The sequence below is a fragment of the Marinoscillum sp. genome (assembly GCF_965229915.1).
Lineage (GTDB): Bacteria > Bacteroidota > Bacteroidia > Cytophagales > Cyclobacteriaceae > Marinoscillum.
Window position 1 is genome coordinate 1,645,172 of record NZ_CBDDJZ010000001.1, and the last position, 115,343, is coordinate 1,760,514.

The following is a 115,343-nucleotide window of genomic DNA, read 5'->3' on the forward strand; positions in this document are numbered from 1 at the left end:
CACTATCCACTGCTGATGAATAAAATCAGGAAATGGGCGCCAGACCATGTGCAAATCCTTAACCAGGGCGAGATAGTCGCGCCAAGTCTGAAGGATTATCTGAATAGACACCCTGAGATGGACGCTAATTGCCTCAAGACAGGCAGCTTACGGTTTTTGACCACTGATTCTCCGACCAACTTTGATCAAAAGGCCTCCCAATTTTTTGGTGGTGCAATTCACAGTGAGTTTATGCATCTTTAGGGGATAATTCGCATTTGATGGCTTATAATGAAGACCTGGCGGAACGCATTCGCCAAAATATCCCCCATGAAGATCTCCTACATTTTACGGAAAAGAAGATGTTTGGAGGGATTGCATTTATGTATGATGATAAAATGTCCGTAGGTGTGGTAAAAGATGACCTGATGGTGCGAGTCATATCTGATAAAATGAAAAAAGTCATGTCCGATCCGGCAGTTCGTGAAATGGATTTTACCAAAAGACCTATGAAAGAATTTATTTTTGTGTCGGCCGATGGTTATCAATCTGATGCACGACTTGTGGAATGGATCTCCCTGGGCATAGAACATGCGCGGCTAAAAGCGAAATAGTCAATGAAGTTGGAAATACGAAAGCTGGGACACAGTGAAAAGCCACCCATGGATTTGCTTCTCAAAGCAGATCCGTCAGAAGAAATGATTGAAAAGTACCTGTATGCAGGTGAGTGTTACCTGGCAGAAGCCGAAGGAGAACTAGTGGGCGTATTTGTACTCATGCCCAACACTGCGCATGAAGTGGAAATCAAAAATATCTCTGTAGAGGAAAAGTATCAGCATCAAGGTGTTGGGAAGGATATCATCAAGTATGTGGTGCGAATCGCTAAGCTGGAAGGATACGAAGACTTGATCGTCAAAACCGCTGATGTGAGCAAAGATGCGATCAAGTTTTACGAGAAGATGAAGTTCGTTTATGACTTCACCGTCAAAGGCTTCTTTGTACAATATTACGACGAGCCCATTATGGAAAATGGGCAACAGGCAGTTGATCAAGTTGTAATGCGGCGGAAATTGTAATCAAAAACCCTATCCGATCAATCGAATAGGGTTCTTGCCTATTTTCAGAATCGAGATTGATTATTTCACCTCAATCATCATCCCATCTGCTTCTTTGGTCACATTGACCACTCCTGCATTTCTAAGGCCTTTCACGGCTTTGTCCCATTTCTTATTGGATAAGCCAGTGGCATCTTTCAGTGCATTTAGGTCCATTTTTCCCTGAGGTTTCAGTAGTTCAAAAACCTGTTTTTCGTCCTCGTTGAGCTCCACCTTTACTTCTTTCTTTTCTGGCTTCATCTGTGGGAAGAACAGCACGTCCTGAATGGAATTAGAATCGGTCATGATCATGGTCAATCGGTCGATACCCAAACCTACACCTGCTGTTGGAGGCATCCCATATTCCAATGCTCTCAAAAAGTCCTCATCCAGTACCATGGCTTCATCGTCACCTCGCTTGGCCAGCTCCAGTTGATCCTCAAATCGCTTACGCTGATCAATTGGATCATTTAACTCCGAGTAGGCATTCATGATTTCCTTGCCATTACAAATCGCTTCGAACCGCTCAACCAAGCCAGGCTTAGAACGGTGCTTCTTAGTCAATGGTGACATCTCTTCAGGATAATCCGTAATGAAAGTCGGCTGAATCAGCTGGCCTTCACACTTCTCACCAAAGATCTCATCAATCAACTTAGCCTTGCCCATCGTCTCATCAGTTGGCACTTCCAGTTTCTTAGCAGTCTCACGAAGCTCATCCTCTTCCATACTGCTGATATCTATACCTGTGAAATGCTCGATTGCTTCAAACATCGTATACCGCTTCCATGGTCGCTGGAAGTCGATCACATTCTCGCCTACTTTGACTTTGGTATCTCCATGCACGTTGATTGCTATTCGTTCCACCAACTCTTCCATGAAGTCCATCATCCAGTTATAATCTTTGTAAGCCACGTAAAGCTCGACTTGCGTAAATTCCGGGTTGTGGAAACGTGACATTCCTTCGTTACGGAAGTCCTTGGCAAACTCATACACTCCATCAAAACCACCAACGATCAGCCGCTTCAGGTACAACTCATTCGCAATTCGCAAATAGAGCTTCATGTCCAGGGTATTGTGGTGGGTCTCAAACGGACGAGCCGCTGCACCACCATGAATTGGCTGAAGGATAGGTGTTTCTACCTCCAGGTAACCGTGCTCATTCATGAAGTCACGAATGGTATTGACCAGCTGTGTTCTTTTCTTGAACGTCTCCTTTACATGTGGATTCACAATCAAGTCCAAATAACGCTGCCTGTAGCGCTGCTCTGGATCCTTGAAAGCATCCCAGGTTTTTTTGTTGCCGGACTCATCCTCAGCTTCTTTCACGATAGGCAAGGGGCGCAGTGATTTGCTTAGAACCTTGATATCGGTGACGTGTATGGATATTTCGCCTACTTGTGTGGTAAAAACATATCCTTTCAATCCTACGATATCTCCAATGTCCAGACGTTTTTTGAAGACGTCATTATAAAGTGACTTATCCTCATCTGGACAAATATCATCCCGACGTACATAAATCTGAATACGACCAGTACTATCCTGGATTTCGGCAAATGAGGCCGAGCCCATGATTCTTCTGCTCATTAAGCGACCAGCAATAGAGATGTCTTTATAGTCGGTCTTTCGGCGCTCGTAGTTCTCTTTAATGTCCTTTACACTGACATTCACATCAAAAAGTGCCGCAGGATAGGGATCAATCCCCATGTTCATCAACGCCTCACGCTCGTTTCTTCTCTGAATTTCTTGTTCGCTTAATTGCATTGTTTATGATTTACTTCGTCTTCTTTTTAATTCTTTTTTCACCAATGTGAATTCTCTCCCACTTTGTCCAGCTATTGAGGTATTCTCCTCTGCTCGTCTAAACAGGTAAGGAAGCACCTTTTCCACAGGTCCGTACGGAACATATTTTGCCACATTGTATCCCAAATCAGCCAACTTGAACGAAATATTATCGCTCATTCCTAAAAGTTGCGCAAAATACACCCTATCATCGGATTTCTCAATTTTATGCACATCAATGAGGTTGGCCAGGAACTGACAGGAAGCTTCATTGTGCGTGCCAGCACACACGGCAAAATGATCTATATGCTCCACAGCAAACTTCAAAGCCTCGTTGTAATCCCGGTCTGTGGCTTCTTTCGTGGGTTGGATTGGGTCTTGGTATCCTTTCTCTTCTGCTCGGTCACGTTCTTTTTCCATATACGCTCCACGCACCAGCTTGGCCGCAAAATGACAGCCTGCTGTTGTTACCTCCTCAAAACCCTTCTTCATATTGGCCAAAGCCTCATGGCGATACAGCTGATAGGTATTGTAGACATAGGCTTTTTCCTTGTTGTATTTCTTCATCAGGCGATACACCATTTCATCTACCACATCCTGATACCAGGACTCCTCCGCATCCACCATGAATTTCATGTCATTCTTCACTGCCTGCGCCACGATGGTATCCAGCCTTTCAAAGATCCGATCAAATCGTTTCTGTTCTTCTTCGGTTAGCGATTGTCCACTTTGCTTTTTGGCCATCAGCTTGCCAGATCCAATACCAGTTGGTTTGATCACGCAAAAGGGGATACTCACGTGTTGTTTGGCATAGTCAGACACCCGCAAAGCTTCCTCTACGGCCTCATCATATCCATGTTCATTGGCCTCTCCTTCCACACTGTAGTCCAGAATGGTCTTAACGCTACCTTCGGCCAACTGGATCATGCGGGGTTCTGATCCTTCTATTGATTCGCCTCCACAAAACTGATCAAATAAGGTCTTACGTATAAGTCCCTTTACTGGCAGATGTAGCTTCAAGGCCGCGTTGGTCACTGCCGTACCAGCTTTCACCACGAAGGGGTAGTTCATGGTGGAAAATACGAAGTGCGACTTCTTCAGCTCCCAATTACTCTTATGAGCGAAGGCTGTTGCCGTATCTTCGAAGTTGATTTTTGAATTTTCTGTCATACTTTTGAATCTGACCGCAAAGATATGCGCTCAACCAAAAAATTATGTTGTTTGTTAACAGATACTTAAGGAAAAGAAGAGTTTGAAGATACCTGATTACATCACCTTTACGGACAACCCAAAAAACACCCTCGATGAACTTTTAGAAAGATTCCAACCAGATAAGATCGCCTTTCTGGTGGACGAAAATACCAAAGCCCATTGCCTGCCTCTGATTAGGGCAACCGATCACTCACTCATTGAAATTAAAAGTGGTGAAATTCATAAAAACCTGGACACCTGCCAGCATATCTGGTCAGCAATGACCGATATGGGCTTTAGCAGAAAGTCAATGTTAATCAATGTGGGTGGTGGAGTAATCGGTGATATGGGAGGATTCTGTGCTTCCACATACAAGCGTGGAATCAGGTTCGTCAATTTCCCGACTACCTTACTTGCCGCAGTGGATGCCAACATTGGTGGTAAGCTTGGAATAGACTTCCAAGGCTTCAAAAACCATATTGGAGTATTTCAAGATCCGGATGCTGTGGTGGTCTGTGATCAATTTTTAAAAACACTACCAGAGCGAGAACTGAGATCGGGATTTGCCGAGGTGATCAAGCACGGATTGATTTTTGACCAAAGCTATTACCAATCTTTAAAAGAAGGCTCTTTCCCCGAATTCGAGTGGAATGAGATCATTCGAAAATCCATAGCCATCAAAGGTGAAGTAGTCGCTCAAGACCCCAAAGAAGCAGGGTTGCGCAAGATTTTGAATTTTGGACATACACTAGGACATGGAGTGGAGACCTGGTATCTCAATTCCGGCAAGTCACTACTACATGGAGAAGCCATTTCTATCGGCATGATCACCGAAGGATATCTATCATGGAAATTGGAGTTGATCACAAAAGCTGAGCTACAGGATTTTGTAGACTACCTCCTGCAGGTCTATGGTAAATTCGATTTACCTCCGATAGATGAAGTATTGCCGTTGATGCTGCAAGACAAAAAAAATGTTGGCAGCCAAATCAACTACTCTCTGCTGGAGGGAATTGGCAAGTGTGGATATGACCAAAAGGTGGATACGGAATGGATTGAAGAAACCTTCGATTATTACGAAAATCTTAAATAAACAGATTTTCCTTATCCTCAATACCGTTTTGCTGCGTAGTTTTGGCGGCCTTAGCTCTGTTTTTGGACAGTTTCTTTGGTGTAGTCACCAGAAAAGTAAGCGAGCCTACCAAGGCGGTTACTACTAGTGTTCCGAGAGTTTTTGAAAATGACATAGTTAATCGTAGTTAATATTGCAATAACGTAAACAACACCCCAGCTGTTTAACCTTATTTTTAAAATTATTTAAATCTTGAAGTATCTCCTTAAGAAATTCGACCAACCGTTAAAAGGAAAAGTCCAATTAACTTCTTCTAAAAGCGAGAGCAATCGCGCATTGCTAATCAACGCTTTGAGTGGCAACAAATTATCTTTGGACAACCTAGCGGCTGCCAGGGATACTCAAACCATGACTAGGTTATTACAACAATCAGGCCAGGTTTGGGATGTGCTGGATGCGGGTACCACCATGCGTTTCTGCACAGCTTATTTGGGGGTAAAAGGTCAGGGCGTAATCATCACTGGCACAGAAAGAATGTGCCAACGTCCGATTGGTCTTCTTGTGGATGCACTGAGAAAACTTGGCGCAGAAATCGAATACCAAAAGCAAAAGGGATATCCGCCGTTGAAGATTCATGGCATCAAAGAGCAGAAAGCTACACGCATTGATATTCCTGGCAATATCAGTAGCCAATTCATCTCAGCTCTTTTAATGATTGGCCCTTCTTTGCCCAAAGGAATAGAAATCAACCTCACCACTGAGGTATTCAGCAGACCTTACATCGAAATGACGCTTGGTCTGATGAAGCGCTTTGGAGTGGAGGCGTATTGGGAAGGTCAGTTAATCCAAATCGCTCCGCAACCCTACACCGGCGGACAATACTCTATTGAAAGCGATTGGTCAGGCGCCAGCTATTGGTACTCCATGGCAGCTTTGAATGGGAATACCGACCTGGTATTAGGCGGACTGAAAGAAGACAGTCTTCAGGGAGATCAGGAGATCGCCACCATCATGGAGCAACTCGGAGTTCAAACCACCTATGTGGATGATGGAGCACACCTAATCTCTACTGATCGAATAGATAAAGAAATCTCCATCAACTTTAAAACCTGTCCAGACCTGGCTCAGACGGTATTTGTAGTGGCAGCCATAAAAGGAGCCAAACTTAAAATGACTGGACTGGAATCTCTTCGAATCAAAGAAACCGATCGGATTGCCGCCATGCAAAATGAGCTCGCCAAGCTCGGAGCACAATTGATCGAAGAGGGCAATACCTGGACCCTTGTGCCGGGAAGTTTGCCTAATCAGATTGATCCAATTGATACCTATGACGACCACCGCATGGCGATGGCTTTCGGGCCAGTTTGTCAGGTACAGGAGATTGTCATTGATGATCCATCAGTGGTCAACAAATCCTATCCCGCCTACTGGGACGATTTTAAGTCTGTGGGTGTGGTGATTGATGAAATGAGTCGATAGAGTCCTCCACTCATCAATTAAATTTTCCTGAAAAGGCATTTCGATGTGGATTCTGGATTTTTTTTAGAAACTTCAGACTAGAAATGAAGTAATTGTGTTGCTTATCGAGCATCATGTTGCTTCTAACCCTTGAAACATACATCTATGAAGAGAATTATATTACTACTACTCATCCCAATTGTTGGATATTCCCAAACCGATCATACGGAGATGATCAAAAAGATTTACGATCACCAGTTGACCGAAAGTCCGGTCTATGAAAACCTCCGCTACTTATGCAAAGAAATAGGCCCGCGCCTAAGTGGGTCTCCACAAGCTGCGTCAGCTGTTGAGTACACCCGACAGCTCATGATGGACTATGGTTTTGATACCGTTTACCTACAGCCGGTGATGATACCGCATTGGGTTCGCGGACAAAAGGAAATTACCCGTGTCACCAACTCGCAGATAAAGGGCACCTACGAACTCAACTCCATCGCTCTTGGTAATTCCATTGGTACCGGACCTGAAGGCATACTGGCCGAAGTGGTAGAGGTCAAAAGCATCGAAGAGGTGAACAAGCTCGGAAAAGCTGTTGCTGGAAAGATAGTCTTTTACAATGGAGAAATGGACCCGACTAAGGTCAATACCTTTGCCGCTTATGGTGGGGCGGTGGTTCAGCGTGCTTATGGAGCATCGGAAGCTGGGAAGTTTGGTGCCAAAGCAGTGATCGTTCGATCCATGACCAACCGACGAGATGATATCCCTCATACAGGTTCTTTGGTGTACAAGCCGCTAATGCCGCAAATTCCCGCAGTGGCCATCAGCACCAATGATGCAGACGAATTGAGCAAGCTTCTAAGCAAACAAAAAGATCTCAAAATGTATGTGGAAACACACTGTGAGATGAAAGAAGATGTGCTTTCCTACAATGTGATTGGGGAGATCAAAGGATCAGAATACCCAAAAGAGATCATCGCTGTAGGTGGTCATCTGGACTCGTGGGATGTGGGCGACGGTGCACATGATGATGGTGGTGGCTGCATGATGTCCGTGGAAGTAGGACGAACTTTTATTGATTTGGGCATCCGACCCAAAAGAACGCTGCGAGTGGTGATGTTTATGAATGAAGAGAATGGTCTCCGTGGTGGCAAAAAATACGCAGAAGAAGCGAAAGCAAAAGGTGAAAAGCACATAGCTGCACTAGAATCTGACTCTGGATCCTTCGGGCCAATGGGTTTTTCTTCTATGGGAAAAGACGAGCAACGGAAAAAAGTACAGAGCTGGGCGCCTTACTTCCGACCTTATCATGTGTGGGATTTCGAACGGCGTGGTAGCGGTGCAGACATCAGTCCACTGGAAGAGCAAGGCGTATTCCTGATGGAAATGGAACCCAATCCTCAGAAATACTTTAATTATCACCACACCGAAGCAGATGTCTTTGAGGTGGTGGATAAAAGAGAGCTGGAACTCGGTGCAGCCACACTGACGAGTATGGTGTACCTGATTGATCAGGAAGGAATTTAATAAAAAGCCGGGTCTAGCCCGGCTTTTTAATTATTCAACATGCCACTCGATTTTCACGAACCACTCATGGCCTTCCTGATAAGGCTCTGGATATGGTATAGCCGTGATGCCCGCATCACTTAATTTTTGTTGACTAGATATCAAGTCACTGCGATTGAAAGGACCAGTTTTAACATCAAGGAAAGACAAGATATGGTTTGCGTCATAATCCTTCAAATTACCGAGCACACAAATCGAATTTACCACTACTGTAGGTCCTTCATAGACATCAAATTCCAACTCAACCGACTCTCCACGATTGACAATAGTCGGTTCCACTCGAAAGAACAAATACCCATTGTCCATATATAGCGAAGTAACTCCTGACTTTTCGAAAAGCAAGCTTTCTATATTATCAAGAGTAGATTTGGAGTACCTCTCTCCTTCCTGGATACCTAATGCACTGGTCAGTTGCTTGTCTGTGTACTCCGTATTCCCTTCCCAGTTAATGCTCTTAATCATCGGTCCTGAATTTGCTATCTCCACTGAGACACTATCCGTCTCTTGAGTGCATGAAAAGATGCCTCCAGTAATCAGGATTATTGGAAGAATTAAAGCATAGCGAAACAGACTCATAGGATCTGACTTTGGTGAGTTAATCATCATGATTCGTTTTTTAAGATTTTGTTTGGAGAAAGAATGTGTAATACCCTTATTGGATCCACCGGCAAGGGAAAGCATCAAATGCGAATATTGGCTAATATCTACTTGATGCGCCATAGTTGCTTCGTCTGCCTGAAACTCATGAATCAAACGTAAATCAGATTTGATCTTATAAATGCATGGATTAAACCAGCAAACAATGGTAGCTAATTCTAAAAGCACCAAATCAAGTGTATGTCTTTGGTCAACATGGGCTTTTTCATGGGCCAGAATAAGTTGTTTAGATTCATCATCAAGACTTTGAAGACCAGAAACAAATACCCATTTCCAGAAGGTGAAAAATCGAGTGCCTTCATTTAAGTGAATTAATGTAAGCTTCGAAAGGCGTTCAGACTGATTCCTACGGACCAAGATGAATACTCGCCTAATGGATAAGGACAATCTCCCAATAAAATAGCTGAATCCTACTAGGTAAATTCCAAGAAGCGTATTATTGAAAACAATGCTCCAGGATATGGATGTTACGGCAGTTTCTGATTCAACTGTATGTACTGGAACAGATGATGACCAACTCCATTCTTGAACATCCAATGCTCCAGCAGTGGAGTAAACGGGTATTTCCAAAGCTGGAAGGAGAAAGGCTAGCAGAACCGAAGCTAATAGATAAAGGCGATTCCAATGGAACGAAGAAAGCAGGTGTAAAAAAAGTCTGTAAACAATCCAAAATAAGAACTGACAACAGGCTGCTTCAAGAAGGTAAGTCAAAAAGCTCATGATTGATCTCTTTTGTATTTCTCAATCAGATTTGCGATCTCACGGATATCACTATCAGATAGCTCATCCTCCTCGGCCATAAACGACACCACATTATTAATAGATCCACCGAAGAAATTTCCCACCAGGTCTTTGACTACATACTTTTTGTACTTGATTCTGGAGATCAACGGGAAATACTCATGCGTCTTTCCATAGGCTTTATGACCTACATATCCTTTATCTTCCAAAATCCGAATGATAGATGAGACCGTGGTATAGGGTGGCTTGGGGTCAGGGTACTTGTCTAGTACATCATTGACAAATCCCTTTTCTATATCCCAAAGAATTTCCAGAGCGGCCAACTCTCGTTGCGTAAGTTCTTTCATGAGACAAATATATAACGCAACATTGAGTTATAAAACTCAATGTTGCGTTATTAACGTTAACTTACGTTAATTTTCATTTCTACCCATTCAGATAATAATTCCCTTTAATCACAATTTCTTTGTCAAAAAGCTCCTTAGGACCAATCAGCTCTACGTTTTCACCATCATCAAACCCTGTTTCCACTTCCACTTTCCTGAATCCATCGCCCTCCTTTTGGAAAATGAAAAAAGCATTTCCCTGTCGGATCAATTCAGACTTTGGAACTCGATAGGTCGTATCCGTCTGGTAAATGATTTCTCCAAATACGACCGAATTGATGGCCATATCCGGAAAGTTTTCACCAGGATGCACATGAATATTGGCAGACAAGGTTTCTTTATCTAGCTGAGTATTGACTAAAAACACTTCCCCATCATACACCTCATCACCTCCTGCCAGGAGCAAATTGACCGGCATTCCTTTCTTCACCTTGTTTAATTCATGTTGAAATACCTGCAGTTCTATGTGTTCATGATCTCTATTCAGTATGCTTACAATTGGATCGGCTGCACTCACATACTCACCAGTTTTTCTGTACATATCCGTGATTACTCCTGATATCGGCGCCTTCAGTTTAAGTGTCTGGGTGATGTTTTCATCAGATACAGTCGAAGCATTGATCCCCAACCGATTCAACTCAGCTTCTAATGACTTCAACCGTGCCGACACCTCCGTAACCTGACTTTTTAACTGATCGTAGGATTTCTGAGAGACGGCATTCCCATCTAATAAACCTTCCTTTCTGCGAAGGTCCTTTTCTACAAAAGATAGCTCTGCTCGAGTGGATAAATAGTCCTTTTGCACCTGAGCAACTGATGGGTGATTCAACTGTGCGATCACCTGTCCTTTGGTCACACGATCACCTGGCAATACATACAAATCAGCAATGTATGCCTCCAAAGGTGAAGACAATTTGATGGAATGATTAGGTGGTACGTCTACCATTCCAGTTGCCTTGATTTTGTGATAGAGTGGTCCTCGCTCCAGTCTGCCCGTGGCAATCTTATTGTAAGTCATTTGATCGGCTGTTAAAGTGATCAAATCAGTTGTAGTTTCTTCAGAAATGGATTCGGTAGGGGTTTCACTGCAACTCCAAAGGAGAGTTATCAGTGAAAGGATATAGATAATCGGTTTCATTATTCTGTGTAATATTTAATGTCTGCAATGATTTTATAATACTGAGCTCGTACATCTATGGCGCTCTTTTCAGCCGAAAAATGCTGATTAACAAAACGCGTGAAATCAAACAAATCGATTTCTCCGGCATCTAATGCATTTCGGGCCTCTACGATCATCTGGGTATCAGAAGCTCGTGTCTTTTCCAGTTCAAATGATCTGAGCACGGTGAGTTTTGACCGCAAGCCTTGCTCGAGTTGGTTCAGTTTCATTTCATTTTCCAGCACGGTCTGCCGAGCTACCACCTCTGATTGCTGCACTTTGGATTGCTGTGGCTTGAACCAAAGTGGTAATGATACGCCAAACTGTACTCCCTGAAATCCGGAAACTTGCTCCAACTGCTGGTTAAAATACCCCACACTAAAAGATGGGAAATAACCTAGTTTAGACGCCCGGACTTGCTGATCTCCAAGTTCTGCTCGCTTGGCGTAAAGCTCCCGAAACACAGATGCCAGTGTGGTGTCTCCATTCCACTGAACAACGGGTAAATCCTCTGGGAGCTGTAAGCTATCCGCAGGAATACCTGTCAGCTCTACCAGTTGACTCCTTTGTGTTTCATATTCAAGACGAGCAGCTATCACTTCATTTTTCAGACTGGTATACTCCTGCCGGATGAGTGTGGTCTCCAGTGAGCTACGGTCACCGGCTATCACGGCTCGTTCAGCAGTTTCATTGAGCTCCATGTACAATTGCATCTGTTCCCCGATCAATTCATACTTAAGTCCCGAACTCACCCAGCTGAGGTAAGTATTTCGAGTATGATTGACCAACCATCGCTGTACCAGTAACTTATTGACCTCCGCCATCTCCACGGCAATGCCAGAAGCCTTAGCCTGAGCTACCGATTGAGGGATATTACCAAGCGACTGCATGATCGAAATGTTGTAATCATTCACTCCGGCATTGATCTCACCGTAGGAAACCCCCACATTCAAGTTTCCAGGATTGTACACCTGTTTTTTCTGTGCTTTGCTTGCCGCAATGTCCAGGTCTGCTAACTGCACCGAATTGTAGTAACTCATTGCTCGAGTTTCTGCCTCTTTCATGGTCGTTTGGGCGTTTGCTTGAATGCCTATTCCGAGTAAAAGCAAAATCATTAAGCCTTTATTCATCTTTAATTTTCTTTCGTGCACTAATCGATAAATCACCGGCAGAACGATCAGGGTTAGCAGTGTGGAAGTTACTAACCCGCCGATCACTACGGTAGCGAGTGGTCGCTGCACTTCACCTCCAGCTGTAGTAGATAATGCCATCGGTAAAAACCCTAACGAGGCAACCGCTGCGGTCATGATCACAGGCCGCATTCTGACCAAACCTCCACGCATCACCAGTTCGGTTAACGAAAGATCCTCCTCCTCTTGCAACTGTTTGTAATACTGAATCAACACAATCCCATTGAGCACCGACACCCCGAACAAGGCAATGAAGCCAACACCGGCGGAAATACTAAAAGGCATATCCCTCAGCCATAGAGCATAAACACCTCCTATAGCCGAAAAAGGAACTGCCATGAAGATGATCAATGAGTCTGAAACCGTTTTGAAGGTGAAATACAGCAAGATGAGGATCATCAGCAGCGCCAATGGTACGGCTATTTGCAGCCTTCCCTTGGCCTGCTCCAGGTTTTCAAACTGGCCACCATAGGTCACCCGATAACCTGGAGGCAATCGCAGTTCTGATCCTATTCGATCCTGAAGATCTGCAACCAGGCTGGCCACATCCCGATTACGAACGTTGACACCCACATTGATTCGGCGCTTGGCTTGTTCTCTAGAGATTTGCAACGGACTCTCACGATAAGTTGCTTGAGCTACCTGACTCAAAGGGATCAGGCTTCCATGATCTGTTCGCACCCACAGTTTACTTAAATCGAAAGAAGACCTAAATTGGTCTTTATACCGCACCACCAGATCAAACTGGCGTTCGTTTTCGAAAACCTGACCAGCTGTCACTCCGGCATACGCTGATTTGATGATGGTATTTACCTCACTTACCGAAACGCCATATTGTGCCAACATGCGTCGATCGTAGGTAATCATCAGCTGTGGTAGTCCTTCGGTTTGCTCCACCTTCACATCACCCACGCCATTGATGTCACGGATCATCTCCGCAGTTTCATTGGCCAAAGCCGCCAGCCTTTCCGTGCTCTCTCCAAATATCTGAATCGCAATATCTGTTTTGGCACCGGTCATCAGCTCGTTGAATCGGAGCTGTATCGGCTGGGTAAAATCAAAAGAAGCTCCTACGATGATGGAGAGCTTTTCTTTCATGGCTGCTACCAGGTCTTCCCGGTTATCTGTCGTTTCCCATTCATCTTTCGGTGCCAGGATGATCATGATATCTGCATCCTCAATCGCCATGGGGTCTGTAGGAACCTCCGCAGTACCAATTTTAGAAACCACATGTTTTACTTCAGGGAAGTTGTCCAACAGGATTTTTTCAGCCTTGGTACTCGTGCGAATGCTTTCACTCAGTGAGCTACCAGGCTGGATCGTCATTTGCATGGCCAGGTCCCCTTCTTCCAGAGTGGGGATGAATTCCCCACCCATGCGCATGAATAGGACAATGGCTGAGAACAAGAAAGCGATAGCCAGCCCAATGACTAACTTCGGAAACTTCAAAGCTGCCTCCAACGATGGCCGATACAAGGACCGGATGAATTCGACAATCTTATCAGAGAAGGTATGATGGTCCTTGATCTTTTTGCTCAGAAGCATGGAGCTAATGACTGGCACATAGGTAAGTGACAAGATCATCGCTCCAAATATGGCGAAGCTCACGGTGTAAGCCATCGGACGAAACATCTTTCCTTCAATACCTGTGAGCGTCATGATCGGCACAAACACCACCAGGATAATCAACACCCCGAATGCTGCTGAATTGTAAATTTTCCCAGAGGTATTAATAACTTCATCGTCCATCTCCTGCTGGCTTAGTTGCCTACCCACATGATTGGTATATAGCGCATGAAGTACACCTTCCACGATGATCACGGCTCCATCTACCACTATTCCAAAATCAATTGCTCCGAGAGACATCAGGTTTGCCGAGACACCAAAATAACGCATGAGCATGAAGGCAAACAGCATGGAAAGAGGGATAACCGAGGCTACAATTATTCCTCCACGCCAGTTGCCCAAAAGCAGCACTAAAACAAAAATGACGATCAATCCCCCTTCGATCAGGTTTTTCTCCACTGTATCAATTGCTCGACCGATGAGTTCGGATCGATCGAGGTAAGGATATATTTTCACACCCTCTGGCAAAGCAGATGAAATCTCTTCCACTCTAGTTTGCACATTGGCAATGGTCGCCGAGGAGTTACTTCCTTTGAGCATGAGCGTGATGCCACCTACTACTTCACCTTTTCCATCCATGGTCATAGCGCCATAGCGATTGGGGCTTCCGTAGTTGACAGTCGCTACATCTCGAACGTAGACAGGAAGTTTGCCTTTTTGAGCGATCAAAATACTTTCAATGTCCTCCAAAGCCTCTACCCGACCGAAAGTTCGGATGTATAGTGCTCCAGTACCGTCTTCAATATAGCTCCCGCCGGAGTTTTCATTGTTTTGCTCAATTGCTGCGAGCACGTCTGTAACCGTGAGCTTAAGAGAGTACAGCTTCTCTGGATCTACAGCAATCTGGTACTGTTTGAGGTAGCCACCGAAACTACTTACTTCGATCACACCAGGGATTCCCGCCAGTTGACGTTTGACAATCCAATCCTGAATGGTTCGAAGTTCCATATTATCATAGCGCTCCTCATAGCCAGGTTCTACCTCCAACACATACTGGTAGATTTCGCCTAGACCCGTGGTAATCGGCATGAGTTCAGGATTCCCTAAACCAGGAGGAATCTCTACCACACTCAGTTGTTCTTTGACATACTGACGAGCATCGAGCATGGGCATGTCCTCCTCTACCACCACCGTAATCACCGAAAGACCATAGCGTGAGATGGAGCGTATTTCCCGCACGCCTGGCAAATTGGAAATGGAAGCCTCGATTGGGAATGTGATAAGCTGCTCTACTTCCTCAGCAGCAAGGGTTGGTGATACGGTGACCACCTGCACCTGATTGTTGGTAATATCTGGCACCGCATCTAGCGGTATCCCACGCATGGAATAAACTCCTCCAATGACGATTAAAAGAACCAACAAAAATACGATCAACTTATTCTTTACCGAATAAGCAATGATTTGTTGAAACATGTAAAATGATGATTATAATTTGATACTAAATACTGGTTGCCATCAATGGCAATAAGATCAAACTATAATGGCGGGAGGGGCTCGTAAGGTGTGACTTCCGACTAAATACTGGTGATTGACGGGTAAAGAAACCTCGGTGTGATTTGGTTTCTCAACATCATCTCCAACCTCTTCAAAGTCCATGACAATTTCTGCAACCTGTATTAGATCCACAGACACATCGGGTTGAGTTTTTAGAATTTCAAACTCTTCCAAATGATTGTTGCCCAGATCAAACTGGAATATGTCACTTAGAAAATTACTTGGACATTCATGAGACTGAGATAATGAAAGGCTCTCTCGCACACTTACATGATGATGTGGCGTAATGGAATGCAACATCAATAGCAAGAGTGGTATCCACAAAAAGATATGTGATCCTTTTTTTCTCATGATCTTGCAAATTAACGAAGAATTAAGAAAATGGTTGGTAACAGGAGTTGCATAATGATGAAAATAACCATTTGATCTGACCTAGTAGCTAATTCTCACTTTAACCGGTAAATAGATAATCATTAGCAAAAACCCCAAAGCCATTATGGAAATGAACCAGAAATATGGAAAAGTCATGCTGTTGGATAACCGCAAATGATCTCCCGAATGAGTAAATGAAGCCCAAAACACGGGATGCTGATAAAACTGATCAGCATGATCTACATAACTCTTTTTGGACCTGTTCAAAGCTTCGGCCGAGTTAATACCATCGGCAAAGTATCTGTAATAACGATCCATGATGTCAGCGGTGGCATGATCCTCTACGTCCCAAAGGCTGGAGATAACGCTATTCACTCCAACCTCATGTCCTCTGGATTGAAAGCTTTTGTTGTATTCACCACTCACTGGTTCACCACCCGATGACGAACAAGCACTCAGTATCAACTGTGAAGGTGGGGCATTCAAATGGAAAAAATCATTCCTAAAAATGGAGTCTGGCAATAGCAGCACAGGCCTGCCAGATGGATCCCATAGCTGGTGTGTGGCCAAATGAATCAACTCAAAACTTTGCGTTTCAAGCTCAGAAAAAGCATTCAATATCGACGTGTGATGGAAAGATCCAGCTATGTACTCAACCTCTTTTTCGGCCCACTCTAACTGCAATTGTTCATTTTGAAAATGTGGTCCAATAACTGCCATGTGCTTATCAAAAAGCCTTTGGGCACGAATCGATCGTCCATTGGAATAAGAGAAAAGATGGTGATCTAGTAAGTAATGTCCAGTTTGGTCAATGAGTATTTCCATCGGCAAGCCAATGACCATTCCATCTGGGTCAACCATAACTTCTTTTGTAAGAGTGGTCTCACCATTTTGGCCAAACAAAAAACCATAAAGATCTGCCAAATGAGACTTTAAGTTCTGCGAGTGCTGACCCAGAAATACAGTAGCAGGTCGATTAAATGCTTCTTTTACTTCAGATATAATAGGGAGAAGTTTTTTTTTAGAGTAAGATGTCAGATTCAGCCCTTCACTTGTTTCAACTAACTGAAAAAGATTGGTACCACTGTCAAAGTAGCGAATGAGCGTTTTTCCATCTGACACAGGAAATGAGCTGTTGTCATCTGCTGATTTTAGACTTGTCGATAGCAATTCGTACTTATCTCTCAACACCGCTCTCTTACGAGTCAACAGTAACAAGGTATCTATACTTGATAAGGTCCCGGAATATAGCCTTAGTTCCAAAGGATCCAGATGATACAAAGCATGGTAAAACAGTTTAGAATGAATATCTCCAGAGTTCACCATTGACCGATTCAGCCGATACTCGCCCATTCGACTCACATCAAACACCCTATTGATAACCGCTGGACCAAGTGTATGGCTCGTAAGAATTTGATCAAGCAGCGGATATTCTCTTGTCACCCTATTTTTTCGATAGCTATTAAAAAATCCTCCCATATACTGTTGTTTGATTCGATCCAAAACCAGCATTACTTCCTGTTCAAGTACAGTCTGTGAAATGTGTCGGCTCTGATGCCTTATGCATGCCACTTTTAGCCTTATCTGGAGATATTGAAACTGTAGAGTTGCCAGCCGGTATTTCCTATCGGTGACTGGAATACTAAGCCAGTTGTGCTTCAAAGTATCTTGCATGAATAAATCGCTTTGTAAGTGAACCTGAAGCGTGTGGAGCTGGAGCCTCAGAGAGTCATTGCCCCATTTATTTACGGCAGATGTCAACCTCCCCACTTCAGTTAACAGTGGCTCATAAGCTCCATCCTCAGGCTGATAGGATTGGGAAGAATCAAACTGCAGGTCATTTGATAGATAAGCCGAGAACAACTCATTTTCAACCGCGGAAGTATCGGAAGATTCAATGGCTCTCAACAGCAATTGGAGGTTATTCGGCTGGCCTTCCCAGTAGATTGCCAGGTAGGAGCTGAGCTTTTCCATAGTGCCCTTCTGCACTGAGAATGCTCCTGTTGAAATAGCCAGTAAAATAATATAGCATATGACGCTTTTAAAAAGATGAGATGGGTATCCAAGAGAAAGGAATCCCCTTCTGAGAGCGAGTAATAAAATCATGGGCGGTGTTATTTTCTAACTAGAGTGTTGAATAATTTATATCAAAAAAGTTTTGAATGAAAGAAGAAAAACATAAAATCACATACAATTAATCTATCCATTGAACCGCTTGGTACTATTCAAATGTTAAGTATTGAATTTATAAGAAAAGATAAGGATCAGAAGATCATCGATGATCTAAGGGTAGGTAAAAAGACCACCCTGAACTTTATCTACCAGGAGTACTATCCATACATCAAATCGCACGTGATCAAAAACTCTGGATCAGAGGATGATGCCAAGGACGTATTTCAGGATGCTATGATGGCAATCTTCCAGAACGTCAGCAATAAGGATTTTGAGCTAACATGTCAATTCAAGACCTACCTACATGCCGTAAGTCAGAATATCTGGAGGAAGAAATTGAGAGATAAAAAGGATAAACACTTTGAACCAGTAGATGACCTGAGTATAGCTCAGGAAGAGATAGAGGATGCGGTCTTAAAAATGGAGCGATACAAATTTTATACTCGTAAATTCAGCGAACTTAGTGCCAAGTGTCAGGAACTGCTGAAGATGTACTTGAGCGGTATCTCTATGAAAATCATTACAGAGAGGCTCAGTTTTGCCAGTGTGTCCTACACCAAAAAAAGAAAATTCAACTGTAAAGAAAGCCTGATTAAACTAATAGAATCCGATCCTGAATATAAACTGGTAATGGGCTATGAATAGAAAAGAGCGACTGGAGCTCATCGATCGTTTTCTTACCAGAGAAATGTCCGACCTGGAAAGAGAACAGTTCAATTCTCATCTGGAAGAAAATCCTGACCTCAGAAAAGAACTCAAAGTTTCACTGGAGCTGATAGACGTGGTAGATCCCAAGAGTGAGTACAACAGCTTTAAGCGACTGATCCAAGAAGCAGAACTCAACTATTTTGGTCAACCCAAGCAGACTAACCAAAACTGGAGATTGGCTGCTGTGATTTCGTTATTGCTGGTGGCGGGAGTTATTGGCTGGATGATCGTACAAACACAGCGTGAAGAGGACTATTTCGCGGATAATTTTGAACACTATGAAATGCCAGATCAGATCAGAGGCAGGAGTCTTGATGAAGCACTAGCCAAAGATCAGATGGATACAGCCTTTGTCAATGGCTGGGAAGACTATAATGATAAAAATTATATTAGTGCCACCCGGCGCCTGGAATTAGCAGTAGCAGCAGATTCTACTAACTATACAGCTCGATTCTTACTGGGAGTTAGCTATTTAGCTCTTCGGGAATTTGATCAAGCAGAACCCGTGCTAAAAGTACTATCTGAAGACTCAAGTCATGTATTTCAGCAACAGGCGCAGAAGTATTTAGAACTTTTGCAAAGAGCTAAACAACAAGAAGCTAAAAAGTCATCAGAGATAACGAGTGAGTGATTCCCCTGTGCATATCATTTAGCTAAGGTTGATCAAATAACATGATCCATTGCCATGGCAGGGTCAGCTCCCACCGGCTGAGCTGGTGCACTCAGGTAATCCCTAATACTCGCATAGATCGTCTTAACAAAATCCCAGGCCCCACCTAATACATGCCTAAGTAACTTGGCTATGTTGCCAATAACGTCTGCTGTGAGATGTTCATCTGATAATGATGCGAAATTGATAATTGTTTCAATAACGCCGGTCACTGAGTTGAAATACCTATCAATAGGTGCCAGATTGATTGGATGAATGGTGTGAATAGCCTCTTTCAAAAACATCAAAGCAGCACGAATCTTCTTAATAACATTCGAAACCATTCTCACTTTATCTTTATCAGAAATAATCCCTTTTGGAGTCCATGTTTCGAAGAACTTGGCCGTTTCAAAAAGTAGACTCAAACCCTGAGTCAACATTCTGAATGCCCCAGGGTGCTCTATCTTGTGATGGAGACTGATACCATGCTGGACATAGAGTTTTACTTCATGGATGAGCCCTCTCATACCAAAAGCGGCCGAAGAAACTTGATTACCCATTACTGCCTGAGTGATGGATTGCACACCCAAGGTAGTGCCGATTGCTCCATATTTGACCACCCGACCATCAGATCCAAACCATCGACTTGCGAAGCTATGGTATTCTTTGATCTCATCAGCCGTCCCACTTTTGAGGTGCTGTAAGATGAATTGCCACCTGGTGGCGCCATGCTCTGGGTCAATTTTCATGCATAAATCTTTCAATTCTTTTAAAAGTTCCTCCTTTTTTAGGTCCTCATTGATCTTAAAAATCAACTTTTTAGTAGCAGGCATCTTAATATCCGAGCGCTTGTAGTCATGTAATAAGCCAAGAAAATTAAGGACGTGTTCGGGAAGAGGCTCACGACCATTGTGGAAATATTTAACTGTATAATCGTACTCATTCCTGTTTTGAGGCATCATTTGTATAGGTCCCATACTTGATACTGACGTTAGTCTTCGATGGCTAGGACCGAATGAGTTAGCTTGTGCTCTAACTCCCATCACATCTGCCTCTTTCTCCAATCCCGGATCATCATTTATCGGCACTGCGGATTTCATTTGCATGGTAGGTTTGACCCTTCCTTGCTTCTGCTGCACCACATGCCAGGCCTCATGTGGCAGATGCTTTTCCTGGCCTGGAGACAGGTGGATCTGATTGCCTTGTGCAAAAGCATGCGCTTGAAGTTGTGCAGGGCGTGGTGAATTGTAGTGAACTTTCACATCATCCAATGAGTGTCCTGAGAGATTCTCTATTCCTGACTTTAGATTATCGGGCAGGCCAGTGTTGTTTGGCTTGCGCTGGGCTATTGAATTGGCAACCGAATGGTTCGGTTGATTCACTAAATCACGATTTAATTTCTTCATTGTAAAGCTGTGAAAAAGGTGGAAGAACCAGAGCTATGCACAACTGGGGCTGGTAATGGCCCCGGTGCCACAAAAGTAGCCGCATGAGCAGCTGCCACTGTCCCTGGCATAGCTGCAGCCGCTGCATGTGTTCGATAGTGGAGATTCGCAGGACCTGCACTAGCCGCCATGCGTAAGGAACGCCAAGATAACCTTCTGGTAAGTGGACCTGGCGCTCCAACTGGAAAACTATTCGGATCCCCATGTTGTCCAATACTCATATTCGTCTGACCTAACCCATAATGTAAATTCATCGGGCTATTAGCAATAGCACTTGCCAGTGCGGTCAAATGTGAACGGGAGGCCGGATTATGAGGTATTGCCCCTCCAATGGCCGTAATAGCTGCTAACCTGGCATTCGCTTGAGCAAAAGCGGCATTAGCTGCCGCTGTAAATGGCAATGGCAATGGCACTGGGGATGCTGCGGGGTTGATTCCTGCTATCATGTTCATCACAGGAACCCAGGCAGCCGGATTTCCCAGGTTATGCTGATTGGCGGCAGTCGCTACTCTTGCCTGCACATTTTCATCTGAGATGTGATGGGCAATATGCAGTGCCCCTGGTACAGCTCCCATTTCAAATTCATTGTTCACATGTCGAAGCATGGGATTAGGATTAGCGGCTCTATGAGCTATGATTCCAGCAAGAGCTCGTCGGTTAGCCGCTGAATTATGTCTCCCTGACCTACCAGCAGGAAAAAACAATTGACCTGGCCCTAGTGGAGAGCTTCGAATTACCCGTTGTATCACAGCCTGAGAATTCTTACCACAACTCTTTGGAGAAAGACTGTTCGCAATAGACACGGACTTTACACGCTCATTCTGTTGGGAAGTTGTTAGCATCATTCTCTCATTTAGCTGTTAATCCGTCGGCCCCATTCCTAGAAAATGCTCTACGTCCTCCAAACTCAACTCCGTCCATTCAAAAAACTCATTGGCGTTGGCTGGGTTAATCTCAATCTTTGGGAATAAATGAAACAGCTCACTGTCCATGAGATTCACCGCATACTTTTGAATTTGTGCCTCAGAGGATTGAGCGATTTCTCTGATGAGTATGTCCCTGGCTTTTAGCGACAACTGCATTTTTTTGGCTTTGAATGCTAATGCGCCACCCTTTGCCCGGAGCTTCAGGTGTTCAAGTCCTACTGCCCGCTCCACATCAAATGGTTGCTCAGAAATCAACAAGTCAGTCAGGTCCCCATTTGGATAAGTATCCAGCGAAAAAATCACCTCTGCATTATCTGTTTTACTTACTCCATAGGACAATTCTCTAATAAGCGCTATTTCGGTGATGAGAAATATTTTATTGAAGTTGAAGAACTCTGTCGTCAACCTCCTGATCACTTCATGCCTGATTGCTTTGAAATGCGGCATTCTTAAGTATTGCACATCCTTACAGACCAGAAAGAAGCTGCCGGGTTCACTCAAGGTGGTAATATACTGGTTAACTTCCGGCGGATTTACCTTCTTTTTGTGCGGAGTGAGCATTTTTTTACTCAGATAGTTGGAGTCACACCCCATCTCCAGCTGCCAGATATGCGGCAGTGGTACAAAAGACTCCCAAACACCCACACTCTCAATAAATGGCTCTAAGACTGGCGCTGCAAAACTCTGAATATCCGAAGCGAACTTGTCTTTGATGTCCAGCTGAAAGTATGAGTCATAAATATTACCCACCACATTGATTCGCTTGTCGGACATGGAAAAAAAATCTCCAATACGCACATTCTTGCCGATAGGCCAGTTTAAAACAAACCCATTGGTATTGTGAAACAGGGTCTTGTACAGAGGTTCCAGGTTTTTCATTTATCGAGCGTTAAGGTTACGGATCCATGAAGATAACTATATGGATCCGTAACCATTCTAAATCAACTCCCCACAGCTGCTTCTGCTGCATTGAGCGCAGATTCAGCGTTGCTCAGGTTAGCAGTAGCTCGGGTGAGATCATTTTTGGCTTTCACCATCTGTTGGTTAGCCTGATCACTAGCCATCTGTGCTTCTTTTTCCAGATCTCTGGCACCTAAATACAACTCCTTCACTTCGGACTGTATTGGAGTGACTTGATTGTCAGAGGAGTCATCAGCTCCCACAATGAGTTCCTTGAGGTACTCAATTTCAGTCTGCACAATTTCAGCGGTATTGTTGGCTTGATTGGCCGTGGATAGCGCATTAAACGTAGAAGTGAGGGTATTGATAATTAGGGAAACGGCCTTATTGGCATCAGTTGCTGCCTGAGAGGCATCCGTTACCAGCTGAGAGGATATCAACGGGTTTGCTGCCTTGCGCTTCATAATGCGCTCTGCGGCTAGTGTGATCTCAGTGGCAGCAGCCAATGTGGCTTCAACCACCTTTTGGACATTGTCCAGTAGAGACTTAGTGTCGGCATAGGTATCATTGGCTGTGACTATGGATACCGATGCGGTGTTGTACAGCGATTTTACTTTCTGACTGGAATCAGATACAAGATTGTCCTCACTGGTGAGAACTGTCAGTCGATTTGTAGCCTGTGCCAGTAGGTTCTGAAAGAGCTCCGCTTTGGACTCGAATGACTCGTACTTTGCCTCAGCTTCGGCTAGTTGCTTTTTGGCATCCTGAACCTTTCGCTTGAGGTGTTTGATTCGGGAGGTTTTTTCTGCCGTGATATCCTCAAATACCTTCTTGTATTTTCTGGATGGAGTCATTTTGACTTTGCTATCTTTATTTTTCATTTGATTTAAATTTTAGTTCTCAACTAGTTATGATATCTGATACAATGATCCGACGTGATGATTGTCTGAGTAAGGTGAGCTAGCTGGCTTATAGACCAGCACATCTTCTACATTCGTGGATTTGAGTGCTGTATAAACCATCGCCTGATAGCTGATATCCTTAGATTTATCCTTAGGTGGTATCATTCGTGTTAGTTTCTCATCAGACAGTTCCTCCAGGAATTTCCTGGTTTTATCACCTACTTCTTTTTTGATCTTATCCTCATTAAAATCTCCAGACTTGATTTTCTCTTCGATCTCCGCAAACAAACCTTCATAGATCTTATGTGCATAATCAAGCATGTCGTGCTGATTCATTTGGAGAGGTTCTCCATAGTTGTCGGTGGCGTCCTCACCGACTTCCGTGTAAAAAACGACATTCTTATCTCTGTGCTCGATGATCACATCAATCTCCAGATCTCCATCTTTGAAGACTTCCTCAATCGGCCCTTGACTTGCCACGATTTTCTTGATTCGTTCTGCAATCGCCTTTGCCTTTTTAGCTTTAATGAAATTACCAATCAATGCCTCCTCGCTCGCTCTGGACTGTCTCTTAAGCGTGTTTGCCTGCTGAAGTGTGATTTCTTTTTCATGCAGATTGTCTTGCTTATCCAAAACATCCTTTTGAGCTTTTTTCAGGTTCTCTATGGCTTTTTCGAGCCCATCCTTCCCCTTCTTACTCTCGTCCTCCGAAGATTGATCACTAGTTCCTTTGGACTTTTTGAGATGCTTGAGTTCCGCATCGTCCAATTCGGATTCTCTGTTTTGGAGCTGCGTGATGGCTAACTGGACCTCTTCTTTGGCATTGAACACATCAGTCTCCGCCTTTTTTACTTTGATGTCGACCAACACTTTATCTTCGATCAAGTCGCCAAGTTTGGTTTCCACCAGTTTGAATTGTTCATTTCTCTGAGTCAGAGTCTCATCCGCAGATTTTTTACTCCACTGTGACAAAATCGGTGTAGCCACATAATAATTGGCGGGCTCCACTGTAGCCATGAGGTCTTCATCAAAAATGAAATCGGACGTCTTTTTAGCACTGATTGCTTCCAGGTCATCAATAGCAGTCTGATAGTCCTCCTTGGCTTGCTCCACTACCTTTGTCTGACCGCCCATCTTGTCGTCATCACTTTCGGCTGCTTTGCCGTAGATTCGGTATTCCAGATCATCCTGCTGCTCCAAATTACTTTTGATGTCCTCCTTCATGTGGTCCAACTGCTTGTTTAATTCCTTTACTTCAGCCTGTAGGGACCTGGGCACCTTTTCCTTTTTCTTCTCAAGCTCCTTAATCTTTTCCTCTACGTTTTCAAGCTGCTCTGTAGTACTTTCAATATTAATCTGATAGGTATTGTACTTCACCTCCAGCTCATAAAGTGCCTGCAGCCATTCATCCAGCTTCTGACTCTCCGCATTGTAGTGGTACTCCGCCTGGTATAACTGATCTGCGGCTTCCTGGATCCGTTTGTTCGTCTCGTTAGACTGCACATTGTCAGACTGCACCAGCATGATCCGGTATTCATAGAGATCCGGATCGTATGCTCTCAATGGTGTGGTAAACTGTACAGCAAAATTTCTCGAATCGAAAGTGGGCTCATAAAGTTTAGGTGCTGGAGCCATTGGCAAATCAGCCTGCAGGATCAAATCTTTGGAAGGTAGTGAGAGTATGCCATCTACATTCTGTGTGGTACGCTCAAACTCATCGGTGAATTCGGCATATACAAAAGCCACGTAATAAACACCTCGCTCGATAGGCTTGCCTTGATAATCCACAGCTATTCCACGGTGATCCAAATGCTGAAAATCCTGAGCGTCTACTGTTTCCTTCACCGGATATTTGGGATCATCCAGGATATACGCCTGATTGGTGCCTAGCAAATAGAATGTGCGAGCGTATCCTCTGTAACCTTGTGGCGGTATTTGGAGGTAAGTTCCCGGCTGCAAGTCTTTTGCTATGTTGATATCAAATGCCTCTGCGCCATCCCATTTGGCCATGATGACCTTGTAGCTCTTAATATCTTTTTCGTTTTGAAATCTGTCAAACTTAATGGTGTAAGATTCTCCAACTTTCACACCCGGATGGTGATGCTTCCCTTTATCCAGCTTAGGATTTACAGTGGTTTTCTCAGACTCCTTTACAGGGTCAAACAACAGTATACGGTTGTTGGAAACCTGATTAATCAAAGCCCTGGTGGTGGTAATGGCTTTATCTTTCATGCGGCTGATATCGAAAGATGCAGAGGCGTTTTTCTCTACCTTTTTAGCAGCAGTCAAAGCCTCATTTGCGGCCACCGCCTGGTTGGCCAACGAATCATACCTGGCAGCAGACGATTTATGAAAATTGGAGACTGAAGCCAGAGCCGCTTCAGCATCCGTTACTACCGTACTCGCTGTGGATTGTGATGCTTCTATTGTGGTTTGAAGGGAAATCAAACTCACCTTCTCCGCTAGCTGTGCCGCCTTCTTGATTTTTTTGTAAGCGCTTTCTACAGACCACTGGATCTTACTGTCATAATCCGCCGCATTCGCCACAGCCAAGATTGCCGCAACGTCACTGGATAATTTGGTGATGGCGTTGGCTGCTATCTGCATATTAGCCGCGGCAGTGGATACATTGCTAGTAGCTTTACCCGCATCTATCAGTGACTGCTTAGCTGCAGTGACCGCATTGTTGGCAAGATTATCCGCTTTTACGGCCTTCTTGTTGATCGAGTGCGCTTTAGCTTCATCTTTTTTGATAGAGAGGTAGTTGTTTTGGTTTTTCTCAGTACCACCATGCGAGTAGTACAATGATAGTTTGGCTGCCTGTTTGGCATTGTCCAGTTGATTCTGTTCATCTATCAACTGATTATTAGATTCCTTGATAGAATCCTGCAATTCTTTGTCGTAGGTAATACTCATAATCGTTTATTTAATGGTTTTGAAATCTTACTCATAGTTGTTTTATTCTTCCTTTTTTTTGGAAATCCAGGTACTCACAGTGTTTTTCCATCTTTTTGAAATTCTTTTTCGATCCCTCTAATAATGTCTTCCTCCAGTATGCATTCGGATCCTCGCTGCATGGCTTTAAGTGCTCCATACCGATACACATTGATGGCAGCACCACCTGATATCTCATACTGCCGCGAGAGGTGCTGGAGATCCAGCTTACTCTCAGGTTTTAAAGGGCCATTGAAAATGTTTGTCCAAATCGAATGCCTGCTTTTGGCATTGGGCATTCCGAAATAAACTATGGACTGAAATCGTCTGGAAAATGCTTCATCAATGTTTGATTTAAGGTTGGAGGCAAGTATCACCACCCCTTCAAAGTCCTCTACACGCTGCAGTAAATAGGATACTTCCTGATTAGCAAATCGGTCATTGGAGCTGCTGGTCTGAGTGCGCTTTCCAAAAAGCGCATCTGCCTCATCAAAAAACAATATCCAGTTTTGACGCTCGGCGTAATCAAATACCCTGGCCAGGTTTTTCTCTGTTTCGCCGATGTATTTGGATACCATAGCTGAGAGATCCACCCGGTATACATCGCATCCAGTTTCCTTTGCCAGGAGGCATGCCGTAAGGGTTTTACCCGTACCAGGTGGTCCGTAAAACAAGCTCCTGTATCCGGGTTTTACCTTTTGCGACAGCTGCATGTCTTGCATCAGGTAATCACCATGTTTTATCCAGGCAATGATCTGGTCCACATCTTCGCGTACCGATCGCTCCACCACCAGATCCGACCAATCCAGCTGAGTGGTGATCTTTTTTGCCGGGAATTGCGCATAGGTTTTAGGTGGTGCTAGCTCTCCCGTGGTAAAATAATTGAGGTATTTGGTAGAGATGGTAAGTGGTCTGCTCATCAATGGCTCATCCTCCGGCACATCCACGATCTTTACTACCTCCTCTAGTTGAAATAAATGATTGTCAGCAAACAATCTGGAGGCGGAGAGTCTGCGCTGTAGATCACCAGCTGATAGTATAAATAGGGCCGTCTCTCCTGTTGGTAAGAATCCGCCATGATACTTTCCTAAATACCCGCCAAACTCGGTGAACCCACGGTCGTAGCTCTGATTTTTAGAGAAGAAGACATCCAGTACTTCTGGTTTGAGATGTGGCACTAGCACTAGCATCAACAACAGTCGTTCATTATCATCCAGCTGATTGGACCGGACAAACCGGGCATATCCAGCCTCTCCGTCTTCCAGCACTGGTGGAGGGATGTCCTCAAAACCTCTTCCTTCAAAATATGCATTGAAGCGCTCATGCAGCACCTGCACAAACCAATTAAGCTCGGTCTCCAAGGTCGGTATGTGTTGCTGTAAAGCGCTCATCTCCAGTTGACAATTAAAGGTTTAGGCATCCAGGAGTATTTGATTGGAGAAATGGTGAATGGCAAATGATCCAATAGCATGTCGTAGGAGTTTTGCTCCACCAGCAGCTCCCAACAGTCCTCCTTATGCTCCAGCTTGCCCTTTCTCCAGAGCCAAGATCCACGAAACCCTTCTATAGAACTGGACCCGATGATGGTCCAGTGACCAGTAATGGCTTCTATCAGACCATGAATCAATCGATGATGCTCACTTTCCACTTTGATATCTGTGGTAATGGGCCGATCTATCGGCAGCCCACACAAAACCTTGTTGAGAGGTAAATGATGCTCATCCAATGGAGGATGATCCATCAGTAGATGCTGAATTAGCAGTGCAGATCGCGCCTGATACTCTGTAGATTTGAAAACGCCTGCAGCCATATACTCACACCTCTCCAGAAGGATTGGCAGGTAAGAATTGGCGATAACCAGGCCTGCATTCTCTATGTATATTTCATCATAGACGACATCCGCTGTTTCCTCAAAATAGGGTCTGATGGTGGATTCTTTGTCAAGCCCTTTTTGAAAAAAGTCATTGGCGATGATCCGTTTCAGATTGGCTGTGTCGAGAGTAGGGCTTTGGTCCTCCGGAAAACCTAACTGTTTCTCGATGTGATGAATCACATCATTTACCGCACCCTTGGTGGGCAAACTTATGGATGAGATCTTCTTAGAAAGTACCGGAATAATCTGAATATAAATGTGTGGAGCAGTGCTGGAGACGAGATTAGAAAATTCTTCCAGAAATTTATCCAAACTAAAATCACCTTGCGACAAGTGAGCAATAACCAGGCTTCTTGAAGCGCTTAAGAATCTATTGATTGGCGCCAGACCAGTGTTCAATTGAAGTTCCAGAATTCTAAGGAGCTGGGTCATTTGCCTTCCGTATTCTGGATTGAGGACGGTAAGCAAAGAATAATAAGTAGAGAGCGAAATATCACGACCAATTCCAAAAAAGGAATGATCTCCCCGACCAAGAACGGTCAGTTTGGTTTTAAGCAACTGTGGATTCCTACGGAGAACATTTAGCAGTATATCGTCTACAGTTTTGAATCCCAGCGCATATATCCGTTTTCTGTCAATGATTCCGTTGATTCCACACAGAATCATTTCTACCAGGGCTTCATCAGAAGCACTTGTTTTGGACTCGGGTTCTAAAGCATTTGGAGACTCATCCGACAAAGCGATGCGGTATTTGTCCATCATCAGTTGTGCATGTCTGGCAAGGATGGCGTTTCCGCTTGCATCTGCCAATTCATGAATGGCTCTCACTAGCTGATTAAAATCCACTCCATAGCGTCCCGACAGTCCGATCAATGCCGATTCTGCATCTTTTGGAGAGCTGCTAGTCAAGCCAAAAGCAAAATGAAGCATCAATTCTTTCAGCAATACCCGAATGGTTCTGCCATTGATCAGGTCACTCTTGGCAATATTATCCAGCGATCTAAAGGTATCTGACCAGCTTTGATGCCCTGAAAAAGGCATCTGATTGATCATTTTGGAACATACCTCGCTACTAAGTGCTTTTGCGATGCTTTGGGAAAAGCTGACCCGCTGCATGCTTCTTCTCATAAACTGAGCAAAGTAGGACGTATCTTCCTTGGCCATAAATAAAATGAGATCCTCCACAGATAGAATCCCTTCATTTTGCAAAACAGGATGCACCTTGCCGGAGCAAACGCTCTCAACAAGCCACTCTGGGTCAAAGGCTTTGATATCTATGCGCTCACGTATATTCTCAATCCCTTTAACATCCTCTTTGTAAATCTGCTCCACCAACTGAAATGCCACAGTAAACGAGCCACTTCCAGCCAGTAACTCCATCGCCTGGAACAAACTGGTCAGCAAGGATTCATACGATACCCCAAAATGCTTTGCAGTGTTGGTGACCAGTTTCTTGATAAAGACTTTATGGTTGAAGCTGCCACCATGATTTTCTATCAAAATGACCATAATCAAACTCCAGATGGTCTTTGGAAAATCTTCTCTGGAGTGATGAACTATCTCCTGCTCATCCTGTGCATCTACTATCAGTTGGTGATATTGGATAATCTGCCTATCGTTAGTCGGCTGCAAAAGGCTAATCAAACCATGGATGGAGCGCTCATCCAGAGGCTTCAAAAATGAATGGAGTTTTGAAGGTGAATTGACCAGCAGAAGAAGCAGCTGCATTAAAACCTTGGGACGAGTGCTCAAACTATGAGCTACCACCTGATCTAAAGAATACCTGGATGGAATCCCCGATTCCACTGTCCATTCATCAGCTTCCAAAAAATGCAACAGATCTCCAGCCGTATATTTCAGATTTACTTCAGGCTTATCCTTACGGATGCTATCCTCACCTTCTTTATCCAATACCTGATGGTCACGCCAAATCTCATAGAGCAGCATGGAAAGCTCTCCCTTTAACCCATTGGGTGCAAACTGCTGATAGGACTCATTCAGCAGAGACAGTATCGTCTGGAAACTGACATTGTAATGTGAACTAATCTGGTGCAATGTGCTGCTCAGAAACGCTCGAGTGTTGAAGTAAGAGCCACGCTCCTCGTACAGGTAATTGAAGATGAATTCCCACAGACTCTTGGCCAACTCATTGTCACCCGCCTTGATCACATCAGTATGCTTTTGGGTAGCCATCCAGTCATGGTGATACTGGATAATGGTATCTGCTTGAGAAGGCTCTACCTCTTTGACCAGAAGGTGTATGGTTTTATCTTCTAACTGCCGGATCAGTCTCGTTCTGGCAACGCCTGATTTGAGTAGGCTATCTACTTCTTTGATAAAAACCTCTTTGTTGGTTTTAAGAGACTGTACAAAGATTTCATCAAATGTCGTCCATCGGGTTTCATTGTAGTTCCAGGGCATGTATCCTTTGACCAGAAAATGTCGGATCATTTGTAGCATGCTATCAATCGAACCTTCCTGCTGCTCACTGTCAGGTCCCACGTCCATCTTGATGATCAGCTGCTTTAACAATTCCTCTTCATAGATCACGGGTAGGCTTTTCAGGTATTTGGTGTATGGTATGTCTCCCAGATCCACCTCCAATCGATTGATCACACTTAGGGTCTGCCTGTCAAATCTGGACAGGCACCTGTCAGTGATTTCAGCCAGTTCATTTCTTATTAGATCAGACAGCTCCTTTTGAAACTCCAGGCTCTTCTCTTCCAAGAAAAAACCAATTTCAAAAATTTGACTCTTGATTATATGGTCTGAAGGTTTCATGGCTTTCTCCTTAGTTTGTCCATTCTCATCACTAGCTTGATTAGGTTAAGTTGACTCTTCTCAGCTTTTGGCCCCATGGGCTTTCCGTTTTGTAAATGGCGAATCCCCTCCAACCAATGGTGTCTGGCACTTAGGAGTCCACCCATAACTTTTGCATTTAATGACCGAATTCGGTAATCGAGGTTCACCGGTCCTTCATTCTGGATATTTTGGAGAAATAATCTGGAAAACTCTTTCTCACGTACTCTGGTCACCCACAGCGGTAGGAAAATCAACACCTGACCTGCAAATCCGACTTGATCAGAGGAAGGCTGATCCTCATATTTATCAGCAAGCCCGGCAGCTCTGACACTTATTTTCTGATTGGCCCACCGATCCTTATTGGCTTCTAGCAGCCTGACCGTCTCGTTGAGGTCAAACAACTCCGTTTTCTTTCCAGCTGATTGATATCTGAAAACCAGTCTTTTGGTGCCGTTGTAAATACTCCAAATCTTCCGTGGGAGATTGGCCAGGAGCATCTGATTATCAAGCAGCACAAAACCCTTGGTCTGATGACACAAATACTCCAACATCAACAAGTGGTAGTCAATAGTCTTGGTAGAATCTGAGTGTGTAAATGGCAACTCGAGGATTTGCTCTCCATAGTAGGAGATCAGTATGGTCTGGTCCTTACCCTTTCCAGTCACCTGGATATGTAGGTACGGATCTTTGTGATTCATGCCATTGCGCACCACATCTACTATGCCTTTGTAGTAGCTATTGAGCTGATAAACCAGATCCATTCTCCGCTCCATTCCACTAAAAAGTGGAGTTGCTTTTAAGCTTTCTTTCCGTTTGGCTTCAGGGTCTGTATGGAAGTAGGACCTGCCACTATTCTCGCTAAAAAGGGGAAACCCCTTTAGCAATCCACTCAGCACACCTACCCTTGCCATGTGGTAATCTCCATAATCCGAATTGAGCTGTAATAGGCCAGAGAGTTCATAACCCTCACCTAAAGACGCCAGTTTGTGGGAGAGCATCTGAGATCTGGATTTGACATCCTTCTCCACCTTGTTGCTCAGAGAGACCAAATCTCGGAAGTAGGAATTGTCTGGGTCATCCACGAAAAACTGCCATACCTTATGTGGATGTTCCTGAAGGTACTCATTCTGACGTTTGTAGGCATCAAATGCTTTGAGCAGGTATTTCGCTCCGGGAGAGTGATACAGTCCCTGCGGATAATGACTCTGACACAAGCTCTCTCCAGGTGCTATCTCAGATTCGTAGGAGAATAGCTTCCCGATGTTTGACAACTGACTTTGGTGATCCGCAATAACCTGCTCAAACAACATCAAATAAGCCTTGAGCTGCTTAACTTGCCCGCTCCTCGACTTGCTCAACCCATCGAAAGAGTGATGCGTGTCCAGCCCATAGCTAGAAGGAAAAAGGTTTTGAATAGAGTGGTATTCCTTTACTTTCCTATACTTTCCTTTTGGTACTTCAGGGCCCAGTTCATTTTTAAAATTGAAACTGCTGACCGCTTTTCGGTCAGTAAAGGCTTCATAGTGAGCGTTGACCCGAGCCTGATCTACCCGATGAATGGCATGATCTCCATGCACTATCGAAAATTCTCCCTGCTGAAGGCAAACCCCAGCACTTCGGTAGTTAAAGAATGGTATTTTACCAAACGGCACCTTTAAGTTAGACTGACTTCCACTCAGTGCTACTCCAAAGGCATAAAGTGATTTGACCTCTTCTCTTTTGATCAATTCGGCCTGCAAGACATCTTTGTCCCAAACGTGTCTGAATGGCTCAAGATCTTGATCCAGAATAAAGCCATGATCCAGCCGTGGCCCATTGAGTATTTGTCCTACCTCCAATCCCGTCGCTTTCATTTCCTGATAGGTATGAAACTGAATGTACCGCGATGCATAGTTGTTGAGTTGGCAGTAAATCCAGGCAAGCACTTTCTCCACATCTGCTTCCTTGGTCAGATAAAAAGTACCAGAGAAAGTCGATTCCAGTGGAGCCAGTATTTTGGGGTTGAGAAACAGTTCTCCCAGGTTGCGATGCCTGCACAGCAAGGCTCTGATTCCACAGTCAATATCCTCCAGCGTGTCTCTCAACTCTGGCAAATCCTTCAGTGATTTCTTTTCACCTTGCATTTTAAGTACGGCCAGTTTTAGATCATCTGTAACCTCATAGTCCACTTGATAGGTACCGTGAAAAGCACCATGGACTATCACAGGTTTCACCCAAACATTCTTCACACCTTCGGCTTGATCTAACAATAGTTTTCTGAAATCACCCGGAGTAACAGGATTGGAAAAAAGAATCTGACGTGCAGTGTACAAGCAATCACCGTAAGACAGTGTACCCTCTTTATTTGTAAGCAAGTCCTCTATGGGAAAGTGACTCTTATAACCCAGATCCAGCAAGGCATAACAGAGCATTTCCAGTATGGTAATGCCCGGATCAGAAGGATTGTAATTGCTCCAATTCTTTCCGGCTAAATCGCCAATAAGCTGAATCCCTTCCTTCACCATTGCATCATAGCTGAGTGCAGTGTTTTTCACTGTTTCTTTTGGAATGGTGGCGATATCAGCTGTCTGGATACTCATGCGGTTACTTTTTCATTGTGCAGTGATCTCATGTGTTTGACCGTAGCTGACTTATTGATATCATGATTGGCCGCACTTATGAGGATGGCCAATGGATTAGTCGGTTTGATAACCTGATCTGCTATTTGCTGACCTCCAGTCTGATCTGACTGAGTAATGAGTTTGTCACCCAGGAAAACCTGAAAATGACTAAATGAGCGGACATACGGACGTGAACTGACAAACTGTAAAAGGTGATTGATCGTCAGTTCATCTCCGGTATACGCCAGGGAGTTATTACGAATCCATGGAGACAAATACTCTCGAATATCCTTTTGTAGTTCCCCATCCAGTTGGGTACTCATATCCAGGCTATCATACGTTACATCCACACTTATCTTTACTTCCTCAAACTGTGCATGAAGGACCTCCAGGTTGAGGTGTGCACTTACGAGCCCTTTGAGATATTCCAATACCTGACTCAAGGTACTCGCCGGGGCGATAGGTTTGAAAAGATCCAATCCATCACTCGCTGACATGGACGGAACCAGAGCTACCTGTATAGTTCTGGGTTTTGTCAAAGAATGATTTGCAATGACTATGACCTGATATACTTCTTGAAATCGATCAAGCACCAGGGATTTGATCGATTTGGCGGATGTACCCCGATTCTTATTGGAAATGCGCTGTGAAACACGTCTCCTAAATCGATGCTCTGTTTCAGGCGCCTCACCGCCAAAAGTGTTAAACGGCTGAGACACTTTAGCTATAGCTGGATCAGACTGAAGAAACTTCGTAATCTTTCCAGCTGGAAGGTTGGTAATGGTGAGCCCGGCATCTTGTGAGGTGATCTTTCTGGAAGCTGAAATGGCGTTAGTGCCAATCATACTAATGAAGCAGGTATTAACCGTGTGGTCATTTGCCGATATCCTCAACCAGTAGAGATCTGAGGACATGACAGTGCACTCATTTGTAACGTTAGGATGAACCCTTACCTCAATAATTCCAGTCTTGTTGAGCCCATACGTGCTATCAAAATTGATACTGGACTTTTGCCAACCATTTATGGTTAGGCACTCAACAGTTACCTCCTCGAAATTCTCATCAATTCTAGCATCAGGCCTGTCTTTTACGCCAATAAATAAGGTCAAAGCCGACCCAGGTAATAGCTGCTTAAAGCTCAGATAAGCATATCCACTTGCAGGAAAATGCGGGATGAATCTTACTGATGCGTTCTCCTTTGCATTGCCTTTGACGCGTGGTTTGATCTGTTGAATACCAAATGGATGGATCTGATAAAACTGATTGACCGAATCTGTCGAGAGATCCAAGGTAGAACTGGAATTGTAGGCAATATCTACTCCTTTAATTTTGGGTAGTAGTGGCTTATTTGGAAGCGGCTCGAATTTCTTTTTCTTCCCCCAAAACCACCACCATTTCATATCCTTGGCAGCCTGAAGCGTGTTCTCAAGTGTCACCTCAGCTACCACCTGAGGATAAATCTCGTTTCCGAATACCAGATCAGGGGATTTGAGGGAAAGAGCTACAAATCCAAAAGTCGACTTCTCGGAGTATTTCAGTGGCTGCTGTAGGGAATAATCCGGCTGCATACTGGACAGGTCAAACTGATAGTTCAAGCTGGTAATGGTTGAATCTGGCGTTTGCTTAGTTTTTGATGCTGATTTGTTCTCCTCCGGATCATCACTTACAGGTATTTCGTTTGGCTGACCTGAAGTTGGTTGCTCCAGAGAGCCACACCAGTCTTTGATCTTACCAGTACCATTCCCTGCAAACAATGACACATTGGTTGCGGTATCTTTCCATCCTTGCTTGGTAGTCAGCCACTGCAAGTCGCAGGTATATTCATTCTTAATCAACCGTGACTTCTGTGGGAGAAACGCTTTGATGTATTTATTATAAGCAGCATAGTACTCACGGAAGGCTACTTTATCAGGCAAATTCACCCAATTGAGTGTCAGCTCTAGTCCTTTGATGTTTTTGATGAATGATTCATAACTGCCAACTATGAGCCTATTACCCACTGCAGGGATATTGCCGAATGGACTAGCTGCGGTAGTAGTTGATAGCTTACCTGCCGGACTCTGGAGCACTGTAGCAGGAAGGCTTGTAACTGATGTACTGATGTCACACTTCTTAAACTTCAGTTGATCCAGCATATCATAGATCCCTTTGCCTTCTGGTAAGTCACCATTGCTGGCAGATTCCAAAGTAATCGATACTACCGGCCAACTGGTGCTGTATCCTTTACCGTGAAGCTTTTCATTGTAGCTGACAAGCGCTTGATTATCAAGACTGAGATGAATCAATAGTTCCAATTTACGATTGGTTTGATCCAAAGTGGCTGCTGTCTTATCTGGACTAAACCATCCTTTGCCCCCAGTTAACTTAAAGCTCAAAGAATCAGTAAAATCATTTAGGTTAGAAGTGGACTTGCTGATCTCAGCTCCATCCAATGCAAACTCTAATTTGATACATCTGGAGCCCCCCTCCATGTAAAAATCCGGTGAGCTTAACGCAAAACCAATGGCTACAGGAGCCAATTTGATATTACTGGCGCTCTCCATCCCAAACATGGGAAAGAAATGGTTTTTACCGGTCTGCTGATCCATTACTGGAGCGGCGAATTGTGAGACTGTGCCCCCGGTAAATACATCTGCCGAACGAGTCAACGTTTTATAATCCGATATAACCGATGAGGTGACCAGTAGGCTTCTATCCGTGTCGAATAGTATCGGATTTCCAAGGGGATCGCTGCCTCCTACCAGGGATGCCTTTTTTGGCAATAAATAAAACTCCAGATTCTTATTGATCGTGAATAATAAATATCCCTGATCTGGTGATGCAGCTGATGGTTTGAAGTCCAGCACTCTCTTGAAATGAAAATCCAGATGTTTAGACACCAGCTGATTGAGTGATTCCTGCTGATGCTTGTACAGTTTCAGGAAGGTCACCAGTAATGCGACATGAGGCTCGGTTTTTTGGGTGTTCAGACTCTGCTCAAACTCCAAAGCAGCTCGTTTTATGATTGCTTCGTAAAGCGTGAACAAGTTCTTAGTGGCCTGGCCCACGCCCTCCATAAAAGAGGCGGTATTCTTCTCAAAATGATATGAATCCGCTTTTTTTAATCGGATGTTTGGAAAAGGGTTGAAGTTCCAGATGACGTCCAGCAGCTCAAAATCCTTAAACTGGTTATCAATTCTCTCTTTGTCATGGAGCGTTTTCTGCTGTATAGCCAGGTGGTAGTAGCTATACAATTCTCTCAGTACGAAACTTAGTCGTTTCCAAATGATCTCCTTCAGGTAGGCTTGAAATGAATGATCGGGATGATAACCGCTCATGGTTTGATACCATCGATTGATCCGAAAAACGGTTTTGAACCCTATTCTAAAAGACTCCCACAGAAAATCAGCCTTATCCTCTCGGTTGGTGGTGAATGTGATGGCCTTGTTAAAATCCAACATTCGCCTGTAGGCGGCCTGCTGATCACTATCAGCTACTGTCGCCAGAATAGTTAAAAGATCTGTCTTGAAGAAATCCCCCCAATCTCCTCTTTTCCGGTCATTTTCATCGTAGTACCAAAACTGCTCTGATAGCTTGGCAATGAATGACAATAGTTCAGAAGTACCTCTACTATCCAGTTTGGTGTGACTCGGGTCCAAATAAGGATTTTCCATGCTACGCTGAGTGGCACTAGATGAGAAGCGGGCGATATGTTTCTTACCGCCCATCAAATATCCAAATGTGTGCCTTCATTGATGTAAAATGGGTAGACGAAATTGTGTCTGGAGTTGATCTTGCGTACGGTGTACTGTAAGTGAACTGACACATATCCATCTGCAGACTTGGTCATATCTATCACCAGATTGTCAACGATGATTCGCGGCTCGTAAAGTTTGATGGCCGTGGTAAGGGCATCTTTTATCTCTATTTCCAGTAATGAGCTTTGCGCATTAAAAACGAAATTCTTGAGTCGGGTACCATAGCCCTGGTTAAAAGGACGTTCACCAAGAGTGGTGGAGAATAGCGCTCGGAGGTTTTCATTCACATTTTGAATATCCTCAGTCATTACCACGGAATTGTAACCCTTGACAAACGTTGGGGGAAATCCCCATCCTTTTCCTATAAATGCATTTTTGTCCATATCTCTTTTTCGTTAGCCACCTATTTCTACATTGGGAAATCCAGTAAGAATGGTCCCTCCATGTGCTGTTTCATCCCCCATTCGCGCAGCTGGCCTGCCTTCTATCATGACTGTCGTGCTCCCTTTCACTACCGAATCTGGCGGCCCTACACACACCAGCATGTCGCCTACTACAGAGGCTGGCATACCTCCAATGATCACCGTAGGAGCACCCGGCCCCACTATGGGCCCACCATCATGTGGAATTGGGGGAACCGACGGATCCTCCATTGGGCACTCATGCATGTCTGTAAGTCTTGCTGCAGGTGGCATATTGTTTTCCTTTTTTAGTTAATCATGACCATTGCTCCACTGATCGACACTTCCTCACCGCCAGAAATCTGGGTGGTCATACCCCCTTCTATCTGGGCTTCCATTTCCGCCTGTACACTGACACTGGAAGCCTGTACACTTGCTGACTCACCAGCCTGTACCGTCGCTGTGGTCCCAGCTTTGATACTGATGGACTCAGCTGCTTGCAGTGTCATATTGGAGGCACTTTTGATTGTGATTCCTGATGAGGACATCTCTATGGAGTTCTCATTTTGATCCGAAATGGTAATGCTCTGCGCCTCGTCATTCCAGACCATCTGATTGTTATTTGGAGTGACTATGGTCACTATTTTTTTCTCGTCGTTGAAGATGACCTTTAGCTGACTGTTGGTTACAATGGCTTTGGTGCTGTTCGTCTCATCTGGAGTATAAGGAGCTGATTTGCTGTTGCTGTTATACAAACTGCCCAGTATGATCGGATACCTGGGGTCTTCATTTAAAAAACCCAGTACCACTTCGTCACCTACCTCAGGGTAGAAGAATGAGCCGGCATTATTGGTCGCGTAGAAGTTGGCCAATCTGGCCCATATTCCATCACCACCCTCTTTGATAATTGGGACATCCACCAGCACTCGGTACTGTCCATCGGGATCTTCATTGATTTGTTTTACCGTTCCATTCTGCAACCCCTGTATGCCAGGCAATAAACCTGATGCCAATGGAGCTTGCATTTCTACTTTTTGAGAAAACCACTCCGGAGATAGACCAATCTCTGCTTCAGTGATCCAGTTGCCATTTCGGAGGGTATGAACTACTCCAGAAAGCAGCGCCTTGCCATTGAACCTGGCACCCATTCCTTTGATGCTTATGAGCTTACCGGGGAGTGCGCTGGCATTCCCCTGAAAGCTAAGATCTCCACGGATCTTGGAGAATTTAGATTTGGTAGCCTGTGCTTTGGCCCAGGTATTTAGCATTCCTTCATCCAGTGGGATGGTAGATTGCAGATTGAAATCACTGATCCCCAGCACATCCGTCAATTTGCTATTGCTTACATTTCCCTGACTGTAATCTGAAATAGAGGATTGGCCTGTTACTATTTTTTGTGTTTTGAGATCCCAGGCACTGCTTTTGATATTCTTGTATTGATTTTGTGCATCCAGAGAAGCGTTGAAGGTCAATAAATCCTGACCATAGGTCACTTGCAGTACATCATCACTTTCCGAGTTGGGATCTTTGACAGATATAGTGCCCGCATCCGTGGTGATCGTCATCCCATTGATCTCTGCACGGGACAGAATAAAGTCCCAATCAGTGGCATAGTACTGAACAACCTCCTCTTGCTGACCTGAAGTAGAAGCCACATCGGCACTCAAACCGCTGTAGTTGCCGATAACTGATGAGATGACGCCACTGTCAGTAGTATCTTTGAAATAAGCGTTCTTTCGGGTGGCAGTCATTTTGATGGCTGCATCTTTGCAGATCACTTCCAGCACCGGACCGGACCCTCTGTTTACCTTCAGTCCTTGTCTTAGAATGATGCCTTTAAAAACACTTTGATTGTCACTTTCATAGCCCATCTTCACCTCTATCTCATTGCCAGGCAAAAAAGTATCTGAGTCACTGATAGGAAAATCCTCACTCGACGCACTTCCATCCAATAGTTCAATCTCACAGCTACTAATCCGGTTGATTTCCTTGGTGATGGTGATGGAAGTAACATTGTAGCTCTTGTCAATGGGGCTGCCATTGGACAAAACCTGGTAGGTGACTAAATCACATTTACTAGTTACTGGAGATGCTAGCATATCATTGGTCGACTAGAGGTGGAAAATAGAGTTTGGAGCCTGCTTTGAGAGCTATGAGCGAATCAAGTTGATTGTACTCTGCTACCTTCAGTAAGTGGGCTTCGTCTTGATAGACATCATATACCAGCGATGGCAGCATGTCTCCGTCAATGACTGTCTTCACATGAGTCATGTCCGGCGAATTGTCCTGCAAGGCATCAGAAGGGGTTTGAAACTCCTTAAAATCAACATTTACTTTGGCTCGCAGCGGAGTGCCATCAGGCTTGAACAGAGTATAGTTGATTTTCATACTGGTGAGCCTGCACTTATAGAGCATGGCTTGTCCCCAGATTAACTTTAGATAATTGGGGCTGTGGATTTGTCCATTGTAATCATAGGCTACTTTTTTGAAACTACTGATCTCTTTGACCAAATCTGTGCGCTTACTATCCACCACTCCGGTGGCATCAAACACGAGCTCAAAGCTCATGGTACTTGGCGTACTTTTTTCGTACTTGATAGATGCATCTGGAGTTCCCTGCCCCTGCTCTGTGTTGTATTGGATAGCAAAATTCTGAGAGTAGGACTCAGGGTTCAGCATGGCTGAATACGAGCCCACTTTGCTCCCAAAATTCTCATCTTTATATCCTTCGATTATGAGCGGTTGAAGTTTTCCAGTTGCTGCCATTATCTTTCCTTTTTCTTATCAATCACTCGAAGTACTCGCTCCACGCAGGACTCCACGATATCACGCATTTGTCTTTCAGTGAATCTACCAGCACTTTCTGCTTTGTGAGAGTCATCGGAGACGATGTTGGTCCTGATGATCAATTCTTTGATTTCGACGGGCATGTAATAGAAGTTTAGACTTTTTTGAAATAGTTATAAGCAAACTCAATGGTCTCAATGGCCAGAGCGTTTTCCTGTGATTTGAAATCCGAAAGTCTCCATTTGACTGGGTAGGCGTTGACAAAACTCCAGGACATCACTGGTTTATTATCTGCATTGAGTAAGAAGAGCATGATGGATTTTGGCTGTACCGGAGTACCCAAATCAGAGAAGATGGTATCCTGACACCACTGGGCAAGGCCAGATTTAGTGGTCATCAGACCTCTCTTCAGGACCAGGTTACCATACTTGGTTTGCTTGGGAAGCTTGTACTTGAACCTGTTTTCTCCACCTGATACCACCTCCTGCACTTCAGTATCAGCACCCAGACCGGAAGCCTCCTGAAATCCAGCATCTCCCTGCCCTGAGATCCCACTGAAAGACAACCTGAAGTAAAATGAAGGAGGTGGATAGTATGCGCTACTCTTACCCATAGCGATTATGAATTAGAAATGGTCAAGCCCTCGTGAGCAATCTCAATGGTGTCAACTGCCACTTCATTTCCATCTGACTTCAGATCCGTACCGGTAATCTTGGTTGGCCATGCATTTTTCAATGTCCAGGTCATGGTAGGAGCTCCGTTTTCATCGAGTAGTTTAATGGTGACGGTTTGTCGTTTGATGGTGTTCATTTTGATCTGGTTGTACCAGTTCCAAAATGAATTATCCTTTGCAAATACCCCTCGCTTCATAGTCACGTTACCATACTTGGCGATTCCTGGCATCTTCACAGTGCTAAATACGGCGCTATTACTAGCCCGGTATTCGATAATTTGTGTTTCTGCCTCGAGACCTGATACTTCCTGAAAAGCGATGTTTTGCGCGATGGTTCCCCAGTCAACTGAAAACCTGAATTTGGGCATTGGCCATACGTTATTTTCCTTGCTGCCATCTGGTGCTGCCATAGTTGTAGTTATTTAAGTGTTTTTAAAATATTTGTTGATTTATGATTTAGCCATCTCCTGCTCTACCTCAATGATGATGAACTCGGCAGGGTGTGTCACTGCTAGTTTTACGGCCACTCTCATGGTACCTTCCAGTATGTCCTCTGCGGTCATGGTGGTTCCCAGCCCAACAGCCACACTAAATGCGTCATCAGGTTTTGCACCCTGCAAGGCACCTTCTTTCCAGATATTGGTCAGGAAGTTTTCAATCATACTTTTCACTGATTGCCAGGTGTTCGCATCATTCGCAGCAAACACATAGGTGCGAGCGGCTAACTTCACCGACTGCTCGATCATGGTCACTGTGCGCCGTACGTTGATGTACCGCCAGTCCTGACTGTTTCCATCCAGAGTCCGTGCCCCCCACACCAGTATTCCCTGACCTGTGAATGCGCGAATACAATTGATGGACTTACCACTCACCGCATCTACATTCAGACCCGCCTGCATGGAATCGTTGATGTTTAATGTTAGGCCCACGGCTCCAACCGGGGTTACGTTAGCCGGAGCATTCCAGACACCTTTGGTATTGTCTACCTGAGTGTACACTCCTGCCATAGCACCACTGGGTGGTAGCACATTAATTCGCTCCTGTACGATCCCCATCAAATGCTTGTAAGTCTTACTGGCGTTGAGTAATGCCTGATTTAGCTGTGAAGTGGTCATTCCTGCTGGTGGACTTTTTATATTACCAAGAATCTGCTCAGCCACAGGATTCGGAGCAGCCGGTGGATTTAGTAAATCTGAAAGCCCACTGATATCCCCTCCGTTAAGATTGGAGTAACTAACCTCATCAGATTCGGTAATCGTGGTTTTCAAAAAGGGATAGTAGGCAGTTCCATATTTCAGGGAATTATTACCTGTATTGTTTCTGAATGTCTGAATATCCTGTGTGTACAATATGGGATCTGGAGCATGTCCTCCTTTGATATCGAAAATGCTCACCGAAGTAGCCATGTCCCCACTTTGCAACAGCATGGCTTCCATCAAAGTGCTATTGTCATCTGTAGAGAGTAAAGTGGCTTCAGGTGCCACATACATAGTAACTTCAGGGATTTGCTTCAACAAGGCTATCCCTGCAAGGAGGTCGGACAACTTTACATTGGGATTGACAATGTCATCACCCGGAGAGATTGGCGACTTGGTAGGCGCACCGTATGAGCCCACTGATACCACGTAAGCCGTACCGCCACCATTCTCGAAGAACAGCCTGATGCTATTGTACAAATAGTAGATTGTCCCGGGATCGGGCTCTACTGTATAGATATCACCATTTATCTCATAAAATACGCCTTTTTCGGGCTTTTTCTTTTGCTTGGTGATGTAATACTGTGGGTCATACTGGCTTGCTGGTGGTGCAGGAGCCGGTGGGTTCGCATTGAGGAAAAAAGCCTTGAATTGATTGAACGAGGTGATTTGCACCGGTTGATTCAAATAAGATTTCCCCTCATACGAAGCCCTAGGTGTATATCCTATAAAAGCAGGTACTGCTGTTGCCACTTCGACAACTGAGTTAGGAAAAGCATTGATCTCATCAATGTATACGCCTGGAGTTTGCGAGGATAATGGTGATACTGCCATAGTTTTTAGTGTTTCATTTTAGTATTTTATAAATAGATGTACATAGACGAACAGGCCGTCAGTACACCGGAATCATTTCTTATGATGTCTAGTTGTTTTGCGCTTGCTGAAGGGAGGTTTTCTAAAACAACCTCTGACTCATTTTCATCATCGCCAATACTTGCGTTAGATCTCTTCTTAATGCTAAAGGTCTGCCTGGATCGTTCGCGCATCGGTATCAGGTCTTCACCAGATGAATACTTATGTGCTTTCAGCCCATTGGAAAGTACAGTCTCAGTTGGCCCCAATAATGACTTACCTATTTCATCAGCTATTACCAAGTCGTCCACTACGGCTGATTTGATATTCATCAGATAATAGTTCCACTGTGTTTTTCTAGCATTGAAGACAATGTCATACTTCGCTGCCTGAAGTGTACCGTCCACTAAAAACTGATCGAGATAGAGGTAGATCAAAGCAGTCTCCGATACCTGAAACAACTGGCTCTCCAGCAATGGAATCAATCGATAGCTGTTGTCTTCCGCCTCACAGCGTTTGTTGTCAAACCGAAATACAACCAGTTGATCCAAAGGCATCTCCGTGAAGTTGACAAAATGGTTGTTGGTCAGAGTCATGTGAAATTCCAGCCGATATGCGGGAAAGAACTCTATCAACTCGTGTATATACTCCTTATCAAAAGTGGAAGAATGCAAGATGGCAAACCCATGATCCATCTGATTAAATAGCAGCCCAGCATTCCACATGAAAGCCTGGGTTCTCTGATCCGGCACTATGCGCATTCCTTTCAATATCCCATCATCATAGTATTCATGACGGATGTTCAGTTCACATAGGAGTGTATATCTGGTCTTCATACTCGATGGACCTCCACTCCTTGTTGATTGATCGTTGGCACAATGCTTTCAATTTCCTCACCCTGAAAGCAGAGCATCCTCAACTTAAAGGGAATAGATGGGATGTATTTAGCTCCAATGGAAGCCCACAGATTGTAAGTCTCACTGTACGACAGTTTGACCACCTCCAGACCTAACTGATGGATTTTAGGATCCAGTCCAGGTGAGTTCTGTGGATTGATGATTGGCTTAGACTGGAAAAAGCAAATCGTGTCTGATAGGAACTTGAGTCCCTCATCATATTTATTAAATAAGGCAGAAAAGATAATGTTGAGATTGAAGCTCAATGGTGGAGCATAAGGACTAAAACTATTGAGCGTTCTTCGTCCTGCTGAGCTACTCTGAGTAGCAGACTCATGTTCCAGACTCACCAGAGTAAGGATAATTTTATTCCTGTTTTCCTCAGGAACTGACCCATCCTGCCCCAAGATACTATTCAGCTGAACCCAGCTCTCGTCTGTACGATACTTGTTCCTCAGGTGGTTGTCCAGGCTATCTGCGATATATTTTAATGACTCGTAAATCATAGGAGCTGTCTAAACATGCTCCTCTATACCGCATTCAAAAAAAGGTTACCCTCCTGTCAGAAAAAAATCGAAAGGATATTTTACGTTCAGGTATTACTTACAACAATTATGTCGCAGAAATCACTGAACTCCACACAAAGATGTTTTGGGCATTAGAAAATCAAGTAGAATAAAAATAAAAGTATCAAAAGAATGGCCACCCACTTATACCCCGGACTAAAATCGGTGAACTCATAGCCACAGATCGGACACACTTTGCTTTTAGCGTCCACTTCCATGGCGCAGGATGGACATTCTTTCTTTTTCATTATTTCAGCTTGCGGTATTTGATACGCTTAGGTCCGGTATCCCCAAGTCGTTTTTTGCGGTTCTCTTCGTATTCCGTGAAGTTCCCTTCAAACCAGTAGACTTGTGAATCACCCTCATACGCCAAAATGTGCGTACAAATCCGATCCAGGAACCATCTATCGTGGCTAATCACCACAGCACAGCCTCCAAAGTTTTCTAAAGCCTCTTCCAGGGCACGAAGTGTATTTACATCCAGGTCGTTGGTTGGCTCATCCAAAAGAATCAGGTTGGCTCCTTCTTTTAGCGTAATCGCCAGATGAACCCTGTTGCGCTCACCACCTGAAAGTACTCCAACCTTCTTGGTCTGATCCGATCCTGAGAAGTTGAATTTGCTCACATAAGCCCGAGCGTTCATTTCCTTCTCGCCAAGCTTGATGTTTTCATTACCACCAGTAATCGCTTGAAATACAGAATCACCGGGTTTTAAGTCATCGTGCTCCTGGTCCACGTAGGCCATTTTCACTGTTGGACCCACCTCAAAGTTTCCAGCATCTGGCTTTTCCTTACCCGTGATTAGATTGAAAAGGGTCGTCTTACCAGCACCATTCGGACCAATCACACCAACAATTCCACCCTGCGGCAAACTGAAAGAAAGATTTTCAAATAGCAGTTTATCTCCATATGCTTTGGAGACTTTCTCAGCTTCGATCACCTTCGCCCCGAGTCTAGGTCCCGGCGGAATGTACAGCTCCAATTGCTGTTCTTTGGCCTTACCTTCTTCTCCGACTAGTTTATCATAGGCAGATAGTCTTGCCTTACTTTTGGCATGTCGGCCTTTTGGGGTCATTTTCACCCATTCTAGTTCGCGCTCAAGTGTCTTTTGACGTTTAGACTCTGTCTTTTCTTCTTGAGCAAGTCTCTTTTGTTTCTGATCCAGCCAGCTGGAGTAGTTCCCTTTCCACGGAATACCTTCACCACGATCTAGCTCCAGAATCCATCCAGCTACATTATCCAGGAAGTAACGGTCGTGAGTCACGGCTATCACCGTTCCTTTATACTGCTTGAGGTGTTGCTCCAGCCAAAGCACTGATTCGGCATCCAGGTGGTTGGTAGGCTCATCCAGAAGTAACACATCAGGCTCCTGAAGCAAGAGACGGCAGAGTGCTACTCTTCTTTTCTCACCCCCTGAAAGATTCTTGATGACTGCATCTTCTGGAGGAGTTCTAAGTGCATCCATGGCTCTTTCCAGTTTACTATCCAGCTCCCAGGCACCTACCTGATCTAATTTATCCTGAACTTCTCCTTGTTTTTCAATGAGCTTATTCATCTTATCTGGATCTTCCAGAATTTCAGGTTCAGAGAATTTCAGATTGATTTCATCGTATTCCTTCAGTAGATCAGTGATTTCTGTAACTGCTTCGCTGATCACCTCCTTAACCGTTTTATCTTGATCCAACTCCGGCTCTTGCTCTAACAGTCCCACACTGTAACCGGGCGAAAAAACAACTTCCCCCTGGTATTCCTGGTCAATTCCGGCGATTATCCTTAATAATGAAGACTTTCCTGAACCATTTAATCCCAACACTCCTATCTTCGCGCCGTAGAAGAATGAGAGATAGATGTTTTTAAGTACTTGTTTCTGTGGCGGGTAGATCTTGTTGACCCCTGCCATGGAAAAGATTATTTTTTCGTCAGACATTTTTGGTTAATTTCAAAATGGAAGTCGAAGTTAAGACATTTATCGCATCGATTGTGAGAATAAGCCTAATAGAATAAGCTGTGAGCGAAAAGGAAATACCTTTCGGAAAAATAAAAGATGATAAGATCTTTCTCAACTCCTGGGGAGATAATCCAGAAAGACAAATTGGTGAAGTCCGTGACAATGAAGGATCTTCTATCACTTATTTTCAGGAGAAGTACGATGAGCTGGTCAAGAAGATAGATGACCTGGAAGAGGAGATTAATACCTCCCAAAACAAAGGCTCATTCCTGATGAAACTGAAGCATCTCAAAACTCAGCTCACCAGCCATGATGGACTCGGGGATTATGAAGCGTTAGAAAAGCGGCTTTCTCAACAGGAATCACTTTTGGAAGACATCATCGAGAAGAACCGGGAGCGAAACTCTGAGATCAAAAAGAGCTTACTAGAAGAAATAAAGGCTGCCGCCGACAAGATCAACTGGAAGGAGGCCACCCAGGAGATTCATGACATCAAAGCTCGATGGATCAAGACGGGTAATCCCAAAGATGAGGATCATGAAGATCTGGAAGATGAATTTTGGGGAGTCATTCAAGCATTCTTTGAAAAGAAAAAGGACTTCTACGAAGACAAAAAAAGACTGGGAGAACTTCGTAAGAAGGACTATGAAGAGATCATCGAGCGAACCAAAACGCTTGAAAACCTGCATGGTAAAGCCAAGTTTGAGAAAATAGCTGAGCTAAAGCAAGCATGGCGTGAGGTAGGCAACATTCCCAAAGAAGAATACACGGAGCTGCTGAAGGTTTTCAATCAAAAACTCAAACCAAAACGACCAAGAGTCTCATCAGCACCTGATGTGGATATCAGCCAAATAACCCATCAGCTTTCTGCATTTTTTGAAGGGACTGAAACATACAACTTTAAGAAACTGGATGAGATAAAAGGCAAACTAAAGGCATTCAGACCTCAGGACGCTGATGGCAAAAAGACCAAGAGCGATGCTTTCAACAAGGTACAGTTGCTAATGGAGCGTGATTTCATTGACAAGTTAGCCAACAAGCGATTCAAAAACTTCCGTGAACTGGACAAAGCTAAAAAGAGACAGATTCGCATGGGTATTTTGGAGGAACTGATCAATAGAGACCAGACGGATCTGGATAAATATCAGGAGAATTCAGCCAACTTCTCCTCCTCAGGCGCAGGTGGACTTGGATTCATTGAAAAAAAGCTCGCTCAGCAAGAGACAAAAATCAAAACGAAAAAACAGTTACTGGAACTCATCAAGGCAGAAAAGTGATTTTTTTCGCTAAAAATGAAACAAAAAAATTGCGTTTTACATTAAAGTGTAATATCTACAGGGCGGAGAGCAAAATAAAAGTTTGATTTCTCGCTAGAAAAACTATTTTTGCACGAAATTTTTAAAAGGCAGAAGAATATGTATTGGACATTAGAATTGGCTTCTTATTTAGAAGACGCACCATGGCCAGCCACCAAAGATGAGTTAATTGATTACTCGATCCGTTCTGGAGCACCGCTAGAGGTGGTAGAAAATCTTCAGGAACTAGAAGATGACGGGCAGCCTTATGAAAACATCGAAGAAATCTGGCCGGATTATCCAACAAAGGAAGATTTCTTTTTCAACGAGGACGAATACTAATTCAACCTCTAAATAACTGAACTACCCCTGATCACTGTATCGGGGTTTTTTATTTTCCCTGCATGCGGAGCAGAGCTTCAGCTAGCACCAAATCTTCTGGAGTGGTGATTTTGATATTGGAATAGTCACCAGTTACCACTTCGATCGGAAGACCGTACGCTTCCAGTACGGAGGCATCATCTGTAAACAAGCTAGACTCCTGTTGTTCAAAAGCCTTGCGGATCAAATCTGTTTGAAAAGTCTGGGGGGTCTGCACTGCCATGTACAATGACCTGTCACGAGCTTGAGTTTGTTCTCCCACCCTTTCACGAATGGAGTCTTTGAGGGGCACCATAGCAATTCCTGACCCGGTAGCTTTAGCCTGACCAAAAGAAGCTGCAATGACAGAAGTACTGATGATCGGGCGTACAGCATCATGAATAGCCACCAGATTTCCAGACACATGTGACAACCCTGATTTCACACTTTGGAAACGGGATTTACCACCTGCTGCGGTGATGATATCGACCTCAGATAAAAAATCATTTTGGATGGTCCTCCAGGTAGGCATGTGCATTTCTGGCAGGACCAGTATCAGTTGGATGGATGGGTTATAAGCAAGAAAAGCCTCAATGGTGTGCACCACTATAGGCTTTCCTAATATCTCCATAAACTGCTTCGGGAGTATCTGCTTCATTCTAGAGCCACTCCCACCAGCTACAATGATGACACTTTCATGCATTAGATAATGAGCATTGCATCACCATAAGTAAAGAATCTATACTTTTCCTTAATGGCTGTTTGGTAAGCTTCCATCATCAAATCATAACCTCCAAAAGCAGCGGCCATCATCAGTAAGGTAGATTCTGGCAAGTGGAAGTTGGTCACCAACGCATTGCATATTTTGAACTCGTACTGTGGAAAGATAAACTTATCCGTCCAGCCTTCATTTGCTTTTAAGCGACCACCAGCAGATACCGAAGACTCAAGCGTTCGCATCACGGTGGTTCCCACTGAAATAACTCTTTTCTTTTCATCCAGCGCCTGGTTCACTCGATCTGCAGTAGGCTCTGGCACAAAATAGTTTTCAGAGTCCATTTTATGTTTGGTAAGATCCTCCACGTCTACCGGACGAAAAGTACCAAGACCAACATGAAGGGTAATCGGATCAATATCCACTCCTTTGATCTCCAATCGCTTCATTACTTGCTGAGTAAAATGAAGACCAGCTGTTGGTGCAGCTACAGCTCCCACATTCTTTGCATAGATGGTCTGGAACCGATCTCTATCTTCTGGCTCTGCCGCTCTCTTGATGTTTTTGGGAAGTGGAGTCTCTCCAAGTCGATCGATCATTTTATAGAAATCTTCTTCGTCTCCATCAAATAAGAATCGGATAGTTCTTCCTCGCGATGTTGTATTATCGATTACCTCAGCGACTAACTCACCTTCACCGAAATATAGCTTGTTACCAACACGGATTTTTCGTGCCGGATCTACCAACACATCCCAGAGTTTCATTTCCTTATTGAGTTCTCTCAAAAGAAAAACCTCAATTTTGGCACCTGTTTTCTCCTTATTACCGTATAACCTCGCAGGGAAAACTTTGGTATCATTGATAACCATCACATCCCCTTCGTCAAAATAATCTACAATGTCTTTAAATACTTTATGCTCAATTTCACCTGTATCTTTGTGGATAACCATTAACCGAGACTCGTCTCGATTTTCTGCAGGGTGAAGAGCAATATGACTAGATGGTAGATCAAATTTGAACGCTGATAATTTCATATCGTAATGCTTGGATTAACCAATGGTTGTGACTTAAACAAGTCGGCAAAATTAGCAAATACTTTTGTTTTTATCGCATAAAAACCATATTTACCTTGCAGACACAAAAACCTAACTCAAAAGCGAAGTGCTAGTTATAAGATTAATCATAGAAAGTTTTCGATTCGCCTGGAATGCCCTGAGAATGAACCTGTTGCGCACCACGCTTTCTCTTCTTGGTGTGACCATCGGGATATTTGCCATCATCGCTGTGTTTACATTGGTGGACTCTCTGGAGAAAAGCATTAAAGACAGTCTGAATTTTCTAGGCACCAACAATATCAATGTCCAAAAGTGGCCCTATGGGTTTGGCGGAGGCCCTTATCCCTGGTGGAAATACCTGCAGCGTCCCTATCCTACCTATGAAGAATATGAGTTTCTGGCAGAGAATGTGAAACATGCACAGGGCATCACCATACTGGCGAGTCGTGGTGGTATCATTGCCAAGCATGAAAGCTCGAGTTCAGTAGATTTGGCTTTGGTAGGCACCGTATATGAGCATAAAGATGTGTACGAAATTCCCATTACGCAGGGTAGGTATTTTACTCCGCAAGAAGCTGACGCTGGGCGCAATGTAGTGGTCATCGGGCACCGTCCTGCACAGGAGCTCTTCCCGGGTGGTAACGCTTTGGGCAAAGAGATAAAAATCAAAGGACTGAAATACTATGTCATCGGGATTATTAAAGAAGAAGGAGACAGCTTCCTGGGAGCACCAAGTAACGATGACAATATTTACATGCCTTTCAAGTCATTCATCAAGATTTTTTATAGCGGAGCACGCGGTGGAGTAGAGCCAAACATCACCGTCAAAGGACTTGATTCAGACATTGGATTGGTGGAACTGGAAGCGGAGTTGCGTGGACTTATGCGCAAAAAGCGCTCACTAAAACCGAAAGAGGAAGACAACTTTGCGCTGAACCGTCCAGAAGCCATTGCCAATTTTATTGGGTCTACTTTTGATGTCATTGGACTCGCCGGATGGTTCATCGGTGGCTTTTCGATATTGGTTGGTGGGTTTGGAATCGCCAATATCATGTTTGTATCTGTGCGTGAACGAACCAATATTATCGGTATTCAAAAATCACTCGGAGCAAAAAATTATTTCATCCTGTTTCAGTTCCTATTTGAGTCCGTCTTTTTGAGTGTACTAGGTGGCGGCTTTGGTATCTTCCTGGTTTGGCTACTCTCTTTGATCAGCTTGGGCTCATTAGATCTGGTACTAACATTTTCCAATGTTGCTCTTGGACTTGGTGTCTCAGCAGCGATAGGGATGGCTTCAGGAATTATCCCAGCGGCTATGGCTGCCAGATTGGATCCGGTTATCGCTATCCGCACTCAATAAACCAAAAATAGGAGACACGAAAAAGGCCCGCTTGCAATGCAAGCGGGCCTTTTTCTTTAACTATGTCGCAAAGTTATTATTCCGCAGTTTCCACCTCTTCTTCAGCAACACCAGCTATTTTGGCTTTGATTTTTGCTTCGAGTTCTTCCATTAGTTCAGGATTGTCCTCTACCAACTGCTTCACCGCATCCCGGCCTTGACCGAGCTTGTTATCATTGTAAGAGAACCACGATCCAGACTTCTTGATCACATCCAGCTCTACCCCGATATCAATGATCTCACCTGATTTACTAATGCCACGACCGTACATGATGTCAAACTCCACCACTTTGAATGGAGGAGCCACTTTGTTCTTCACCACCTTCACACGAGTTCGGTTACCTAGCACATTGTCGGCACTTTCTTTGATCTGCCCTATTCTTCGGATGTCCAATCGCACAGAAGCATAGAATTTCAGCGCATTACCACCGGTGGTAGTCTCCGGGTTTCCAAACATGACACCTATCTTCTCACGAAGCTGGTTGATGAAAATACAGGCACAACCGGTCTTGTTGATAGCACCAGTCAGTTTACGAAGTGCCTGGGACATCAAACGAGCCTGGAGACCCATTTTGCTATCTCCCATTTCTCCCTCTAACTCCCCACGAGGCACCAATGCAGCAACCGAGTCAATCACCACAATGTCCAACGCTCCTGAACGGATCAAGTGCTCAGCAATTTCCAATGCTTGCTCACCATTATCCGGCTGGGAGATTAGTAAGTTTTCTGTATCAATACCAAGTTTCTCTGCGTAACTCTTGTCAAAAGCATGCTCCGCATCAATGATGGCCGCAAGTCCGCCAGCTTTTTGCGCCTCTGCGATACAATGCATGGCCAGGGTCGTCTTACCGGATGATTCAGGGCCGTATACCTCTATGATCCTTCCTCTTGGAATTCCCCCAACACCCAGGGCCATATCCAGACCCAACGAGCCAGTAGAAATCGTCGGAACATCCAAAACTTTGTTGTCCGAAAGCTTCATGATGGTACCTTTACCGTAGGTTTTTTCCAGCTTGTCAATAGTTATCTGGAGTGCCTTGAGTTTTTCGCTATTATCAGCCATACTTGATGTGTATTGTCGTGTGAATTCTGATTTAATGTCAATTAACAAAGTTATCTTGATTAATACAATATAACCTTAGATAGCTAATTATATTAGCAAATATATGTTGAAAAAAATTATTTTAGGGCTTTTGCTCATTTTAATAGCAATATGCCTTTGGAACTGGCGATGGGTCCAATATGGATATTATCAGGCCAAGGGGCAGTTAAGAGTCATCCTGGAAGCACGCCCCATCGAAGAATTCCTTCTGGACCCGAATTACCCCGATTCGCTTAAACAAAAACTTCAGCTGACCAAAGTGGTTCGTCGGTACGCTATAGACAGCCTGGGACTTCTACAATCCGATAACTATACCAAATTATTCGACCAGGGTGGCAAAACACTACTATGGAATGTGTCTGCTTCCGAACCGTATGAGCTCAAAGCATATCGTTGGGATTATCCCTTTTTAGGAAGCATGCCCTACAAAGGGTTTTTTGACCTTGAGAAAGCCAAAGTGGAAGCCAGAAAACTGCAAGATGAAGGCTACGATGTGCGCATCCGAACTGTCGGTGGCTGGTCCACATTGGGAATCTTGGAAGACCCACTGCTATCCAACATGCTGGAGCGAAATGATGGTGCTCTGGCAGAAGTTATCATTCATGAACTGACACATGCGACACTCTTTATAAAAAACGAAATTGAATTCAATGAAAATCTGGCCTCTTTTATAGGTGAAAAGGGAGCAGAGATGTTTTTAATCTCTCACTTTGGAGACAGTTCGGACCAACACCTTGAATACATCCAATCAGAAGCAGACTCCAAACTACTCACCCAACTGATACTCGAAGGTGCAAAAAGGCTGGACAGCCTGTATCAGACCTTCCAAGTGCAGGAGTATCTATCTAGTGCAGTCAAGGACTCCCTCAAGGTGAATACTATTGCTGCAATTACCCGTTCATTGGATTCAGCCAATTTCTATAATGATCGGTATCATCAGATTTTCGAAACAACCCAACCCAACAATGCCTACTTCATGGCTTTTCGCAGGTACCACGACCAGGAAGACACCATCATGAGCATTTACAACTCCCATAATGGGAATTTCAAAGCTATGATCAACGATTTAAAAAGCAAGTATGGGAAGTGACCATTAGTTAACAAATTGTTACCTTTTGTACAGAAAATTGATTTCTCTTTAATTTTGAATAATATCGAATGTCTTTGGTTGATTTGAGACCTCATGTGGTCAACTGGCCTGGACGAATTAATTTTTAATAAATAATTGGTTAACCAAATATTATCCAAACCATAAAAGCACATGGCGAAGCAGAACCAAAAGATACTGGTTGTTGATGACGAAGCGGACATTCTGGAATTATTAAAATATAACCTGGCCAAGGAGGGGTATGATGTAAAGACTGCTCTTGATGGCATCAAGGGAGTGGATACTGCTAAGTCGTTTATTCCAGATCTGATCATCCTGGACATCATGATGCCCAAACAAGATGGAGTGGAAACATGTCGCCAGATAAGGGAAGTACCAGAGCTGGCCAACGCCTTCGTTATTTTCCTGACAGCCAGATCTGAAGAGTATTCAGAGGTGGCAGCTTTTGACATGGGCGCAGATGATTACATCACCAAACCCATTAAACCTCGAGCCCTTGTCAGCCGCATCAATGCACTCTTTAGAAGAGAGTCTAAAAAGAAAAAAGAGTCCAATAAAATCAACGTAGGTGATTTGGTTGTGGACCGAACCAGCTACACCGTATATGTAGGTGATGACAAGATCAACCTTCCCAAAAAAGAATTTGAATTGCTATACTTCCTGGCTCAGAATCCGGGCAAAGTATTCAGCAGAGATGAGCTACTACAAAACATCTGGGGTACTGACGTGTATGTGCTCGCCAGAACAGTGGATGTACACATCAGAAAAGTAAGAGAGAAAATCGGTGATGGCTACATCTCTACAGTTAAAGGTGTAGGTTATAAGTTCGACACCAATTAATAGGTATCTATGATTATCAACTCCCGGGGGCTGTCCTTATTATTGGCATCAGTGATAGCTGTGATCACCACAGCATTTCTTACCCTGGTGCCTTCTATCTTACCAGCAGCTCTCGCCATCGCTTTTGGCATAGCCTTTTGTGCTTCTTACATATTAATTAGACTAGTACTCGAGTTCCTATTCTTTAGGCATATCACCTCCATTCATGATGTGCTAAACCACATGCGAGACAAAGAGCTGTCTAATCTAACCAAACCTACTAACAAGGTTTCGCTCAATCCTTTGAAAAAGATCAACCGGGACATCTACAACTACGCGGAGCGAAAGCAACAGGAAATCCTGGAACTCAAGCGAATGGAAACGTTCAGGAGAGAATTCATTGCTGACGTATCTCACGAGCTTAAAACGCCCATTTTTGCGGCACAAGGATTTGTTCACACCTTATTGGATGGCGCAGTTGAGGATAAGAAAGTCCGTACCAAGTTTCTGAAAAAGGCAGCAAAGAGTCTTGACGGTCTGGACATCCTCGTACAGGACTTACTCACTATCTCCCAAATGGAAACAGGTGAGATCAAGATGCATTTTGAGAGTTTTGATATCGTAGCACTAGCGCGAGAAGTCATGGACCAGCTGGATGGCAAGGCTGAGAAGCGAGACATCACGGTGACCATAGAAGGGGATGATAAAAAATACTTTGTGCGAGGAGATTATCAGCGAATCTATCAAGTCATGATCAACCTGGTGTCTAATGCCATCAAATACACCAAAAAAGGTGGGGCAGTCCATATTCGTTTTGAGGAACAGGAAGGCCATATCTCTACCTATATAATAGACAATGGACGAGGAATACCTCCAGAAGATCTCAGCAGAATATTCGAACGCTTCTATCGTGTGGAGAAGAGTCGATCGAAAGAAAAAGGAGGAACAGGCCTGGGTCTTGCCATTGTCAAACACATCATGGAAGGACACGACTCCACGGTGGAAGTGGAGAGTGAAGTCAAGAAAGGATCCACTTTTAGTTTCAAATTGAAAAAAGGTAAGCCCGTAGCGCATAGATTTGTGGAGGAAGAAGACGAAGAGGACGACTATGCATAAATATGTAAAAGGGCTTAAATTTGAAGACATCATATTATTGGAGAACGATCACTACATTGTGATCAACAAACCTCCATACATTTCCACGCTCGAAGATCGTAATGACCCGACTGACATCCTCAAACTTGCCAAAGAGTATCATGAAGATGCTCAGGTATGCCATCGGCTGGATAAAGAAACCTCCGGTGTATTGGTGATTGCCAAGCATCAGGAAGCCTACCGTCACTTTGCCATTTTGTTAGAAAAACGGCAGGTCAAGAAAGTATATCATGCCGTGGTAAATGGCATTCATGAGTTTGATAACCTGGAATGTGATCAACCTATATACTCAACCAACAGCAAATCTCGAGTAGACTTCAGGGAAGGAAAACCATCGCTTACTCTTGTCAGCACACTAGAACCTTTCAAAAAGCATACTTTAGTAAAGTGCTTTCCGGTAAGTGGTCGTTTGCACCAGATTCGCGTCCATTTGGCATTCCATGATGCCAGTATTGGATGCGATCCGATATATGGTGGAGACTACATTTACTTATCCCAGCTTAAGCGCAACTTCAACATGAGTAAGAACCGGGAAGAAGAAAAACCCGTTATTGAACGAGTGGCACTTCACGCCCACAATATTGCCTTTCATGATTTTGAAGGGGGCAATGACGATGTGGTGGAGATCACTGCACCCTATCCGAAGGATTTCAATGTATTGGTCAAGCAATTGCGCAAGTACGCGTGAGCCTGCTCAGAATCAATCAATTAGGTATTCAACTTAATTCAATTCTTATTTTGGTTTTACAAAATTAAACTTCTATTTTTGTGTCCCTTTTCTGAGGGAGAACCAATAAGTTCATTATAAACAATTAAAAAATTGGATACTTTAAGCTATAAAACAGTATCGTTAAACAGTGCTACAGTAGAAAAGAATTGGGTTATCGTAGATGCCGATTCTCTCGTGTTGGGTAGAGTGGCCAGCGAAGTAGCAAAGATTATCAGAGGAAAGCACAAGGCGGGTTACACTCCGAATGTTGATTGTGGTGACAATGTCATCGTGATCAATGCCGATAAAGTTCGCCTGACCGGTAAAAAATGGACAGAGAAACAATACGTTCGTCACACAGGATTTCCTGGCGGGCAGCGTTTCGAAACTCCAGCGGAAGCTAAAGCAAAGACCTCTCGATTATTAGTAGAAAGAGCTGTAAAAGGCATGCTACCAAAAACTAAATTGGGAAGCAAGCTTATCAAGAACCTTTACGTGTACGAGGGGACAGAGCACCCACACGATGCACAGAAACCAAAAGAAGTAAAACTTTAAAACCTAAATGGAAATTATTAACACCATTGGAAGAAGGAAAACCTCTGTAGCTAGAGTTTATCTACAGAGCGGGAAAGGCGCAATCACTGTCAATGACAAAGAATTGGCCAAATACTTTCCTTCTGAGATTTTACAGACCATCGTGAAGCAGCCTCTAGCGAAGCTGGATGTGGATGGCAATTATGATATCAACGTGAACGTTGATGGTGGCGGACCGAAAGGTCAGGCAGAGGCCGTACGACTGGCTATCTCCCGCGCCCTTGTAGAACTTGACGAGGAAAACAAGCCTGCTTTGAAAGAAGACGGATTCCTTACACGTGACCCTAGAATGGTAGAGCGTAAGAAATACGGACGTAGAAAAGCAAGAAGAAGATTCCAATTCAGTAAACGTTAATATCATAATGGAAAAACTAGAATACAAAGACTTATTGGATGCTGGTGTACACTTTGGTCACCTTACTCGTAAGTGGAATCCACAGATGGCACCATACATCTTCATGGAGAAGAACGGCATCCACATCATAGATTTGAATAAAACGCTTACTGCTCTGGATGATGCGGCGGCTGCTTTGCAGTCTGTTGTAAGATCAGGTAGAAAAGTGATGTTCGTAGCTACGAAGAAGCAAGCTAAAGAAGTAGTAGAAACTGCTGCTCAAAACTTGAACATGCCTTACGTAACTGAAAGATGGTTAGGTGGTATGTTGACCAACTTCGCTACTATTCGCAAGTCATTGAAGAAAATGGCCGGTATCGATAAGATGATGAAAGAAGAATCTTACACGAACCTAGCGAAAAGAGAGCGTTTGATGATCAGTCGTGAGAAAGCGAAATTGGAAAGAGTATTGGGCGGTATTGCTGACCTAAACAGACTTCCAGCTGCTCTTTTCGTGATTGATATCAAAAGAGAGCACATCGCAATCGCTGAAGCTCAAAAACTAAATATTCCTGTATTTGCATTGGTAGATACCAACTCTGATCCTACTCAGGTAGATTACCCAATCCCTGGTAACGATGATGCATGGAAGTCTATCAACCTGATCACTAACTACATTGCGAAATCAATAGAGGAAGGTTTAGCTGAGCGTAAGAAGGACAAAGAAGATGCTAAACTTCAGGAAGAGGAAGAAGCAAAAAGAAAAGCTGACGAGCAAAACGCTTAATTACCAGCTTTATTTAATGAAATAATAAAGATGAAAATTGAACATTGTCTCTGATGGTGTTCAATTTTTGTTATAAGCAATGCTAAAAATTAAAAAATAAAATAATGGCTATTACTGCAAAAGACGTAAACAAACTAAGACAAATGACCGGTGCCGGAATGATGGATTGTAAAAAGGCATTGGTAGAGGCAGATGGTGATTTTGATAAGGCAATCGAACTTCTTAGAAAAAAAGGACAGAAAGTTTCAGCTAGCAGAGCAGACAGAGAAACTACAGAAGGTGTAGTAGTTACCAGAACCAACGATGACAATACCAAAGGTTTGGTTATCGCTCTTACTTGTGAGACTGACTTTGTTGCTAAAAACGATGATTTCGTAGCACTAGCTAATCAGGCTGCTGACCTTGCGTTTGAAAATGATGTGAATGACACTGATGCTTTGCTTGCACTAAGTGCTGGTAGCATCACACTAGGTGAAAAAATCACTGAGACCACTGGTAAGATTGGTGAAAAAATCGAAATCAGTGCATTTGAAAAGTTGGAAGGTGAAGCAGTAGTACCTTACATCCACTCCAATGGCAAACTTGGAGTAATGGTGGTATTGAAAAACGTAAATGGAGCTGATGTAGAAGAAGCTGGAAGAGACGTAGCAATGCAAATTGCAGCGATGAATCCTGTAGCTGTTGACAAAGATGGTGTAGACCAATCTGTAGTAGAGAAAGAAATCGAAATCGGTAAAGAGCAAGCAAGACAAGAAGGTAAGCCCGAGCAAATCATTGATAAAATTGCTCAAGGCAAGCTGCAAAAGTTCTTCAAAGAAAACACCCTGCTAAGCCAGGCTTTTGTAAAAGATAACTCTCAGTCTATCCAACAGTACCTTGACTCAGTGAGCAAAGGACTTACTGTTACAGAATTCAAAAGAATTTCTATCGGATAATCCCTGTAAGAGAATCCAATTCGGAATTCCTATATACAAAAAGCCCTGACGATATCGTCAGGGCTTTCATCATTTTTAGGGGTATATTTTGATCTAGTCTATCGAGCTAATTAGCGCAAAATCGATAGGAATCAAATGCTCATCAAAGCTCAACTTTTCTTCAGGGTTAGCTTTCGTTTTTAGGCCCATGGTGTAGTAAGTCTGTTCTTCACTGAAATTGGTCACCTTCGTGAAATTCTGCACCTTATACTTACCATATTTATCATCCAGATAGTACTGGATAGACAGAGGTATGTTTTTAGTCATATCCATCTCTTCGCTGAGTCTCTTACCATCCATCAGATATACCGTCCGGTAACTACCTTCCTTAAAAGTGAATTCAGCCACCAAAGCGTGATCGTTTAGTTTTTGCCAAGATTGAGACTCACTGTTGGGGTAGTGATTGAAATGCCATTTTAATATTTCAAAGGGAACCTCTGCTTCCGCCATCTGCTGCGCTTCCGCCATTGATACCAATCCAAAGAAGCAACCAACTATTAAAAGTTTTACAAAATAACCTTTCATATTGAGATACATTTTAAGACTATTACTAAATCTAATAAGAATTAATAAAAATAAAATATTGGAATCGATGAAAAGTACTTATCCGTAGGTGAGTTTTGTATAGAATTAGAACAAATTAAATAATATGACGATCTGGTGGATTTAAACTGACAAAATCCTATTTATCGAGCCGTTTTTTACCATTTCAGCAATCACTACTCCCCAGTCGACTCCCCACTTTCATGGTTCCTAAGGTATGTTGGTGTCTCATCGGAGGTTTCCAGCACTTCCTCTGCTGCTTCAAACTCAAGTAATTCATTCAGATCCGGTTGACCTGCATCTACCCAAGCTGTATACCAGAAGTCTCCTACCATTTTAATGGCTTTACGCATTTGACGCTCTACCATCCCATTTAGCATGGCGTGGTATTCACTGGAAAACTCATAAGAGTATACCCGCACTGTTGAAGCACCGCGTTCTTCAAAGCTATATTTCTTGTCTTCGGTAAACTGCTCTGTAAGTGACTTCTCAAAAGCTAAAACAGAGTCTAAAGCTGCATGAGCCCCCTCCACGGCACTCCAGGCCGCGAGCTGAGTATTGTTGAGGTATTCAGCCTTACCAACATATAAGTCATAGTCCTCAAAGAATAACTCAGGTAGCCTAGACTCCCAAAACCCGTGAATCCCGTACTGACCCGTCATCTGACCATTGTAGTTTTCGGTCGTGTGAAGTGGCACATTCGCATCACCTATGTAATGCCCAATATCTGCTGAGTAGCGCAATATACGATCAACATCCTTGCTCAGGAGAGCCTTGGTCAGTTGGAATTTCATCAGATTGATGTGCCAGGGCACTATCCCATATGCTTGCAAGCTATCCTCACCATACTTAGCTACAGCATCACCCCAGTATCTTGGCATCTTGTAGATAGCACTATCTCCATACACATCTATATCTATGTAGTGCCGGGCAGCCTCTTCCTTGATCACGTAGCGCCGCTTATCCGGGTTGACGGCTTTTTCAGTTAAGTACTGAATATGGTGCTTGTAAAACCGAATCATCTCAGGCGGCAAGGTAAATACCGCCATGCGGTTGATACGCTCATGCGCATAAAACCCCCAACCCATATGTATCAATGAGCCCACTACCAAAATGACCAGTATTAGCATTCGTTTCATAGAATGGTCAAAATACATATTTCTCCGCAAATTTTATCTGAGAGATTACGATATCTATTTGTTTTATTTACCAATTGCTCTATCTTTGCATCCCTTAATCAAGGATAGGAGAATAACAAGCTTATGGCAAATCATAAATCCGCATTAAAAAGAATAAGATCTAACGAAGCGAAGAGATTGAGAAATCGCTACCAACATAAGACTGCACGTACTTATATTAAGCGATTGAGAGAGACTACTGACAAAGCTGAGGCTGAAAAGCTTTTGCAAGAAGTGACTGCTATGGTTGATAAACTAGCAAAGAAAAACATCATCCATGCAAACAAAGCTTCTAACCTTAAGTCTAGTCTGACCAGAAGAGTAAACACTCTCTAAGAGCCCATTTAGTAAGATATATCTACCCTACTTGATGCGTCAAGTAGGGTTTTTTGTTATCTTCAATCCTGTAAGATTGACAGATAATGGAAAAAACCGCCAACAATACCTACCTATCGATCACTCAATGGGCTGAAGAAGATCGACCTAGAGAAAAACTTTTACTCAAAGGCAAAGCAAGCTTATCGGACGCTGAGCTAATCGGCATCCTGCTAGGCTCAGGCACCAAAACGCTTAGTGCTGTAGATCTCGCAAAACAAATTCTCAGCTCCGTCAATAATGACTTACACTCACTAGCCAAAATGAGTGTCACTGATCTCTGTAAGTTCAAAGGCATTGGTGAAGCTAAAGCCATATCAATCGTAAGCGCACTGGAGCTCGGAAGGCGAAGGAAAGATACTGAGCCCGTAAAACAACCCAGAATTACCTGCTCGGGAGATGCCTATGAACTGATGAAGCCAGAACTTACTGACTTACAACACGAAGAGTTCTGGATCATACTCCTCAAAAGAAACAATCAGGTGATTAAAAAAGCACAAGTCAGTGCTGGAGGAGTGTCAGGAACCATGGTGGACCCCAAGATTATATTCAAAAAAGGCTTAGATGTATTGGCAAGCGGCATGATTCTCGTTCACAACCACCCCTCAGGAAACTTAAAGCCTAGTGAGTCCGACAACCGTCTAACCAAAAAACTCAAGAATCTGGGAGAAATGATGGAAATTCCCGTGTATGATCACATCATCTTCACTGATCATGGATATTTTAGCTATTCAGACGAATCCATGATGTGACATGAAAAAATTAATCTACCTGATAGCCATTGCTGGGCTATTGGCCATTATTTACTACTCACTCAACTCAGAAAGCGGAAACGCAGCATATACACAGAAAGTAGCTGATGTAAGGGCAGAACGGGTCCGCTACCTTAAGAACTCCGAGCAATCCCCTTTTCAGCAATCAGCTGAAAAGTATCAACCATTAGCCTACTTTCCGATTGACACCAAATACAAGGTCAGAGCCAATCTGGAGCGTATCCAGTCACCCACGCGGATGGCTATTCAAAACAGCGACGGGACTACTACCACCTACTCCAAGTTTGCCTATGCTGTATTTCAAATAGACGGCCAGCAGATGCGCCTTTTAATTCTTAAACCCTCTGGATTTGGAGCACTCCCAAATACTTATTTCACCGCTTTCGCGGATGACACCAGTGGCAGTTCCTCTTATGGTGGTGGGCGATATTTAGATCTTGACATTGGCAAGTCGGACAACATCGAGATTGACTTTAACCTGGCCTACAACCCTTACTGTGCTTACGTCAAAGACTATACTTGCCCCCTACCTCCTTCTGAAAACATACTTCCAGTAAAGATAGAAGCCGGAGAAAAGGATTATCCGCACTAATTGAAAGCTACAAACTCTTAACACAATTTTGCTGGCAATATCAGCCTTCATTAACCTCGGCTTTCCTATTTTTGTCGATTGCTCAGATGCAGTAAAACTTATTGATAATTTGAGAGTTGAGCAGAAGATGCACAACCATCAATGTAAGCACTGAGAAACAGATTTAAAGTAAGAAAAAGAACGGAGTAGCAGGATGAAGATTTCCTACAATTGGCTGAAGGATTACATCAATATACAAGAATCACCAGAAGAAATAGGTGATGCACTAACCCAGACAGGGCTAGAAGTAGAGGGAATCTCCTATGTGGAGAAGATCAAAGGCGGATTGGCTGATTTAGTGGTTGGGGAGATTGTGGAATGCGTGGCTCATCCAAATGCTGACAAACTCAAGCTAACCAAAGTGGATGCTGGTCTTGGTGAACTACTCCCTATTGTTTGTGGAGCTCCCAACGTAGCTCAGGGTCAGAAAGTCATTGTGGCACCTGTCGGAACCACAATCTACCCAACTGAAGGGGAACCATTTCAAATCAAAAAGGCAAAAATCAGAGGAGAAGTTTCTGAAGGGATGCTATGTGCGGAAGATGAAATTGGTGTTGGTCAAAGTCATGCAGGTCTATTAATTCTAGATACGAATAAGCCGGTTGGCACTCCAGTCAAAGAATTGTTCGAAACTGGCTCTGACCATGTGTTTGAAATTGGGTTGACCCCAAACCGTGGTGATGCCACAGGACACTTTGGAGTAGCCCGGGATCTGAAAGCTTTTTACAGGCGACCTCTTAATGTTCCAAATCCCACGGCTAATAAAGCAAAGATCAACAAGCCAATTGAAGTGGTTGTTGAAAATACAGCATCATGCCCTAGATACTCTGGAGCAACTATAAGGGGAATCAAAGTAGGTCCTTCACCGGACTGGTTGCAGTGGAGACTCCGTGCCATTGGACTCTCCCCGATCAACAACATAGTGGACATCACCAATTATGTGATGATGAGCCTGGGCCAACCCATGCACGCATTTGATGCAGACCAGATCAAAGGGGGTAAGGTGATCGTCAAGAATCTCACGGCTGGCACCAAATTCACCACCCTGGATGAAGAAGAAAGAGAACTTCATCAGGATGATCTCATGATTTGTGATGAAAAAGACGGGATGTGCATCGCCGGTGTCTTTGGCGGGATTGATTCGGGAATCAAAGATGGAACGACTAGTATCTTCCTGGAAAGTGCCTATTTCTCAGCTGACTCAGTACGAGCAACAGCCATGAGACATGGATTGTCTACGGATGCGTCTTTCCGCTATGAACGTGGTACTGATCCGGAGATGACTATTCCAGCCCTTCACATGGCAATTGACTTGATCCTGGAAATAGCAGGTGGGTATCTCGCATCTGAGTACACGGATATTTATCCGAAAAAGGTAGAACCCGTACAAATCCAGACATCATTCAATAATTTCCATCGGCTGATCGGTGTAGAACTAACCAATGAGCGAATTCTTGAAATTCTCAATGACCTGGATATCGAAACCATTGATGTGAATGACACTACCTTCACGGCAGTTGTTGCGCCATTCAGAAGTGAAGTCACGCGAGAAGCAGACCTGGTAGAAGAGGTGCTTCGTATTTATGGATTTAATAATATTCCTTTGGAGGAAACATTCTCTGCGGGATACCTGGCATCATTTGATGAGAAGGAGCCTTATAAGATTCAGGAAAGCCTTTCCCTGTTTCTCGCAGGCTCAGGCATGTCAGAAATTCAGACCAACTCTCTGACTAATCCAAAATACTATGAAGTATTGCAGCTTGGTGGCACACCGGTAGAAATCCTCAACAAGTCCAGCGAAGAGCTTGGCTACATGAAGACAAGCCCTGTGTACACAGGACTAGAATCAGTTAGACATAATATCAATAGGAGAATTCCGAATCTCAAGTTTTTTGAATTCGGTAAGACCTACCAAATCAAGAATGAAAAATATAAGGAAGAAGAAATCCTGGGACTTTACATCACCGGGAACAAGCACGAGGAAAGCTGGCTTTCAGAATCGAAAAAGGTAGATTTCTTTGACCTGTCCAGGGCGGGTTTTGCAGTACTACATCATTTACGCATAGCCAACTTCACCACTGAACCATGTGATGACGAATTGTTTGATTATGGTTTATGTATCAAATTCAACAATAAAGTCGTTGGTAAGCTAGGTAAGCTAAAAACTAAAATCACAAAGTATTTCGAGATCAGGCAGGAAGTATTCTATGCAGAGTTTTTGTGGAAAGACTTGCTAAAAGCAACGCGTCTGGAATCCGAATTCAACGAGATTTCCAAGTATCCGGAGGTACGTAGAGATTTGTCTTTGGTGCTGGATAAACAGGTGAGTTACAATGAGATTCGTGATTTAGCTTTTAAGTCTGAGAAAAAATTATTAACTAGAATAAATGTCTTCAGCGTGTATGAAGGTGAGAACCTCGAAGCAGGTAAAAAGTCCTATGCACTTAGCTTCTATCTTCAGGATACCACAAAGACATTGACCGATAAAGTCATTGATAAAGTAATGAATGGCTTGATCCGTACATTTGAAAACGAAGCAGGGGCAATCATCAGAAAATAATGAAAAACGAGACACTAAGAACGGAATTGAACAATCTGGAGAGAAAAGTCAAACTTCTTCTTAGTGACTATGCCCAATTGAAAGATGATTTTGACAAATGCCGGACTGAAAACCAGCATTTAAAAGCTCAGATTGAGGATCAAAACACCCGAATTTCGAGCTTTCAAAATCAAACGAAAATTAGTAAAATTGTAGAAAGCATGGTAGTCGGCGAAAACGATTCGGAAGAGTTGAAGGATGTGATTGACGGCTATATTAAGGAGATAAATAAATGCATTGCTCATTTGGGTGAAGCTTAACAAACCGAAATGACAGAATTATCAATAAAGCTAAAAATAGCGAACCGGGAGTACCCCATGAAGGTGAAAGCGGAGGACGAAGAAGGTATCAGAAAAGCTGGTAAGCTGGTCAATGAAAAGATCAAAGCTTATAGAGATCAGTTTGGGATAGATGATAACCAGGACCTCCTTGCCATGGTAGCCTTTGATTGCCTGGTCGATAAAATGAAAAAAGAGGAGACTATTGAGTCAAGCGACGAAATAGCGCTCGACCAAATACGTAACATTAGCCAATTGATAACTAATGCTATTTAAATAGCTCATTAGTAAGCCACCACATACTTATCCGGCACCGTGTATGTATAAATACATACTCAACACCAATGGATATATTATATATAGTAATCGCTCTGGCAGGAATTGCTATCGGTTTTGCGATTGACCGGATATTACTCAAACGGTCGGTTGACAAGAAATTGAAGGAAGCGGAGGAGCAGAAAAAGCTCATCATCAAAGAAGCGGAAGTAACAGGAGAAAGTATCAAGAAGGATAGAATCCTGGAGGCAAAAGAGAAATTCCTCAAGATGAAATCAGAGTTTGAGGAAGAAAGCAACCGCAAGAAAAATCAGATCATTTCCAACGAAAACAAGCTCAAACAACGAGAGTCCAACCTCTCCAAGCAGATCGAGCAAAACAAACGTGCAGAGGCTGAACTGGAGTCTCACAAAGAGAACCTTCAGGCCCAGCTCGAGATTGTAAGAAAGCGTAAGGAAGAGTTTGAAAAACTGAAAAGTCAACAGGTGACCATTCTGGAAAAAGCGTCCAACCTCTCTGCTGATGAGGCCAAAGCACAGCTGATCGAAACGCTGAAAGATGAAGCCCGTACGGATGCATCGGCACATATCAAAGAGATCATGGAGCAGGCTCAAATGTCCGCAACCAAAGAAGCGAAGAAAATCGTTCTCCAAACTATACAGCGTACAGCTACTGAGCACGCCATCGAAAACTGTGTGTCAGTCTTCAACATAGAAAGTGACGATATCAAAGGAAAAATTATTGGTCGGGAAGGACGCAACATCCGAGCGCTGGAAGCTTCTACAGGAGTAGAGATCATCGTAGATGACACGCCAGAAGCGATCATCATCTCCGGATTTGATCCGGTGCGCAGAGAGATCGCCAGACTGTCTCTTCATCGACTAGTTCAAGATGGTAGGATCCACCCAGCTCGTATCGAGGAGATCGTAGCTAAGACTACCAAAAACATTGAAGAGGAAATCGTGGAGATAGGTGAACGCACCGTCATCGATTTGGGTATCCACGGCTTACATCCAGAGCTGATCAAGCTGGTCGGTCGAATGAGATTCCGATCATCTTATGGACAGAACTTACTGCAACACTCCCGTGAGGTAGCCAAACTCTGCTCCACACTTGCATCGGAGCTGGGACTTAATCCGAAACTGGCTAAACGTGCTGGATTATTACACGATATTGGAAAGGTATGGCCAGACGAGCCGGAGAAGCCACACGCTATCATTGGTATGGAGTTGGCTCAGAAGTATAAGGAAAATGCAGAGGTATGTAACGCCATAGGCGCTCACCACGATGAGATCGAGATGACGTCAATGATCTCCCCAATTGTGCAGGCCTGTGATGCCATCTCTGGTAGTAGACCTGGGGCCAGACGTGAGATCATGGAGCAATACCTGAAGCGTCTGAAAGAACTGGAAGATGTGGCTTTGAGCTTTGAAGGGGTAAACAAGTGCTATGCGATACAGGCAGGACGTGAGCTGCGCGTGATGGTGGATGCTGAAAATGTGACTGACCAACGTGCTGGTGAGCTGTCATTCAACATCTCTCAAAAAATAGAGAAAGACATGCAGTACCCTGGTCAGATCAAGGTAACGGTGATCCGTGAAACCAGAGCGGTAGCTTTTGCGAAGTAAAATTTAGTTTCTTTTGAAATAGATAGACCCTGACGATCCGCTGGCTAGCGCATGTCAGGGTTTTGTTTTTTAGATGATCTTGCAGAAATTGAGTCTGTATAATCAACAAACCGTTCAACTATTGGAAGAAGATTTCAATCAATACATGCAGCTGCCAATCTACAAGAAGGCTGAAGAGATTTATGAGTTAGTCCAACAAATAGCCAATCTAATTCCTGAAGACAATGAACGTTTGATGAGTACCAAGCAATTCATGCTGGCTGATGCTGGAGTGCTTAGCGCTAAAATAGCTGGAGCTGAAGCCGCTGGACTTTTTGACATCAAAATGGAGGCAGCGGCCATCATCCGAAAATCCGCTAAAGACCTGATGCTGCACAATCACTCACTGGAAGCGTTTGGATTCAAGGAGACGTCCTATTACCAACTTGTAAGAGATCAGATCGAAGAATTCAGGTTACTATTCATTGATTGGGTAGCTGGTTTTGACCAGTGGGATTACATCATCGATCGCTGGGGATTATTTAATCCGCCTGGTGTTGGCCCATTTGATCAGGACCCGGATGATTTGATTGAGTGATTTGATCTTAAGTTGGTCCTAAATACTCTTGGTGATCCGTTTCCCATTTAGTTGATAATCTTCCAAAGTGAGCGTTACCTTTTTGGCAAACTCCAATTCTAAAAACCATTTGAGACTGGTTAATTCACTAGTTATCTCTTCGTTAGTCCAGAAATCCTTGCCTATTGGAAGTATGACCACATATTCGGAGGCCTTGGTTTCCAACCTTACCACGTTCGGATAATCCTCCGAAAAGTATTCCATGTCGAAAAGTAGATTTGCTAACTTCTCAACATCTGCCTCCGATGTATGCTCATCAAAATAAACATCATTCCCTTTGAAAGTGATCTTTTCTCCAGGAAAAGGCGGTAGGGTAAACCCAACACCCAAAGCTATTGCGAGATAAATGATCATTCCAATTAAAGTAACTCCTGCCACTCTCCAATTAGATTCTTTTTGACACCCCAGATCAAACTCCTTTTTAACTGAATCAGCAAGAACATAGTGATACAAAACCCAAAAAATGATGCCTATTAATGATGGAGCAAGTTGCGATGGTACTTTGTCAAAAACCTCGTCTGGTATCGCTAACAAGCCGTAGACCAATAAAACGGTGAATATCAAAGTTGCTGCAATCGAAATGTAGGCCTGCTTCTCCTTATTGAGCCGATGCAAGTTCTTGTAAATCAGTATGCCGGGAGCAATTGGCCCTGCAATTACAGCTGAAATACTAATTTGTTTCTCTGTATATAGTCTCTTGTGGGATTCCATAATTGAAAATTGAACCTGCTAAAGCTACTCAAATTGAGAATTTAATGACTTTATATTTTACCTCATTCGATGAAATCTGATGGAATGAACTGCCAATAACGGCAAACGTGCCCTGTCAAGTAATCCTGTAATTGCCCAATTTTGTCGAAAGAAAGTGCCGCTATCTACTGAACATTTTATTTATTTAAGGCTGACTTAACTTAACTGTAATGATTAACAAACCAACCTTTGCTACCATGCTTGTCATGGTGACCCTCATTTCTTATGCCCAAACCAATTATAAGTTCGGCAAAGTATCTGAAGAGGAATTACAATTAACAGAATGTGCGTTCGAACCTGAAGCCAACTCTATGGTTTTGAGTCATACCGGTGACCTTTGGTTTGAATACAATGATGTAAAAAACTCCTGGCAGTACCGTCTGGAAATTGTCAAGCGCATCAAAGTATTTAATAAACTGGATAAGGATATAGCTAATATCTCCATCAGTATCTATGATCCAGAAAACAGCTCAGACAAAGAGCTGATCATGAACCTGAAAGCCTTTACCTATAACCTGGAAGATGGAAAAGTCAATAAGACCAAGCTTTCCAATTCAGAAGAGTACAAGACCAGAATTAGTGAATACCGAAGTGACATAACCTTTGCCCTTCCTGAGGTGAAGGAAGGATCAGTCATTGAGTACAAATACACACTTATATCTGATTTCATCAGCAACCTATATAGCTGGCATTTTCAAGATGACATCCCTGTTGCCTACTCGCAGTTTACCACCAAAATCCCTCAATTCTTCAATTATACACCCAGCCAGGTAGGCACCTACGTACCACTGGAAATAGATGAGTCTGGTATATCCGAATCATTCACTTATTCTTATAAAACTGAACAAGTAAATGGCTCTAATCAGCGTAAAACTGGGAGCATTGAGTCTTCCAGTAAGTTGACAACTTATGTAGTAGAAAACGTTCCCTCTATGCAGGACGAACCCTATATGAGTAATAAACCAGATGTACCAACCAGACTGGAGTTTCAGCTGATGTCTATACAAATGCCAGGTCAAGCGCTCAAGCCGATAGCTGGAAATTACGATCAGTTTAATGAGACGATCATGGACTGGGGTTCATTTGGTGTGGTACTGAAGAAGGGAAATTTTTCAAAGGACCTGATCGCTAACATGAACGTCACAGGTGACAGTCTGGCTATTGCACTTTACCACCACGTTAAAGACCATTTCACACATAATGGCAGCTATGGTTTCACCAGCTCTGATGCTGGCAGAAAGGCTTACAACGATGGTACTGGTAGTGTAGCAGCTATTAATTTGACTCTGTTAGCCATCCTCAGAGAAGCCGGATTCACAGCCAATCCTGTAATTCTCAGCACAAGAGGCCATGGTCTTCCACACCCTATTTATCCTAATTATGAGGAGTTTAACTACGTAATAGCCGCTGTGGAGCTTTCCACTGGAACAATACTATTGGATGCATCCGCTAAATCTGCCTTTGGTATACTTCCACAAAGGTGCCTGAATGGTAACGGATGGATGGCTTCTGAAGATGGAGGACAATGGATCAACCTGAAACAGCAGGCACAGCACGAAACCACCACCATGATCACGATCAATCTAAACGAAGAAGACATTCAATCAGCGCATGTGGTCAAATACTCAGGATATGCAGCTGAACAAGAAAAAGGAGGATATGACTCTGAGGATGAGTCGAAATACATTGAATCACTTGCAGCAAATTTTGTGGACGCAGAGATCAACGATCTAAGTTTTGACAGTGAATCTGCTGATGTGAAGGTGAGCTTTACCGTGAATAAGCCAGGTGATCTGGAAGATATTATCTACCTACAACCCCTTCAAATGGGCATCATTAAATCGAACCCTTTCAAAAGAGAAACACGGCAATCGATAGTAGATTTTGCCTATCCCTTGAGCAAATCAGTAATAGTGAGGATCACTATTCCAGAAGGCTACACAGCGGAACTTCCAGAACCGTCCATTGTGGCTTTACCCAACAAGGGCGGACGATTTACTTACAACGCTTCACAGATGGGCAATACCATAAGCCTGGTTTCCAAATTTGATCTAAACCAAACAATGTTTAGTCCAGATGAATATGCATCATTGAAACAATTCTATGACTTGGTGGTGAAGAAGAACACTGAAATGATCGTCCTGAAAGCCATCTAACCATGAGGTATTGCATACTTATATTCTTTCTGCTAAGTGCGACGACAGGATGGGCCCAAACCATTCTTGAGCAGGTGCCAGATTCCATCAAGCGAAACTCGAATGAGATAGTGCTCATTGATGAGACTGAATTCGAAATACTGGATATTGGGAAAACACGTGAATTACACCACTATCAAGCGGTCATAGTCAACAGTAAAGCTTCAGATCGCAACATTGTCACACTTGGCTATGACGAGTTTACTTCTATCTCTAATGCGGAAGTGATTATATCAACAGTCGGTGGCGAAGAGATTGAAAGGTATAAGCTGAAAGATTTTAGAGATTTTAGCGAGAAAGGCAGCAACCTGGCCTCTGACAATCGATCCAAGTACCTCAAGCCATTGGCACAAACGCCTTATTTGATTGAGGTGACCTACGAGTTAGAACATAATGGATCGTTATTCTACCCAACGTGGGTTCCTCAATCAGATGAACATCAGGCAGTTGTCAGTGCACGGCTAAAGATTATTAGCAAAAACATTCCCTTTAGATACAAAGCTATCGGCATGTCTGAACCATCGATAACCAATGATGGCACATTTACCTGGGAGATCAATGGTCTAAAGCCATTTGAGTATGAAAACTACTCTCCTCAATACTATCATTACACACCAATGTTGTATACCGCTCCAAATGATTTTGTGATGGACAATTTACAGGGAAACATGTCATCCTGGGAAAACCTTGGTAAGTGGCAATATGAACTGATGAAAGATCAGAATACCTTATCCGAATCAGTAATTGAAGAGGTCAAAGCTATGATTCCTGAGGAAGCATCTGAATTGGACAAAATGCGAATTGTGTATGAATACGTTCAGAACAATACCCGATATGTGAGCATTCAGCTTGGTATAGGTGGTTGGAAGCCTTTTGACTCTCAGTTTGTTCATGAAAAGAAATACGGAGATTGTAAAGCACTTTCTTTTTATACCAAGTCCTTACTGGAGGCAGTCGGCATTCAAGCATATTATACGCTGATCAATGCCGGACCATCCAAACGCGAGCCGTTTAGTGATTTCCCGGCCAGGGTATTTAACCATGTGATTGTAACGGTTCCTACTGCCAAGGATACTGTGTGGCTGGAGTGTACTTCTCAAACCAATCCATTTGGCTACCTGGGGACTTTCACCAGTGACCGGAACGCTCTGATGGTTACTGAAAACGGTGGTACGCTTATAAGAACCAAAAGATATGGAGCCAAAGAAAATGAACAACAAACGATCACGACAATTGATATAAAAGAAGATGGCCAGGCGACGGTAGCATTATCCAGAAAATATGCTGGCCTTGAAATTGGAAACAATCGATTCTCTGCGGCAATTCATGCGTCTGAAGATGAACAAACCAAATGGTTCTACGACAACCACAGTTGGGGTTCGGTCACAGTGGCATCACTTAACCTTACCAAACCAACCTCCGAGATTATACCCAAGGGACAAATGGACGTAGAACTAGTCATTGATAATTTTGCTTCGGTTAGTTCTAACCGAATGTTTCTATCCCCGTTCCGTTTCACGAACCTGACTTGGATGGATGTAAAAAACAATGAGCGCACCAGAGATCTGGTAATAAAGTATCCATTCACACAAACAGACACCGTTTTTATCAAACTACCTGCCAAACTGGCCCCTGAGAATCTACCAAAAGACACTCAAACGAGTACGAAATTTGGCACTTTCGATTTAAAGGTAAATGCTTCTGAAGATGGAATTGAGCTCATTCGACAATTTCAGCTGAATCAGGGTAGTTATAGCACTGCGGAATACGCGGACTTTAGAGAATTTATTAGAGCTGTTCAAAAAAGTGACCGTCAGAAGATAGTAATGCTTGATAAAACCTGATTGGTAAAAACTATTGATTAACAAAACCCTGACGATCCACCAACTCATGGATGTCAGGGTTTTGTTTTTTAGATGATCACAGAATCTCTCCAGGTGAATTTGCCATTTTTGATTAGCGCATCGCTACTATGGTAACCTATTAGTCAAACTGCTCACCATATTTGCTCCGCTCGAAGATTTCTACATAATTCTTATTTTCCAGCATGGCATGGATCGCGTCTTCTACACTCGGGAAGGTAGCGCTGTAAGCTTCCAGAATTTTAAATCCCACATAATAACCCATATCTGCTGGATGGCCTTCAGATGTGTTTCCTCCAGAGTACAGCCATTCGGTCGACCGGAAGTTTGCATTCATTTCCAGCTCAAATTCCTTCCACAATTCTTCCTCTATCTCATTCCCATAGGTATGCAAGTGTTCGTTCATAAATGGTTGGTCGCCCAGCATGTAATAAGATACAAAATCAGCCATACCCTCCCTGATAGATTGCTCCAGTGTGGTCACATATTCAGAATTAGTGGAGGTAAAGCGCTGTTGCATATGCACAAACTCATGCACCACAACGGAAGGTAGATACTCTTTTTCCCTGGTCACAGACTGCAGCCAAACACCTAACCCTTCAGTAGGTGTTTGATCATCTTTGGCAAACATCTCCACAGCAATCAGCAAGCCACTGTCAGACACTCGACCTCCAGCCGTCATTCCGCCGATAAGGAAATAAACGTTGTGAAATGTGGTTGAAGGATAGATTTCTGCGAGATCCAAAAACGCGTGCCGGGAAACCGAAATGGTCAAAGACATGTCTAATGTATTCTTCTTTACTGCATCATAATACAAAGTGTATGACTCTTTGGACAAATTGGTCTTTAAAGTAGGTGCGAGATCTTTTTGCTGTGCATAATCCTTCAGCCCCTTAGTCCCGCGATCAATGTAAAGTTGCTGAAAATTGGTGGCAGAAAGATCATCAGAAGCTTCATACACCTCCCAGAACAACTCTATGTCGCTCGTAAAGAACTTCGGCTCTTTTGGGGCGACGACCTGTTCCTCATCACCACAAGCGACGAGTATCACCAAAAAACCGAAACCAATAATTGCCCGAAGAGTATTCACAGGAAATAGCTTTGAGAGGATTAATTACGGATATTGAACAGTAAAATCCAAATGTGCATTGCCTGTCATCCCAAACCTTTAGGTAAGTCACTGGTTCTACTAACCAAAATAACAACTTATGAAGACCTTCTTATCAATAGTACTGATCACATACACACTCTATGCTCAAGCGCAACCAGCTAGTGACATGATACCCGCCAAACATACTGACATTAAAATCCAACCAATCGGGCATGGGTCGCTCATCCTGGAGTGGAATGGTGAAGTCATCTATGTAGATCCTTATGGAGCCGATAAATATGAAGGACAAAAGGATCCGTCCATGATCTTGATCACCGACATTCACGGAGATCATCTGAACGTGAAAACACTGGAAGCGCTCAATACCGAAAAAGCAAAGTTTATTGTTCCTCAGGCTGTAAAAGAACAACTACCTGAATCATTTCAAAAGAACCTCTTCACTTTGGCCAATGGAGAAGCTCGAAAAGTAAATGACATTTCGATTTCAGCTATCCCGATGTACAACTTGCCTGAAACAGAGGATTCTCGTCACCCCAAAGGAAGAGGTAATGGCTACATTATCGATCTGGGAGAAAAGAAGATTTATATCTCTGGTGATACAGAAGACATAGCTGAAATGCGAGCATTGGAAGGAATCGATGTAGCTTTTGTCTGCATGAACCTCCCCTACACCATGGACATCAATCAGGCTGCAAGTGCAGTATTGGAGTTCAAACCCGGTATCGTTTATCCATTCCACTACCGCGGACAAGGCGGCCTGGCGGATACCGAGCAATTTAAGAAAATCGTTAATGAAGGTGATGCCTCGATTGACGTAAGGTTAAGAGAATGGTATGCCGAATAAAAAAGGCCTTGCCGAAAACAGTTTCATAAAGCCCTAGATAACTGTCAACAACAAAGCCTAAGATCTCTTCAACCAAGCAGTTGAAAAAACATACATTCACACACGCTGGTTAGAACCGCCTATATGACTCATAGCCACTGTTACAACTTTTGTATTGTTTGAAACCACTAACAAAAGAATAAGGAACATTGCGACTACCAGTCCCTGCAAAAGAGCCTACAAAATACCAGTGCTACAATACGAGGCGCCACGTATTTTACTACGAGTTGCTACGTAAAACCATCTGAATCCATGTGAATTGGTGAAAAACTCGGTAATTTTCATTCGCAACCGCCGAGACACTCATCCACCTATGCCCATATTACCAAAGTCAAGTAATTTTTTCTATACATCCCAAATGCGGATGAAGATGCTCGGACTACTGGCTGTATTTCTCTGCCTGACACGTGTAGCACTTGCGGCACAGACTCCACCAGAAGATGAAAAAATCAAACAGCTAAAGTTGGCACTGGATACGGTCAGTGGCACCAATAAAGCTGATTTACTCAATGATATCTGTGACGAGTTTGAGCGACTCTCTCTCGACTCAGCAATTACCTATTCACGCAAGGCGCTGGAGCTGAGCGAAATGATCGCATACACCAAGGGAATAGTCAATAGCTTAAACAACATTGGCTACTATCATCAGGAAAAAAGCTCCTATGATAGTGCGCTAACTAACTTCAAAAAAGCCCTTCAGATAGCCGAAAAAGCAAACGATCTTCGACTACAGTCACATTGCTGGAACTTCCTGGGGCGAGTGCACCGGTCGCTATTCAATATGCCCAAAGCAATCGACTGCTACATCAAATCCCTGGAGATACGACACCAAACTGGAGACTCCGTTGGCATAGCCATGGTTAGCGGAAACCTCGGATACCTCTACTGGTCACTTAAAGATTATGAAAATGCCGAGATCTATATGACCAAATCACTAGAGATGAATCTGCAGCTGGACGATTCACTCTACATCGGGAATGACTACTTAAATCTGGGATTGCTCTACCAAAAGAAAGGTGATTTGCAAAAAGGGATCGCCTATTCCGAAAAATCAATGGAGATACTGAAAGCCCAGAATGATCAAATTGGTGTAGCGATTCTCTATGGCAATATTTCACTTATGTTTTCCGAACAAGGTCGGTTCGACAAAGCAAAAGAGTACCTGGATAAGTCATTGGCAATGAAACTGGAACTAGGAGACAACCCTTTCTCCCTTTCCTATACCTATGGAAACTATCAAAAGATCTATCAGGACAATGAAGACTATCCGGAAGCTATCAAAGCCGGGCTGAGAGCAATGGATTTTTTGAGGAAACATCCAAATACTCAAGTAAAACAACGAGTGCTGGAAAGACTGGCCAAGGCATATGTCAAAACAGGAGACTATGAGAAAGGTTACCACTATCTGCAACAATTCATTGCCGTAAAAGACTCTATTCTGGATGAAGAAAAATCCCGTCAGATTCAGCAGCTCCAAACGATCTATGAAACCAATAGAAAGGATGTCACCATCGCGCAGCAGGAAGGCGAGTTAAAACTGGCTCAGGCATCCAATAGATTCAAAACTAGCCTCACATGGTTTCTGGCAGTTGGCTTAGTGTTGATCTTTGCTGGGATCTATTTTTTTAGGTCGTATCGGTTTGCTGTCAAGTCCAGGCAAATGGAAGAGGCTTTTGCTCAGCACTTACTAATTGCTCATGAAGATGAGCGAAAACGCATCTCTCAAGACTTGCACGACTCGGTAGGTCAAAGTCTCATTCTCATCAAGAACAAGGTTTCCCTCAATCAGGATGAGACCACCACTGAAATGGTCTCTAAAGCCCTGGAGGAAGTACGATCCATATCCAAAGCATTACATCCTGCCACACTCGACAAGTTAGGATTGACTGCCAGCATCCAGAAACAGATTCAGGAAGTGGATGAAAACTCTGACATTTTCTTTAGTGAGGAAATTGAGTCTATCGACAATATCTTCAGCAAAGAACGTGAACTCCAAATATATCGGGTGTTTCAGGAAGCAATGAATAACCTGGTCAAACATTCCAACACCAAATCGGCACTGCTTAAAATCGAGAATAAACCAACCTACATCCGCTTATCAATCGTTGATTATGGTGTTGGTTTTGATCTGACTCAGGATGTAAGCTCGCTTCAGGGCCTGGGGATGAAAACCCTGCGGGAAAGGACCCAACTCCTTGGTGGCAAAATCCTGATCGATTCAACCAAAGACAAAGGAACCAGTGTTATTTTGCAGGTGACAAAACCGACCCAGCATGTTTGACCCCACACAATTATCACTGGTCATTGCAGACGATCATCCACTCCTGTTGCAAGGTCTGTATGACACACTGAAGCACTATAAGTTTAAAAAGATCACCGCCGCTTCCAATGGCACTTCAGCGCTGGAGGCAATCATCCAAAACAAGCCAGAAATAGCCATTTTAGATATAGAAATGCCGTATCTAAGCGGTTTGTCTGTGGCCGAGGAATGTAAGAAGAGAAACCTGAATACGCGGATAGTCATTCTCTCTTATCACAAAGAGTATGAGTTTATCTCCAGAGCTAAAGCACTGAACATCAGTGGCTATCTACTAAAAGAAGATACCACAACCGAAATTTACAACTGCCTGGAAAAAGTGTACAACGATCAGTTCTACTATAGCCCTTCGGTAAAGGAGGAGCTGAGCGGATCTAACGCCATTACCAACAAGCTGCTCAACCTATCCCCATCCGAACTGAAAATCTTGAAACTGATAGCCGAGCCAATGGACTCACATTCCATTGGTGAAATGCTACACATCTCCGAGAGAACAGTAGAAAAACACCGAAGTAACATCATCAATAAACTGAAAATACCCAAGCAAGCGAACAGTCTGTCAATGTGGCAGTAGAAAACCGTCACGCTATTTTGGGTATTTAGGATAAGTTTGTGCTCTTATCTATTCATACTTCAAAGACTCTACGGGGTTGGTTTTTGATACCCTGAAAACCTGTGAGAAAATAGTCACTGTGGCTAACAACAGTAACAGTGCAGTGCCCAAAAGAACCGTACCCCATCCAAAATTCACCTGGTTGGGGATGTTGACTATCCACAAGCGATTGACGAAAAAACTCAAAGGTGCAGCGATGATAATGGCCACACCAATCATGATCAAAAAAGACCTTCCAAGCAAGAGGATCAGCTGACCTAAGCCAGCTCCTAATACCTTTCGGATACCAATTTCCTTCACTCGTCTCTCCGTGCTATAAACGGTCATACCCAGCAACCCAAGACAAGAAATCACAATAGCCAGAAAAGCAATGAAGCCAATCACTGCAGCCAGATCACCCATCCATTGATTTGACCTGGCGAGTGATTCATCATAGAAATGTGCCTGCATTGCATGAACCGGATCAATCTCTTTCCATTTTTGCTCCAATTCAGCAATGGTTTCAAGTGGCTCCGCCGAATCAATTCGCACGTTGATATAGTTAAACAGACTGGGGTCAAAACGTACCAGAAGCGACTTGTCTCCTTCACCCATCACCAATGACTGGAACTTAAAGTCCTCAACAACACCGATTATATGCCAGGTGGTGTCGCGCAAATATATCGTCTGACTGATGGCATCATTCGGACTATCAAACCCCATGATTTTCACTGCATATTCATTCACTACCAATTGGTTAGTTCCTGCTGTGCGGCTGTTGTGATTCATCCCGGCAATAACATCAAGACCCAGATTGGTCAATAGATAAGGGTGTAAACTCATCAATTCAGCTTTAAACCAGTCTTCATTCGCGGTGCCATTTTTGGAGTAGACTGTACCATAGCTATTAGGCATTGCCGGAATCATATGACAAGCCGATACGCCAGCCACACCCGGGACTTCAGCCATGGAGTTCATCAGGATTTTATAATCATTTCCTAAAAGAGGAATATTTACAATATTTTCAGTGTTCATGCCATAATCATGCTTTACATAATGATCAAACTGGCGAACTATCGATATGGTCGTAACTATAAATAAGAGTGAAAAAACAAGTTGAGCTACATTCAAAATAGCTCTGAGGCCCATCCGATTATTCCCACCTGGCATTACTCCTTTGATAATCCTAACAGGTGTAAATCGTGACAAAACCGTGGATGGATAAAGGCCAGCTATCAGCCCAATCACTACAGAAAACCCGAAGAACATACCAAATATGGAAGCATTGAACTGCAAGTCGAGGTGAAGCTGTCTGGTAACCCAAAGATTGAGAAACAGTGGTTTTATTAAAAAAAGCAAGAGATTGGCTAACACCAGGGAAATACATGCAATCAATACAGACTCCACCATGAATTGCATAAAGACATCAGACCTGTTTGCTCCGTTTACTTTTCTTACACCTATTTCTTTGGCTCGAGTAAGTGCTCTGGCCACTGACAAATTGGTATAATTGAGTCCCGCCGATATCATAACAATCAGCGCCAGAATTGACAAGATGTAATAAGCCTCTATAGGTAATTGCAGTGAAATTGGGTTTCCAAGAAACTCACCTAAACGCACGTCTGACAGTGTCTGAGTATAAAAAGTTCGATCTCCTAGCTGGACTCCTTTTGTCTCTTCAATCTGCTTTAAGGCGAGGTTTAACCCAGCCGGTGCCACATCAGGCCTTAGCATCACATAGGTATATGCCGAAGAATGGTTGTCCCACTTGCTGAGTCGATCGGCAATCATCGGAATTTGACCTGCAGTAGAAATAGAAACAAGGGCATCAAATTGAAGGTGTGTGGAGTATTGCTTCATATCCAATACCCCAGTAATGATAAAGGAGCCCCAGTCAGTGGCTTCTGCACTGCTTTCCATCCCCAAATCAATTTGAATTCCTTCCAGACCTCTTTCAGAGAATTGTATTGATTGACCTATAGGGTCTCCCAAAGGAAAAAGCTTCTCGGCAGTCGCTTGACTAATCACCATACTTCTGGGCTCCAAAAGTGCCGTAGCTTCCGCACCTTGAGTAAGCTTTAACCCCATTACATCGAAAAAATGCTCATCCGCAAAAAAACCTCTGACCTCTACGGATTTACTTTCTGTAATGACATCACCTCCAAGGCTCTTTACCAGCTGTGTTACCCGCTCTACATTGGCATAGTTTCTCAGTTCTTCGGCAATTGGTCCGGGTGTTGATGCATTGGCATTTCCTCCATTTGGGGTCTGAGTCACTACCCGGACCACCCGATCAGCATTGGGATTGAACTGGTCCATCTCAGCCTGCTCCGCAATCATCAATATGATGAGCATAGCCACAGACATGGCTACAGCCAATCCGAAGACATTGATAAACGAGAAGGTCTTGTACTTCAGGATATTCCGCATCCCTACTTTTAAATAGTTCTTAAACATAGTCCATTGAGTTATTTGAGTAATTGATTGATCAAATCCGACAATCCCGGGCCTGAAAAGCTTGATCACTTCCCATGCAAAAAGCCAATTGGCTCTGTGCTGGCCCCTGGTTTGAGTATTTTCTTCATAGAGCTCGATGAGATCACCCTCGATGTATTTCAACAATTCGGGTCGGCAGAACCATCGCAAGAATCGTAGCGGTATTTTGGGTGGGTTATTCATCTCTCAACACATCTACAGGGTTGGCCAATGCGGCTTTGAAGGTCACATAAGCAATGGAAATCAATGCGATACCAGCCACCACCAGGCCAGCCACCACAAAGAGCCCTGGGGTTAGTGTAATTCTAGTTGCATAATCATCTAAGTACCTCGACATCAAATGATACATAATCGGCCAGGTAATACCGTTTGCAAGAAGTAAGAGCCAGGCTGTTTCCTGATTGAGCAAAATCATGATATTGGACAAGCCTGCTCCAAAAGTTTTCCGTATACCAATCTCTTTCATACGGCGGAGCGTGTTGTGAGACGCCAGTCCGATCAGTCCCAGACAGGCAATGAGGATAGCCATTCCAGAGAATAGAACAATTGTTTTCCCTAGCTTTTCATCATTCTGGTACTGACGATTGTAGCGATCATCCAAAAAGAAAAACTCAAATGGATCTCTAGGAAACATCCCAGCAAGCAAGCGTTCGGACTTATCCAAAAGAGGACCAGGATGACCTTCATAGTCTATGACATAGTAGTGGATATACTCCATGTCACAGTAAAAAATCAAGGGCTCTACAGAATAACGAGAGGATAGGTGATTGTAATCATCTACAATTCCAATTACAGGCAGTTCGTATTTGTAATCAAGAACCAACGTTTTGCCGATAATGGAATCGACCTGCTGAAAACCGAATAACCTGGCTGCAGACTCATTAAGAATGACTGAGCCATCGATATCAGAGCTCCTTCTGAAAGTGTGCCCTGACTGAAGCTTGATGCCCAAAGTTTTGAAATAATCCAGACCTACACTCAGTATATCTATGGTCTGGCCTTCGGCATTTTCATTACCCTTAAGTCGAACAACTCCAGGATCTACCGCCGCCTCCCCAGGAATCTTGTTTGCTGTGGTCACAGATCGGACGTACGCCTCTCTAGAGATTTCATCAATGAATCCTTTGTGCTTGATTTGAAAAATCGAATCGGAATCCTCATCCACTTGATTGGGTCCTCGAATAACCAGTTTATTGTTCTTATCAAATCCACCATCGGACCGTCTCATCAGCTGCAGTTGGTCATGAATACCAATGGCTCCAATGATTAAAGCAACTGAAACAGAAAACTGAAAAACGACCAATCCGCGATAAAGCCAACTTTTAGAACCTAAACCAATGCGTGCCGATCCAAGCCCATGACTTGACCTAATCTTATTGAGTAGTAGGACTGGATAGATTCCAATAATTGAAGAGGCAACCAAAACCCCTAACATCAATCTCCAATCACTCAGCATTGAGCTAATGGTAAGCCAGTTCATTTGAAAGCCAATCAGACGCTGCAAATAAGGAGCCAGTATCAGTAAACCTCCTCCCGCCAGTAGTAACGCCGACACATGCACGGCAAGTGTTTCGAAGAAAAACAATCCAGCCAACTGGCTCTGATTGGCACCTAATGTCTTGCGAACCCCCATTTCTGCTGTTCTGCGAAATGTTCTAGCCATAGATAGATTGACATAATTGATCCAGGCAATGGCCAAAATGAACCACCCAATGTAAAAGATAACCTTTATTATGGTTGGATTAACTGTCTGTGCTGTGACCAATTCTTTCTCATAGATTGGATCGAAATGAATCTGCTGAACAGGTTGTAAATTGAAATGCATGTCAAATTTTTTAGATGCATTATACACTCCACGCTCCTTCAAATAGAGCTCGTTTAGCTTCTCTTCCACTCCTATTGGGTCGGCCCCTTGGGTCAATAAGAGGTAGGAATAGAATTCATGATTGGTCCAGTGGTTTTCTGCCTCCCCTTCATACCACCAGTTGAGTGTTTGGTAGCTTATCAGCACATCGAATTGAATGTGGGAGTTTTGAGGCGGATCAGCAATCACTCCGGTGATTGTATATAGTTCGCCAGCTCCGTCTACCGAGATTTGCTGTCCAAGCGGGTCTTGATCTCCGAAATACTTCTGTGCAGTGGATTCGGTCAAAACCATTGTTCTCAGCTCACTCAAACAAGTCTTTTCATTGCCACTTAGTAGTGGAAAAGAGAATATTTCAAAAAAAGATGGGTTGACAAAGCCTACTCTAGACTCACGAAACTTCTTTTTGCCGATAGAAAGTGTCAGGTCCCCATGACCTGCAGAAGCATAATCATCATACCGACTGTAGGACTTGATCTCAGGCAGGAGCTCCGAAACATAAGGAGCAAGACGTGGTGGAGTAGCAGCTAGAAATCGCCTTTCACTCCCATCAATAGAGAAGTCAGCTGTAACTCGATAGATACGATCCTTATTTTGATGAAATCCATCAAAACTGCTTTCATAAATGAAGAATTGATAGATCGCGAGAAAAGAAGCAATCCCAAGAGCCAACCCAAAAATATTGATAGTAGAATACATTAAATCTTTTCTCAAGACCCGGCGGGTCATGGTGGCGTGATGCCTTATTAGACCCAATGTGTTTATTTGCAACAATCGAGATTTGATGATGGCCGGTTTGAATAATTTCAACACTTCAAGGGTGAAATAAAACTGTGCCACCAAAACCTTCTTGGTTGACAGTTGCTCTTCATAGAGCTCGATGAGATCCCCCTCGATGTATTTCAACAATTCGGGTCGGCAGAACCATCGCAAGAATCGAAGCGGTATTTTGGGTGGTGTTTTCATAAATAAATAATCTTATGTCTGGCTCTTTACCCCACCCCTAAGCCGGGCCTCCCTAAAGGGTGGGATTGAAAACGTCAAAGGGCTGAATTTGAAATTCAGATTATTCATCTCTTAGCAAGTCTGCAGGATTATTAGCTTGTACTTTTCGCATATATGTCCCAATGATAAGGAGTGCCAAAATGAACAAGCTAGCTATAGATAAAAGGATGGTTACGGGTGATACTTCGATTCTGTAAGGGTAGCTTTCTAACCAATCACCTGACCACTTGAGAAATACAGGAACTCCTATTGCTGCAGCAATATTCATCAACCATAGATACTCTTTGAATAGCAGCTGCCCCAGATTGATCAAACTAGCGCCTAAGACTTTGCGAACAGCTATTTCTTTGGTCCTTCTATCAATACTGTAAGACACCAAACCAATCAAGCCTAAAGCGCAGATGATTAATGCCAGCACAGCAAAAGTGTAGGCAAGTTTTTGCATGGTTCGCTCGTCAGCATATTTTGCATTAATCTCACGATCCAGAAAATGCATATTGACTGGTAGTTGACTAAACTCAGTGTGTACTTGATCTATTAAATCAACCACTTCATTGGTCTTACCAGCCTGAGCTTTCACAAATATATAATTGGGCTCGGTCACATTGCGAATGACCAATGGGTTGATCTTTTCATGAAGGGTGGAGAAGTGAAAGTCTCTGGTCACCCCTATGATCGTGCCTTTCTTGCCCCAAAACGACAAGGTCTCCCCAATGGGGTCTTCAAAACCAAAAAGCTCTGCCGCAGATTCATTGATGATAAATCGAGTAGAGTCAGGGTGTAAATCAGAGGAGAAAAAGGACCCACTTTTTAATTGTATAGCTAATAACTCAAGCATACCAGGCTCTACGTTTTGTATGCCAATAAAATGCTCTGACCCCTCTGTTTTCAATCGCCAGTTGACATCTCCTGTATACCCAAGCGGACCTATAAAATTATGACTTGAAACACCTGTAGTCGATACGGCGGTGCTCTGATCCAGTAGATCTCTGATCTCTTTGTACTTAGGCCTGGACTGCTGATCAAGTTCCAGAAATAGAATATTCTCCTTTTGTAATCCCAGATCTTTCGACGAAATATAAGAAAGCTGCTGATAGATGATTACTGTTCCCCCTATGATCATGATGGAGATGCTGAACTGCAATGCTACGAGTCCTTTCCTAATAAATGAAGAGCGCTTGTTATCTGTCAATGAACTCAGTGCAAAAAGTTTATTCGCTCGAGATAGCGAGACCGAAGGATACACTCCCGAAATGACTAAAGTCACTAGAAATATGCCAAGCAACAGCACATAAAAGTACCTGTCAGTCAAATCTATAGAGACAGATTTGCCTGTAATAGCATTGAAAGATGGTAACGAAACCCACGCTCCGATCACTCCGATCACCATTGCCACCAACACGATCAAACCCGACTCTGTCAAAAACTGACCTATCAAAAGAGGGCGTGTTGCTCCGATAGTCTTGCGTATGCCCACCTCCCTATCTCGCTTGATAGCTCTGGCCGTGGTGATATTCACATAATTAAAACAGGCTATAAGTAAAGTGAAGCCTGAAATGATCATGAAAAGAATTAAAGTGTCAATTCTTCCTCCTGCCTGAACACCATTTTCAAAGCGATCATACAGGTGCTGATCGCCGAATTTCTGAAGTGTCAGATCATACCATTTCATGTCTGCTTTAGCAGTAGGTAACTTCTCGATCTTTTGCTGAAACTGACCAATGTCCGTCTGATCTTCGAGTTCTATATAAGTGACAAACCAGGTATTACCCCAGTCGTTCATATCCTCACCATATAATGCCTCCAGGTTCTCTATGGGGATCAGCATATCAAAACGAATTGAAGACTGCTGAGGAAAATCTTCGAACACTCCAGAAACCAGAAATTCGAGATTGTAAGATTCATAATGTAAGGAAATGTGTTGCCCAACAGGAGACTCTTCCTTGAAATAAGCATCAGCTAACTTTTTAGAAATGACAATATTGGGCTTATCCTGTAAGCAGTTCTGAGCATCTCCTTCCAGCAATGGAATGCTAAACATTTCGAAAAAATTAGGATCTGCAGATGCAAAGGACTGCTCGGATAACTGGCCATTGAGCGTTACAGCGATCGGTTCATCCACTGAATAGCGCACTCGACTCTTGACTTCTGGAAAATCCTCCAATAGTATGTCTCCCAAAGGGTACACAGTACCTTCATCGGTATAGTTTTCTCCATTCAAATCAAGGTTCATCATGATTCGATACAGGTGGTCTCCCTTTTCATGAAATCTATCATAACTGTACTCATCCATGCACCAATAGTATGTGAGCAGTGCGCACCATATACCGCAGGCTAAGCCAATGACATTCACTCCAGTGAAAAACTTCTCTTTTCTGAACACTCTAAAGGCCATTTTCAAGTGATTTCGAAACATAGTCCATTGATTTATTTGAGTAATCGATCTTTTGCTTTTGATAATTCCAGGACGGAATAGTTTGACCACCTCCCATGCAAAAAGAAGGCGAGCCTTTTTTTCACCTTTCTGCTCCATGTTCTCTTCGAATAGCTCGATCAGATCTCCCTCAATGTATTTGAGTAAATCTGGCCGGCAGAACCAGCGTAGCAAACGGAGCGGTATTTTAGGTGGTTGTGCTCGCATCTCACCCAATTTTCACATCTAAAGCCGGCTTAGGGATAGCATCATATAGCTGATTTCGCATTTTACGTGTCTCCTCTATGGCATTTTTTCCTAGAGTAGTGATATTGAAATAGCGCTTGGGCCTACCACCTCTTTCGCTTGTACTCTCCCCTTCGTAAGACGTGAGATAGCCTTTATCTTCCAGCCGTTTTAGGGCAGATTGGAGTGCCCCCACACTAACTTTCCTACCCTGGCGCTCTTCTATTTCTTTTTTGATAGATACTCCGTAGGCATTCCCATATAGCACGCCAACGGTGAGCATTACTACCTCTTCAAATTCTCCAAGTTGAAACTTTCCCATAGTTTTTTCCTAATTGCAGTATTGCAATTATAGATACTCATACGGTTATTTCCTAATTGTAGTTTTGGTAATTTGGTTTATTACGGGATATCCTCCACATAGTCCGGATGACAGAACCAGCGAAAAATGTTTAGTAAAAACTTTAGTGGCTGAGAACGGTTATTCATCCCTTAGACATTTCGTTGGGTTAATTTGAGAAGCCCAAAAAGCGTGTGTCCCAACAATCGCAAAGGACAAGAATCCTGCTACTAGTCCTACTACAACAAATGTGTTGTAAGGCATGTCTATTCTATAAGCAAAATTCTCTAGCCAGGATTGACTCACCCAAAAAGCAACCGGAATGGCCAAAATAAAGGCAACTAAAACCCACCTCATAAACTCCTTTGATAATAAAAAAATAATTTGACCAGAACTGGCACCAATAACCTTGCGGATTCCAACTTCTTTGGTTCTTGCTTGAATGACACCCCAGGAAAGTGCTATCAGACCAAATAAAACAATGATTATGGTTGCTTTTGAAAAAGCGTTAACTATTTTGAGAAGTTTTAAATCGTCATTGTGATACTTTAGAAATTTATCATAAGTAGAATAGTAGATCATGGACTCATTTAGAAATATCTTTTCCCATACTTTCTCCACTTGTTCAAGTACCTCATTCAAATTTCTTCCAGAGTAATTCAAGATCATTCTATGATAATTGTCCTTATCTCCAATCTCAATTATTGCTGGTTTGATGGAGTTGTATGCTGAAGCATTCACAAAATCGGCAACAATGCCAAGAGCAGGTTTATCCAATCTTGGAATCCTTCCATCATTTACGCTTTGCCAACCCAATTTTTGAGCAAGGGTTGCATTGATATAATATCCACTTCGGATGGTCTGATCAGGTAGAGAAATCCCAACCGTGGATAAATAATCCTGGTCTCCAGTGATTCTTATTATCTCTGAATCGAGACCATCTACATAATAATACCATACACCTCCTCCAATTGGAGCCCCATAAGTTAGTGAAGCATTTTCTACTATGCGTTGTGAAAGAATCTCAGTTTTAAGCAGGTTAAGTCTACTCCTAACATCTCTATTACCAACTTCCAAAACAAGTAAATCCTTTTCCATTCCCATGGGTCGATCTTTGACATAGTTGATTTGATCGACGATGATTAGACTACAAATTACCAAGGCTATTGAAATCATAAATTGTGGTACTAGCAATAGTCTAGTCATGTGGATATTGATGCTTTTGCCCTTATGTAGCAGTTTTAAAGGACTGGAACTTTTTAACCTCTCAAAAGCAAGTATCCCAATAATTAAAACCAAAAATAGAAATACACCAGACCAGCTTACTATAACCTCAAAATGAAAAAGGTCGTTTGGGCTAAGGCCAATTTCCAACCATTCATTTGTCTTGGCCAACATCAGATAACTGATGAAAATTGAGATAAATGTCCCAATAGTCATAAAGACAGCAACATCAATCATGACTGATCTCCTGAGTGTTGTAGTAGGAACACCAAAGACTTGTTTAACCCCAAGTTCCTTTCTTCTTCGATATGATGATAAGAGGAATAAATTAGTAAAATTGAAAACGATCACGATTAAAACAAGAATGACTATACTCCAGCCAATGAAATAAATGTTTGGTGAGGTGTAATGATTAAAACTCCAGGAATTGTCCGCATCAAAATGAACCTCTTCGAGTGTCTCCAGGTGCAAGCGACATTCATAATCTGTAAGGGCAGTTAGTTCGTTTCCACGTTTTTTCAGCGATTCAGCCAATACTGTCTTCGACTGCTTAACATAGAATACGGATTGGCTAATTGATTTTGGAATTGGCACCACTGCATCAAACTTAAGTCCAGAATTGTAAGATGAAATATCAACCACTCCAGATACTACATAGCTCATACTGCTTCCCTTTTCGTTCACTTCAACTATCTGACCAACTGGATTCTTTGCATGAAACATACGTGAAGCCATTCCAGAAGATAGAATTATTTCATTTTTGTCCAATGGAGACTCATCACTCGAGTTTTGAAGCTGTAACTCAAAAAAAGTTAAGAAATTAGTATCAACAGCGATAACGACTGGTTCCAACAATTCAAAAGTGGATGTTGAGATGGAATAAATTTCACTTTTTTGAATGCGACACGAATTAGCAAACTCAGGACAAGAATTCATCAAATATGTTGAAGCATCTTCAGAAATAGACGAAATCCAAATATCACTGTTCGGATCAATGAAATCATCTATCAATACTCTAAAAACCTTTGACTTACTTGTTAGATAGTTGTCTACATCAGATGCTTTGATGAGAAAAGACAATAGCAAGTGAATTAAAGTCAGTCCAACAACCAAACTACCTATGATCAGGCTTGAATAGAGCTTTTGCCTCCATAAGATTCGAATCGAGCTTCGGACCTGATCTCTAAAAATTGGCAGCAACATAGTGTTATTAGTTAATAATGGCTTGGATAACGACGGCCTCAGCAACTTCACCACCTCGTAAAAGAACATCCACTTAGCCCGTGTTATACTCTTATTTTGAGCAATGATTTCAAACCGCTCCAGCAAATCTCCCTCTATGTCTTCCACATAGTCCGGATGACAGAACCAGCGGAAGAAGCGCTGGAGGTATTTTGGTGGTTGGTTATCTTGTCTGTTCATTACTTTTATCCCCAACCCCCCTGAAGGGGGCTCATGAGTTGGTCACATTCAGTTTTAATCCTATTAACAACTTGGGATAAGTCTTTTTCAATTTCTTCATTTTTAATCCTGAGTATCTTAATCCCTAGCTGATTCAATTCATATGTACGCCCTTGATCATATTCACCTTGATCTTTACTCAAATGAATAGCACCGTCAACTTCTATTACTAGTTTCAGTTTATGACAGTAGAAATCTGCTATAAACTCACCAATTGGATGCTGTGACTTAAATCTCAACCCCAGAATCTTGTTTGATCTTAATTCTTGCCAAAGCTTTCGCTCTGAAAAAGTCAAATTTTTACGGAGAGCTTTTGCCCGTTCAAAGATTAGAGGTGAAGCACCATAAAACATATTTCGATGATCTGTCAATTGTTTTTTATTTAACATAAAACATTACTCTCAAACAATTTCTCCCTTTAGGGTTGGGGTAAAAAATTGTTTGAATTAGCCCTTATCCAGTGCATAGTCAGGAATGGCATTCCAGAGCCCAAGACGCTGTTCCTTGGTTTCTCTCAAGATCACCTGACCATGATTGGTCAAAGTGAAAAAGCGCTTGCGCTTGCCTCCTCTTACAGAGGTAGCCTCACCAAACTCCGATTGGAGGTAACCCTTCTTCTCCAGCCTTCTAAGCACTGTCTGCAACGAACCAATACTCACTTTACGGTCCAGCCGCTTTTCCATCTCCTCTATAATGGCGATTCCGTAGGCCTCTCCCTGCAAAATGGCCACCGTGAGCATCACTACTTCCTCAAATTCTCCGAGCTGATATTTTCCCATAATGATATATTTACCTTAAACGTAGTTAATATGTTTCACTATGTCTAAAATATTTTTACCTTAATTGTAGTTTTTACTCAAAAACCTCATCTCTGCTTAGCTTTCGGTCAATAGCGAAAACCATTTATTAAGTAAAAGTCCTTCGAAGTTCTTCTATACCAACCCAGACCTCAGGTTAACACTCTTTAACGTTTGTTAAGAACCCTTTAACATCCATCTTCCGATTACTGGAGCATACCAACTTCAAAATCTAATGATGAAACAATTACTACTACTTACGTGCATTGCAATTGGAATTACCGCAGCAGCCCAGAAATCTGGAAAGGTCACTTATGATGAGGTGACCACAATGGACGTCCACTTTCCTGAGGGAATGGAATTACCAGAAGGTTTTGAAATGCCTTCAGAAAATATCTTCAAAAAAGTACTCCTGTTTAACGAAAACGAATCCCTTTATAAAAATCTACCACAAGAACCGGTAGTGAATGAAGTGAAGTCAGAAGGTTTTCACCTGGAAATCAAAAATGACATTCCTGAAGATTATTACTACAAAGACCTGAACAAAGGATCGAAAGTGGAACAGCGCCAATTCCTCGACCGAACCTTCCTGATGAAAGGTGAGCTCAAAGATTTTCAGTGGAAAATCGCCCCAGAGCAGAAGAAGATTCTGGACTATATGGTGCAAAAAGCAACCACAACAATGGACACCCTGGAGATCACAGCATGGTTTGCTCCACAGTTGCAGATTAACAATGGTCCAGACCGATATGGAAAACTTCCAGGTCTAATTCTGGAAATCGAGATCCCCCAACTGAAACGTGTGATCACTGCCAAAGAAGTAGTGCTAGATGCTATTGATGAGCCGATAGAAGCTCCGAAAAAAGGCAAAAAAGTCTCGGACGAAGAGTTTGAAAAGATCAGAGCTGAAAAGCTGGCGGAAATGCAAGCCCAGTTTGGAGGCAAGGGTGGTGTATTTATCCAGACGATAGATAACTAAACTCATGCGCTTTTATTTACTAGTATTCTTGCTGGGCGGGATCGGTCTGTCCCTTCACGCCCAGCGAGTAGAGATTCAGGGCACCCTACTCGATGAAAATGGTGAAGGTCTTGTTGGAGCCACCATTACACTTCTCAATAAAAGTGACTCTATCATGGTAGCTTTCAGTGTGACCAACGCATCAGGTGGATTCAAAATGGACAAAGCGCCAAAGGGCCAGTATCTCTTGATGGGGTCTTTTATTGGCTATGAACCGTATACCATAGCTGTTACCATTGACGAAGAGACTCCTTTCCCTCTCACATTGGAGCCAATGACCATGAAGCCAAAAGACCAACTGCTCAATGAAGTAGTAGTAGGTAGTGACCGCATCCCAATCACCTTGAAAAAGGATACCATCGAATACGATGCGAAGGCATTCAAAACCAGTCCCAATGCGTCCGTAGAGGATCTTTTGAAAAAGCTCCCTGGTGTGGAAGTACAACGGGACGGAACAGTCAAAGCGCAAGGTGAGAATGTCCAAAAAGTGCTGGTAGATGGAAAAGAGTTTTTTGGGAACGACCCTAAAATAGCCACCAAAAACCTTCCAGCCGATGCAGTGGATAAAGTCCAGGTCTTTGATAAAAAATCCGAGTTTGCAGAGTTTGCCGGGATAGAGGATGGAAACGAACAAAAGACCATCAATCTCTCCTTAAAAGTGGATAAGAAAGATGGCACTTTTGGGAAGATCACAGGAGCTTATGGTACTGATAATCGCTTCCTGGGAAAAGCAAACATCAATCGATTCAATAGTAAAAGCCAACTGTCTTACATTGGCAACTACAACAACATCAATCAGGTAGGCTTTACTATTGGGGATTACCTCAGCTTTGGTGGTGGCGGGTTCAGTGGAGGCAACGGATCCTTATCCATAGAAGTACCGGATGGAGTCTCGGTAGGCAATCGCGGGCAAGATGGGATCATCACCAGCACCGCCACAGGGCTCAACTTCAACCAGGACATTGGGGAAAAGCTAGAGCTCAGATCCAATTATATCTTTAACAGTTCCCTTGGGGATGTGTATCGTCAGGTGAACCGAACCAACTTCCTGGAAGACGGAGCACAATTCAGTAGCCGATCCATTTCTGCGCAGGACAATCGTAACTTTAGCCATAACCTCAGTGCCCGGTTGAAATATGAAATTGACCCGAGTCAGGACATCACTTTCAAAACTCAGGCAGGTCTAATCGATCGAAATTTCCAGGTAAATGATGAAACTGTTACCGCACAATCCGGAATAGACCAAAATCGCACGCTTGGGAATTCGGAAACGATAGGAGATGATTATTCAGTGAACTTGTCAGGGACTTATCGAAAGAAGTTCAATAAACCTGGTCGTACCATTACCGGAACCATCGAAACGACGATCGGAAACAATCAAAATGATGGGTATGTATCCGCAATTAGTGAGGTCTTCTACCCAGACTCGACGATTCGCACCACACTCCTACAGGATCAGCTCTCTGATAATGCCGTGTTGAACTACTCTGGTAAGATTGGGTATACCGAACCGCTTGGGAAGTACGACTACATTGATTTTCAGGTCGAACATAGAAACTTCAACAATGATGTGGTCCGTGATTACTATGATGTAACCACCAATGATCGAGTGTATAACGCCACACTGTCGCGAGCATTTACCAAAGATTATGTGTACGATGTGTATGGGGCCAATTATAACTTCAACAAGAAGGATTTCAGCTTTGCAGCGGGGCTCAATTACCAAACCAGTGACCTGATCGGCGAGATTACTTCAGAGCAAGTAACTATTGAGCAGGAGTTCAACAAGTTCCTCCCTACAGCTAAAGTTGGCTATGAGTTTGGCAGTGGTAAGAACATCAACCTTTCGTACCGTACGAGTCTTCAGGAACCATCTCTACAGCAACTACAGCCAACAGTGAACAACGCTGATCCGCTGCGCATTTATCAAGGTAATCCTGATTTGAGCGCAGAATATGCCCATCAGGCCAATCTCAACTTTGTATGGTTTGATCAGTTCTCTTTCACCAATTTCTTCGCTTTTATTAGTGCGATCTATACGAATAACAAAATCGTCACGGCATCTAGCATCAATGAAAGTCTGGTGCAATTTTCACAACCGATCAATACGGATTACGACCTTTTATTGACAGGTTCGTGGAATTTTGGACGACCTATCAAACCTCTCAAAATCAAATACAACATCCGCCATCAAATCTCCTACAATGAAGGCTTTGTCTACCTCAACAACGTGGAAAACATCATTAATCGATGGGATCATAACGTGACCTTTAAGGTGGAAAATCGCAATAAGGACAAGTTTGATGTGGTGATCGGTAGCAAGGTGCAATACAACACCACCAGCTATTCCGAGAGTGAACTGTTTGATCAGAACTTCACCAATTTCGATCACTTCATGGATGTCTCCTGGAACATCACCAAGAAATGGCTCATCAAGAGTTCGGTCGATCGGCTGACGTATTCTTCAGAGGATTTCAGTACGCAACCCAACAGAACACTTTGGCGAGCAGAACTCTCCCGATTCTTCCTCAAAGGAGATCGTGGTGAATTGAAGCTAGTGGCTTTTGACCTGCTGAACCAAAACATTGGTGTAGATCAAAGCAGTGCGGCTAATTACATTCAGGAAGAGCGAGTGAATGCTTTAGGGAGGTATTTTTTGGTGAGCTTTACCTATTCGTTATCGGCATTCAAAGGTGGTGGAATCCATATTGAGCGCGGGAGGTAGTAATGTAAATGGCATTAGCTAAATTAGCAATATGCAAATCTCATCTGATGGATCGAAGTAAAAAGAGAAGACAAAAAAGAATAAATCTGCTGCGCTATGCGGGTAAAATTGATCTTTCTATCGATTTAGATAACCTCAGAGACAGAAAAAAATGTGATTTTCTATCAGAGGGAAAAAACAATTCCCCCAACCTGTAACAAAAATCGCCTCGGAGTATCTAAGCCATAAAACACTTAGAAAAATGAGACGATTTTTTTACTTAACACTACTTATTGCATCTGTTAACTTTGGTTTTGCTCAGAGCAAGGCCTTCGATGTAAAGGTGGCCGGCAAAGGCCAGCCAGTTATTTTTCTACCAGGGTTTACTTGCCCTGGAGCTATCTGGGATGAAACCATTTCCAACCTGGATTCCAAATTCAAAACCTACCAGTTCACCTACGCCGGTTTTGGCGATGTGCCTGAGATCGAGATGCCATGGTACGGGACATTGGCAAAAGAGATCGCCAGCTACATTGAAGAGCAAAAGCTCAAAAATGTCATCATCATTGGCCACAGCATGGGCGGGATGCTGGCCATTGACATTGCTGCCAGGCACCCAAACCGGATTTCCAAAATGGTCATGGTAGATGCCTTGCCGTGCATTCGAGAGATTGTGATGCCACAGGTGCCAGTGGAGCAAATTGCTTTTGAGAGTCCTTACAACACACAAATGATCAACGCCTCTGATTCGGCACTGCGGATAACTGCCGGATACATGGCCATGGGTATGAGTAACCAAACCTCCAGACATCAGGAGCTAATTGGGTACATCATGAATTCAGACCGGGAAACGTATGTGTATGGCTACACGGAGTTGCTCAAATTGGATCTACGAGAGAAACTGGCAAACATTCCAGCATCCACATTGATTCTGGGTGCGGATTTTCCATCTAAAGAAGCGGTCATGCCCAATTTTGAGTCGCAATTCGCGAACTTGAAAAACAAAGAAATCAAGATCGCCAGCAACAGCAAACATTTTATCATGTTTGACCAACCGGAGTGGTTTTATGCTGAGGTGAACAACTTCCTGAAGTAATGACCTTACAACAACGATTCGAAACCTATTTCAACCAATACCAGGACATGGTACACTCACTATGTCTTGGTTACTCCAAAGGAGATCGGGACCTCACCAATGACCTGGTACAGGAAACGTTTATCAAAATATGGGGAGCGCTACCCAAATTTGAAGAGCGCTCGACCCCAAAAACCTGGATCTATCGCATATGTGTCAACACATGTCTCCTGCATATCAGAAAAACGAAAAACAAACAAACTGAAACGCTCGCTACCAATCACTCAGATATTGTGGAAGAGCCTTCCAAAGACAAAAACTACCATGAGCTCTATTGGGCCATTGGTCAGCTGAAGGAACTAGACCGCATCATTATCATGCTGGTGTTAGATGAATTGCCTTACGAGGAAATAGCAGAAATCACCGGATTAACTGAAGGAAACCTAAGGGTGAAAATTTCAAGAGCAAAACAGAAACTGAATAAACTATTGAGCAATCATGGAAGATAAATTTGATCAACTTAAGAATAGCTGGAAGGAGGCCAAAGAAGGCCAATCAAGCAACAATAACAGCAATGACATGCTGAAACTAGCACAAACAAATCATGCCAATTCCAAAAAGGCCCAAGTTGGGAATATCATCGTGTTATCACTAGTAGTGGTCGGATTATGTGCCTTTTTCATATTCCTCGCGCCAATGCAAGAAACGCTCAGCCGAGTTGGGATCGGCCTGATGATTGGTGGATTACTTGTTAGAATCATCATAGAACTGGTCAGCCATCAAAAGGCCAGAAACATCGATTACTCTTCTTCGAGTACCGACTCTACCCAACAAGCGAAAGAGTATTATAACTATCGCAAACGCATACATGGCCCTGTCACGATCACCATCATTGCACTGTACACCATTGGGTTTTACGCACTGACACCAGAGTTTAGTAAGTATTTTGATAGGTTTTGGATGTGGATGATCGATGGAAGTTATGTGGTCATTGCCCTTGTACTTTTCATAGGCATTCGCAAGGGAGTTGTTCAGGAAATGAAAGACCTACGACAGATCATCAATTTGGAAAGTAGTTTCAAAGAATAGTCTATAAGGTTAGAGCCCAGATTGCCCCAAACCATTGGACAGTCCTTGATTCATAACCAAAACTTAACAACACACAGCGGTCGGTTAACCATCCATTAAGGTTTGATGAAGAGGTGAACCGACCGTTTTATTTCTTCGTGCCCGGTGCTTCATTTGCTCTCCCAACTAAACTATAGCAAATGTTATTTCCCAGAATACTCATTGCTTCAATGACTGTGCTATGTTCCTTTTCAGTGAAGTGCCAGACATTTGATGCCAACTCTAAACTCAAAGGGAAATTAGTGATCGCCGGAGACACTTTTGAAGGAACGCTAGATGTGAACCTGGATCTCAATCAAGTGCTTTTCTCAAAAGACAACCAAATGAAGATCTATGGCGCTTCTCAATTGGATCAGATACTCCTCAATGATCACCTGGCATTCGTTTCGGCCAGTATTCAAAAGACTCACTACCTGTTTGAAATCCTAACTCACGGGCAAATAACCCTGCTATACAAAGAAGGCATTACTAATGAATTTACTAACAAGGTACTTGACCCATATTTTGTACAAACGCCGAATGGATTGAAAGAACTCACTCGAAAAAAGGATTTCTTAGCGCTCTTTGGTAACGATGAAAAATGGATGGAACTCCACATCAAAAATGATGATTTGGACCTGGGCATTAAAGAAGACATCATTACAGCTTTTGGTTACTATAACCAAACCTTCGAAGCAACGAATCCCAGTCCATGAAGTCAAAAAAAAGGTCTATATTTCATTCAATCCAACATTTACTCAACTGATATTCACCTTTATCCACTATTTTTATTAGCCTGAAAACGAAATAACCAGGGGAATGAACAAAAAGAGTCATCTTCTCGTTTAAACCGACAATGATCGAAAAGCGCTCCATATTGAACCACTTATCAAACAAATTCTCATCAAGTATGGGAATCTTGTGGATCTTTTCATTGTCATTCGTCCTGACTTTTTCATCTGCTTTTGCCGCACAAAGTGTTCAGGAAGAAGAAGTAAAGACCGAGGAGAGATGTTTGGTCAGATGTTCCTCTCATGAGATTTTTCTTCCAACTAGAAAAGAAGAGCTTCAGCTTCTCGTTATTTCGAAAGAAAAGCCTTTCACAACACCACTTACATCAGTAGAGCCTGAGGTATCTCGATTATATGCGCTCTATTGTCAATGGGTTTTCTATGGATAAGAAGGTAATGGCAGCTTGCTGCACAACCATCTTATTCATTTCTAGCAAAACCAAATTGACATGCAATCAACTGTTAAAGAGCTACAGGCACATCCTGCACATCCTGTACGTATAGACGAGTCTGAATTGATCAACTATCAATTCAGTAAAAATGAAGTATTGAATTCACCGGAGGCCATCAGGAGAAGATGGATAGATCTAAACCGATGTGAAGCGCTCGGCAATCTACATAAGACACCTTGTACCCTTGTTTTCGAAAGTGATACTGGCAAACTGATCCAACTGGAAGCGCTTATCTGGGCCGTGACCATGAAAAGCGTCTTGCTTAAGAGTGGGCGGCTGATTCCGGTGAGCTGTATCTATGAAGTTCTAATGTGATTATCACGTACATCTCATTCTGTACTGAAAAGCCTCTTCTGTTACAATTCGAATAATCGATATAAAATGGAGGCTCAAAGGTGAAAGATTCAACTATCACCATGCCTGAATTTATCATTAGTGAGTCAATCAAACTGATTAATCTGCTCCTTTAAACTGACCATGCTGGAAAAGCACACCATATTAAGCCACTTATCGAACCAATTCTCATCAAGTATGAGAATCTTATGGATCTTTTCATTGTCATTCGTCCTGACCTTTTCATCTGCTATTGCGACCCAAAGTATTCAGGAAGAAGAAGTCAAAACTGAGGAAAGATGTCTGGTAAAAAGCTCTTCATTCCAACTGACATTCCCCGAAAAGGAAGAACCTGGTCGACTCAGCCATCAGGTTAAAAAACATTTTATATCCCCTTTAGCATCAGCTACCTCCAATGATGCAACCAAAAAGTTTGTTCTCCATTGTCAATGGATTTTCTATGAGTAGAGAAGACTAGTGTACCCCCACACTATTTCAAAAAACTAATTTTCTCATATTCAAAATCAAAATTGACAATGCAAACTCTTGTTCAAGAAGTACAGGTTCATCCTGTGAAAATAGATAAGTCTGAATTGAGTAATTACCAATTCAGCAAAAAGGAAGTTTTACATTCAAAGGAAGCTATCGATCAACGATGGAGAGACCTAAACCGAGGTATGGCACTTGGCAACCTTCATAAGGTTCCTTGTACTATTGTTTTCCAAAGTGATCAAGGTGAATTGGTCAAACTAGAAGCGACCATTTGGGCTGTGACCATGACAAGCATCTTGCTTAAAAGTGGACGTTTGATACCGATTAGCTGTATCCATGAAGTGATACTGTAGCAATTAAATTGAGGCCGTCTTAGTACGGCCTCAGTTTTTCATAATTGTTGGTTAAGTGACAGCCTATCCAAACTTTTGATTTAACACCACATTTTCCTGTTCCCGTCCCTACCGATTTTTCTCTATCTTCATTCTTCAAAATAGTAAAGTATGAAGAAGTGGTTCCCATTTGCCTTGCTGGCAATACTGGCTGCGTGTGCGCAACCTCCAAAAAGCACATCCCTCACTGAGTTATTACAATCAGCTTCAGGCATCTCCGGAAAAGCTGAATACCTGCCAAGTCCATTCGTAGCGGCTGGAGATCGCATCTACGCTGTAGGTCATCAGGATGGATCGTTTCCTGATTTGGGCTGGCATGTCACCGGTGAGATGGGCGGCATCTGGGATCATCCGATCAAACTAATGGATGGCTACACGCTGGGCATTAGCACCGGAGAAAGTTATTACTGTCTGAACCAGGCATCCGAGTTCATTAACTATCCAATGGGCAATATTCACCGATTTGAATTAAACGAAAATCTCAGCGCAACGCGGATGCAATTTGTTCCTGATGGACTGGAAGGGATGATCGTTGAGTATACACTGACCAACTCATCGGATCAACCGATGGAGCTCGAACTGGAGTTTGCTGGTATGGTGGATCTCAGGCCTGTTTGGCTAGGAGAAAGACTTGATCTGGAAGATGGCACTGATTTTGGCATATTTGACAAGGGCATCCAGGGTTGGGTCGCTAAAGACTCATTGAACCCGTGGTATACGGCAATCAATACCGATCAGGAAGTAAAGGGCTGGAGCCAACCACGCACTCAATGCTCCTATGACAGAAAAGGGAAAGGATTGGATCTGGCCCTAACGTCTTCCATCAATATCTCTCCTGGAGGACAAAAAGCAGTCACGTATTTCATCACTGGATCTTATCAATCAAAGGATCATCTGAAAGAAACACTCTACAAGCTTCAAGAAAATCCTGTGGCTTTGTTAACTGCCAAAATGGGGCGTTATGACTCCATTCGCAACACAGCCAAACTAACCATTCCTGACAAGCAAGTACAGGAAATGTACACCTGGACCAAGTACAATACCGACTGGATGATGCGCGACGTACCAGAGCAAGGTCGCGGACTCTCTGCAGGTATTCCAGATTACCCCTGGTGGTTTGGGACCGACAACACCTATTCCCTGCAAGGGCTATTAGCAACCGGCCAGCACGAAGAAGTCAAGGCGACTATAGATCTGATATTCAAACTTTCAGTGTCGGTCAATGACAATGGGCGCATCATGCATGAGGCGAGCACCAATGGAGTGGTCTTTAATCCTGGCAACCTCAACACTACACCTTACTTCATTCATTTGCTATGGAAATATTATGAATGGACGGGAGACCAGACATTACTGGAAGAAGTGTATCCCAAAGTGCAAAAAGGCCTGCAATGGCTGGAGGCACAGGACAATGACGGCAATGGCTATCCCGATGGTGCAGGCATGATGGAGATCCACGGTTTGCACTCTGAAATGATCGATGTGGTGGTATACAGTCAGGCGGCTTATGCATCGGCGGCTAAAATGGCCGAACAACTGCATGATCATGAAAGCGAAGAAGCATATACAGAAAAGGCCGAGCAGCTGAAAACACAAATCAACTCTGACTGGTGGGTGGACCAATCTAACTCCTATGCTGATTTCCGCACATCTCGAGTGGAAACGCTACAACTCATCGAAGATGCGATCATCCGGGCAGACACCATCAACAAACCATGGGCAGTGGAAGAACTCGAACAAGTTAAAAGCCAAGTTGGCCGACTGAGAGATAATCGAGTGCAAGGATTTGTGGTGCACCACAACTGGGTGGTGAACACTCCCATGGAACTCGGAATAGCCGATCCGGAAAAGGCTGAAAAAGCACTGGAAACAGCCGCGAACTTTGCCAGCAAATACGGCATGTACGTGACCGGTATCGATCGGGACGAGTCCACAGAAGCCTCCTCCAAATGGGAAGTGTTTAGCTACGTGGGCGCTGTGATGACCTTGCCTACTGGTGTACAGGCAATTGGCGAGGCACGCCATGGAAATGCCGACAAATCTCTTGAATACCTGAAAATGCTGAGCAATGGCTTTAGTTATGCATTGCCTGGCTCTATGTATGAAGTAAGTCCCGACTATGGCATGATCTGCCAGGCCTGGAACATCTATGCAGTGGGCACGCCGATCATCGAACACTACTTCGGTGTGAAGCCACGTGCCTATGAGCAGAAAGTCATCATCGAGCCCAACTTCCCCTCTACCTGGACCAACGCGAAGCTGGAGAACATCCGGGTTGGTGACAATGTGCTATCCATTGAGAAGAAAGGTGATGAGATCTTGGTGAGCCAGAAACTGGACTGGGAGGTGGATATTAAATGAAGTTCAAACCTTAAATTAACTCAGCCCTTCATAGAGTTATGTCCAAACAAGACCAAGTTAACACTCAACACTCCAGGTCTTTGGTGATAACACCAAAGATGGCTGGGTGAGTGATGGAAAAATATTCGAGACTTCCCTTACTTTCCCTATTTTAGTAGTTCATGGATTTCATCTCTGACCCGATCTACGTCTTGTCTGTCCTTTGCCTCATGGTCCTACTGTCCATTTACGCTGGCAAAACTCGTTCGGAAAGCAGTTCGGAGCAGCACTTTTGGTCATCCTGTTTACTGCGGTCATTGCCAACCTGGCGCTGATTCCAGCAGCATCGAATAGCATTGAGTTGTATAACGGTATTTTCACGTATGTTGCTCCTATTTCCATCTTACCTGGGGTTTCTCCTGGTTTATTTGCTTTGACACCGTTCTGAAAGTGTCACTTATTGCGGTATAGCTGAGACAGCTTCTTCTCAATCAACACTTTGTAAGCCTCTTTCATCCTTTCCGAAAGAAATGATTTCTCAATGAATTCAGTCCAGATAGGGCCTATTTTTTGGTATTTATTCAACACATTCTCAGCTGTCTTTTCGGGCATCCCAGAAGAGGTCATTGCCGAATAGAAATCGTTGACTTTCAATCGCTTCTTTTTACCACATAAGGTAAGCGCCAGTTCTTCATCATCTCCTTCAACAACCAATGCCGAACTGACCAGATCATATGCCGGAGCTAGTTCATATCCTTGCTCTTGCCTGATTAATGAAAAATTCTTGAGATGCATATCAGCATTCCCTGTTAAGAAACCAAACAAGGTGAGCTCATAAAATCTCACCAGATCAAGGCCCGGCTTACTGCTGCTCCTTTTGATTTCTTTGGCAATTTGTTCGTGGGAGGATTTGTATTTGTCTTCCGTTAATCGACCGAGCAACTGGCACATATCTTCCATGTGGATCTTCTTACCGCTTTGTCGATCCATTCGCTTGGTGATATAAGCTCGTTCGCCAGATTTCAAAACAACCAATGAATGGTCTGCAGTAGGGATTTTGGACAGTTGAGCCAAATGCATGGTCAGATCTTCAATCTCTGGAAGTTCTTCCCAAATGGGTGATTGAGGTTTCAAAATATACTCACCCCAAAGTCCCACAATGGTGAGCTTGTTGGTTTGTTTATCAGGCTTATCAATGGTCAACGAAAGTTTAGGCTGTACCCCTGTGACAGTAGACTTGCCTTGGATCATTCGATCAGCTAACTGAAGCAAATCAGCTTCCAAATAAGGGATTTGAGGCATGGTTGGCGATCCAAAAATCTTTCTGCTACACTTCGTGTGAAACAGTTTGTCTGATTCCTTATAACAATACAAGCACCTCATAATGATTCGATGGATACCGCCCCAATACAATCCTTACAAGCAACCAGCAAAATACCCATGCGATCTTTGCTATTGATTTTCCAGTTTTTCTCTACAATATCCAGGATCCAACCCTCTGGAATTAGTCCATCAAAAAAGGGAAACAACACAGTGGAATGATAAGGTTGATGCTGTAAAGGCAAAGTCAAACTAATTGAGGGTTTATGGTTATCAACATATTCCTTTTCATACTGAAAGTGATAACCTGCCTCATCTTCTGTCAATATTCCAGCCCAATCATCCTGGTATAATACTTTAGCGCTTCTCATCTCCATTCGATTTAACGGGACCCAGCTCATATCCAAATAAGCCTAATACTTGATTCACTTTATCCATTCGAAGAGTTGGTTTACCCTGCTCCAGTTCACGAACAAAACGTAATCCAACACCAGCAGCAAAAGAGAGGTCCTCTTGAGTCATCCCGGCATTTTTACGTTCGCTTTTAATTAAATTAGACAATGAATGATCTTTCATATTATACCCTTTAAGGTGTAATTTAATAAATAGTCATGATATTATACCCGAAAAGGTATATTTATATTTTCCAACCCGTAATTATACCCTTTAGGGTATAATCCGTTCATTTCCACTCATTGACCTCATTCACCATCCACCAAATTCAAACAATTATTTTCATTGGGTTGTATTAATTTCCTGAATACTTAATCTCAACCTGATTCATACCTATGCAAAAAATCATCTTTCCTTTCCTGGCAATCGCTCTGCTTGCGTGTAAGCAGGAGCCAAAAACAACTATTGAACCATGGGTTCCATACGATCAGTCAGCTGAAATAGCTGCCAATGCCGAACACGAATCCCGACGAATGCAGTACAAACTCATTCAATCTCAGGTATCTGACAAGAACGACCTTTGGGCACAGATTCAACCACAAATCACTTATTTCGGTGAAGAAGATTACCAGGCCCTGAAGCCACTGATTCTAAATCAGAACATTCCCACGCTTCAAGAACATGTACAGTCTGGGAAGCTGACTTACGAGCAGCTGACACAATGGTACCTGTACCGTATTGTGAAATACGAAAATGATTCGGCCATGTACCTCAACAATATCATTTCCATCAATCCCAATGCAGTGGAGCTGGCAAGAGCATGCGATGAGAACAAATCTGCCAATAACCACCCACTCTACGGGATGCCCGTACTCCTCAAGGACAATGTGAATTTTGAAGGATTACCAACTACTGCAGGGACCTACTTATTACGTGGTAATGATGCAGCCGATGCGTTCATCGTGGATCGAATACAGGACAAGGGAGGAATTATTCTCGGTAAAACAACGCTAAGCGAATGGGCCAATTTCCTATGTCTCGGTTGCCCAAATGGCTACAGTGCTGTAGGTGGGCAAACACTGAATCCTTACGGCAGAAAAATATTTGACACAGGTGGATCCAGCTCAGGAAGTGGGTCCGCCATTGCCGCCAACTACGCTGTGGCTGCCATTGGGACCGAAACAAGTGGCTCTATCCTTTCACCTTCTAGTCAGAACTCCCTGGTTGGGCTGAAACCAACAACCGGTCGACTGAGCAGAAGTGGTATTGTACCGCTATCGAGCACGCTGGACACACCCGGTCCGATGACTCGCAGTGTCATAGACAATGCCATATTTATGTCGGCACTGACAGGAGAAGACTCAACTGATCCAGCTACGGTCGGCAAACCGGCTGCACCCAATTACATTGAATCTGTCAAAAATGGCACATTGGAAGGTGTTCGTTTTGGGGTAAATAAGTCATTTTTGGAAGATTCTATTTACGCACTGACCGTGAAGAAACTGGAAGACCTTGGAGGCATCATGGTGGAATTTGAGCCTGCCGAGATGGACTGGTCTGGTTTTGGAGAACTGCTTAGTGGAGACATGCGGATTGATCTACCAACCTATTTAGATCAGTACGCGCCAGATAGCATTACGGCCAGATCGATAGAAGAAATAGTGGCCTATAACTATGAAGATTCTACCGTTAGGATACCATACGGACAAGGTAGATTTGAGCAAATCCTTGATGTGAACAAGACGGAAGAAGGACTGGATTCATTGAGAAACAACCTTCGTGCGGCCGGAAAAGGCTTTTTCGAAGCGGCGTTTGAGCCCAATGAACTAGACTTTGTACTCAGCATCAACAACTGGAATGCCGGACATGCGGCAGCTGCTAATTATCCATGTTTGACAGTGCCGATGGGTTACAGAGAAGATGGCGAACCGGTTGGCCTTACCTTTATAAGTCGTCCGCTCGAGGAAGAACGTCTGCTACAGGTAGGTTATGCTTTTGAGCAGGCCACCAAAGCCAGAAAGATGCCTACGAACTATCAATAAAAAAGAATACCATATGAGAAGGTTGGTTGGCTCGGTTATTTTTACAACTTCATGAGTCAAAACCAACCTTCTCATTTTTTGAGCCTGGCACTGGCGATTTTCATTATGTCCAGCTCAGGCACACTAGGCAGATACATCGAGCTCCCACCTCCTACTATTATTTGGCTCAGATGTGTGATTGGGGCAATCGCATTGCTAATCATCATCAAATCATTTTCTTACGAATTACAAATCAAGCGAAGAAAGGATGCCTTTTTCTTATTTCTTGGAGGAATGCTACTAGGCGGACATTGGGTCACCTACTTTTACGCCTTACAACTGTCTACTGTGGCCATTGGGATGTTGTCTCTTTTCACTTACCCGGTGATTAGTGCCATTTTGGAACCGCTCATATTAAAAACACGGTTTCAGCGATCCACCATTGTTTTGGCCATTATCTCGTTGATTGGCGTTTCGTTCCTCGTACCTGAACTCAGCTTTGATAATCAGTATACTCTGGGGATTGCAGTGGGTATACTTTCTGCATTTTTTTATTCGTTTAGAAACATCATTCTAAAAAAACAAATCAGTGGTCAATCCGGTATGACTCTGATGTTTTATCAACTTTTGGTCATCGCACTAATAGGTTGGCCAATGCTATGGATTGAGTCACCTTCCTGGCAAGAGATTGCATTAAACTGGAAAGCATTGCTCTTTCTAGGGCTATTTACTACAGCTACTGGCCACACACTCTTTACCTTTAGTTTCAAGCATTTCTCAGTAAGCACCGTGAGCATTCTCAGTGCACTTACACCACTTGTCGGTATATTCTATGGATACCTGTTTCTTCAGGAAGTGCCTGGAGAGAGGACTCTTATTGGTGGAGCTCTGATCTTATCAACAGTGATACTAGAAAGTATAGCAACGATTCGGAGAAAATAAAAAAGGAAAGAGCCAGTGTCGCCACCGGCCCTTTTTTGCCACCTAACCTAACCTTGCTTTTATTTACTTCAACCTTAGCTGACTGCTACCAATAAATGAACCATCCGAGTAAATATTGATCTGGTAAACACCTTTAGCTAATTTATCTTCTGGCTTGTAGCTTAGTACCACATGCTTCTTTTGATCAATATTGGAAACTGGTACAGTTGTGTTCAAGCTGGCTGTTGCAGTTGCGTCACTAAACTGAAACTCATTCAGCATGGTATAGCTGATTGTTTTTGATGTATTGCTAGACGTCTGCGAACCATCCGGTGAAGTGATCACGAATGAAAGATTCTCACTTACAGTAGATGGCACATCAAAACCTAACTGAATTTCTTTGGTCTTTTTAGCACTTACCGTAAGCTTATTGCGCTTCTTATGCGCTTCTACACCATAGTTTTCTGAGATGATCTGAGACAACACGTAGTTTTTTGTTACGAGTTCTTCATTACTCACTTCCATCATGGCAATAGCATCTTTTAGGGTACCATTCTCTTTCATCAAAGCCGCCATTTGCTCATTTTGTTTGGCCAATTCTGCATTAAGCTGATCTCTCATATGTTGCAGCTCTGCTAATTGCTTCTTGTAGTCATTAATCGTCATATTGTGAGATTTAGACATGCCATTTAGCTGATCTTCTTTCTTCTTCAAGCGAGCCTCCAAATCAGCTAGCTTTTTATCAAACGTACTAGACTGACCTTTATAGCCTTCAATGTCTTTTTTCAACTTCTCTATTTCCTTTGATAAGGCTAACTTCTCTGAAAGCATTTTTTCGCTTTTGACTTTTTCACCTAATAATGCCTCCTCTGCCTGGGCATTCACCTTAAACAAATACACCGCCGTACCTGTGGCAATGACAAATAAGAGGGTAACAACCAGGGCTACAACGCTCTCTTTAGATTTAGTGATCATGGTTTAGTTTTTTCTATTTGATCACTCTAACGGTGCACCTATTAAAGAAAAATGAAGATGAGATTAATAAAGAATTAAAATGTGATATACTCAAAATGCAGCTCAACAACCGTACCCTGATCAGGAATAGATTCTATCTCCATGGTGGCGTCATGAATATCCATGATCTTTCTGCACAGGTTTAACCCAATGCCGCTGCCCACAAAACCACCGGTATTGCCTCCACGGAAAAATGGCTCACTGACTTTATTCAGCTCCTCAGCGGGGATGCCTATTCCTTCATCCTTAATTATGAAAATAATCTCACCAGTTTTTAAGTACACCTGCACACGGACTTCTGCTCCCTGAGAGTATTTACAGGCATTTTCGATGACATTTTGCAGTACACTTTTCAGCAGTTGTTCATTACCCCTGACGGTTAAAAAACGCTCGTCATCTATTTCACTGGCAAAGTCCACTATAATGGAATTGTCAAAAGTCTTAGACACATCAGTTATTGCCTGCCACAGTACAGTATCCACCCGGACAGGTTGGAAGGATTCCCGAAAGGATTCCACACGGGCAAGTAGTAATAGACGCTCTGCCAGGACTGAAAGCTCACGGACATCCTCTTTGATGGATTTCAAGGTGCTGACGTATTCATTACCAGATCGCTCTTTTAGCAAAAGCACATCTACCTGAGACATGATACTAGTCATAGGTGTTCTCAGTTCGTGTGAGGCGTTGGCAATAAAACTACGTTGGCTTTCGAAAGCCTTCTGAAGACGAGTGAGCATCCTATTGAACGTAATACCCAATACAGCAATTTCATCAGTTCCATTACCTTCCGACACACGTGCATTGATATTAGCAAAACCAATGGCATTGACCTCATGTACTACTCGTGATATAGGCTTCAGAGCTCTACCTGCATAAATCCGAGCTGCAATCGCTATAATAATGACCGAAACGATTCCTACCATTATGAGCAACTCTCTAAGAAAATCTAACTTCCGCTTTCCATAAATATCCTGCCCAGATGCCACGACCACAAAACGCTCATATTGATCGGCGTAAAGTAATCCCAATACTTCTATTTCACCTTGCTTCCAACTCACCTCCTCACCTTCTAACCGAATCTGATTGAAGCGATCGTCATCTATGAAAATGGAGTCCTCAGCATCGGTGGTGAACACCTCCACATTTTTATAATCGTAAATAGTAATTCTCTCACCAGGAAGCTTCAGTGAATTGGCTGCCTCTATTTTCTTTAGCAACAAAGCATCTACTTCCTCTACCTCAATCAATAATCTGGCAGCAGTAGTTGCCCGAGTATTTAGCCGTTGATAAAATTCTTCTTTGCGAAAAGCCGCCGAAAACAAGTAAATGGTAATCGATCCGGCAATCCATAGGACGGTGAATACCAGAATAAACCTTAAGGCAAGTTTTTGTTTAATATTCACGACTCAGCCTCTAGGTCATCCAGAAAATAACCCATTCCCACACGTGTATGAATAAGTTTTGTGGGGAAATCCTTGTCAATTTTCTTTCTCAAGATATTGACATAAACATCCACGACATTGGTACCCGGATCAAAATCAAGATCCCATACTTTTTCTGTAATGTCCATCCTCGATAGCACTCGACCTCTATGACGCATGAGGTATTCCAGTAGCGCAAATTCCTTAGCTGTTAAATCAATTCTAACCTCTCCTCTTAAGGCTGTTTTACGAGCAATGTCCAATTCAAGGTCACCAACTTTAAGTGCTTTTGCATAATCATTGGAATTACGCTTAGACTGTGCTCTGATCCGTGCAATAAGCTCCCGAAAATCAAAAGGCTTGACTAAATAGTCATTTGCCCCCGACTCCAGTCCTTCTACTTTGTCATCAGTTGTCCCCAGTGCGGTCAGCATGATGATTTTGACGTCAGACCCAAGGTTTCGAATCTCCTGACATATCTGAAATCCATTTTTCCCAGGAAGAACAGCATCCAATAACAGTAAGTCAAATGACTGTTGCCTAAACATTCGTATAGCTACATCACCGTCGTAGGCCACACTCACAGCATAGCCTTGCTCTTCCAGTCCAATCTTTAGGTGGTTAGCCACTTTGACCTCATCTTCCACCACTAAGATTTGCATCATGATGATGCACTGAACGGAAACTGATCAAAGAAGTTCTGGAAGTTTACCGGCCGCTTATATAATTATGCGATGACCTGTTTTAGCCGACTGAAAAATGGCCTCCACTACCCTGATATCTCGCAAACCTTCTTCACCAGGAACAATGACCTCTGACTTATTGATTATAGCTAGTGCATCATCATCCATTTGTTTAGCTTGTTCGTTTTCGATGGGTGTATTTAGTTTTATTCCATCGCTGGTAGTGCCTTTGATGCCATTGTAGGCTTGAAATGGAGACAGTCCGTACCACCCATTTTCACAATTCACTTTGAGGTCATTAAGGTTAGCTCCAAAACTGGTTTTACAATTTGCTACTGCTCCACTGGGAAACTCCAGCTTAAATGTAGTGGTCTCATCCACCTCATCATATATCTCAGGACGAGTGGTACTATGCTCCGCGGTTACAGCAATGGGTTCTTCCCCAGTCACATACCTGGCCGCATTCAACGAATAAACGCCCATGTCATACATGGCCCCACCACCCATTTCTTTACGGAGTTTCCAGTGATCAGTACTTCCGTTGTAAAAGCCTGCCTCCGCAGATAGAGACTGAATAGCTCCATAAGGTTTTGTTTCCGCCCATTTGATGATGCGCTGAGTGTTTGGTTCGTGTTGCATGCGATACCCTATCGATAAATAGCGTTTGTTCTTCTGACAAGCATCAATGATAGACTGGCATTCGGCCACTGTTTTAGCCATCGGCTTCTCGCACCACACATGCTTGCCGGCATTGGCTGCCATGATTGAGTATTCTGCGTGCATGGAATTGGGCAATACTATGTAGACGACATCTATCTCATCATTATTGGCCAGCTCATCCATGTTCTGATAGTTGTAGATGTTTTGATCTTTGATTCCATACTTACTCTGCCAAATCGGTATTTTCGATGGAGAGCCTGTAACAATTCCTCTCAGTTCACAATTCTGAGTAAGCTGGAGTGCCGGGGCCAACAAATCGGTGCTGTAATACCCCAAACCAACCAATGCCACTCCCAACCTCCTTTTTTGAGGAATGATGATATTGGCAAAAGTGGATGCAGGTAAAGCAGCCATGGAAGTGGCAGCTACTACTTTTCTAACGAATTCACGGCGTTTAATGGAGCTCATACTTGATCTATTTCCTTCAAGATACTGAAATTCATAGCCACACTCAATTTCTCACTGTACCAGTAAACACACTCACGTTGCTATTAAAAGGATTACCAGAAGATCGTCGCATCAACACTACTTGCCCCACATGCCAAAGGGCATCAGCAATAGGACCATTAAGCTGATTCCAGAAGGGATATGTCTTATCAGAACCTTCAAAAGTAATAAGCAAATCATCCAGCTTCACCTTACCAGATTTCAAGGTATTACTGGCCTCCTCTATACTTGACAAAGTGGAAGCCCTCAATTCTTCAAAGGACATTTCGGATACATCTACCGCCGTTTGGTTTTGCTGGCGTGTAGTACAGAGCAAAAAATTTGCTAAGCCATGAATGTGCTCTAATGTCTCACGAGATGTCCTACCTTCCTCTGAAGGTTTATAGGCCAAATCCTCGGCTCTCAAACTGTCAGTAGCCCAGTAATACCTAAAACCTAATCCATCAATCATTCTGGCTGTAGCTGTTTCGGCCGTGAATTCCTCAGGGTAATCTGGGATTTGTGAATAAGGTAGTCCAGATTGTGCCTGAAGAAGACTAGTGATGAAAAGTGTCGTAATTGTAAAAAAATATCTCATTTGGTAGTTGGTTAGTCTAACTAATATCACGTTACATGACACCCGAAGATTCCGAATTTATGTGAATGGCTTTCACCATTTTGAAAAAATGATTCTTGTTTTGAGATGAAATGGGTATAAAAACCATCCTGAAGAGGCTTTTCGAGTGTTGGCAAGGTCATTGGACCCTAACGAATAAAAACTCGAAACATTATGAGAACCTTACTTTATATTATCGCTTTGGTATTAGTCATTGGATGGTTGCTAGGCTTTTTCGTTTATAGCGCCGGACAATTAATCCACGTACTCCTGGTCATCGCCGTTATTGCGTTGCTGGTCGGAGTAATTAAGCGTGCTTAGATATTCAATGAACCACCTCAAAGCATCCTCACTTCAAAATGAATTCAATGGTCGAATCTTGTAATAGTTGTGGATGTTTTGGGGTTTATTCTAAAATCGACTCACCGTTCAAATCCGTAGTTAATACCTCACTCATCAAATCAAAAAATGGCCTTAACCGTTGAAATCCGTCATTCAATTTCAACATAAAGTTGTCGGCCAATACCTCTTCATCTGTGAATGAATGCTCCAGATAAAACTGTTTGTGACGAATCAACTCAATCGCTTCATCTTCTTGATCAAAACCTTTAGGTGAAGTTTTCACTTTTTCCCCTTTAAGCGATCCAAAATAATTCTTGAATTCTTTATTCTCAAGCACCTCAAAGAAAGGGTCTGGAAATTGGCTCACTTGCTTGCGTATGTGGAGTAAATCCTGTGAATTAGGACCAAAGAAACCACCAGCAAGAAATGAGTTCCCTGGCTCTATCTGAAAATAATAACCTCCTCGTAAATAGTGAGTAGCGCGTTTGAAGTTGCCTGCCAGATAGGGTTTATAAGGCGTTTTATCTTTAGAAAAGCGTACATCCCGATAAATACGATACACACGACCCTTCTCAATCTGATCGTGCTCTTTCATCAATTCAAGCGACTCAGTATGAAACGCTTTAAAACAGTCGTAAATTTTTTGATAGCGTGGCTTATTTAGGTCAAACCACTCCCGATCATTGTTTTGAGAAAGATCTTTTAAGAAGTCAAAGGTTTCCTGCGTAATGGTTTTCATGGAGCTCAAGATAAACAAAAAGAGGCCTCAAAGAGACCTCCTTTTCCAATGTTAACCCAAATTCAAATCTTTGTGGTTAGGCACTTGCCTTCACCGCTTTATTTTTCACCGATGCAATTTTATTAATGGCATCCACATAAGCTTTTACAGAAGCAATGATCATGTCTTTGTGTACTCCAAAGCCCAAATAATGCTGATCATCGTACTTCACCCTTAGGTGCACTTTACCATCATCATCCCTGTTTCCCATGGACTGCACGAGGAACTCATCCATATCAAAGGTGTCTCCAAGAATCTGATCGACTGCCCGGAAAGCTGCATCTACAGAGCCCGTACCCGTGGCTGATGCATGAAGCACTTCATTGCGCACTTCCAGCTCTACAGTAGCTGATGGGAATACGTTCTCACCACAGATAATCTGCACATTTTTGAGTTTGATTCCTCCTTCAGGCAAAGAGCCTTCTACCAGAACAATCAAATCTTCATCGGTTACATCTTTCTTCTCGTCAGCCATTTTCAAGAACTCTTCATAGACTTCTTCCACTCGCTTCTCGTCCAGATTGTAACCCAATCGGTCCAGGTGGTATTTTAAGGCTGCCTTTCCACTTCTTGCAGTAAGGATAATAGACGACTGAGGGATTCCAACATCCTCAGGATTCAAGATTTCATAGTTTTCTCTGTGCTTAATCACTCCATCCTGGTGGATTCCCGATGAGTGAGCAAAAGCGTTCCTACCAACTACTGCCTTATTCGGCTGCACCGGCATGCGCATCATCTTACTCACGAGTAAACTTAGTGGATAGATGTGCTTGCTGTTGATGTTGGTATGCACGTCAATGTCCTTGTGCGTCTTCATGATCATGGCCACTTCTTCCAAAGAAGTGTTCCCTGCACGCTCACCGATTCCATTGATAGTCACTTCCACCTGTCTGGCTCCATTCAGGACTCCTGCCATGGTGTTGGCAGTGGCCAATCCAAGGTCATTGTGACAGTGGCAAGAAAGGATCGCTTTGTCTACGCCTTTCACATTTTCTTTAAGGAATTTGATTTTGGCACCGTACTCTTCTGGCAAGCAATACCCCGTAGTATCGGGTATGTTCACCACAGTGGCCCCCGCAGCAATGACCGCTTCTACCATTCGAGCCAGATACTCATTGTCGGTTCTTCCTGCATCTTCGCAGTAAAACTCCACATCCTCCACGTACTTCTTGGCATACTTGGTAGCAGCTACGGCACGCTCCAAAATCTTCTCACGATCACTTTTGAACTTGTACTTGATGTGGTAATCAGAAGATCCGATACCGGTATGAATTCGCTTGCGCTTTGCATATTTCAGCGCGTCAGCTGCAAAGTCAATGTCTTTTTCTACAGAACGTGTGAGTGCGCAGATCACAGGCTCAGAAACTGCTTTAGAGATTGCAATCACTGAGTTAAAATCCATTGGACTGGAAATGGGAAATCCAGCTTCGATAATGTCCACGCCAAGAATCTCCAGCTCCTTGGCTATCTCAATCTTCTCAGGGGTAGACAATTGACAGCCAGGGACTTGCTCTCCATCTCTTAGTGTGGTATCAAATACATATACTTTATCACTCATGATTGTATCTTTTTAAGTTGTGACTGCTGCCCTGATCCGGTCTACGACCTGCTGACCAATGGCATCAGTTCCCAATATTTTATCTTTAGGTGTGTTGTTTCCTGCTATGTCTGAAGTTCGGTAACCATCCTTCAGTACGGCATCCACTGCATCAATTACCGCCTGAGCTTCTTCTTTCATTCCAAAGGAAATATCCAGAAGAAGAGCAGTGGAAAGAATAGTTGCAAGTGGGTTGGCTATATTTTGTCCGGCAATGTCTGGTGCCGATCCGTGAATTGGTTCATAAATACCTACACTATCTCCTACCGAAGCAGAAGCAAGCATTCCCAATGAACCGGCAATTTGAGAAGCCTCGTCAGTCAAAATATCACCGAACATATTTCCCGTCACGACCACATCAAATTGTTTTGGATCTTTGATCAACTGCATGGCTGCATTATCAATGAACATGTGGATCAATTTGACCTCAGGATAGTTCTTAGCCACTTCGTTGACCGTTTCTCTCCAGAGTCTGGATGATTCCAATACATTCGCCTTGTCAATCGAATGAACGATTTTTCTTCTAGTCATTGCCGCATCAAAGGCCTTCTCTGCTATCCGTCGCACTTCCATTTTGGAGTAACGCATCGTATCGATGGCTACTTCTCCATTTTCCTGTCGCTCACGCGGCTCCCCAAAGTAAATGCCACCCGTAAGTTCTCTGAAAAACAGGATATCGGCTCCTTTCAGGATTTCAGGCTTGATGCTACTGGCATGCGCCAACTCGTCAAATATCTGGATCGGACGAATGTTGGTGTAAAGCCCGAGAGACTTTCTGATTTTTAGAAGTCCTTGCTCAGGTCTTACTTTCTTGGATGGGTCATTGTCATACATCGGGTGACCAACAGCTCCCAGAAGAATCGCGTCAGCCTTTTTACATGCCTGGAGTGTTTCATCAGGCAAAGGTTCTCCGGTTGCTTCGATGGCCGCATGCCCAATTAGATGGTTCTCAAAAGAGAAGGTATGGCCGAAAGCATCAGCGATATTTTTTAAAACATCATTACCCCATGCTGTTACTTCCGGCCCGATACCGTCTCCTCCAAGTACTACTATATTTTTATTTGCCATTCTGCTTTATATCTAAAATCTCTAGTCAATAAAGTGATCTAAAAAATCACTCTTTTGGCTTCAAAAGCCTCTATTTCTTCCTTTCCACTGAGGATGTAATCAATGTCATCATAGCCCTTAATCAGGCACATTTTCTTGTAGGCATTGATCTCGAAAGGTTCCGAATTACCTGTGGATTCATTCGTGATTTTTTCAGCTTCCAGATCCACAGTGATTTTGGCCGCTGGATTCCCTTCCACTGTCTCGATTAGCTCATTTAAGAAAGCATCCGTAACCTGTACTGGTAGCAGTCCATTGTTTAATGAGTTGCCTTTAAAAATATCCGCAAAGAAACTGCTCACCACCACTTTAAAGCCATAGTCCTTAATGGCCCAGGCCGCATGCTCCCGGCTACTTCCACAGCCAAAGTTTTTACCCGCTACAAGGATATCCCCCATGTAGGTGCTGTCATTCAAGACAAAATCCGCTTTAGGCTGGTCATTGCTATCATATCTCCAGTCACGAAAAAGGTTGTCACCAAAACCCTCTCTGGTCGTTGCCTTGAGGAAACGTGCCGGAATGATCTGATCCGTATCAATATTTTCGATTGGCAGTGGTACCGCCGTGCTTGTCAAAGTCGTAAATCCCATTATGCAATCATTTCTCTAATGTCTGAAATCTCCCCTGTCACTGCTGCCGCAGCTGCCATCAGCGGGCTTACTAAAAATGTCCTTGCTCCAGGACCCTGTCGGCCCTCGAAGTTTCTATTGGATGTACTCACGCAGTATTTTCCGGCTGGTACCTTGTCCTCATTCATCCCCAGACAGGCCGAACATCCCGGCTGACGTAGCTCAAATCCTGCTTCGGTAAAGACTTTGTCCAAACCTTCTTCTTTGGCCTGAGCTTCCACACCTTTAGACCCAGGAACGATCCATACGTTCACTCCTTCTGCTTTTTTCTTGCCTTTCACAAAATCAGCAACCTCTCTTAAGTCTTCTATTCTGGAATTGGTACAGCTACCGATGAATACATAATCGATTTTCTTTCCTTTCAATGCTTGATTGGGATCCAATCCCATGTAAGCAAGTGCTTTGGTCATATCCTTGGCGGTACCATTCACCGCTACATCAGGAATAGTCTGAGAGACTCCCATACCCATTCCCGGATTGGTACCATAAGTGATCCATGGCTCAATGTCTTCTGCTTCGAATTTTTCTACGCGATCGTATACTGCATCTGCGTCACTAGGTAAGGTCTTCCAGTGGGCAACAGCCTCTTCCCATTTTTCTCCTTTAGGAGCGAACTCACGACCTTTCAAGTAATCGAAGGTGGTTTGGTCTGGTGCGATCATTCCACCTCTAGCTCCCATCTCAATACTCATATTGCAGATGGTCATGCGCGCTTCCATAGAAAGGGAAGTGATGGCCGATCCCGCATACTCTACGAAATAGCCCGTACCGCCTGCAGCAGATAGTTGAGTAATGATGTACAGAATAATGTCTTTGGCACCAACTCCTTTTCCAAGCGTTCCATTTACTTCGATGCGCATGGTCTTGGGACGGTACTGCAATAGGCACTGGGTAGCCAATACCTGCTCTACCTGAGAGGTGCCAATCCCAAAAGCGATGGAGCCGAATGCACCATGCGTGGAAGTGTGGCTATCTCCACAAACCATGGTCATGCCCGGTTGGGTCAAGCCCAGATCTGGGCCAATCACGTGAACTATGCCTTGCTTGTCATGACCAAGATC

General features: G+C 43.3%; 104 protein-coding genes and 1 pseudogene (2 of these 105 running past the window's edge). 46 read left to right on the forward strand and 59 right to left on the reverse strand.

Annotated elements, in window-relative coordinates; all coding sequences use genetic code 11:
* The 3 genes in view from murI to ACO067_RS07125 are tightly spaced (at most 17 nt apart) and all read left to right on the forward strand, a layout consistent with a single transcriptional unit that may run on beyond the window.
* Positions 1–243, forward strand: partial view of a glutamate racemase gene (gene murI, locus ACO067_RS07115; RefSeq protein WP_421872437.1) — the 3' portion only. 579 nt of this gene lie to the left of the window's left edge; the window shows 243 of its 822 coding nt (coding positions 580–822); its start codon lies off the left edge, out of view; the stop codon is at positions 241–243.
* 17 nt (positions 244–260) lie between these two features.
* A complete protein-coding gene (locus ACO067_RS07120) occupies positions 261–593 on the forward strand; it encodes a TfoX/Sxy family protein (RefSeq protein ID WP_421872439.1) in 333 nt (110 codons plus the stop codon).
* Positions 594–596: 3 nt separating this feature from the next.
* Positions 597–1,055 (forward strand): GNAT family N-acetyltransferase, encoded by a 459-nt coding sequence (locus ACO067_RS07125; RefSeq protein WP_421872441.1) that lies wholly within the window; start codon positions 597–599, stop codon positions 1,053–1,055.
* Positions 1,056–1,115: 60 nt separating this feature from the next.
* Here the strand turns inward: ACO067_RS07125 and lysS are convergent, their stop codons facing one another.
* Positions 1,116–2,834, reverse strand: a complete 1,719-nt coding sequence (lysS, locus tag ACO067_RS07130; RefSeq protein ID WP_421872443.1) for a lysine--tRNA ligase — start codon at positions 2,832–2,834, stop codon at positions 1,116–1,118.
* A gap of 3 nt (positions 2,835–2,837) precedes the next feature.
* The gene (locus ACO067_RS07135; protein ID WP_421872444.1) at positions 2,838–4,022 is read right to left on the reverse strand and encodes a proline dehydrogenase family protein; all 1,185 of its coding nucleotides are present in this window, start codon (positions 4,020–4,022) and stop codon (positions 2,838–2,840) included.
* An 82-nt stretch (positions 4,023–4,104) separates the two neighbouring features.
* On the opposite strand from ACO067_RS07135, the gene aroB reads away from it, so the two are divergent.
* The gene (gene aroB / locus ACO067_RS07140) at positions 4,105–5,136 is read left to right on the forward strand and encodes a 3-dehydroquinate synthase (RefSeq protein ID WP_421872446.1); all 1,032 of its coding nucleotides are present in this window, start codon (positions 4,105–4,107) and stop codon (positions 5,134–5,136) included.
* On the opposite strand, the gene ACO067_RS07145 is transcribed toward aroB, so the two are convergent.
* Positions 5,129–5,290, reverse strand: coding sequence for a hypothetical protein (locus ACO067_RS07145; protein WP_421872448.1), 162 nt, complete (start codon positions 5,288–5,290; stop codon positions 5,129–5,131). The two genes, aroB and ACO067_RS07145, sit on opposite strands and share 8 nt — an antisense overlap.
* Positions 5,291–5,367: 77 nt before the next feature.
* On the opposite strand from ACO067_RS07145, the gene ACO067_RS07150 reads away from it, so the two are divergent.
* Together ACO067_RS07150 and ACO067_RS07155 are read left to right on the forward strand one after the other, a co-directional pair.
* Entirely contained in the window at positions 5,368–6,594 is a 1,227-nt protein-coding gene (locus tag ACO067_RS07150; RefSeq protein ID WP_421872451.1) for a 3-phosphoshikimate 1-carboxyvinyltransferase, read from the forward strand.
* 144 nt (positions 6,595–6,738) lie between these two features.
* Entirely contained in the window at positions 6,739–8,100 is a 1,362-nt protein-coding gene (locus ACO067_RS07155) for a M20/M25/M40 family metallo-hydrolase (protein ID WP_421872453.1), read from the forward strand.
* Positions 8,101–8,130: 30 nt separating this feature from the next.
* Here the strand turns inward: ACO067_RS07155 and ACO067_RS07160 are convergent, their stop codons facing one another.
* The 6 genes from ACO067_RS07160 to ACO067_RS07185 all read right to left on the reverse strand — a co-directional run bounded on the left by ACO067_RS07160 (position 8,131) and on the right by ACO067_RS07185 (position 17,738).
* A complete protein-coding gene (locus tag ACO067_RS07160; RefSeq protein ID WP_421872455.1) occupies positions 8,131–9,516 on the reverse strand; it encodes a M56 family metallopeptidase in 1,386 nt (461 codons plus the stop codon).
* Complete coding sequence (locus ACO067_RS07165) at positions 9,513–9,884, reverse strand: BlaI/MecI/CopY family transcriptional regulator (protein ID WP_421872457.1); 372 nt, start codon at positions 9,882–9,884, stop codon at positions 9,513–9,515. Before ACO067_RS07165 ends, ACO067_RS07160 begins: the two co-directional genes overlap by 4 nt.
* A gap of 79 nt (positions 9,885–9,963) precedes the next feature.
* Entirely contained in the window at positions 9,964–11,061 is a 1,098-nt protein-coding gene (locus ACO067_RS07170) for an efflux RND transporter periplasmic adaptor subunit (RefSeq protein WP_421872459.1), read from the reverse strand.
* A complete protein-coding gene (locus ACO067_RS07175; protein WP_421872461.1) occupies positions 11,061–15,311 on the reverse strand; it encodes a CusA/CzcA family heavy metal efflux RND transporter in 4,251 nt (1,416 codons plus the stop codon). Before ACO067_RS07175 ends, ACO067_RS07170 begins: the two co-directional genes overlap by 1 nt.
* 57 nt (positions 15,312–15,368) lie before the next feature.
* Positions 15,369–15,743: a hypothetical protein gene (locus ACO067_RS07180; protein WP_421872463.1), complete on the reverse strand. Its 375-nt coding sequence runs from the start codon at positions 15,741–15,743 to the stop codon at positions 15,369–15,371.
* A gap of 81 nt (positions 15,744–15,824) precedes the next feature.
* Positions 15,825–17,738, reverse strand: coding sequence for a CHAT domain-containing protein (locus ACO067_RS07185; protein ID WP_421872466.1), 1,914 nt, complete (start codon positions 17,736–17,738; stop codon positions 15,825–15,827).
* A gap of 255 nt (positions 17,739–17,993) precedes the next feature.
* Between ACO067_RS07185 and ACO067_RS07190 the strand changes: the two genes are divergently transcribed.
* Together ACO067_RS07190 and ACO067_RS07195 are read left to right on the forward strand one after the other, a co-directional pair.
* On the forward strand, positions 17,994–18,581 hold the full coding sequence (locus ACO067_RS07190) for an RNA polymerase sigma factor (protein ID WP_421872468.1): 588 nt from the start codon (positions 17,994–17,996) through the stop codon (positions 18,579–18,581).
* Positions 18,574–19,275 (forward strand): anti-sigma factor family protein, encoded by a 702-nt coding sequence (locus ACO067_RS07195; RefSeq protein ID WP_421872470.1) that lies wholly within the window; start codon positions 18,574–18,576, stop codon positions 19,273–19,275. Before ACO067_RS07190 ends, ACO067_RS07195 begins: the two co-directional genes overlap by 8 nt.
* Positions 19,276–19,307: 32 nt before the next feature.
* Here the strand turns inward: ACO067_RS07195 and ACO067_RS07200 are convergent, their stop codons facing one another.
* The 21 genes from ACO067_RS07200 to ettA form a co-directional block, all read right to left on the reverse strand.
* Positions 19,308–20,699 (reverse strand): DUF4157 domain-containing protein, encoded by a 1,392-nt coding sequence (locus ACO067_RS07200; protein WP_421872472.1) that lies wholly within the window; start codon positions 20,697–20,699, stop codon positions 19,308–19,310.
* Entirely contained in the window at positions 20,696–21,583 is an 888-nt protein-coding gene (locus ACO067_RS07205) for a hypothetical protein (protein ID WP_421872474.1), read from the reverse strand. Before ACO067_RS07205 ends, ACO067_RS07200 begins: the two co-directional genes overlap by 4 nt.
* Positions 21,584–21,598: 15 nt before the next feature.
* The gene (locus ACO067_RS07210) at positions 21,599–22,543 is read right to left on the reverse strand and encodes a hypothetical protein (RefSeq protein WP_421872476.1); all 945 of its coding nucleotides are present in this window, start codon (positions 22,541–22,543) and stop codon (positions 21,599–21,601) included.
* Between the two features lie 62 nt (positions 22,544–22,605).
* Positions 22,606–23,445, reverse strand: a complete 840-nt coding sequence (locus ACO067_RS07215) for a hypothetical protein (RefSeq protein WP_421872478.1) — start codon at positions 23,443–23,445, stop codon at positions 22,606–22,608.
* 27 nt (positions 23,446–23,472) lie between these two features.
* Positions 23,473–26,382 (reverse strand): hypothetical protein, encoded by a 2,910-nt coding sequence (locus ACO067_RS07220; protein ID WP_421872480.1) that lies wholly within the window; start codon positions 26,380–26,382, stop codon positions 23,473–23,475.
* Positions 26,383–26,456: 74 nt separating this feature from the next.
* Complete coding sequence (locus ACO067_RS07225) at positions 26,457–27,791, reverse strand: ATP-binding protein (protein WP_421872482.1); 1,335 nt, start codon at positions 27,789–27,791, stop codon at positions 26,457–26,459.
* Positions 27,788–31,054, reverse strand: coding sequence for a contractile injection system tape measure protein (locus tag ACO067_RS07230; protein WP_421872484.1), 3,267 nt, complete (start codon positions 31,052–31,054; stop codon positions 27,788–27,790). Before ACO067_RS07230 ends, ACO067_RS07225 begins: the two co-directional genes overlap by 4 nt.
* Positions 31,051–33,654 (reverse strand): hypothetical protein, encoded by a 2,604-nt coding sequence (locus tag ACO067_RS07235; protein ID WP_421872486.1) that lies wholly within the window; start codon positions 33,652–33,654, stop codon positions 31,051–31,053. Before ACO067_RS07235 ends, ACO067_RS07230 begins: the two co-directional genes overlap by 4 nt.
* Complete coding sequence (locus tag ACO067_RS07240) at positions 33,651–37,382, reverse strand: baseplate J/gp47 family protein (RefSeq protein WP_421872488.1); 3,732 nt, start codon at positions 37,380–37,382, stop codon at positions 33,651–33,653. The genes ACO067_RS07235 and ACO067_RS07240 overlap by 4 nt, the downstream gene beginning before the upstream one ends.
* On the reverse strand, positions 37,382–37,795 hold the full coding sequence (locus ACO067_RS07245) for a GPW/gp25 family protein (protein ID WP_421872490.1): 414 nt from the start codon (positions 37,793–37,795) through the stop codon (positions 37,382–37,384). The genes ACO067_RS07240 and ACO067_RS07245 overlap by 1 nt, the downstream gene beginning before the upstream one ends.
* 12 nt (positions 37,796–37,807) lie before the next feature.
* Positions 37,808–38,107: a PAAR domain-containing protein gene (locus tag ACO067_RS07250; protein WP_421872493.1), complete on the reverse strand. Its 300-nt coding sequence runs from the start codon at positions 38,105–38,107 to the stop codon at positions 37,808–37,810.
* A gap of 14 nt (positions 38,108–38,121) precedes the next feature.
* Complete coding sequence (gene vgrG / locus ACO067_RS07255) at positions 38,122–39,912, reverse strand: type VI secretion system tip protein VgrG (protein ID WP_421872495.1); 1,791 nt, start codon at positions 39,910–39,912, stop codon at positions 38,122–38,124.
* A gap of 1 nt (position 39,913) precedes the next feature.
* Positions 39,914–40,579 carry a LysM peptidoglycan-binding domain-containing protein gene (locus tag ACO067_RS07260; RefSeq protein WP_421872497.1) on the reverse strand — a complete coding sequence of 222 codons (666 nt, stop codon included), beginning with the start codon at positions 40,577–40,579 and terminating at the stop codon, positions 39,914–39,916.
* The gene (locus ACO067_RS07265) at positions 40,579–40,743 is read right to left on the reverse strand and encodes a DUF5908 family protein (RefSeq protein ID WP_421872499.1); all 165 of its coding nucleotides are present in this window, start codon (positions 40,741–40,743) and stop codon (positions 40,579–40,581) included. The genes ACO067_RS07260 and ACO067_RS07265 overlap by 1 nt, the downstream gene beginning before the upstream one ends.
* Before the next feature lie 11 nt (positions 40,744–40,754).
* Positions 40,755–41,213 carry a phage tail protein gene (locus tag ACO067_RS07270; protein WP_421872502.1) on the reverse strand — a complete coding sequence of 153 codons (459 nt, stop codon included), beginning with the start codon at positions 41,211–41,213 and terminating at the stop codon, positions 40,755–40,757.
* 5 nt (positions 41,214–41,218) lie between these two features.
* Positions 41,219–41,683, reverse strand: coding sequence for a phage tail protein (locus ACO067_RS07275; RefSeq protein ID WP_421872505.1), 465 nt, complete (start codon positions 41,681–41,683; stop codon positions 41,219–41,221).
* 39 nt (positions 41,684–41,722) lie between these two features.
* Entirely contained in the window at positions 41,723–43,303 is a 1,581-nt protein-coding gene (locus ACO067_RS07280) for a phage tail sheath family protein (protein WP_421872507.1), read from the reverse strand.
* 26 nt (positions 43,304–43,329) lie between these two features.
* A complete protein-coding gene (locus ACO067_RS07285) occupies positions 43,330–44,157 on the reverse strand; it encodes a hypothetical protein (protein WP_421872510.1) in 828 nt (275 codons plus the stop codon).
* Complete coding sequence (locus ACO067_RS07290; protein ID WP_421872512.1) at positions 44,154–44,723, reverse strand: DUF4255 domain-containing protein; 570 nt, start codon at positions 44,721–44,723, stop codon at positions 44,154–44,156. The genes ACO067_RS07285 and ACO067_RS07290 overlap by 4 nt, the downstream gene beginning before the upstream one ends.
* Positions 44,724–44,875: 152 nt before the next feature.
* A complete protein-coding gene (locus ACO067_RS07295; RefSeq protein ID WP_421872515.1) occupies positions 44,876–45,031 on the reverse strand; it encodes a zinc ribbon domain-containing protein in 156 nt (51 codons plus the stop codon).
* A complete protein-coding gene (gene ettA, locus ACO067_RS07300) occupies positions 45,031–46,710 on the reverse strand; it encodes an energy-dependent translational throttle protein EttA (protein ID WP_421872518.1) in 1,680 nt (559 codons plus the stop codon). Before ettA ends, ACO067_RS07295 begins: the two co-directional genes overlap by 1 nt.
* A gap of 80 nt (positions 46,711–46,790) precedes the next feature.
* Here ettA and ACO067_RS07305 point away from each other — a divergent pair, with 80 nt between their 5' ends.
* Positions 46,791–48,008 carry a DUF349 domain-containing protein gene (locus ACO067_RS07305; protein WP_421872520.1) on the forward strand — a complete coding sequence of 406 codons (1,218 nt, stop codon included), beginning with the start codon at positions 46,791–46,793 and terminating at the stop codon, positions 48,006–48,008.
* A 138-nt stretch (positions 48,009–48,146) separates the two neighbouring features.
* Positions 48,147–48,368 carry a DUF2795 domain-containing protein gene (locus ACO067_RS07310; RefSeq protein ID WP_115870092.1) on the forward strand — a complete coding sequence of 74 codons (222 nt, stop codon included), beginning with the start codon at positions 48,147–48,149 and terminating at the stop codon, positions 48,366–48,368.
* A 49-nt stretch (positions 48,369–48,417) separates the two neighbouring features.
* Here ACO067_RS07310 and ACO067_RS07315 read toward each other — a convergent pair whose 3' ends face one another.
* A complete protein-coding gene (locus tag ACO067_RS07315) occupies positions 48,418–49,089 on the reverse strand; it encodes a 2-C-methyl-D-erythritol 4-phosphate cytidylyltransferase (RefSeq protein ID WP_421872522.1) in 672 nt (223 codons plus the stop codon).
* Positions 49,089–50,135: a tRNA preQ1(34) S-adenosylmethionine ribosyltransferase-isomerase QueA gene (gene queA / locus ACO067_RS07320; protein ID WP_421872524.1), complete on the reverse strand. Its 1,047-nt coding sequence runs from the start codon at positions 50,133–50,135 to the stop codon at positions 49,089–49,091. The genes ACO067_RS07315 and queA overlap by 1 nt, the downstream gene beginning before the upstream one ends.
* Positions 50,136–50,262: 127 nt before the next feature.
* Here queA and ACO067_RS07325 point away from each other — a divergent pair, with 127 nt between their 5' ends.
* Positions 50,263–51,516, forward strand: coding sequence for an ABC transporter permease (locus ACO067_RS07325; protein WP_421872526.1), 1,254 nt, complete (start codon positions 50,263–50,265; stop codon positions 51,514–51,516).
* 76 nt (positions 51,517–51,592) lie between these two features.
* On the opposite strand, the gene recA is transcribed toward ACO067_RS07325, so the two are convergent.
* Positions 51,593–52,618 carry a recombinase RecA gene (gene recA / locus ACO067_RS07330; RefSeq protein ID WP_421872528.1) on the reverse strand — a complete coding sequence of 342 codons (1,026 nt, stop codon included), beginning with the start codon at positions 52,616–52,618 and terminating at the stop codon, positions 51,593–51,595.
* A 103-nt stretch (positions 52,619–52,721) separates the two neighbouring features.
* Here recA and ACO067_RS07335 point away from each other — a divergent pair, with 103 nt between their 5' ends.
* The 8 genes from ACO067_RS07335 (at position 52,722) to tsf (ending at position 59,098) form a co-directional block, all read left to right on the forward strand.
* On the forward strand, positions 52,722–53,747 hold the full coding sequence (locus tag ACO067_RS07335) for an aminopeptidase (RefSeq protein ID WP_421872530.1): 1,026 nt from the start codon (positions 52,722–52,724) through the stop codon (positions 53,745–53,747).
* A 171-nt stretch (positions 53,748–53,918) separates the two neighbouring features.
* Positions 53,919–54,605 (forward strand): response regulator transcription factor, encoded by a 687-nt coding sequence (locus ACO067_RS07340; RefSeq protein ID WP_421872532.1) that lies wholly within the window; start codon positions 53,919–53,921, stop codon positions 54,603–54,605.
* A 9-nt stretch (positions 54,606–54,614) separates the two neighbouring features.
* A complete protein-coding gene (locus ACO067_RS07345; protein WP_421872534.1) occupies positions 54,615–55,700 on the forward strand; it encodes a sensor histidine kinase in 1,086 nt (361 codons plus the stop codon).
* On the forward strand, positions 55,693–56,427 hold the full coding sequence (locus ACO067_RS07350) for an RluA family pseudouridine synthase (RefSeq protein ID WP_421872536.1): 735 nt from the start codon (positions 55,693–55,695) through the stop codon (positions 56,425–56,427). Before ACO067_RS07345 ends, ACO067_RS07350 begins: the two co-directional genes overlap by 8 nt.
* Positions 56,428–56,559: 132 nt before the next feature.
* Positions 56,560–57,003, forward strand: coding sequence for a 50S ribosomal protein L13 (gene rplM / locus ACO067_RS07355; RefSeq protein WP_421872538.1), 444 nt, complete (start codon positions 56,560–56,562; stop codon positions 57,001–57,003).
* 7 nt (positions 57,004–57,010) lie between these two features.
* Positions 57,011–57,397, forward strand: a complete 387-nt coding sequence (gene rpsI, locus ACO067_RS07360; RefSeq protein WP_421872540.1) for a 30S ribosomal protein S9 — start codon at positions 57,011–57,013, stop codon at positions 57,395–57,397.
* 7 nt (positions 57,398–57,404) lie between these two features.
* Positions 57,405–58,163 carry a 30S ribosomal protein S2 gene (gene rpsB, locus ACO067_RS07365; protein WP_421872542.1) on the forward strand — a complete coding sequence of 253 codons (759 nt, stop codon included), beginning with the start codon at positions 57,405–57,407 and terminating at the stop codon, positions 58,161–58,163.
* Between the two features lie 104 nt (positions 58,164–58,267).
* Positions 58,268–59,098 (forward strand): translation elongation factor Ts, encoded by an 831-nt coding sequence (tsf, locus tag ACO067_RS07370; RefSeq protein ID WP_421872543.1) that lies wholly within the window; start codon positions 58,268–58,270, stop codon positions 59,096–59,098.
* Between the two features lie 93 nt (positions 59,099–59,191).
* Here tsf and ACO067_RS07375 read toward each other — a convergent pair whose 3' ends face one another.
* Together ACO067_RS07375 and ACO067_RS07380 are read right to left on the reverse strand one after the other, a co-directional pair.
* Positions 59,192–59,662: a hypothetical protein gene (locus ACO067_RS07375; protein WP_421872545.1), complete on the reverse strand. Its 471-nt coding sequence runs from the start codon at positions 59,660–59,662 to the stop codon at positions 59,192–59,194.
* Between the two features lie 194 nt (positions 59,663–59,856).
* Positions 59,857–60,819, reverse strand: a complete 963-nt coding sequence (locus tag ACO067_RS07380) for a zinc dependent phospholipase C family protein (RefSeq protein ID WP_421872547.1) — start codon at positions 60,817–60,819, stop codon at positions 59,857–59,859.
* 123 nt (positions 60,820–60,942) lie between these two features.
* Between ACO067_RS07380 and rpsT the strand changes: the two genes are divergently transcribed.
* From rpsT to ACO067_RS07420, 8 genes are all read left to right on the forward strand, one after another.
* Positions 60,943–61,194: a 30S ribosomal protein S20 gene (gene rpsT / locus ACO067_RS07385; RefSeq protein WP_421872549.1), complete on the forward strand. Its 252-nt coding sequence runs from the start codon at positions 60,943–60,945 to the stop codon at positions 61,192–61,194.
* An 86-nt stretch (positions 61,195–61,280) separates the two neighbouring features.
* Positions 61,281–61,985, forward strand: a complete 705-nt coding sequence (radC, locus tag ACO067_RS07390) for a RadC family protein (RefSeq protein WP_421872551.1) — start codon at positions 61,281–61,283, stop codon at positions 61,983–61,985.
* 1 nt (position 61,986) lies between these two features.
* On the forward strand, positions 61,987–62,598 hold the full coding sequence (locus ACO067_RS07395; protein WP_421872552.1) for a DUF1684 domain-containing protein: 612 nt from the start codon (positions 61,987–61,989) through the stop codon (positions 62,596–62,598).
* A gap of 193 nt (positions 62,599–62,791) precedes the next feature.
* On the forward strand, positions 62,792–65,197 hold the full coding sequence (pheT, locus tag ACO067_RS07400; protein WP_421872555.1) for a phenylalanine--tRNA ligase subunit beta: 2,406 nt from the start codon (positions 62,792–62,794) through the stop codon (positions 65,195–65,197).
* Entirely contained in the window at positions 65,197–65,496 is a 300-nt protein-coding gene (locus ACO067_RS07405) for a hypothetical protein (RefSeq protein ID WP_421872557.1), read from the forward strand. Before pheT ends, ACO067_RS07405 begins: the two co-directional genes overlap by 1 nt.
* Before the next feature lie 9 nt (positions 65,497–65,505).
* Complete coding sequence (locus ACO067_RS07410; protein ID WP_421872559.1) at positions 65,506–65,790, forward strand: cell division protein ZapA; 285 nt, start codon at positions 65,506–65,508, stop codon at positions 65,788–65,790.
* Between the two features lie 68 nt (positions 65,791–65,858).
* Positions 65,859–67,418, forward strand: a complete 1,560-nt coding sequence (rny, locus tag ACO067_RS07415) for a ribonuclease Y (RefSeq protein ID WP_421872560.1) — start codon at positions 65,859–65,861, stop codon at positions 67,416–67,418.
* A gap of 121 nt (positions 67,419–67,539) precedes the next feature.
* A complete protein-coding gene (locus tag ACO067_RS07420; protein WP_421872562.1) occupies positions 67,540–67,995 on the forward strand; it encodes a hypothetical protein in 456 nt (151 codons plus the stop codon).
* Between the two features lie 18 nt (positions 67,996–68,013).
* Here ACO067_RS07420 and ACO067_RS07425 read toward each other — a convergent pair whose 3' ends face one another.
* Complete coding sequence (locus ACO067_RS07425) at positions 68,014–68,745, reverse strand: hypothetical protein (protein ID WP_421872564.1); 732 nt, start codon at positions 68,743–68,745, stop codon at positions 68,014–68,016.
* Positions 68,746–68,954: 209 nt separating this feature from the next.
* Between ACO067_RS07425 and ACO067_RS07430 the strand changes: the two genes are divergently transcribed.
* Both ACO067_RS07430 and ACO067_RS07435 read left to right on the forward strand, forming a co-directional pair.
* Complete coding sequence (locus ACO067_RS07430) at positions 68,955–70,940, forward strand: DUF3857 domain-containing protein (protein ID WP_421872566.1); 1,986 nt, start codon at positions 68,955–68,957, stop codon at positions 70,938–70,940.
* Between the two features lie 2 nt (positions 70,941–70,942).
* Positions 70,943–72,823, forward strand: a complete 1,881-nt coding sequence (locus ACO067_RS07435; protein WP_421872568.1) for a DUF3858 domain-containing protein — start codon at positions 70,943–70,945, stop codon at positions 72,821–72,823.
* A gap of 139 nt (positions 72,824–72,962) precedes the next feature.
* On the opposite strand, the gene ACO067_RS07440 is transcribed toward ACO067_RS07435, so the two are convergent.
* Positions 72,963–73,931 carry a DUF2268 domain-containing putative Zn-dependent protease gene (locus tag ACO067_RS07440; protein ID WP_421872570.1) on the reverse strand — a complete coding sequence of 323 codons (969 nt, stop codon included), beginning with the start codon at positions 73,929–73,931 and terminating at the stop codon, positions 72,963–72,965.
* A 118-nt stretch (positions 73,932–74,049) separates the two neighbouring features.
* On the opposite strand from ACO067_RS07440, the gene ACO067_RS07445 reads away from it, so the two are divergent.
* From ACO067_RS07445 to ACO067_RS07455, 3 genes are all read left to right on the forward strand, one after another.
* Positions 74,050–74,796, forward strand: a complete 747-nt coding sequence (locus ACO067_RS07445; protein WP_421872572.1) for an MBL fold metallo-hydrolase — start codon at positions 74,050–74,052, stop codon at positions 74,794–74,796.
* Between the two features lie 409 nt (positions 74,797–75,205).
* Positions 75,206–77,116, forward strand: a complete 1,911-nt coding sequence (locus tag ACO067_RS07450; RefSeq protein WP_421872574.1) for a tetratricopeptide repeat protein — start codon at positions 75,206–75,208, stop codon at positions 77,114–77,116.
* Positions 77,109–77,726 (forward strand): response regulator, encoded by a 618-nt coding sequence (locus ACO067_RS07455; protein ID WP_421872576.1) that lies wholly within the window; start codon positions 77,109–77,111, stop codon positions 77,724–77,726. The genes ACO067_RS07450 and ACO067_RS07455 overlap by 8 nt, the downstream gene beginning before the upstream one ends.
* A gap of 48 nt (positions 77,727–77,774) precedes the next feature.
* Here the strand turns inward: ACO067_RS07455 and ACO067_RS07460 are convergent, their stop codons facing one another.
* From ACO067_RS07460 to ACO067_RS07495, 8 genes and pseudogenes are all read right to left on the reverse strand, one after another.
* Positions 77,775–80,423 carry an ABC transporter permease gene (locus tag ACO067_RS07460; RefSeq protein ID WP_421872578.1) on the reverse strand — a complete coding sequence of 883 codons (2,649 nt, stop codon included), beginning with the start codon at positions 80,421–80,423 and terminating at the stop codon, positions 77,775–77,777.
* On the reverse strand, positions 80,416–83,070 hold the full coding sequence (locus tag ACO067_RS07465; RefSeq protein WP_421872580.1) for an ABC transporter permease: 2,655 nt from the start codon (positions 83,068–83,070) through the stop codon (positions 80,416–80,418). Before ACO067_RS07465 ends, ACO067_RS07460 begins: the two co-directional genes overlap by 8 nt.
* Before the next feature lie 100 nt (positions 83,071–83,170).
* Positions 83,171–85,750: an ABC transporter permease gene (locus ACO067_RS07470; RefSeq protein WP_421872582.1), complete on the reverse strand. Its 2,580-nt coding sequence runs from the start codon at positions 85,748–85,750 to the stop codon at positions 83,171–83,173.
* A 1-nt stretch (position 85,751) separates the two neighbouring features.
* Positions 85,752–86,090 (reverse strand): PadR family transcriptional regulator, encoded by a 339-nt coding sequence (locus tag ACO067_RS07475; protein ID WP_421872583.1) that lies wholly within the window; start codon positions 86,088–86,090, stop codon positions 85,752–85,754.
* A gap of 159 nt (positions 86,091–86,249) precedes the next feature.
* Entirely contained in the window at positions 86,250–88,343 is a 2,094-nt protein-coding gene (locus tag ACO067_RS07480) for an ABC transporter permease (RefSeq protein WP_421878280.1), read from the reverse strand.
* Between the two features lie 225 nt (positions 88,344–88,568).
* Positions 88,569–88,754, reverse strand: a pseudogene (locus ACO067_RS07485) (permease prefix domain 2-containing transporter); the annotation flags it as partial.
* 5 nt (positions 88,755–88,759) lie between these two features.
* A complete protein-coding gene (locus ACO067_RS07490) occupies positions 88,760–89,182 on the reverse strand; it encodes an endonuclease domain-containing protein (protein ID WP_421872585.1) in 423 nt (140 codons plus the stop codon).
* Positions 89,183–89,239: 57 nt separating this feature from the next.
* Entirely contained in the window at positions 89,240–89,572 is a 333-nt protein-coding gene (locus ACO067_RS07495) for a PadR family transcriptional regulator (RefSeq protein ID WP_421872587.1), read from the reverse strand.
* Positions 89,573–89,825: 253 nt separating this feature from the next.
* Between ACO067_RS07495 and ACO067_RS07500 the strand changes: the two genes are divergently transcribed.
* The 11 genes from ACO067_RS07500 to ACO067_RS07550 all read left to right on the forward strand — a co-directional run bounded on the left by ACO067_RS07500 (position 89,826) and on the right by ACO067_RS07550 (position 100,315).
* Positions 89,826–90,569 carry a GLPGLI family protein gene (locus ACO067_RS07500; RefSeq protein WP_421872589.1) on the forward strand — a complete coding sequence of 248 codons (744 nt, stop codon included), beginning with the start codon at positions 89,826–89,828 and terminating at the stop codon, positions 90,567–90,569.
* Between the two features lie 4 nt (positions 90,570–90,573).
* Complete coding sequence (locus ACO067_RS07505; protein WP_421872591.1) at positions 90,574–93,333, forward strand: TonB-dependent receptor domain-containing protein; 2,760 nt, start codon at positions 90,574–90,576, stop codon at positions 93,331–93,333.
* Between the two features lie 241 nt (positions 93,334–93,574).
* Complete coding sequence (locus tag ACO067_RS07510) at positions 93,575–94,408, forward strand: alpha/beta fold hydrolase (protein WP_421872593.1); 834 nt, start codon at positions 93,575–93,577, stop codon at positions 94,406–94,408.
* Positions 94,408–94,896, forward strand: coding sequence for an RNA polymerase sigma factor (locus ACO067_RS07515; protein WP_421872596.1), 489 nt, complete (start codon positions 94,408–94,410; stop codon positions 94,894–94,896). Before ACO067_RS07510 ends, ACO067_RS07515 begins: the two co-directional genes overlap by 1 nt.
* A complete protein-coding gene (locus tag ACO067_RS07520) occupies positions 94,886–95,476 on the forward strand; it encodes a hypothetical protein (protein WP_421872598.1) in 591 nt (196 codons plus the stop codon). The genes ACO067_RS07515 and ACO067_RS07520 overlap by 11 nt, the downstream gene beginning before the upstream one ends.
* A 179-nt stretch (positions 95,477–95,655) precedes the next feature.
* Complete coding sequence (locus tag ACO067_RS07525; protein WP_421872600.1) at positions 95,656–96,210, forward strand: hypothetical protein; 555 nt, start codon at positions 95,656–95,658, stop codon at positions 96,208–96,210.
* Between the two features lie 194 nt (positions 96,211–96,404).
* Entirely contained in the window at positions 96,405–96,674 is a 270-nt protein-coding gene (locus ACO067_RS07530; RefSeq protein ID WP_421872602.1) for a hypothetical protein, read from the forward strand.
* A gap of 60 nt (positions 96,675–96,734) precedes the next feature.
* Entirely contained in the window at positions 96,735–97,052 is a 318-nt protein-coding gene (locus ACO067_RS07535) for a hypothetical protein (RefSeq protein ID WP_421872604.1), read from the forward strand.
* A gap of 216 nt (positions 97,053–97,268) precedes the next feature.
* Positions 97,269–97,538 carry a hypothetical protein gene (locus ACO067_RS07540; RefSeq protein WP_421872606.1) on the forward strand — a complete coding sequence of 90 codons (270 nt, stop codon included), beginning with the start codon at positions 97,269–97,271 and terminating at the stop codon, positions 97,536–97,538.
* Positions 97,539–97,606: 68 nt separating this feature from the next.
* Positions 97,607–97,915 carry a hypothetical protein gene (locus ACO067_RS07545; protein WP_421872608.1) on the forward strand — a complete coding sequence of 103 codons (309 nt, stop codon included), beginning with the start codon at positions 97,607–97,609 and terminating at the stop codon, positions 97,913–97,915.
* 150 nt (positions 97,916–98,065) lie between these two features.
* Positions 98,066–100,315, forward strand: coding sequence for a glycogen debranching protein (locus ACO067_RS07550; RefSeq protein ID WP_421872610.1), 2,250 nt, complete (start codon positions 98,066–98,068; stop codon positions 100,313–100,315).
* 207 nt (positions 100,316–100,522) lie between these two features.
* On the opposite strand, the gene ACO067_RS07555 is transcribed toward ACO067_RS07550, so the two are convergent.
* From ACO067_RS07555 to ACO067_RS07570, 4 genes are all read right to left on the reverse strand, one after another.
* Entirely contained in the window at positions 100,523–100,696 is a 174-nt protein-coding gene (locus ACO067_RS07555) for a hypothetical protein (RefSeq protein ID WP_421872612.1), read from the reverse strand.
* A 51-nt stretch (positions 100,697–100,747) separates the two neighbouring features.
* A complete protein-coding gene (locus tag ACO067_RS07560; protein WP_421872614.1) occupies positions 100,748–101,596 on the reverse strand; it encodes a HipA domain-containing protein in 849 nt (282 codons plus the stop codon).
* A gap of 77 nt (positions 101,597–101,673) precedes the next feature.
* On the reverse strand, positions 101,674–101,985 hold the full coding sequence (locus ACO067_RS07565; RefSeq protein ID WP_421872616.1) for a HipA N-terminal domain-containing protein: 312 nt from the start codon (positions 101,983–101,985) through the stop codon (positions 101,674–101,676).
* Positions 101,972–102,190 carry a helix-turn-helix transcriptional regulator gene (locus ACO067_RS07570; protein WP_421872618.1) on the reverse strand — a complete coding sequence of 73 codons (219 nt, stop codon included), beginning with the start codon at positions 102,188–102,190 and terminating at the stop codon, positions 101,972–101,974. The genes ACO067_RS07565 and ACO067_RS07570 overlap by 14 nt, the downstream gene beginning before the upstream one ends.
* 212 nt (positions 102,191–102,402) lie before the next feature.
* Between ACO067_RS07570 and ACO067_RS07575 the strand changes: the two genes are divergently transcribed.
* Entirely contained in the window at positions 102,403–104,049 is a 1,647-nt protein-coding gene (locus ACO067_RS07575) for an amidase family protein (protein ID WP_421872620.1), read from the forward strand.
* A gap of 51 nt (positions 104,050–104,100) precedes the next feature.
* Positions 104,101–104,970 (forward strand): DMT family transporter, encoded by an 870-nt coding sequence (locus tag ACO067_RS07580; RefSeq protein WP_421872622.1) that lies wholly within the window; start codon positions 104,101–104,103, stop codon positions 104,968–104,970.
* 63 nt (positions 104,971–105,033) lie between these two features.
* Here the strand turns inward: ACO067_RS07580 and ACO067_RS07585 are convergent, their stop codons facing one another.
* The 5 genes from ACO067_RS07585 to ACO067_RS07605 all read right to left on the reverse strand — a co-directional run bounded on the left by ACO067_RS07585 (position 105,034) and on the right by ACO067_RS07605 (position 109,811).
* Positions 105,034–105,924: a hypothetical protein gene (locus ACO067_RS07585; protein WP_421872625.1), complete on the reverse strand. Its 891-nt coding sequence runs from the start codon at positions 105,922–105,924 to the stop codon at positions 105,034–105,036.
* 74 nt (positions 105,925–105,998) lie between these two features.
* Complete coding sequence (locus tag ACO067_RS07590) at positions 105,999–107,366, reverse strand: ATP-binding protein (RefSeq protein ID WP_421872627.1); 1,368 nt, start codon at positions 107,364–107,366, stop codon at positions 105,999–106,001.
* A complete protein-coding gene (locus ACO067_RS07595) occupies positions 107,363–108,046 on the reverse strand; it encodes a response regulator transcription factor (protein WP_421878282.1) in 684 nt (227 codons plus the stop codon). Before ACO067_RS07595 ends, ACO067_RS07590 begins: the two co-directional genes overlap by 4 nt.
* A 57-nt stretch (positions 108,047–108,103) precedes the next feature.
* Positions 108,104–109,195, reverse strand: a complete 1,092-nt coding sequence (locus tag ACO067_RS07600) for a Gfo/Idh/MocA family protein (RefSeq protein WP_421872629.1) — start codon at positions 109,193–109,195, stop codon at positions 108,104–108,106.
* Positions 109,196–109,238: 43 nt separating this feature from the next.
* Positions 109,239–109,811, reverse strand: a complete 573-nt coding sequence (locus tag ACO067_RS07605; RefSeq protein ID WP_421872631.1) for a hypothetical protein — start codon at positions 109,809–109,811, stop codon at positions 109,239–109,241.
* A gap of 192 nt (positions 109,812–110,003) precedes the next feature.
* On the opposite strand from ACO067_RS07605, the gene ACO067_RS07610 reads away from it, so the two are divergent.
* Positions 110,004–110,150 carry a lmo0937 family membrane protein gene (locus ACO067_RS07610; protein WP_421872633.1) on the forward strand — a complete coding sequence of 49 codons (147 nt, stop codon included), beginning with the start codon at positions 110,004–110,006 and terminating at the stop codon, positions 110,148–110,150.
* Between the two features lie 85 nt (positions 110,151–110,235).
* Here the strand turns inward: ACO067_RS07610 and ACO067_RS07615 are convergent, their stop codons facing one another.
* The 5 genes from ACO067_RS07615 to leuC form a co-directional block, all read right to left on the reverse strand.
* Positions 110,236–110,910 carry a DUF2461 domain-containing protein gene (locus tag ACO067_RS07615; protein WP_421872635.1) on the reverse strand — a complete coding sequence of 225 codons (675 nt, stop codon included), beginning with the start codon at positions 110,908–110,910 and terminating at the stop codon, positions 110,236–110,238.
* 76 nt (positions 110,911–110,986) lie between these two features.
* On the reverse strand, positions 110,987–112,507 hold the full coding sequence (locus ACO067_RS07620) for a 2-isopropylmalate synthase (protein WP_421872637.1): 1,521 nt from the start codon (positions 112,505–112,507) through the stop codon (positions 110,987–110,989).
* Positions 112,508–112,519: 12 nt separating this feature from the next.
* A complete protein-coding gene (leuB, locus tag ACO067_RS07625; protein ID WP_421872639.1) occupies positions 112,520–113,614 on the reverse strand; it encodes a 3-isopropylmalate dehydrogenase in 1,095 nt (364 codons plus the stop codon).
* Between the two features lie 38 nt (positions 113,615–113,652).
* The gene (gene leuD / locus ACO067_RS07630; protein WP_421872641.1) at positions 113,653–114,243 is read right to left on the reverse strand and encodes a 3-isopropylmalate dehydratase small subunit; all 591 of its coding nucleotides are present in this window, start codon (positions 114,241–114,243) and stop codon (positions 113,653–113,655) included.
* Positions 114,243–115,343 carry the 3' portion of a 3-isopropylmalate dehydratase large subunit gene (leuC, locus tag ACO067_RS07635; RefSeq protein ID WP_421872643.1) on the reverse strand. It continues 297 nt past the right edge of the window, so the window shows 1,101 of its 1,398 coding nt (coding positions 298–1,398); the start codon falls outside the window, past its right edge; its stop codon occupies positions 114,243–114,245. The genes leuD and leuC overlap by 1 nt, the downstream gene beginning before the upstream one ends.

Coding starts and splice junctions, on each gene's coding strand:
- ettA (WP_421872518.1), bottom strand. CDS start 46,710: ATGTCTGACGAAAAAATAATCTTTTCCATGGCAGGGGTCAACAAGATC.
- ACO067_RS07155 (WP_421872453.1), top strand. CDS start 6,739: ATGAAGAGAATTATATTACTACTACTCATCCCAATTGTTGGATATTCC.
- ACO067_RS07560 (WP_421872614.1), bottom strand. CDS start 101,596: ATGCCTCAAATCCCTTATTTGGAAGCTGATTTGCTTCAGTTAGCTGAT.
- ACO067_RS07395 (WP_421872552.1), top strand. CDS start 61,987: ATGAAAAAATTAATCTACCTGATAGCCATTGCTGGGCTATTGGCCATT.
- ACO067_RS07505 (WP_421872591.1), top strand. CDS start 90,574: ATGCGCTTTTATTTACTAGTATTCTTGCTGGGCGGGATCGGTCTGTCC.
- ACO067_RS07220 (WP_421872480.1), bottom strand. CDS start 26,382: ATGAGTATTACCTACGACAAAGAATTGCAGGATTCTATCAAGGAATCT.
- ACO067_RS07240 (WP_421872488.1), bottom strand. CDS start 37,382: ATGGGCGGTAAGAAACATATCGCCCGCTTCTCATCTAGTGCCACTCAG.
- ACO067_RS07555 (WP_421872612.1), bottom strand. CDS start 100,696: ATGGAAATAGGAGCAACATACGTGAAAATACCGTTATACAACTCAATG.
- ACO067_RS07605 (WP_421872631.1), bottom strand. CDS start 109,811: ATGAGATATTTTTTTACAATTACGACACTTTTCATCACTAGTCTTCTT.
- ACO067_RS07600 (WP_421872629.1), bottom strand. CDS start 109,195: ATGAGCTCCATTAAACGCCGTGAATTCGTTAGAAAAGTAGTAGCTGCC.
- ACO067_RS07495 (WP_421872587.1), bottom strand. CDS start 89,572: ATGGGAAAATATCAGCTCGGAGAATTTGAGGAAGTAGTGATGCTCACG.
- ACO067_RS07535 (WP_421872604.1), top strand. CDS start 96,735: ATGCAATCAACTGTTAAAGAGCTACAGGCACATCCTGCACATCCTGTA.
- ACO067_RS07195 (WP_421872470.1), top strand. CDS start 18,574: ATGAATAGAAAAGAGCGACTGGAGCTCATCGATCGTTTTCTTACCAGA.
- ACO067_RS07210 (WP_421872476.1), bottom strand. CDS start 22,543: ATGAAAAACCTGGAACCTCTGTACAAGACCCTGTTTCACAATACCAAT.
- ACO067_RS07125 (WP_421872441.1), top strand. CDS start 597: ATGAAGTTGGAAATACGAAAGCTGGGACACAGTGAAAAGCCACCCATG.
- ACO067_RS07410 (WP_421872559.1), top strand. CDS start 65,506: ATGACAGAATTATCAATAAAGCTAAAAATAGCGAACCGGGAGTACCCC.
- ACO067_RS07435 (WP_421872568.1), top strand. CDS start 70,943: ATGAGGTATTGCATACTTATATTCTTTCTGCTAAGTGCGACGACAGGA.
- ACO067_RS07595 (WP_421878282.1), bottom strand. CDS start 108,046: ATGCAAATCTTAGTGGTGGAAGATGAGGTCAAAGTGGCTAACCACCTA.
- ACO067_RS07335 (WP_421872530.1), top strand. CDS start 52,722: ATGTTGAAAAAAATTATTTTAGGGCTTTTGCTCATTTTAATAGCAATA.
- ACO067_RS07345 (WP_421872534.1), top strand. CDS start 54,615: ATGATTATCAACTCCCGGGGGCTGTCCTTATTATTGGCATCAGTGATA.
- ACO067_RS07545 (WP_421872608.1), top strand. CDS start 97,607: ATGCAAACTCTTGTTCAAGAAGTACAGGTTCATCCTGTGAAAATAGAT.
- ACO067_RS07470 (WP_421872582.1), bottom strand. CDS start 85,750: ATGCGAGCACAACCACCTAAAATACCGCTCCGTTTGCTACGCTGGTTC.
- ACO067_RS07275 (WP_421872505.1), bottom strand. CDS start 41,683: ATGGCAGCACCAGATGGCAGCAAGGAAAATAACGTATGGCCAATGCCC.
- lysS (WP_421872443.1), bottom strand. CDS start 2,834: ATGCAATTAAGCGAACAAGAAATTCAGAGAAGAAACGAGCGTGAGGCG.
- ACO067_RS07445 (WP_421872572.1), top strand. CDS start 74,050: ATGAAGACCTTCTTATCAATAGTACTGATCACATACACACTCTATGCT.
- ACO067_RS07615 (WP_421872635.1), bottom strand. CDS start 110,910: ATGAAAACCATTACGCAGGAAACCTTTGACTTCTTAAAAGATCTTTCT.
- ACO067_RS07425 (WP_421872564.1), bottom strand. CDS start 68,745: ATGGAATCCCACAAGAGACTATATACAGAGAAACAAATTAGTATTTCA.
- ACO067_RS07525 (WP_421872600.1), top strand. CDS start 95,656: ATGTTATTTCCCAGAATACTCATTGCTTCAATGACTGTGCTATGTTCC.
- ACO067_RS07310 (WP_115870092.1), top strand. CDS start 48,147: ATGTATTGGACATTAGAATTGGCTTCTTATTTAGAAGACGCACCATGG.
- ACO067_RS07245 (WP_421872490.1), bottom strand. CDS start 37,795: ATGGACAAAAATGCATTTATAGGAAAAGGATGGGGATTTCCCCCAACG.
- ACO067_RS07465 (WP_421872580.1), bottom strand. CDS start 83,070: ATGAAAACACCACCCAAAATACCGCTTCGATTCTTGCGATGGTTCTGC.
- ACO067_RS07170 (WP_421872459.1), bottom strand. CDS start 11,061: ATGAAACCGATTATCTATATCCTTTCACTGATAACTCTCCTTTGGAGT.
- ACO067_RS07375 (WP_421872545.1), bottom strand. CDS start 59,662: ATGAAAGGTTATTTTGTAAAACTTTTAATAGTTGGTTGCTTCTTTGGA.
- ACO067_RS07530 (WP_421872602.1), top strand. CDS start 96,405: ATGGGAATCTTGTGGATCTTTTCATTGTCATTCGTCCTGACTTTTTCA.
- ACO067_RS07610 (WP_421872633.1), top strand. CDS start 110,004: ATGAGAACCTTACTTTATATTATCGCTTTGGTATTAGTCATTGGATGG.
- ACO067_RS07270 (WP_421872502.1), bottom strand. CDS start 41,213: ATGGGTAAGAGTAGCGCATACTATCCACCTCCTTCATTTTACTTCAGG.
- rpsT (WP_421872549.1), top strand. CDS start 60,943: ATGGCAAATCATAAATCCGCATTAAAAAGAATAAGATCTAACGAAGCG.
- ACO067_RS07180 (WP_421872463.1), bottom strand. CDS start 15,743: ATGAGAAAAAAAGGATCACATATCTTTTTGTGGATACCACTCTTGCTA.
- vgrG (WP_421872495.1), bottom strand. CDS start 39,912: ATGCTAGCATCTCCAGTAACTAGTAAATGTGATTTAGTCACCTACCAG.
- ACO067_RS07215 (WP_421872478.1), bottom strand. CDS start 23,445: ATGAAAAATAAAGATAGCAAAGTCAAAATGACTCCATCCAGAAAATAC.
- pheT (WP_421872555.1), top strand. CDS start 62,792: ATGAAGATTTCCTACAATTGGCTGAAGGATTACATCAATATACAAGAA.
- ACO067_RS07160 (WP_421872455.1), bottom strand. CDS start 9,516: ATGAGCTTTTTGACTTACCTTCTTGAAGCAGCCTGTTGTCAGTTCTTA.
- ACO067_RS07290 (WP_421872512.1), bottom strand. CDS start 44,723: ATGATTTACGAGTCATTAAAATATATCGCAGATAGCCTGGACAACCAC.
- rpsB (WP_421872542.1), top strand. CDS start 57,405: ATGGAAAAACTAGAATACAAAGACTTATTGGATGCTGGTGTACACTTT.
- ACO067_RS07185 (WP_421872466.1), bottom strand. CDS start 17,738: ATGGAAAAGCTCAGCTCCTACCTGGCAATCTACTGGGAAGGCCAGCCG.
- ACO067_RS07575 (WP_421872620.1), top strand. CDS start 102,403: ATGCAAAAAATCATCTTTCCTTTCCTGGCAATCGCTCTGCTTGCGTGT.
- ACO067_RS07490 (WP_421872585.1), bottom strand. CDS start 89,182: ATGTTAAATAAAAAACAATTGACAGATCATCGAAATATGTTTTATGGT.
- ACO067_RS07430 (WP_421872566.1), top strand. CDS start 68,955: ATGATTAACAAACCAACCTTTGCTACCATGCTTGTCATGGTGACCCTC.
- radC (WP_421872551.1), top strand. CDS start 61,281: ATGGAAAAAACCGCCAACAATACCTACCTATCGATCACTCAATGGGCT.
- ACO067_RS07175 (WP_421872461.1), bottom strand. CDS start 15,311: ATGTTTCAACAAATCATTGCTTATTCGGTAAAGAATAAGTTGATCGTA.
- ACO067_RS07120 (WP_421872439.1), top strand. CDS start 261: ATGGCTTATAATGAAGACCTGGCGGAACGCATTCGCCAAAATATCCCC.
- rpsI (WP_421872540.1), top strand. CDS start 57,011: ATGGAAATTATTAACACCATTGGAAGAAGGAAAACCTCTGTAGCTAGA.
- ACO067_RS07205 (WP_421872474.1), bottom strand. CDS start 21,583: ATGATGCTAACAACTTCCCAACAGAATGAGCGTGTAAAGTCCGTGTCT.
- ACO067_RS07460 (WP_421872578.1), bottom strand. CDS start 80,423: ATGAATAACCCACCCAAAATACCGCTACGATTCTTGCGATGGTTCTGC.
- leuD (WP_421872641.1), bottom strand. CDS start 114,243: ATGGGATTTACGACTTTGACAAGCACGGCGGTACCACTGCCAATCGAA.
- ACO067_RS07250 (WP_421872493.1), bottom strand. CDS start 38,107: ATGCCACCTGCAGCAAGACTTACAGACATGCATGAGTGCCCAATGGAG.
- recA (WP_421872528.1), bottom strand. CDS start 52,618: ATGGCTGATAATAGCGAAAAACTCAAGGCACTCCAGATAACTATTGAC.
- ACO067_RS07520 (WP_421872598.1), top strand. CDS start 94,886: ATGGAAGATAAATTTGATCAACTTAAGAATAGCTGGAAGGAGGCCAAA.
- ACO067_RS07295 (WP_421872515.1), bottom strand. CDS start 45,031: ATGAAAAAGAAAGAATGTCCATCCTGCGCCATGGAAGTGGACGCTAAA.
- ACO067_RS07265 (WP_421872499.1), bottom strand. CDS start 40,743: ATGCCCGTCGAAATCAAAGAATTGATCATCAGGACCAACATCGTCTCC.
- leuB (WP_421872639.1), bottom strand. CDS start 113,614: ATGGCAAATAAAAATATAGTAGTACTTGGAGGAGACGGTATCGGGCCG.
- ACO067_RS07230 (WP_421872484.1), bottom strand. CDS start 31,054: ATGAAACCTTCAGACCATATAATCAAGAGTCAAATTTTTGAAATTGGT.
- ACO067_RS07405 (WP_421872557.1), top strand. CDS start 65,197: ATGAAAAACGAGACACTAAGAACGGAATTGAACAATCTGGAGAGAAAA.
- ACO067_RS07510 (WP_421872593.1), top strand. CDS start 93,575: ATGAGACGATTTTTTTACTTAACACTACTTATTGCATCTGTTAACTTT.
- ACO067_RS07450 (WP_421872574.1), top strand. CDS start 75,206: ATGCTCGGACTACTGGCTGTATTTCTCTGCCTGACACGTGTAGCACTT.
- ACO067_RS07500 (WP_421872589.1), top strand. CDS start 89,826: ATGATGAAACAATTACTACTACTTACGTGCATTGCAATTGGAATTACC.
- ACO067_RS07565 (WP_421872616.1), bottom strand. CDS start 101,985: ATGAGAAGCGCTAAAGTATTATACCAGGATGATTGGGCTGGAATATTG.
- ACO067_RS07550 (WP_421872610.1), top strand. CDS start 98,066: ATGAAGAAGTGGTTCCCATTTGCCTTGCTGGCAATACTGGCTGCGTGT.
- ACO067_RS07280 (WP_421872507.1), bottom strand. CDS start 43,303: ATGGCAGTATCACCATTATCCTCGCAAACTCCAGGCGTATACATTGAT.
- ACO067_RS07235 (WP_421872486.1), bottom strand. CDS start 33,654: ATGAGTATCCAGACAGCTGATATCGCCACCATTCCAAAAGAAACAGTG.
- ACO067_RS07135 (WP_421872444.1), bottom strand. CDS start 4,022: ATGACAGAAAATTCAAAAATCAACTTCGAAGATACGGCAACAGCCTTC.
- ACO067_RS07225 (WP_421872482.1), bottom strand. CDS start 27,791: ATGAGCGCTTTACAGCAACACATACCGACCTTGGAGACCGAGCTTAAT.
- ACO067_RS07285 (WP_421872510.1), bottom strand. CDS start 44,157: ATGAAGACCAGATATACACTCCTATGTGAACTGAACATCCGTCATGAA.
- ACO067_RS07145 (WP_421872448.1), bottom strand. CDS start 5,290: ATGTCATTTTCAAAAACTCTCGGAACACTAGTAGTAACCGCCTTGGTA.
- queA (WP_421872524.1), bottom strand. CDS start 50,135: ATGAAATTATCAGCGTTCAAATTTGATCTACCATCTAGTCATATTGCT.
- ACO067_RS07620 (WP_421872637.1), bottom strand. CDS start 112,507: ATGAGTGATAAAGTATATGTATTTGATACCACACTAAGAGATGGAGAG.
- ACO067_RS07165 (WP_421872457.1), bottom strand. CDS start 9,884: ATGAAAGAACTTACGCAACGAGAGTTGGCCGCTCTGGAAATTCTTTGG.
- ACO067_RS07570 (WP_421872618.1), bottom strand. CDS start 102,190: ATGAAAGATCATTCATTGTCTAATTTAATTAAAAGCGAACGTAAAAAT.
- ACO067_RS07540 (WP_421872606.1), top strand. CDS start 97,269: ATGAGAATCTTATGGATCTTTTCATTGTCATTCGTCCTGACCTTTTCA.
- ACO067_RS07515 (WP_421872596.1), top strand. CDS start 94,408: ATGACCTTACAACAACGATTCGAAACCTATTTCAACCAATACCAGGAC.
- ACO067_RS07380 (WP_421872547.1), bottom strand. CDS start 60,819: ATGAAACGAATGCTAATACTGGTCATTTTGGTAGTGGGCTCATTGATA.
- ACO067_RS07585 (WP_421872625.1), bottom strand. CDS start 105,924: ATGATCACTAAATCTAAAGAGAGCGTTGTAGCCCTGGTTGTTACCCTC.
- ACO067_RS07580 (WP_421872622.1), top strand. CDS start 104,101: ATGAGTCAAAACCAACCTTCTCATTTTTTGAGCCTGGCACTGGCGATT.
- ACO067_RS07455 (WP_421872576.1), top strand. CDS start 77,109: ATGTTTGACCCCACACAATTATCACTGGTCATTGCAGACGATCATCCA.
- tsf (WP_421872543.1), top strand. CDS start 58,268: ATGGCTATTACTGCAAAAGACGTAAACAAACTAAGACAAATGACCGGT.
- rny (WP_421872560.1), top strand. CDS start 65,859: ATGGATATATTATATATAGTAATCGCTCTGGCAGGAATTGCTATCGGT.
- ACO067_RS07340 (WP_421872532.1), top strand. CDS start 53,919: ATGGCGAAGCAGAACCAAAAGATACTGGTTGTTGATGACGAAGCGGAC.
- ACO067_RS07190 (WP_421872468.1), top strand. CDS start 17,994: ATGTTAAGTATTGAATTTATAAGAAAAGATAAGGATCAGAAGATCATC.
- ACO067_RS07475 (WP_421872583.1), bottom strand. CDS start 86,090: ATGGGAAAGTTTCAACTTGGAGAATTTGAAGAGGTAGTAATGCTCACC.
- ACO067_RS07200 (WP_421872472.1), bottom strand. CDS start 20,699: ATGAAGAAATTAAATCGTGATTTAGTGAATCAACCGAACCATTCGGTT.
- ACO067_RS07260 (WP_421872497.1), bottom strand. CDS start 40,579: ATGGCAGCAACTGGAAAACTTCAACCGCTCATAATCGAAGGATATAAA.
- ACO067_RS07315 (WP_421872522.1), bottom strand. CDS start 49,089: ATGCATGAAAGTGTCATCATTGTAGCTGGTGGGAGTGGCTCTAGAATG.
- ACO067_RS07350 (WP_421872536.1), top strand. CDS start 55,693: ATGCATAAATATGTAAAAGGGCTTAAATTTGAAGACATCATATTATTG.